Below are 115,343 nucleotides of genomic sequence, written 5' to 3'. Positions count from 1 at the left end.
TCCCTACCTGCGCCCGGACGGCAAGACCCAGGTCACCGTCGAGTACGACGGCGACAGGCCGGTCCGCCTCGACACCGTGGTCGTCTCCACGCAGCACGCGGCCGAGATCGATCTCAAGGAGATGCTGGCGCCGGACATCAAGGAGCACGTGGTCGACCCGGTGCTCGCCGGCCTGGACATCGACACCGAGGGTTACCGCCTGCTGGTCAACCCCACCGGCCGCTTCGAGATCGGCGGCCCCATGGGCGACGCCGGCCTGACCGGCCGAAAGATCATCGTGGACACCTACGGCGGCATGGCCCGTCACGGCGGCGGCGCCTTCTCCGGCAAGGACCCGTCCAAGGTGGACCGCTCGGCCGCCTACGCCATGCGCTGGGTCGCCAAGAACATCGTGGCCGCCGGTCTGGCCGACCGTGCCGAGGTCCAGGTCGCCTACGCCATCGGCAAGGCGCACCCGGTCGGTGTCTTCGTCGAGACCTTCGGCACCGAGAAGGCGCCGATCGAGAAGATCCAGGAGGCCGTGCTCCAGGTCTTCGACCTGCGTCCGGCCGCGATCATCCGTGACCTCGACCTGCTGCGCCCGATCTACTCGGCGACCTCCGCCTACGGCCACTTCGGCCGTCCGGAGTTCTCCTGGGAGGCGACCGACCGGGCCGAGGCCCTGCGTACCGCCGCCGGCCTGTAGATCGCAGACCGCACCCGGATCCGCCGACCGGATCCGCCCGGCAGCCCCCGTGAGCTCGCTCACGGGGGCTGTGCCGTTCGGGCGACCTTGATCGCGAGCCGGTCACCTGCAGGGGGTATTTTCTCCCTGAAGGATCTTGGGGGAGAACGTGGACGGGCGGTCGGGGGCGGGCGAACCGCCCGTGGAGATCACAGGTTTCGTGGGGCGCAAGAAGGAGGTCCGCCAGATCAGGCGCCTCCTCCAGGCGTCGAGGCTGGTCACCGTCACCGGTGTGGCGGGCGTCGGCAAGTCGCGGGTGGCGGTGGAGGCCGCCTCCGGGGTGCGCCGGGCCTTCGCCGACGGCGTCCACGTCGTGGAGCTGGCCGGGGTCGGCGACCCCGGCCACCTGGAGCTGGCGGTGGCCCGGGCGCTCGACCCCACCGGCACGCTCGCCGGTCCCGGGGACCCGGGGCTGGCCGGCCGGCTCGGCGACGGGCGGGCGCTGCTGGTCCTCGACTCCTGCGAGCACCTGGTGGACGCCTGCGCGGAGCTGGCGCAGACCCTGCTGGAGAACAGTCCCGAGTTGAGGATCCTGGCCACCAGCAGGCAGCCGCTCGGCGTGCCGGGTGAGCACATCGTGGCGCTGCCGCCGATGGCTCTGCCCGGTCCGCGGGCCGGGACCTCCCCGGCCGCGCTCGCCCGGTACGACGCGGTCGCGCTGTTCCTGGAGCGGGTCACCGCGGCGAACCCCGGCTACGCGCCCTCCGACGCCGACGCCGCCAGGATCGCCGAGATCTGCGTCAGGCTGGAGGGCATCCCGCTGGCCATCGAGCTGGCCGCCGCCCGGGCCCGCGAGATCCCGCTGGGGCTGATCCTGCGCTTCCTCGGCGACCGGCTCTGGCTGCTGGCGGGCCGTACGGCGGGCGGGCGGCACCCGACCGTCGGGGCCACCGTCGAGTGGAGCCACGAGCTGTGCACCGCCGACGAGCGGCTGCTGTGGGCGCGGCTGCCGGTCTTCGTCTCCTCCTTCGACGTGGCGGCGGCCGAGGTGGTGTGCTCCGACGGGGAGCTGCCTCCCGAACGGGTGCTCCCGGCACTGCTGGGGCTGGTGGACAAGTCGATCGCCGTGCCGGTCAGGCAGGACGAGGACACCGTCTACCGGCTGCCGGGCATCATCCGCGAGTACGGCGTCGCGGCCGGGGGCGTCGACCGGGAACGGCTGCGCCGCCGCCACCTGGACCACTACTCCGGTCTGGCGCGGCGGGGCAAGGACGCCGGCCGGCACGGCGACCAGCTGCGGATGTGGATCCGGGTCCGGCGGGACTGGCCCAACCTGCGGGCGGCCCTGGACCTGTGCGCCGAGGACGCCGCTCTGCGTGAGATCGGGCTGATGACGGCCGCGTCGCTGTGGTACCTCTGGGTGGCCTGCGGGATGCTCCGGGAGGGCCGCCACCACCTGGAGCGGCTGCTGGCCCTTCCCGGGCCGTGGGACGACGCCCGCGCCTGGGGGACGCTCACCCTCGTCTACATCGCCGAGGCCCGTGGAGATCTGGAGCTCGCCCGGTCGCTCCTGGAGGAGTGCGCCGGGCACTCCCCGCCCGGAGCCCCCCTGATCCCCCTGGTCCATCTCAAGATGAGCGGCACGGCCGCCTTCCTGGAGGGCGACATGCGCGGTGCGGAGCGCATGCTGGGTGAGGCCGCCGAGCGGCTCGTCCCCGCCGGGGAGGTGCCCGAGGTGTTCCTGCCCGCGCTGATCGAGCTGGGCACGAGCCTGGCCTGGGGTGGGGAGACGGCACGGGCGGGGGAGGTCTTCCTGGAGTGCCGCCGGATCTGCATGGAGCTGGGGGAGGAGTGGGCGAGCGCCTACGCCGACTACGGCCTTGGCCTGGTCGCGCTGGCCGAGGGCGACGCCGGCCGGGCCGCGGCGTACGCGCGGGACTCCCTGCGGGTCAAACGGCGGCTGGCGGACGCGGTGGGCATCGTCTTCTGCCTGGAGTTGCTGGGCTGCGCCGCGGCCTGCGAGGGCGACCTGCCCCGGGCGGGGCGACTGCTCGCCGCGGCGCGGGCCGGCCGGAGCGACAAGGGGTTGCCGGAGGGGGGCTACCCGGTGATGACGGCCGACAGCGCCCGCTGGGCCGAGACGGTGGGCAGGGGGCTTCCGTCCCGGGAGGCCGAACGGGCGGCCCGCGAGGGCGCGGGGATGGGCCTCGCGGAGGCGGTCGCCTACGCGCTGGGCGAGGAGCCGGGCCAGGGCGCCCGGGACGCCGGAGACGCCGGGAACACCGCGGGCGCGCCGGGCGGGGCCGTACGGGACGCCGGGGACTGGGCGCCGCTGACCCGCAGGGAGCGGGAGGTCGCCGAGTTGGTCGCCGACGGGCTGACGAACCGGCAGATCGCCCACCGGCTGATGGTGGTCCAGCGGACCGTCGACTCGCACGTCGAGCACATCCTGGCCAAGCTGGGTTTCTCGGCGCGCGCCCAGATCGCGGCGTGGGCGACCCGGCGCCGCCGGGGCTCGTGAGCGCCGGCTGCTAGGTTCTGTTCCCCGGAGAGCCGAAGATCCGCCGGAGAGCCGGGGAACGAGAGCCGGGGAACGAGAGCCGGAGGGGGAGAGGAGGCGGTGATGACGGCACGGCCGGGAAGACGGCGGCCGGGGAACCTCCCGGTGGACCTGTCCAGCTTCGTGGGACGGGCCGGGGAGCTGTCCGACGCCGCGCGCCTGCTGGCCGGTGCGCGGCTCCTGACCGTCACCGGTCCCGCCGGAGTGGGCAAGACCCGCACCGCGCTGCGCCTGGCCGGCGGTCTGCGCCGCCTGTTCCCCGACGGGGTGTGGCGGGTCGAGCTGTCGGGCACCGGCGACCCCGCGGCGGCCGTCGCCGCGACTCTGGGGCGGCACGCGCCCTTCCCCGCACGGGACGAGGCGCGGGAGGCGGCGTCGAGCGGGCCACGGGAGGCGAGGGGGAGCGGGGCCCGGGACGCCGCGCCGGGCACGGTGTGGGAGGCCGTCACGGTCGCCGCCGCCACCGACGCCATCGCCGTCACCGAGGACGCGGTTCCCGGAGGCCCGGCCCCCGCGGGCGTGGCTCCGGCGGCGCCGAGGCCGCGTGACAGGCGGATGCTCCTCGTCCTCGACACCTGCGAGCACCTCCTCGGCGAGGCGGCCCGGCTGGCCGGGTCACTGATGGCCGGCGCGTCCGGCGTCACCGTGGTGGCCACCAGTCGCAGGCCGCTCGGCCTGCCGGGGGAGCGGGTGCTGCGGCTGGCGCCGCTGCCGCAGGCGGACGCCGTGCGGCTGTTCGAGGACCGGGCGGTGGCCGCCGACCCCGGTTTCACCCTGACCGCCGCCGCCGCGCCGGTGGTCGCCGAGATCTGCGACAGGCTGGACGGGCTGCCGCTGGCCGTCGAACTGGCCGCGGCCCGGATGCGCTCGATGTCGGCCGGGGATCTGCTGGAGGAGCTGCGCCACCGGTTCACCCTGCTGGGAGGCGTGAGCCGGAGCGTGCTGCCGCGCCACCGGGACCTGCGGGCGGCCGTGCAGTGGAGTCACCGGTTGTGCGACGCCGAGCAGCGGAGGATGTGGTCGATGCTCGGAACCCTGCCCGGCCCCTTCGACCTGGCCGCCGCCGAGCGGGCCTGCGCGGCGGCGCTCGGTGCGGACCGGGTGGCGCCGGTCCTGGCCGAGCTGGTCGAGTCGTCGGTGGTGCTGCGCGAGCCGGGGGACCGGTACCGGATGCCGAAGCTCTACCGGCGGTTCGGCCCCGAGCCCCCGGAGCTCACGGAGCGCCCCGAGCATCCCGCGCATCCCGAGCGCCCTGAGCACCCGGCGGGGCACCGGGCGCGGCCGTCCGCGCCACGGCAGCCACGCGGCGTCTGGCGGCCCGTGTGCGGGGCCCGCCAGCCGGCGCGGACGGGACAGGCGGTCGCCGGGACGCTCAGCGCCCGGGAGCTCCAGGTGGCCGAGCTGATCACCGAGGGGCTGTCGAACCCGCAGATCGCCGTGCGGCTGGGCATCGCCAAGCGCACCGTGGACGCCCATGTCCGCAACATCCTCGCCAAGGGAGGACTGGCCTCCCGCACCCAGGTGGCCGCCTGGGTGGCCGAGAGCGACCGGCAGCCGCCCGCGCGTGCGTCCGGGGACGACACCGTACGGTGACCGGCTCCGGTACGGCGACCGGCCCCGTGCCCGGAGACGGCCGGGAGCGCCGGGGAACGCCCGAGGACGGGCGGGAACGTGGGAGAACGCCCAAGGACGGATGGAACGCCGGGGAACGCCCAAGGACGGATGGGAACGGACAGGGACGAGCCCGATATAGGCACATCAACCGATGCGGAACGCCCAGCCGGGCCGTCATCATGGACGCGGCCAGTGGGGCACCACGCGTGTGCCGGCTTTCCGCAGCGTTCGGGTGGGACATGGGAGGGGTCCCCTTCCACCTGATTGTCGCCGGGACGCGCCCCGTGTCGGGCGTGACCCACTGGCCCTGGACGCGTCTCCCACCCGGTGGCGCGGCGCGACGCGGCCCGGGCGTCCGCCGCCGGGTGGGGTGTTCCACCCATGCCCGGCGGGTGGCCGGCCCACGGCGCCGCCGGCGATGGCGGCGGCCGGATCCTCCCATGCCCGGCAGGGTGGCCGGGTCTGGTAGACCAGGTGGGTGACCGAGACCCGACCCGCACCCGGCGCCCGCCCGTCCTGCGACGAAGGTGCGCTGCTGCCGCTCGACGCCGTGCGCCGGGAGCGGGCCGGGGAGGCGGCGCCGGGCGCGTCGCGGCGGGCCGGGGCGCCCGCCAGGGGGGTGCCGGAGCCGGCCGCTGTGCTGCCGGTCGCCAGGGTCGCCGTGGACACCCCGCTGCCCCACCTCGACCGGCCGTTCGACTATCTCGTCCCGGCCGCCATGGACGCCGAGGCGGTGCCGGGCGTGCGGGTCCGTGTCCGCTTCGCGGGCAAGCTCGTGGACGGGTTCCTGCTGGAGCGGGCCGAGGCCAGCGAGCACCAGGGCCGGCTGGCACGCCTGGAGCGGGTGGTCTCCCCGGAACCGGTGCTCACCCCCGGGATCGCCGCGCTGGCCCGCGCCGTGGCCGACCGCTACGCCGGGACCATGGCCGACGTGCTGCGCCTGGCCGTGCCCCCGCGCCACGCCCGGGCGGAGGCGGAGGAGCGCGCGGAGACGCCCGGCGATCCCGGGCGCGGCACCGCTCCCGGGGACGGTCCCGGCGATCCCGGCGGTCCCGGCGGTCCCGGTGATCCCGGCGATCTCAACGGTCCCGCCTCCCCTCCGGTCTCCGGCGGCCCGGGGCCCTGGGCCGACTACCCCGACGGGGAGGCGTTCCTCTCGGCCCTCGCCGAAGGACGCGCGCCGCGCGCCGTGTGGACCGCGCTGCCCGGCGTCACCGGCGACGGTCCCGAGTGGCCCCGCGCCGTCGCGGTCGCCGTACGGGAGACCCTCCGCGGCGGCAGGGGGGCGCTCGTGGTGGTGCCCGACGGAAAGGACGTGGCGCTGGCCGACGCGGCGCTGACGGCCGTCCTGGGCCCGGGAGCGCACGTCGCCCTCACCGCCGACCTGGGGCCCGCCGAGCGCTACCGCCGGTGGCTGCGGGTCGCCCGGGGACGGGTGCGCGCCGTCGTCGGCACCAGGGGCGCGGCGTTCGCCCCGGTCACCGGTCTCGGGCTGGCGGTCATCTGGGACGACGGCGACGACCTGCACGCCGAGCGGCTCGCGCCGTACCCGCACGCCCGCGAGGTGCTCGCGCTGCGCGCCCACCAGAGCCGCGCCGGCCTGCTCGTCGGCGGACACGCCCGGACCGCCGAGGCCACCCGGCTGCTGGCCACCGGCTGGGCCGGCACCCTCGTCGCCGCCCGCCAGACGGTCCGGACCAGGGCCCCCTGGGTACGGCCGGCCGGCGAGGACGCGGAGCTGGCCAGGGACGAGGCGGCGCGGGCCGCCCGGCTGCCCAGCCTCGCCTGGCGGGCCCTGCGGGCCGGTCTGGAGCGCGGCCCGGTGCTGGTGCAGGTCCCGAGGCGCGGCTACCTCCCCGCGCTGGCCTGCCAGAACTGCCGGGCGCGGGCCCGTTGCGGGCACTGTTCCGGGCCGCTCGCCCTGCGGTCGGGCCACGCCGTGCCGTACTGCCGCTGGTGCGGGCGGATCGCGGGCGACTGGCGCTGCCGGGCCTGCGGCGCGTCCCGGGTGCGCGCGCAGATCGTCGGGGTCCGCCGGACGGCGGAGGAGCTGGGGCGCGCCTTCCCCTCGATCCAGGTGAGGACCTCCGGCCGGGACGGCGTGCTGACCACGGTCGGTCCCGGCCGGGCGCTGGTGGTCGCCACGCCCGGGGCGGAGCCCGTGGCCGAGGAGGGCTACGCCGCCGCCGTGCTGCTGGACGGCTGGGCCCTGCTCGGCCGGCCCGACCTGCGGGCGGGCGAGGAGACGCTGCGCCGCTGGATGAACGCCGCGGCGTTGTTGCGGCCCCGCGCCGAGCTGGTCGTCATGGCCGACTCCGGGGCGCCGGCCGTGCAGGCGCTGCTGCGCTGGGATCCCATCACCCACGCCGAACGGGAACTGGCCGACAGGACAGAACTGGGTTTCCCCCCCGCGGTGCGGATGGCGACCCTCACCGGCTCGCCGGCGGCGGTGAGGGAGATGCTCGGCGAGGTGACGCTGCCGGACGGGGCGCAGGTTCTGGGACCCGTGCCGGTCGAGACGCACAGGGGCGACCAGGTGCGGGAACGCGCCATGATACGGGTCTCACAGGGGTCGGGGACGGCGCTCGCCACCGCGCTGAAAGGGGCCGTCGGAGTGCGCTCGGCACGCAAGAGCCCGGAGCCGGTCCGGGTGTGCATTGACCCTCTCGATGTGATTTGACGTGTTTCCCCGATTCGCGGTGCCGTCGGTAAGCCGTTAATTTTCCCCTGTGTCGATCGAATGGGTGAATCGGGCCGTCGCCGACCTGCGCGAGTGGGGGCGCACGCGGGACGTCGACGTCGACGTCGACGAGGTCCGGCTGCTCTGCGACTACGCGAGCGACTATCTGAACGTGCACGAACTGGGGGATTTCACCCCGGTCACCTTCGAGGAACTGCTGCTCGACATCTACCCGCGGAAGGTCATCGCCCCGCCGGAGAGCGCCGCCGAGACCGTCGCCGCCGCCCGGACGCTCGTCGACTTCCTGCTCGCCACCGAGGAGATCGGCGGCAAGATGGCCGCGCGGATGCGCTCCACCCTCGACCGGATCGAGCCGGAGATGCCGGTGGCGCTCGCCGACACCTCCCTGTTCGGCATGGCCAAGAGCCTGTTCAGCGCCATGGGCGCCGACTCGCTGGAGCAGGATGACGCGCCGGAGCCGTCGGAGGCCGGGGCCGGGGGACACGACGGGGAGCACGGCGACGAGCCGTGCGACTGCCCCGCCTGCTCCCCGCCGCTCCCGCCGGTACGGCTCGCGCCCCGCGAGGAGCTGGCCGCCGACGTCGTGCGGGTGCCCCTGGTGCGCGACGCCCGGCGGCTGGCCCAGTGGATGCTGGCCGGGGGCCGCACGCCGACCGTCAGGGGGCGGCTGCGGGTCCGCGACGCCGCGGAGGCCCGCGCCCAGCTCGGGGTGGCCGACCCGGTCCTGCTGTGGGACCTGGCGGTGCACGCGGGTCTGGTGCGGGTCGAGCGCAACGCCGTCTTCGACGGCGAGGACCCCGCTCCGCTCGACGTCTGGACGGCGGCCGTGGGCTTCCTGCTGACCTCCGGCCCGGGTGGCGCCGTCACCGGCCACCCGGCCCTCGACGAGGAGCTCTACACCCTGCTCGACATGGCCTACCGCCTCCAGGAGCCCGTGCCGCTGCCCACGGTCGCCGAACACCTGGAGGGGATCGGGCTGCTGGACGACGGGCCGGTGGACCTCTCCGCGTTCGTGCGGCGGCTGGCCTACTGCGGGCTGGCCGAGACCGGCGTGGACGGCCCCGCCGACGACGAGGGCGACGGCGGTCCCGGCGGCGGTCCCGGCGACGGTCCCGGCGACGGCGAGGACGACGACCCGGCCCCGGAGGCCCTGGAGCTGACCCCGCTGGCCGTGTGGGGGATGCGGGAGCTGTACGGCGCCTTCGGCATCGAGGCGCCGGAGGTGGCCGACATGGTCGCCGTCGGCGCCCCCGAGCTCATCGAGGAGCTGCTGTCGGGCATCCCGGAGGAGATGGCCGAGGCCGACATCGAGGGCTGGCTGCGCGGCAGGCCGCCGCTGGAGGCCGCCGTCGAGCTGCTCGACGCGGCCTCCGGCGCGGCGGCGGTCGTCAGGGGCGTCGCGGTGTCGATCGTCGACCGGCTCGGACCCGAGGCCGAGGAGGCGGTCCGCCGCCGCCTGGACGAGGCCGAGCTGCGCCCGCACGCCATCCACTGGCTCTCCGCCCGGGGGCTGCCCGCGCCGGGGCTCACCCCCGACGAGGCGCTGTGGATGAGCGTCGACATGCTCGCCCTGGCCATCTCCGCCGCCGAGGACGACCCCGAGGCGTTCGCCGAGAACATCTCGGCCTCCGGCCCGCCGGCCCACGTGATCGAGGAGATGTGGCGGGTGGACCACCCCGAGGTCGTCGAGGTCCTGGAGCTGCTCGGCCGCTCCATGCGCGACCAGGCCACCGCCAAGGCCGCCCGCAAGGCCGCTTTCAAGGCACGTTCCCGCGCCATCGGCTAGCCGTACACCCGTGGGGCTCGAGTGCAGTAAGTTGCTCGGGTGGCAAAGAGCGGGAACTCCGGCAACGTCTTCGATCTCGGCGAGCTGCGCAGGCTCGTGGAGGAGCTGGGATCGGGGTCGCGCGAGGCGCGCGCCGCGGTCCTCGACGAGGTCGCCGCGGACGGCGACTGCGACTGCCCCGGCTGCGGTCCCGACGCGCTGAGCTTCCCGCCGGTCCGGCTCGCCCCCGACGAGGAGCTGGCCGCCGCCGTTCTCGACGTCCCGCTGGTGCGCGACGCCCGGCGGCTGGCCGCGTGGACGGGCACCCGCCAGGTGACGCCCGAGGGACTGCTGCCCGACCCGTTCCTGCCCTGCGCCGAGCTCGGCCTGCCGGGTCCGGCCCGGCTGCACCTGCTGTGGGTCGTCGCGGTCAACACCCGCATGATCCGCATCATGCGGGGCGTGGCGTCGCCCGGCCCCCTGGCGCCGCCGGCCTCGCCGCCCCCCGCCGTGCTGCTGGAGTTCTGGGACGGCGTGGTGATGGACGTCCTGGACCGCGCCGACGAGTCGCTGACCGGCTCCGCCGTGGTCGACGACCACCTGGCCGAGATGCTCGCCACGATGTACGCCGTGAACGAGGGCCTGTCCCGCGCCACGCTCGTCAAGGGCATCCTGCAGTCCCACGAGGTGGCCTGCCAGGCCCGCCCGGCGGAGATGCGGGCCCTGGCCGCCGCGCTGCCCGCCGAGCTGGAGGCGGCGCTGGAGCTGCTGGGCTACTGCGGGATCATCGAGACCTCCCCCGCGGGCCTGCCCCGGCTGACCCCGCTCGGCATGTGGGCCGTCCGCCAGGACCTGCTGCGCGAGGGCCACGACGCGCCCACCGCGGCCGAGGTCGCGGTCTTCGCCGGCATCGACGCCACCGAGCTGGTCGACGCGGTCACCAACCGCTCGGCCGCCCCCAGCGCCGTCACCGTGTGGCTCGCCTCCCGCACCCCCGAGGCCGCGGCCCGGGAACTGGTCAAGATCGCCGCGTCCGGCACGGCCGCCCAGCGCGCCACCGTCGGCTCCATCCTGGAGGAGCTCGGCCCCGAGGCCGAGGTCCCGCTGCGGGAGGCCCTCGCCGAGCCCGCGATGTGGCGTTACGCCGCCTCCTGGCTGCACATCCGCGACCTGCCCGCGCCCGCCCTCACGCTCGCCGACCGCACCTGGCTCACCGTCGACACCCTCGCCGCGATGACCTGCCCCGGCCGGGCCTCCGACGTGGCGCGCGAGTTCGACCTGCTCGAACCCGGCGAGGACCCGGTCCGGGTGATCGAGGAGATGTCCCGGGCCGGCCACCCCGACACGATCGCCGTACTCGACCTGCTGGCCGCCCGGCACGGCGAACCGGCCGTCGCCAAGGCCGCCCGCAAGGCCGCGATGAAGGCCCGCTCGCGCTGACCCGCGAGGGGCGCCGGTGTCTGGACTGAGGGGCGCCGCGAGGGGCGCCGGTGTCTGGACTGAGGAACGCAGGAGCGAAGCGACGGAGTGACGAGGGAAGGCACCGGATCAAGAGCCCCGAGCCGCGACACGCAGTGTCGCCATCAACAGGGAGCGAAGCGGCGGAGTGACGAGGGAAGGCACCGGATCAAGAGCCCCGAGCCGCGACACGCAGTGTCGCCATCAACAGGGAGCGAAGCGACGGAGTGACGAGGGAAGGCACCGGATCAAGAGCCCCGAGCCGCGACGCGCAGCGTCGCCATGAGCACAGCCGGTGGACCCGGTCCGGGCCCTTAGACTTGGGGGATCCCCTGAGAAGCGTGAGGAGAGCCTGTTGGCCATTCAGTCGATCCGTCTTTTCGGCGACCCGGTGCTGCGCACCCCCGCGGAGCCGGTGAAGGACTTCGACAAGGAGCTGCGCAAGCTCGTCAAGGACCTCACCGACACGATGATGGACGCCCCCGGCGCCGGCCTGGCCGCGCCCCAGATCGGCGTGGGCCTGCGCGTCTTCACCTACTACGTGGACGACCGGCTCGGGCACCTGATCAACCCCGACCTCGACCTGTCCGACGACCAAGACGAGGAGGGCGAGGAGGGCTGCCTGTCCTTCCCCGGCCTGTCGTTCCCCACGCCCCGGGCGATCCGGGCCGTGGCCAAGGGGTTCGACATGCACGGCGAGCCCGTCACCCTTGAGGGCACCGACCTGATGGCCCGCTGCTTCCAGCATGAGACCGACCACCTCGACGGCATCCTGTTCATCGACCGGATGGATCCGAAGCAGCGCAAGCTCGCCATGAAGGCGATCCGTGAGGCCGAGTGGAGCGGGATCGCCGCGCCCGCGATCAAGTTCTCCCCGCACACCACCCACGGGAAGGCTCTGTAGGACCTTGCGTCTGGTCTTCGCCGGTACCCCGGACATCGCCCTGCCCTCCCTGCGGGCCCTGCTCGACTCCTCGCGCCACGAGGTGGCCGCCGTCGTCACCCGGCCGGACGCCCAGTCCGGCCGCGGCCGGAAGGTCCACCCGAGCCCCGTCGCGGAGCTGGCGGAGGAGGCGGGCATCGAGATCCTCCGGCCGCAGAAGGCGGGCGATCCGGAGTTCCTGGAGCGGCTGCGCCTGATCGCCCCCGACTGCTGCCCGGTGGTCGCCTACGGCGCGTTGCTGCCGCAGGCCACCCTGGACGTCCCGCGCCACGGCTGGGTCAACCTGCACTTCTCGCTGCTGCCCGCCTGGCGGGGCGCCGCCCCGGTGCAGCACGCGATCCTGCACGGCGATGAGATCACCGGCGCGACCACCTTCCGGCTGGTCAAGGAGATGGACGCCGGCCCGGTCTACGGCGTCCTCACCGAGGAGATCCGGGCCTCCGACACCAGCGGCGCCCTGCTCGCCCGGCTCGCCGAGTCCGGTGCCGGGCTGCTCGCCGCCACCCTCGACGGGATCGAGGACGGCACGCTGGAGGCCGTCCCGCAGCCCCCCGAGGGGGTGAGCTTCACCAAGAAGATCACCGTGGACGACGCCAGGGTCGACTGGTCGGCGCCCGCCATGCGGATCGACCGGCTGGTCCGCGCCTGCACGCCCGCTCCCGGCGCGTGGACGGAGTTCCGCGGCCTGCGGCTCAAGCTCGGCCCGGTACGGCCCGTCCCCGAGGCCGCCGGCCCGGACGCCCCGGCCCCCGGCCGGATCCTGGCCTCCAGGAGGTCGGTGCTGGTCGGCACGGCCACCTTCCCGGTGGAGCTGGGCGAGGTGCAGCCGCAGGGCAAGCGCGTGATGAGCGCCCTGGAGTGGGCCCGCGGCGTGCGGCCGGGCGACGACGACCTCATGGGCGGCGCGTCATGAGCGGCCAGGGGAGCGGCGGCGCGTCCCGCGGCGGGCACGGCCCCGGCCGGAACGGCGGCTCGGGCGGCCGGGGCGGCCGGGGCTCGGGCGGCGGCCGTCCGAGGCGGCCGGCGCGCGACGAGCCGCGCAACGCCGCCTACGACCTGCTGCGCGCCGTCGACGAGCGCGACGCCTACGCCAACCTGCTGATGCCCGCACTGCTGCGCGAACGCCGCCTGACCGGCCGTGACGCGGGCCTGGCCACCGAGCTGGCCTACGGCACGCTGCGCGGCCTCGGCACCTACGACGAGGTCATCGCCGTCTGCAGCGACCGCGCCCCCGAGGAGGTGGACCCGCCGCTGCTCGACGCCCTGCGCCTCGGCGTCCACCAGCTCCTCGCCACCCGGGTGCCGCCGCACGCCGCCGTGGGCACCACCGTCGACCTGGTACGGCTGCGCGTCGGCACCGGCGCGTCGAAGTACGCCAACGCGGTGCTGCGCAAGGTGGCGACCCGGTCGCGTGAGCAGTGGCTGGGGATCGTGGCCCCCGGCCCGGAGGCCGACCCGGTCGGTCATCTGGCCGTGGTCCACAGCCACCCCCGGTGGATCGTCACCGCGCTGCGCGACGCCGTGGGCGGCGGCTTCGACGAGACCGCCGCGCTGCTGGCCGCCGACAACGAACGCCCCCGCGTCACGCTGGTCGCCCGTCCCGGCCGCGCGTCGGTCGAGGAGCTGCTCCGGGAAGGGGCCCTGCCCGCCGCGTACTCCCCCTATGCGGCCTACCTCCCCGAGGGTGACCCCGGCGCCGTCCCGGCGGTGGCCGAGACGCGCGCCGCCGTCCAGGACGAGGCGAGTCAGCTCGTCGCGCTGGCCCTGGCCCGCGTCCCGGTGCGCGGCCGCGACACCCGCTGGCTCGACCTGTGCGCGGGGCCCGGCGGTAAGGCGGGCCTGCTCGACGCCATCGCCACGCACGGCGACCCGGCCGCCCGCGACGCCGGAGCCGGTACGGTCACCGGAGCCGAAGAGTCCGCGGCCACCGGGACCGGGGCCGAGGCGACCGGGGCCGGGGCGACCGGGGAGCCGGGACCGGCGGGTTTCGGGGGCGGGGCCCGGCTGGTCGCGGCCGAGCTGCAGTACCACCGCGCCCGGCTGGTCCGGCAGTCCACCCGCGAGGCGGCGGTGATCACCGCGGACGGCACGGCCCCCGCCTGGCGGCCCGGGGCGTTCGACCGGGTCATGGTCGACGCCCCCTGCACCGGCCTGGGCGCGCTGCGCCGCAGGCCGGAGGCCCGCTGGCGGCGCGACCCGCGCAGCCTTCCCGAGCTTGGACGGCTGCAGCGCGCGCTGCTGGACTCGGCCCTGGAGGCCGTGCGCCCCGGCGGGGTCGTCGCCTACGTCACCTGCTCGCCGCACCTGGCCGAGACCTCCGCCGTGGTCGGTGACCTGCTGCGCCGTCGCGACGACGTCGAGGCCCTCGACGCCCGCGCGTACCTCCCCGGGATCGAGGGGCTGGGTGAGGGCCCGTACGCCCAGTTCTGGCCGCACCGGCACGGCACCGACGCGATGTTCCTGGCCCTGCTGCGCCGCGGCTGAGGCCGGCTGGGGCCGCTGTCCGTTCCCGCACGCCACCGGGCCGCCGGGTCATCCGCCGGGTGGGGACGGCCGTCCCGGAGCGGGTGACCGTACGCTGGAAGGCGGGACGGGGGAGGCCGGACCGGGTCCGGTGCGCCGCCGACTCGTTGGCGCGCCCCTGTGGACCTGACGGCTTCACCGGGTTCCAATGGTCTTTTGCGCGTTCGCGGGCGCTCGCCGGCCGCCGTGCCGCTGCAACCGGCGTGGCGGCGGGTACGGCGGGCCGTCCCGGACGCGCGACGACCGGCGACGGGACGGGGTGCGGAAAATGTGCGGAATATCCGGCTGGGTGGACTTCGACCGCGACCTCGGGCAGGCGGGACGCACCGCGCTGGCCATGACCGCCACCATGGCCTGCCGGGGGCCCGACGACGAGGGGCTGTGGCTGGCCCCGCACGTGGCGCTGGGACACCGGCGGCTGGCCGTGATCGACGTCGAGGGCGGCCGGCAGCCGATGGTCGCCGAGGAGGACGGCCGGCCGCTGGCCGTCCTCACCTACAGCGGCGAGGTCTACAACTTCCGTGAGCTGCGCGACGAGCTCGCCGCCCGCGGCCACCGCTTCCGCACCCGCAGCGACACCGAGGTCGTGCTGCGCGCCTACCTCCAGTGGGGCGGCGACTTCGTCACCCGGCTGAACGGCATGTTCGCCTTCGCGATCTGGGACATCCTCCGCGAGGAACTGCTGCTGGTCCGCGACCGGATGGGCGTCAAGCCGCTGTACTACCGGCCGACCCCGGCGGGCGTGCTGTTCGGCTCCGAACCCAAGGCGATCCTGGCCAATCCGCTCGCCCGCCCGGCGGCGGTCGACGCCGACGGCCTGCGCGAGGCGCTCGCGCTCGTCAAGACACCGGGGCACGCGATCTACCGGGACATGCACGAGGTCCGTCCCGGCGAGATCGTCACGGTGAGCCGCCGGGGCCTGGCCCGGCGCCGTTACTGGCGGCTGGAGGCGCGCGAGCACACCGACGACCTCGACACCACCGTCCGGACCGTGCGCGACCTGCTGGACGACATCGTCGAGCGCCAGCTCGTCTCCGACGTCCCGCTGTGCACCCTGCTGTCCGGCGGCCTCGACTCCAGCGCCGTCACCGCGCTGGCCGCGAAGGCGTCGAAGGAGCACGGCGCGGGCGGAATCCGGTCGTTCGCCGTCGACTTCGCCGGCTACAGCGACAACTTCCGGCCCGACGAGATGCGGGACACCCCCGACGCCCCCTACGTCCACGACGTCGTACGGCACGTCGCCCCCGACCACAGCGACATCACGCTCGACTCCGCCGACCTCATGGACCCCTCCGTACGGGCGGCGGTCCTGCGGGCCCGCGACCTGCCCACCGGCATCGGGGACATGGACGCCTCCCTGCTGCTGCTGTTCACGGCGGTCCGCCGGCACTCCACCGTGGCGCTGTCCGGGGAGTCCGCCGACGAGGTGTTCGGCGGCTACCGCTGGTTCCACGATCCGGAGACGGTCGCCGCCGACACCTTCCCGTGGCTGGTGACGCCGGGGGCCGGGCGGTTCGGCGGGCTGGCCGCGCTCCTCGACGACGCCTTGCTGCGCAAGCTCGACCTGCCCGCCTACCGCGCCGAGAGCTACCACCAGGCGCTCGCCGAGTCGCCGCGCCTGCCGGGTGAGAGCGGCCTGGAACGGCGCATGCGGGAGATCTCCCACCTGCACCTCACCCGGTTCGTGCAGATCCTCCTCGACCGCAAGGACCGCATGAGCATGGCCGTGGGGCTGGAGGTCAGGGTGCCGTTCTGCGACCACCGCCTGGTGGAGTACGTCTTCAACGCGCCCTGGTCGATGAAGACCTTCGACGGGCGGGAGAAGAGCCTGCTGCGAGCCGCCACCACGGACGTGCTGCCCCGCTCGGTCCTGGAACGCCGCAAGAGCCCCTACCCCTCCACGCAGGACCCCGGCTACGACGCGGCGCTGCGCGAGCGCGCGGCCCGGCTGCTCGACCGCCGCGACATCCCCGTCGCACCGCTGATCGACGTCGGCAGGGCGCGGGCCGCGCTCGCCAGGCCCGCCGGTCCCGGCGGCGCCCCGGACGGGGCCCGGGCGCAGCTGGAGGGGCTTCTCCAGCTCAACGCCTGGATGGCCGAGTACGACGTCCGGCTCGACCTCTGACCGGGCTCGGATCCCCGGCGGGGTCCGGCGGGGTCCAGTGAGGTCCAGCGGGGTCCGGCGGGTCCGTCCGGGGAGACGCTCAGCCCGGCGGACCCGTCCGGCCCGCCGCCCGTCCCGCGCGTCCCGCTCCGGTGGGAGGTGCGGTGTCCGGCGGCAGCGGCCGGGCGCCCAGCCGTCCGGCCAGGGCCAGCGCCACGACGCAGGCGATGACGACGTCGGAGGCCAGCGGGGCAACCCAGGGACGGTAGACCTCGGCGGCCCAGCGGACGACCGGGGTGGGCGGGAGCGTGAGCAGTCCCGCGGCCCCGGGCAGGTAGACCAGGCTCGTCACGACGCCGCGGACCAGCATCAGCCCGTCCAGGCGGCAGGCGGGCATGAGCGCGAGGAGCGGGAACAGCAGGGCGTCGTACCAGGGGTGCTGCATCGGCGAGGTGAGCAGCCAGCCCAGGCAGCACGCCAGCGCCGTCCGTACGGCCGGCGTCCCCGCCCCCGGCCCGGCCTGCGCCCCGGAATGCGGTCCGGAGTGCGGTCCGTACGGCGCCGCGGGCAGCCGCAGGCACAGCAGCGCGCCGACCAGGACGGCCGCGCCGAGGGCGAGCCGCCCCTCCAGCGCGACCGCCTCCGGCCCCTCGCCGAGCCACGCCGCCACCGCCACCCGCCACGGGTCGGCCAGCGCGCGGGAGGCGACCTTGCCCGCGACGTTCGCCAGCGCCTCCGGGCCCCGGGTGGCGTAGGCAGCCGTCAGGGCCACGACCGCCCCGGCGGCCGTGGCCGCCAGCGTGGCGGGCGACCGGCGGGCCGCCCAGAACAGCCCGGCCCCGGCCAGCGCGAACGGCGCCTTGACGGCGGCCGCCGCGCCGAGCAGCACACCCGCAGCCAGGCCGCTGCGCCGCGCGGCGAGGAAGGACCCGAGCAGTAGGAGCGTCCCCAGCCCGTCGACGTGGCCGCCGGCCACCACGTGCCACAGCATCAGCGGGTTGAGGCTCCACAGCAGGTGGGCGCGGACCCGCCGCTCGCGGGCGGGCCCGGCCAGCCGGTCCAGGAGGAACGCCGACAGCAGGAAGGCCAGCCCGGCCATCGCCTTCCAGGCGAAGACCGTGCGGGCCATCGACGCGCCGCCCAGCCACGAGGCGGCCTGCTGCGCCCAGGTGGCCACCGGCCCGTACACCGACGGGGCGTTCCGCCAGGCCGGGGGGGAGAACGCGCCGACCGGGTCGCCCACGGCGTGCAGCCACGCCGGGGTCACCACGTACGGGTCGTGCCCCAGCGCGGCGATGCGCCCGTAGATCGCGTAGTTGAGGGCGTCGGTCGAACCGGCGGGCGGCACGAGGACGAAGACGAGGACGGCCACCGCCGAGGCCGCGAGCATCGCGCCCGGCGCGAGGTGCCGGCCCCGGCGCAGCGCGTACAGCCCGGCACCGGTTCCCAGCGCGCCGGCGACGATCGCCGCGGCGCTCAGCAGGATCACCGGAGTGGCGGCGGAGGCGGACGCGAAGGACCAGGGCGGTCCGTCTCCGAGGGCGGGCACCGCGGCCGAGGGGCCCGCCAGGCAGAGGAGCAGCATCGCCGCGATGGAGGCGCCGGTCAGGGCGAGCCAGGCGCGCCCGGCGAACCGCGCGGCCCGGCGGGGAGCGGGGACGAGCACCGGCTCCGGCATCGGCATCGGCATCGGCTTCCAGCTTAGAACACCCACGAACGTAGATCATCTACGACATTCCGGGGTCCCGCGTCCGGACGGTCCGGGTGGGGACGGCGTTCGCCGGGTGATCGGGGCGGGTGAGGTGATGGAGATCGGCTGAGTGCGGCGAGGAGGATCACGGGTGACGTGGCCGGTGCCGAAAGGCCGGCGGACCGACGGGGTGATCGAGGCGGCCGGGGGAGGGCCGGTGGGGGCCGCACAATAGACTCGGCCGCATCATGGCCGTACAGATCTCACCCAGCATCCTGTCCGCCGACTTCGCCCGTCTCGCCGAGGCGGCCGCGGCGGTCTCCAACGCCGACTGGCTGCACGTGGACGTCATGGACAACCACTTCGTGCCCAACCTGACCCTCGGCCTGCCGGTCGTGGAGTCACTGGTCAAGGCCGGCCCGCTGCCGCTCGACTGCCACCTCATGATCGACGACCCGGACCGCTGGGCCCCGGCCTACGCCGAGGCGGGGGCGGGCAGCGTGACGATCCACGCCGAGGCCGCCAAGGCCCCGGTCCGCACCCTGCGTGAGATCCGCGCCGCCGGGGCGCGCGCCGGTCTCGCGCTGAACCCGGCCACCCCCGTCGAGCCGTACGAGGACCTGCTCGGCGAGATCGACATGCTGCTGCTCATGACGGTCGAGCCCGGCTTCGGCGGCCAGAAGTTCCTCGACATGGTGCTGCCCAAGATCCGCCGGTCCCGCGAGCTGATCGAGGCGCACGGCGGCCGGGTCTGGCTGCAGGTGGACGGCGGCGTGTCGGAGCGCACCATCGAGCGCTGCGCCGAGGCGGGCGCGGACGTCTTCGTGGCGGGCAACGCCGTCTACGGCGCCGAGGACCCGGCCCACGCGGTGGACGTCCTGCGGTCCATCGCCGCCAAGACGGACCCGGCCGGCGAGAACGCCTGACCGGCGGGGATCCCGACCGGCGGGGAACCCTGACCATGGGAGTAGCCGACCGGCGGGAGCGTTTTCCCGGTGACCGGTGGGAAGGCCCGACCGGTAGGGAACCCTGACCGGCGGGGAACCCCGGCCACGGGAGCGGAACCCCGGCGGGCGCAGCCGGCCGCCGGGAAAGCCCGGCCGCCGGGAAAGCCCGGCCGGCCCGTCCGGTCCCGCCGGTGTTCTGCGATGCTTGTGTCATGGACCCGAGACGTGTCGCCCCCGGCCACCGGGGGCGCCCACGCGCATCCGACGGGAGGTGGCGCATGGACCACGGGCTGTTCGGACCGGGCTCGGTGACCTGGCGCGTGATGGGCGAGCCGATCCTGCTGGTCGGCGGGTTCAGGGCGCTGCTGATGCAGGGCCTCCACCCCAGGGCGATGCGCGGGGTCGCGCAGAACTCCGCGCTGATGGACCCGGGCGAGGCGTGGTCGCGCTTCCTGCGCACCTCCGAGTTCGTCCGGGTGCGGACCTACGGCACGACCGCCGAGGTCGCCGCCGCCGGGGCCAGGGTCAGGAGGATCCACGAGAGTCTCCGGGCCTTCGACCCCGACACCGGTGAGCGCTACCGTCTCGACGACCCCGACGCGCTGGCCTGGGTCCACGTCGGCGAGGTCGACTCCTACCTGTCGGTCGCCCGGCGGGCCGGGGTGCGGCTGAGCGACGCCGACGCCGACCTGTTCGTGGCCGAGCAGCGGCGCGCGGCCGAGGTCGTCGGCCTCAGCCCGGACGCCGTGCCCGGCTCGGTCCGTGAGATGCGCGACTACATCGAGGCCCGACGGCCCGGCCTCTACTTCGCCCCCGAGGTGCCGCACCCGCTGCGCCAGTCGATCACCCAGTCGATCAGCGCGCCGCTCCCGCCGTACCTCGTGCCGTTCAAGCCGGTCCTGCCCGCGCTGACCGTGCTGGCCTTCGCCACCATGCCGCGCTGGGCCCGCAGGCTGTACGGCCTGCCCGGCACGCCGTTCGGCGACCTGTGGGCCACCGCCACCCTGCGGGCGCTGCAGACCGGCATCGGCCTGGTCCCCACTCCGGTGCGCTACAGCCCCGACGCCCGCCGGGCGCGGCGCCTGACGGCCGAGCGGGCCGCCTGAGCGTTCCGGACCGCCCTTGAGGGGGTTGCGGCATCCGGTAGGGGTGTTCCATGCGGTTTGCCACGCGTGGCACACTGATGTACGGACGCCGGCCTTCGGCGAGGCGTCCGTACGAAAGCAAGAAGGCAGGAAAAGCAAGAGCAGCGTGCTCCGGGGTCGGTGAAACTCCGAACCGGCGGTTACAGTCCGCGACCCGGTCGAATCCATCGACCGGTTGACCCGGTGGAATTCCGGGACCGACGGTCAAAGTCCGGATGGGAGGAAGCGCGCGGGCGGAAGAGGTGTCTTCGGGCACTCCTTTCGCCGATGACGGTGCGGGCCGCCGCCGTGAGCGGCGCGCGTGCCGTCGTGATCTCCCCCGGGGCCGCCGTGGCAGGCAAAGCTACTGGCGACGAGGAGACCCGGGTGACCGATCTGGCGCACATGCGCCGGGCCATCGAGCTCGCCGCACGCGGACGCGGCACCACCAGCCCCAACCCCGTGGTCGGCTGTGTCGTCCTCGACGCCTCGGGCCGGGTGGCGGGGGAGGGGTTCCACGCCCGCGCCGGCGGCCCCCACGCCGAGGTGGCCGCGCTGCGCGCCGCCGGTGAGCGTGCCCGGGGCGGCACCGCCTACGTCACCCTCGAACCCTGCGACCACACCGGGCGCACCGGGCCCTGCTCGGCCGCGCTGCTGGCGGCGGGCGTCGCCCGCGTCGTCGTCGCGGTGCGCGACCCCAACCCGGAGGCGGCGGGCGGCGCCGAGCGGCTGCGGCGGCACGGGGTGACGGTGGAGACCGGCGTCCTCGCCGCCGAGGCCGGGCGTGGCAACGCCGAATGGCTGACCTCCGTACGGCTCGGCCGCCCGCACGTCACCTGGAAGTACGCCGCGACGCTGGACGGCCGCTCGGCCGCCGCCGACGGCACCAGCCAGTGGATCACCTCCCCCGAGGCCCGCGCCGACGTGCACCGCCTGCGCGCCGAGGCCGACGCGGTCGTGGCGGGCATCGGCACGGTCCTCGCCGACGACCCCCTCCTGACCGCCCGCCCCGCGAGCGGGCCGCCCGCCCGGCAGCCGCTGCGCGTGGTCGTCGACTCCGCCGCCCGCGTCCCCGCCGGCGCCCGCGTCCTGGACGGCCGGACCCCCGCCCTGGTGGCGGTCGCCGCCGACGCCGACCCCGCCGCGGTCGAGGCCCTCGCCGGCCGGGCCGACGTGGTACGGCTCACCCGGCGCGAGCCGTACGGCCTCGACCTGGCGGAGCTGCTCGCCGAGCTGCGCCGCCGCCAGGTCGTCGGCGTGCTGCTGGAGGGCGGTCCCACGCTCGCCGGCTCGTTCCTGCGCGAGGGCCTGGTGGACCGGGTCGTCGGCTACCTCGCGCCCGCGCTGCTGGGCGCGGGGGCCGCCGCGCTCGGCCCGGCCGGCGTCGCCACGATCGCCGGCACCCACCGCCTGGAGTTCGAGGATGTCACCCCCACCGGCCCGGACCTGCGGCTCACCGCCCGGCCGATACCCCTTCGAGGAGATGCGGATGTTCACCGGAATCGTTGAGGAGCTCGGCGAGATCGCCGCGGTCGAGCCGTTGCCGGACGCGGCGCGGCTGTCGGTCCGCGGACCGGTCGTGACCGCCGACGCCCGGCACGGCGACTCGATCGCCGTCAACGGCGTCTGCCTGACCGTGGTGGAGGTGGACGGGGACGTCTTCACCGCCGACGTGATGAAGGAGACCCTGGACCGCAGCTCCCTCGGGGCGCTGCGGCCCGGCTCCCCGGTCAACCTGGAGCGGGCCGTCCGCGCCGACGCGCGCCTGGGCGGCCACATCGTCCAGGGCCACGTCGACGGCACCGGCACGCTGCTGTCGCGCGAGCCGGGCGAGCACTGGGAGGTCGTCAGGATCTCGCTGCCGGCCGAGCTGAACCGCTACGTGGTCGAGAAGGGCTCGATCGCGGTGGACGGCGTCAGCCTGACCGTGGCGGGCGTGGACGGCGAGAGCCTCACCGTCAGCCTGATCCCCACCACGCTGCGGCTCACCACCCTCGGCGCCAAGCGGCCGGGCGACCCGGTGAACCTGGAGGCCGACGTCATCGCCAAGCACGTGGAGAAGCTGACCGCCGCCTACGCCCCCGGGGGCCGGGCGTGAACTGGACGCAGGCGGGATTCGAGGTCCTCGGCACGAAGGTGCTCTGGACCGACCTGGTCGGCAACGTCGCCTCCCTGGCGACGGTGCTGCTGGCGATCCGCAAGTCGCTGTGGACCTGGCCGGTGCAGCTCACCGGCGCGGTGCTGCTGCTCATCGCCTCGCTCACCGCGCACGTCACCGGCAACGCCCTCAAGCAGGTCATGTTCGGCGGCCTGGCGGTCTACGGCTGGTGGCGGTGGTCGCGCGGGGTCCGCGACGGCGGGAGCCTGCCCGTGCGGCCCGCGCGGTTCTTCGAGCGCGCCGGGATGATCGCGACCCTGCTGGTCGGCACGATCGCGGTGGGCGTCGTCTTCTGGGTCGCCAAGCTGTCCTGGGGCGCGGCCGTCCCGCCGCCCGAGGGCTACTACCTGGTCGCCGCCGACGCCTACATCTTCGTCGGCAGCGCCGTCGCCACCTGGGCGCAGGGGCGGGCGCTGGTCGACTTCTGGATCGTCTGGGTGGCCGTCGACCTGGTCGGCGTGCCGCTGGCCTTCAAGTCCGGACTCGTCGTGTCCGGGGCGGTGTACGGGGTGTTCTTCGTGCTCGTCCTGGCCGGGTTCCTCAACTGGCTCAAGGAGTACCGCTCTTCCCGGGCGGCACTCGTCCCCGAGGAGGCGTTGTGACCGTGCTCGACCCGATCGAACGTGCCGTCAACGACATCCGCGACGGCCTGCCCGTCGTGGTCGTCGACGACGAGAACCGCGAGAACGAGGGTGACATCATCTTCGCCGCGGCCCGCGCCACCCCGCAGCTGGTGGCCTTCACCATCCGGCACAGCAGCGGCGTGATCTGCGTGTCGATGCCCGGCGAGGCCCTCGACCGGCTCGGCCTGCCGCTGATGGTGAACGACAACCGCGAGCGGCTGCGCACCGCCTACACGATCAGCGTGGACGCCCGCGACGGCGTGAGCACCGGCATCTCCGCCGCCGACCGGGCCAAGACGATCCGGACCCTGTGCGACTCGGCGACCGAGCCCTACGAGCTGGTACGGCCCGGCCACGTCTTCCCGCTGCGCTACCGCGAGGGCGGCGTGCTGGCGCGGCGCGGTCACACCGAGGCGGCCGTGGACCTCGCCAGGCTGGCCGGGCTGACCCCGGCGGGCGCGCTCGCCGAGGTCGTCAACGACGACGGCACCATGAAGCGGCTGCCCGAGCTGCGCGAGTTCTGCGACGAGCACGACCTGGCGCTGGTCTCCATCGAGCAGCTCGCGGAGTACCGCCGCCGTACCGAGCGGATGGTGACCCGGGTCGCCGAGACCCGGATGCCGAACCGCCACGGGATGTGGCGCGCCTTCGGCTACTCCAGCGCCCTGGACGGCGGCGAGCACCTCGCCCTCGTCTACGGCGACCTGGAGGACGGCGAGAACGTCCTGGTCCGGGCCCACTCCGAGTGCCTGACCGGCGACGTGCTCGGCTCGCTGCGCTGCGACTGCGGGGTGCAGCTCGACAACGCCATGTCGATGATCGCCGAGGAGGGCCGCGGGGTGGTCGTGTACCTGCGCGGGCACGAGGGGCGCGGCATCGGGCTGCTGGCCAAGCTCCGGGCCTACAGCCTTCAGGACGCCGGCAGCGACACCGTGGACGCCAACCTGGAGCTCGGGCTGCCGGTGGACGCCCGCGAGTTCTCCAACGCCGGGCAGATCCTCGCCGACCTGGGCGTGAAGTCGGTACGGCTGCTCACCAACAACCCGGCCAAGCTGCGCGGGATGGACGGCTACGGCGTCAAGGTGCTCGGCCGCGAGCCGATGCCGGTGGCGGTGAACCCGTACAACGAGAGGTACCTCACGGCCAAGCGCGACCGCCTCGGCCACGACATCGGGCAGGAGCCGCCGGGAGGGACGGCGGCCGGGGACATCGGTGTGCCGGTCGCGCCGGGCGTCCGCGGCGGGCGGGAGGACGCGTGAGCGGCACCGGAAGGCCCCCGGCCGACGCCGCCGACGCCGCCGGGCTGACCGTCGGCATCGTGGCCGCCCGGTGGCACGCGGAGATCACCGACCGGCTCGTGGAGCGGGCCGTCCAGGCCGCCAGGGACAGCGGCGCCACCGAGACCGTCGTCCGGGTGGCCGGGTCGCTGGAGATCCCCGTCGTGGCCCAGGCGCTGGCCGCCCGCTGCGACGCGGTCGTCGCCCTCGGGGCGGTGATCCGCGGGGACACCGCCCACTTCGACTACGTCTGCGACTCGGTGACCTCCGGCCTGACCCGGATCTCCCTCGACGAACGGACGCCGGTCGGCAACGGCGTGCTGACCTGCGACACCCTCCAGCAGGCGCTCGACCGCTCCGGGCTGCCGGGAAGCAAGGAGGACAAGGGCTACGAGGCCACCGTCGCCGCCCTGGAGACCGCGCTGCTGCTGCGCGGCCTCGCCTCCGGCGGGCGGCCCCGCTAGCGTCCGGCGCCGGAGACCCCGTGCCGGGCACGGACCCGTATGTCCCGCGGCCGGACGGCCGCGGGACACACGGGCCGGCGGGCGGCGCCACCCGCACCGCCGGCCCGGGCTCACCCCCGCGGCATCTCGTACGGCTCGCCGCAGAAGTACTGGTTGAGGGAGTTGACGGCCGCGAGGATGAGCAGCCCGGCCCGGGGGTCGTTCCGCTGGACGTTGACCGAGATCGTCATACGCCTCCTCCCGGTGTCGTCGGCGAAGCCGAAGGTGACGTATCCGGGGATGGAACCGGTCGCGCCCCACTTCTCCCCGCAGGTCAGCGCCACCGCCTCCAGGCCGAGGCCGTACCGGGGGAACACCGGCGCCTGCGGGGTCCCCACCCCGGTCCGCATCTCCGCCAGCAGCCGCGGGCCGATGAGACGCCCGCCGAAGAGCGCCCGGTAGAAGCGGTTGACGTCGCGGCCGTCGCTCACCAGGCCGAAGGCGGCCCAGGCCCAGGAGGGATCGATGCGGGTGAGCGGCCGCAGCCCGTCCGTGTCCGCGCCTTCGGGCAGGTAGTAGCCGGTGGCGTGCGGGCCGTGGATGCGGGGGTCGGTGACCGGCAGGTAGGAGCGGGTCATGCGGGCGGGCCCGAGGATCCGCCGGTCCACCTCGGCGCTCAGGGTGTGGCCCGTCACCTTCTCCACCAGCATCCCCAGCACGATGTACCCGGCGTTGGAGTAGTGGAAGGCGCCGGGCTCCGGCCTCTCGACCTGCTCGGCGTACGCGACGAGCCGCTCGGGCCGGTAGGCGCGCCGCGCGTAGTGCCCGGGATCGGCGAACTCGGCGTGTTCCATGTAGTCGGCCAGCCCCCCGGTGTGATTGAGCAGCCGCCGGACGGTGACGCGGTCGCCGTCCCTGATCAGGCCGGGCAGCAGGGCGGCGATCGGGTCGTCGAGCCGTACCTTCCCCTCCTGGACCAGTTGCAGGACGACGGTGGCCACGACGCTCTTGGTCAGGCTGGCCACCCGGAACCGGGCCTGCGGCGGCATCGGGGCACGGGTGGTCAGGTCGGCGACGCCGCCGGTGCCGATCCAGGCGCCCTCGTCGTCGTCGACGCGGGCGAGCACCCCCGGAGCCCCGGCGGCCACGATCCCGTCCAGCGTCCTCCGCACCTCGGCCAGGTCGTCCCGCGGGCGCGTCGTCGCGTGGGCGGGTGCCGCGGCCCCGAGGAACGCGGTGACGGCCAGGGCGATCGCGACGGTACGTGACATCAGGGGGTCCTCATCGGTTCGGGGGAGCGGGCCGCCCGGCGGACTCCCGGCGGCGGCCGCCGGCGGAGGAGCCGCTTCGGCGGCCGCTGGCGGGAAGCGCTTCGGTGTCTTCCGGTGGGGGAGCGCTTCGGCGTCCTCCGGCGGCGTGGGAACGAGATCAATCCTCGGCGCGCGGGCGGGCGTCCGCCTCGTCGCCGAGATCGAGTTCCGGATGATCCCGTGGTCGCACACGGGTACGACCGCGGTGGGACGCGACGCCGGACGCCGGCCGGACCGGAGAGCAGGGGCCGGCCGGGTGTGCGATAGATTTCGTCAGGTGCCGTGATTGCCGCCACGACCGCTCTGAGCGGCGGTTTCTCGAAGGATCGTGATCGTTCAGTGAGCCCCGAATGAGCCCCGAGAGCGTCCCCGCGCCCCCGCTGCCCGTCGTGTGGCGGCCGAAGAAGGGACGGGCCGTGGCCTACGGCTTCGCCGGGCTGGTCATGCTGGGCGCCCTGGTGATGGCGTTCGTGCTGCCCGCGCCGTTCCACCTGCCCGACCGGATCGCGATGGTCGGGCTCGGCGGGGTGATCGCCTGGCTGCTGCACCTGCTCGGGCGGTGCCGGGTGGAGGCCGACGAGCGGGGCGTCACCGTGGTCAACCCGCTGCGGGTGCACCGCTACGAGTGGCCCGAGGTCCTGGGGGTGACGCTGATCGACAGCGAACCCTGGGCCAAGATCGACTTCGCCGACGGCGCGACCGTCGGCGCCATGGGCCTGCAGGGCTCGGAGAAGGAGCGGACCGTACGGCAGGTCCGCGAGCTGCTGGCGCTCATCCGGGAGCGCGGGGAGACCGACGAGCGCCACTGAGCGGCCCCGAACCCGCCGGAACCGGACACCGCCGGAACCCCTGGAAACGGGTGGGCGGGCGTAGCCTGATGTGGTGCGGTTGACCGACGTGCCGGGCCTCGGCTCGCCCGGCGAGCTGGCCGGGCTGCTCGACCGGCAGGCGTACCTCGCCGACGAGGGGCTGACCACCGCCGCCTTCCTGGCGCTGCGGATGGGCCGCCCGCTGCTGCTGGAGGGCGCCGCGGGGGTCGGCAAGACCGAGCTGGCCAGGGCCCTGGCGGCCGTGCTGGACGCGCCGCTGATCAGGCTCCAGTGCTACGAGGGCCTCGACGGCCCCCAGGCCCTCTACGACTGGGACTTCGCCCGCCAGCTCCTGCACCTCAAGGCCGCCGAGGCGGGCGGGACCGCCGACCCGGCCCGGCTGGAGACGGAGGTCTACGACCGGCGCTTCCTGATCGCCCGGCCGCTGCTGCGGGCGATCGAGACCTGGCCCAGCGTCCTGCTGATCGACGAGGTGGACCGGGCCGACGTGGAGTTCGAGGCGATCCTGCTGGAGGTGCTCTCCGACTTCGCGATCTCCGTCCCGGAACTCGGCACGATCCGCGCCGAGCACCCCCCGGTCGTCGTGCTGACCTCCAACCGCACCCGGGAGGTTCACGACGCCCTGAAACGGCGCTGCCTCTACCACTGGCTGGAGCATCCCTCCTTCGACCGGGAGGTCGCCATCCTGCTGCGGCGCCTGCCCACCTGCTCCGAGACGCTCGCCCGGCAGGTCGCCGGCGCGGCCGGGCGGCTGCGCGGGGCCGGGCTGGTGAAGCCGCCGGGGATCGCCGAGACCCTCGACTGGACCGAGGCCCTGCTGACCCTCGGCGCCCGCGAACTCGATCCCGCCCTGGCCGCCGCCACGCTCGGCGCCCTGCTCAAGCACCGTGAGGACCACGAGGCCGCGCTCGGGGACGGGCTGTTCGATGACCTCCGCCGCTGACGGCCGCGACCTGGTCGCCGTCATGACCGGGTTCGCCAGGACGCTCCGGGCCGCCGGGGTCCCCGCCGACCACGCCAGGACCCAGGGGCTGCTGCGCGCGCTGTCCTGCCTGGACGCCGCCCGGCCCGGGGACGTCTACTGGGCGGGCCGGCTCACCCTGTGCGCCTCCGCCGAGGACCTCCCCCGCTACGACCGGGTGTTCGCGGCCTACTTCGGGGGCCTGCGGGCGGGCCCCGCCCGATCCGCGACGGTGACCGTCACCCGGCACGTCGCCACCCTCGGCGGCGAGTCCGGCGACGGCGGCGAGCGGGAGTCCACGGCGCGTCCGGCCGGGGCGAGCGAGCTGGAGGTGCTGCGCAACCGGGACGTGGCCGGGCTGACCGCCGCCGAGCTGGCCGAGGTGCACCGGCTGCTGGCCCTGCTCCGGGCCGGGCGTGAACGGCGCAGGTCGCGGCGGTCCCGGCCGTCGCGGCGGGGACGGCTCGACCCCGCCGCGACGATCCGCGAGACCCTGCGCCGCGGCGGGGAGACCGCCCGGCTGCGCCGCCGCGTCCGCCGCACCAGGCCCCGCCGGGTCGTCCTGGTGGTCGACGTCAGCGGCTCCATGACGCCCTACGCCGACACGCTGCTGCGACTCGGCCACGCCCTCCTCGCCGCCGAGCCCCGGGCCACCGAGGTGTTCAGTGCCGGCACCCGCCTCACCCGCGTCACCGCCGAGCTGCGCCGCCGCGACCCGGCCGCGGCGATGGACGCCGCCTCCCGCGCCATCCCCGACTGGAGCGGCGGCACCCGCCTCGGTGAGGAGCTGCGCCGGCTCCTCGCGCTGAACGACGCCCGCGGCGCGACCGTGGTCATCGCCTCCGACGGGTGGGAACGCGGCGACGTCTCGCTGCTGGGCGCGCAGATGGCCCGCCTGTCGCGGGTGGCGCACCGAGTGATCTGGGTCAACCCGCACCGGGGGCGGGAGGGCTACCGGCCGCTCACCGCAGGGATGCGCGCGGCCCTGCCGTACATCGACGACTTCGTCGCCGGGCACAGCCTGGCGGCGTTCGAGGAACTGGCCGCGCTCCTGGGAGGGGCTCATGCGTGACGTGTTGTCGCAGATCGTGCGGTGGTGGTCGGCCGGGGCGACGTTCGGCCTGGCCACCGTGGTGAGCACCTTCCGCAGCGCGCCCCGCCCGCCGGGCGCCGCCATGGCCGTGTTCGGCGAGGAGGCCGAGGGCAGCGTCTCGGGCGGCTGCGTCGAGGGCGCCGTCTACGAGCTGGCCCGCGAGGTGGCCGCCTCGGGCGCCCCGGTCCTGCAGCGGTACGGCGTGAGCGACGACGACGCCTTCTCGGCTGGTCTGACCTGCGGGGGAATCCTCGACGTGTTCGTCGAGCCGGTCTCGCGGGAGGCGTTCCCCGAGCTGGGGGAGGTGGCCGCCTCCGTCTCCGCCCGCGAGCCGGTGGCGGTGGCGACCGTGCTGTCCGGGCCCGGCCGGACCGGCGCCCGCCGGGTCGTCTGGCCGGACCGCGCCTCCGGCTCCCTCGGCGGGGACCGCCTGGACGACGCCGTCGACGACGACGTCCGCGGCATGCTCGCCCAGGGGATCACCGGGATCCGCCGGTACGGCCCGCAGGGCGAGCGGCGGCTCGACGACCTGGCGGTCTTCGTGCACTCCTTCGCCCCGCCGCCCCGGATGCTGGTCTTCGGCGCGATCGACTTCGCCGCCGCGGTGGCCAGGATCGGCAAGTTCCTCGGGTACCACGTGGTCGTCTGCGACGCCCGGCCGGTCTTCGCCACCGCCAAGCGCTTCCCCGACGCCGACGAGGTCGTCGTCAGATGGCCGCACGACTACCTGACCTCGATCTCCGTGGACGAGCGCACCGCGATCTGCGTGCTCACCCACGATCCCCGCTTCGACGTGCCGCTGCTGGAGGTCGCGCTGCGCACCCCGGCCGGCTACGTCGGCGCGATGGGCTCGCGCCGTACCCACGAGGACCGGCTGGAGCGGCTGCGGGAGGCCGGGCTGGGGGAGGCCGAGCTGGCGCGGCTGCGCTCGCCGATCGGGCTCGACCTGGGCGCGCGGACCCCCGAGGAGACCGCGGTGTCCATCGCCGCCGAACTGGTCCAGCTGCGCTGGGGCGGCTCGGGGCGGCCGCTCACCGGCGGTTCCGGGCGCATCCACGGGGATGGGGCCCGGCCGTGACCCCGGGGACCCCGGACCCGCGAAACCCGGACCCGGATCTCGGGGGCCCGGGGATCCGAGATCCACGGATCCGGGATCCGGGGCTCCGGGAGCCGGGCGGGTCCGCCGAGCCGGTCACCGCCGGGCTGCTGCTGGCGGCCGGGGCGGGCTCGCGGCTCGGCACGCCCAAGGCCCTGGTCGAGTTCCGGGGGGAGCGGCTGGTCGACCGCGGGGTGCGGACGCTGCGCGAGGGCGGCTGCCACCCGGTGGTCGTCGTGCTCGGGGCCGCGGCCGCGCAGGTGCGCGGGGCGGTGACGGTGCGCAACCCCGGGTGGCGCACCGGCATGGGCTCCTCGCTGCGCGCCGGCCTGGCCGCGTTGCCGGACGACGCCGAGCGAGTGGTGATCGCCCTGGTGGACCAGCCGTTCGTCGGGCCGGAGGCGGTGCGGCGGCTGATCCGGGCGGCGCGGCAGGGGGCGTCGGTGGCCGTCGCCGTCTACGGCGGGGCGCGGCGGAACCCGGTGCTGATCGCGAGGGAGCACTTCGGCCGGGTCGCCGCGATGGCGACCGGCGACGTCGGCGCCCGGCCGTTCCTGCGGGCCCACCCCGAACTGGTCGTCCCGGTGGCCTGTGACGACGTCGGCGATCCGGCCGACATCGACACCTCGGCCGACCTGTCGGCGCTGCGGGAGCGGTGACCCGCGCCGGACGGCGCGGGCCGTGCCGTACGCCGTGGGCCGTGCCGCGTGCCGCGCCGTCACGGCCGTGATCCGGGCGGAAGCTCCCGGACCTCCGGGACCTCCGGGACCTCCGGTGGGCTCCCGGAACCGCCTGGGACCTTTCGGGACCTCCCGGACCTCCCGTGGACAGAGCCTAGAAGCGCAGGGTGGCCACGGCCGCGCGGTGGTCGCTGCCCGCGGCCTCCTCGACGGCCGCGCCGGTGGCGGTCAGGCCGCGGTAGAGGATGTGGTCGGGCCGGGTGACGGGGAAGGACGCCGGCCAGGTGAAGCCGAGCCCCGACCCCGCCTCCTGCTGGGCGTCCAGCAGCGGGGGCACCAGGCCGGAGCGGTTGCGGTCGGTGGTGGCGGTGTTGAGGTCGCCGAGCAGGAGCAGTCGCCGGCTGTCGTCGGCGTCGACGATCCGCCGGACGTAGGAGAGGTTCTTGTCGCGCAGGTCCGTCTCGCCGGGACGGGCCGAGGCCAGGTGCATGACGTAGACGGTCACCCTGCCCTTGGGGGTGTTCACCACGGCCCGCAGCGCCCGCGCCCAGTCCAGGCCGATGTCCGCCTTGCGGGCCTCGACGATCGGGAACCGGCTCCACAGGCCCACCGTCGTGACCTGGTAGTGGTACGGGAAGGTCTCGCCGAGGGCCTTCGCCGCCGGGCCGCCCGGGGTGAGCTCCTGCAGCGCGACGAGGTCCCTGCCCTCGGCCAGGCGCTGTACGGCCCGCCCGGAGGCCGCGTTGGTCACTCCCACGTTGAGCGTGGCGACCGACAGGTCGCTCGGCCCGCCGGGCGGCCTGCGCAGCAGGGCGGGGCCGAACATGACCCCCCACACGGTCGCCGGGACCAGCGCGGCGGCGACGGCCTTCCACGAGCGGGCCGGCAGCGCGCCCAGCAGCAGGAACGGCACGGCGACGCCGAGCCAGGGCAGCCCGCTCTCCAGCACCGGCGTGAACCCGCCGAGATCCGGCAGGAGTCCGTGGCCGCCGAGGACCAGGGCGAGCGCTCCCGCCAACACGATGATCACCCGCTCGAGCACAGCACCGCTCCCCGCCCGTCTGATGATGATCCTCTACTGCCCCGAAACGCGTACGCTACCCGCTTCGCGGCGGGAAGGGGGGCGCTTGGTGGCAGGCCGGTGAGTCGATAGCCTGTCCCGCGAAGACAACGGAACATCATTCGGTTCTCCCGGGCCGTCCGGGAGGCCGGGCGATCCGGAAAAAAGGCCCGCGGGCGGGCCCGGACGCGGGCGGAAGGACGATCTCACGATGCGCATCGGCATGGCCCTGAACTACTCGGGGGGTTTCAAGGAGACGGTGGCCGAACTGGCCGACTACGAGAAGGCGGGACTCGACATCGTCTTCGTGGCCGAGGCGTACAGCTTCGACGCGGTGAGCCAGATGGGCTACATCGCGGCCAGGACGGAGCGGCTGCAGATCGCCTCCGGCATCCTGCCGATCTACTCCCGCACCCCGACCCTGCTGGCGATGACCGCCGCCGGCATGGACTACGTCTCCGACGGCCGCTTCACCCTGGGCCTGGGCGCCTCGGGGCCGCAGGTGATCGAGGGCTTCCACGGCGTGCCGTACACCGCGCCGCTGGGCCGTACCCGCGAGGTCGTGGAGATCTGCCGCCGGGTCTGGAAGCGCGAGCGCCTGACCTACGAGGGCAGGTACTACAACGTCCCGCTCCCCGCCGGCCAGGGCACCGGCCTGGGCAAGCCGTTGAAGATCATCAATCGCCCGGTCAGGGACCGCATCCCCATCGTGATCGCCGCCATCGGGCCCAAGAACGTCGAGCTGGCCGCGGAGCTGGCGGAGGGCTGGGAACCGATCTTCTACATGCCGGAGAAGGCCGCCGACGTCTGGGGGGCGTCGCTGGCCGCGGGAAAGGCCAGGCGTGACCCGGCCCTGGGTGAGCTCGACGTCATCGCCCAGGCGCCGCTGGCCATCGGCGAGGACGTGTCGGAGTGGCTGGAGCTGGGCCGGCCGATGGCCGCCCTCTACATCGGCGGCATGGGCGCCAAGGGCAAGAACTTCTACAACGACCTCGCCCGCCGCTACGGCTACGAGAGGGAGGCCGAGCAGATCCAGAACCTCTACCTCGACGGTAAGAAGGACGAGGCCGCCGCGCTCGTCCCGCACGAGCTGCTGGAGCAGATGTCGCTGATCGGCCCGGAGAGCCACGTCCGCGAGCGCCTGGCGGTGATGCGGGACTCGGGCGTCACCACGATCAACGTGGCCCCGCTGGGCCGCACGCACGCCGAGCGGGTCCGGCTCATCGAGAAGGTCAGGGACCTCACCGCCTGACGTTCCGCGCGCCGGAGGCCGGCCGGCCCGTTGCCATACTCTGTTGAACAGAGTATGGTCTCGGTCGTGCCCAGAAGATCATCAGAGGTGAGCGAGCCGATGTACTTCGTGCTCGCCGCGCTGCTCGACGGCCCGCTGCACGGCCACGCGATCCTCAAGCGGATCGGCGAGCTGTCGGCGGGCCGGGTCCGGCCGACGGTCGGCACCCTCTACGCCATCCTCGAACGCCTCGCCGCCCGGGGAGTGCTCGTCGTCGACCGTGAGGAGACGGTCAACGGCCGGGCCCGCCGCTACTTCCGGATCACCGACGAGGGGGCGGCGATCGCCAGGAGCGAGGCCAGGCGCATGAACGAGGCGGCCGCCCTGGTCCTCGACCGCACGGCCCTCGCGTGACGCGGCTGGAGCGGGGCTACCGCAGGCTGCTCCTGGCCTATCCCGCGGGCTACCGCAGGGCGCACGGCGACGAGCTCGTCGACGTCCTGCTCGACACGGCGGAACCGGGGCGGCGCAGGCCCGAGCCCAGGGAGGCCCTGGGTCTGCTGATGGGCGGGCTGCGCACCCGCGTCGAGCACGCGGCGACGGGGCCCGCCCGGCGCGACGGCCTGCACCTGGGGGTCACCGCGCTGGCCGTCGCGAACCTGGCCGCGCTGCTCCCCTTCGCCGCCGCGATCCCGCTGTGGACCGCCCTGTCCGCCCTCGCCGTACTGGCCGTCCTGCGGGGGCGGGTACGGCCGGCCCTGCCCCTCCTGCTCCTCACCGGCGCGAAGGCCACGGCGATCGCGGCGGGGGTTCCCCTGTTCGACCACGCCCTGATGCCGATCGAGTCCGGCCTCCGGCCCCACGAGGGGTTGTTCGCCACCACCGGCCCCCAGGTCGTCGCCCTCTCCTACGCGCTCACCCTCGCCGGGTCGCTCGTGCTGGCGGCGGGCGCCCGTCCGCTGAGGACGCGCTCCTGGTGGTGGCTCGCGGTCGCGCCCGCCCTCTGCGCGGGTCCCGTCCTGATGGGCGAGTCGGTCTTCCCCGTCGGCGTGGTCCGGGCGGTCGTCGAGCCGGGGCTGCTGGTCCTGGCCGTCTGGGCGGCCCGCCTGGCGAGAGACCCGCGCTGGGGGGTGGCGGCCCTGGTCCACCTGCTCGCCGTCACCGTGGCGCTCGCCGAGCACGGGCCGTACCTGACCGTGCGGCACCTGGCCTACTGGGCCCTGCTCGCCCTCCCCGCCGTCACCGCCGTCATGGTGGCGCGCGGGCACCGTAGAACCGCCCTGCGCTGATCCTCCGGCGCGACATTCCTTCTCCCCGCCGTCACCGCGGTCCTGGTGGCGCGCGGGCACCGCAGAACCGTCCCGCGCCGATCCTCCGGCGCGACATTCCCTTGGAGATCTCATGAGAGTGCTCGTCACGACCGCCCTGACGCTCGCCGTACTGACCGGACACGCCGCCGCGGCGCCGGGCCCCGCCGCTCCGGCCACCGCCGACGCGGCGCAGGAGACGAAGTGGAAGCTGGAGCGGTTCAAGGCCGGCTGCATGAAGCAGAAGGGCTTCAAGTACACCCCGTTCGTCGAGTCCGGGCCCAAGGAGACGGAGACGCAGAGGAAGGCCGAGGCCGGCGACTACGCCGCGGCCAAGGAGGTCAGGACGAAGTACGGCTACCGGATCTTCGCCCAGTTCGTCTATCCCGACGACTCCGCCTCGGGCGCGCTGGTCGTCGAGGAGCGCGGGGAGGACCCCAACCCGGGGGCCCGCATGAACGAGACGCAGTTCGACGCCTACAAGGCGGCGGAGGATGCCTGCCTGGCCAAGGCGTTCAAGGCGGTCCTGAACAAGGACGTGAAGAACCGGATGGACGTGCTCATGAAGCACATCGAGCTCAAGAAGCGGCTCACCGTCCAGCGGCTCGACGGCGACGCCCGGCTGGTGAGTCTGGCCAAGCCGTTCGGCGCCTGCCTCAGGGGCAAGGGCTACACGATCACCTCGCTCACGCCGAGCCACCTGGCCGACAGGGGGAGAAAGGCCGCGCTGGCGCAGGTCGGCAGGTTCGGGAAGGAACAGGGAAAGTCCTGGCCTGAGCTCACGCCCGCGCAGGCCAGGCCGTACCTCACCGAGGAGATCGAGGACGCGCTCGACGACCTCGAGTGCGGCAGGGAGTTCTACGCCCGCTACTCGCCCATGAGCGCGGCCGTCGACCGGGAGGTGGAGGCGCAGTTCCCGTTGTGAGCCCGCTCCCGCGTCCGCCGCTCCGGTGATCTCCTGAGGCTCCGCGCCCGGGTGAGGACGCGGGGGAGGGCCTTCGGCGTGGGCGATCTCCGAGGGGCCCGGTTCCGGCCGGGCCCCTCGTCGTTCCTTGGGGACCCGGAGTCGTTCCCTGAGGAACCCGGAGTATTGACAAACCCCCTTATCTTCCATGAAATGTGAGGTGGATCACAGGGAAAGGGGGAATTGTGTGGCGAATGTGCCGGTTCTACCCCCTCGTGAGGTTCTTCCCGGTGATCGTGTGGCTCGTCGAGCGGCTGCACGTCGATCTGTGCCGTACCAGCAGCCGTCTCTGTCGCTGAACCCGGTCCACCCCCGATCACCCCCTTCTCCTCACCGGCACGACCGTGTCCGCCCCGGCGTGCCTTCTTCCGGAAAGTCTCACCATGAAGAAGTTCTCCTTCTCCCTGCAACTGCTGCTGGGCCTGGCCGTCGGCCTCGTCCTCGGCTTCGTCGCCCGCGCCGGCGACGTCGCCTGGCTCACCGCCACCCTGACCGAGGTCGGCAAGATCTTCGTCCAGCTCCTCAAGCTGGCCGTCCCGCCGCTGGTCTTCACCGCCGTCATCGTCAGCATCGCCAACCTGCGCAACGTCAACGGGGCCGCCCGGCTGGCCGGAAAGACGCTGCTGTGGTTCCTGGGCAGCTCACTGATCGCCGTCGCGTTCGGCATCGGCCTCGGGCTGCTGCTCAACCCCGGCCAGGGCGTCACCATCTCCACCGCGGGCGCCAAGGCCCCCGACCTGGAGGGCGCCGGAACCTGGGTCGACTTCCTGACCGGCATCATCCCGACCAACATCGTGACCTCCTTCACCGAGGTCAACGTCCTGCAGATCGTCTTCCTGGGGGCCGCCCTCGGCGCCGCCGCCATCGCGGTGGGGGAGAAGGCCAAGCCGTTCCTCGACATCAGCCAGTCGGTCCTCGAACTGGTCCAGAAGGCCCTGTGGTGGATCATCCGGCTGGCCCCGATCGGCACCGCCGGCCTCATCGGCAAGTCCGTGGCCACCTACGGCTGGGACCTGCTGGCCCCCCTCGCCAAGTTCAGCGCCGGCGTCTACATCGGCTGCGCCCTGGTCCTCCTCGTCAGCTACCCGCTGCTGCTGGCCCTCGCCGGCAGGGTCAGCCCGCTGACCTTCTACCGCAACGCCTGGCCCGCCATCGAGCTGGCCTTCGTCTCCCGCTCCTCGGTCGGCACCATGCCGCTCACCCAGCGCGTCACCACCGAGCGCCTCGGCGTGGACCGCGACTACGCCTCCTTCGCCGTGCCGTTCGGGGCGACCACCAAGATGGACGGCTGCGCCGCGATCTACCCCGCCCTCGCCGCGATCTTCGTGGCGCAGGTGTTCGGCGTCCCGCTCGGGGTGGGCGACTACCTGCTGATCGCGTTCGTCTCCGTGGTCGGCTCCGCCGCCACCGCCGGCCTGACCGGCGCGATCGTCATGCTCACCCTCACCCTCAGCACGCTCGGCCTGCCGCTTGAGGGCGTCGGCCTGCTGCTGGCCATCGACCCGATCCTCGACATGATCCGCACCGCCACCAACGTGGCCGGCCAGATGGTCGTCCCGGTCATCGTGGCCCGCTCCGAGGGCAGGCTCGACGAGGCGGTCCTCAACGCCCCGCCGCAGTCCCTGGACGAGGCCCCCGCCCCCGCCCCCGCTCCCACCCCCGGCCGGGCCGAGCCCCTGCCGGCCTGACGCACCCCGCCGGAGGGCGGGTCCCGGTCCGCCGGGGCCCGCCCTCCGCGCGTCCCGCGGCCGGTGCCCGGCGCGCGTACCGGCCGTCCCGCGCGCCCCGGTGTCCCGGACGATCCGGGCCCGCACGCGGGTGACCTCCGTACGGCGCCGCACCCCGCCCCGGCCGGGCGGCGCGGAGAGAGCCGCGGAACGGGCAATACCATGCCGTGATGACCGTCACTCATACCCGGCGCCGCGAGCGGCTGGCGGCCCTGCTCCCCGCCCGCGAGGCGGACGCGATCCTGGTCACCGGCGGCGTCAACGTCCGCTACCTGACCGGCCTGGACAGCTCCAACGCGGCCCTGCTGGTCCGGGCCGACGCCCGCGCCGCGCTCGCCACCGACTCCCGCTACGCCGAGACCGCCCGGCGGCTCTGCCCCGACGTCGAGGTGATCGAGGACCGCGACGTCGCCGGGGTCCTCGCCGCGGCCGCCCTGGCGGACTCGCCGCCCGGCCGCCTCGCGGTCGAGGCCCACCGGATGACGGCGGACGCCTACTTCGCGCTGGGCGGGGAGCTGCTGCGGCTGTCCGGCCTGGTGGAGTCGGTGCGCCGGGTCAAGGACGAGGAGGAGATCGGCCTGCTGCGCACCGCGTGCGAGCTGACCGACGGAGCGTTCGCCGAGCTGCTGCCTGCGCTGCGGCCCGGCCTGACCGAGCGGGAGGTCGCGCGGGCGCTGGAGCGCCACATGGCGGACCTGGGCGCCGACGCGCCCGCCTTCGCCACGATCGTGGCGAGCGGGCCCAACGGCTCCATCCCGCACCACTCGCCCTCGGACCGGCCCCTCGCCCGCGGCGACCTCGTCACGATGGACTTCGGGGCGCGCCACGGCGGCTACCACGCCGACATGACCCGGACGGTGGCGATCGGCGAGCCCGCCGGCTGGCAGCGCGAGCTGTACGACCTGGTCCGCGCCGCCCAGCGCGCGGGCCGCGAGGCCGTACGGCCGGGCGTCTCCGTCCACGAGGTGGACGCCGCCGCCCGCGACCTCATCGCGGCGGCCGGCCACGGCGGGCACTTCGGTCACGGCCTCGGTCACGGCGTCGGGCTGGAGATCCACGAGGTGCCGTTCCTGTCCCCGGCCCCGGCCGCAGCGAAGGCCGAGCCAGGGCGCGAGCACGCTAGACTAGAGGATCGAGTGCCGGTCACCGTTGAGCCCGGGGTCTACATACCGGGCAGGGGCGGCGTCCGCATCGAGGACACGCTCGTGACGCGTGATGACGGACCGGAACTTCTCACACGGACGACCAAAGAGCTGCTTGTCCTTTAAGAGCGGCCGTACGCAGGAGAAACTAGTGGCGACGACGAACGACCTCAAGAACGGCCTGGTGCTCAAGCTCGACGGTGGCGAGCTCTGGACCGTCGTGGAGTTCCAGCACGTCAAGCCCGGCAAGGGTGGTGCGTTCGTCCGCACCAAGCTGAAGAACATCCTGTCGGGCAAGGTCGTGGACAAGACCTTCAACGCGGGCGTCAAGGTCGAGGTGGCCAACGTCGACAAGCGGGAGATGCAGTTCTCCTACATGGACGGCGAAGAGTTCGTGTTCATGGACACCGAGACCTACGACATGCTCCACGTCTCCCGGGTCGCGGTCGGCGACGCCGCGAACTACCTGCTGGAGAACATGCTCGCCACCGTGGCGATCAACGAGGGCAACGTCCTGTACGTCGAGCTCCCGGCCGCCGTCGAGCTGACCATCTCCGAGACCGAGCCGGGCCTGCAGGGCGACCGCTCCACCGGCGGCACCAAGCCCGCCACGCTGGAGACCGGCGCCGAGATCAAGGTGCCGCTGTTCATCACGACCGGCGAGAAGGTCAAGGTCGACACCCGCACCGGCGATTACCTCGGCCGCGCCTGATGTCGGCACGCGGTAAGGCGCGCAGGCGCGCGCTGGACATCCTGTTCGAGGCGGAGGCGCGCGGCGAGGACCCCCTCAAGATCCTCGCCGAGCGCCTGGAGCGGGCCGACCCGCCGGTCAACGAGTACACCGCGGCGATCGTCGAGGGCGTGTGCCGCCACCGGGACCGCATCGACGAGCTGATCACGACGTACTCCGAGGGCTGGACCCTCGACCGCATGCCCGCGGTCGACCGCAACCTGCTGCGCGGCGGCACCTACGAGCTGCTGTGGATGCCCGACGTCCCCGAGGGCGTCGTCATCAGCGAATGGGTCGGTCTCGCCTCGGAGCTGTCCACCGACGAGTCGCCGCAGTTCGTCAACGGCCTGATGGCACGGTTCAAGCAGCTCAAGCCCTCCCTGGCGCTGTAGGGCGCGAGCCCGCCGGCCCCCTCGCGGACCCCCGCGGCCCCCGGTTCCCCGGAGGCCGCCGGGGCCGCACCCGGGTCCGGGCCGTAGGCTGGGCTCGTCACAGGCCATAGGGAGGCGATCAGAAGTTGCGCGCCGTAGGCACTTCACGGCAGTCAGGCACCCCGGCGGTCCGCACCGCCGTGGTCTGGGACGTCCTGCGGACGGTGCTCGCCGAACGGTCGTCCGCGACCGGCCGGGACCGGCTCGACATCGTCGACGCCGGGGGCGGCACGGGGGGCTTCGCCGTACCGCTGGCCGAACTGGGGCACGCCGTCACGGTCGTCGACCCCAGCCCCGACTCGCTGGCGGCCCTGGAACGGCGCGCCGCGGAGGCGGGCGTGGGCGTGCGCGCCCTGCAGGGCGACGCCGCCGACCTCGGCGACCTGCTCCCGGCAGGCTCCGCCGACCTGGTGCTGTGCCACAGCGTGCTGGAGTACGTCGAGGACCCGGCGGGGGCGCTCGCCGCCATGGGCGGCCTGCTGCGCGCGGGCGGCGTGATCAGCGTGCTGGCCGCCAACCCGGTCGCCGCCGCGCTGCACCGCTCGGTCGCCGGCCGGTTCGACGAGGCCCGCGAGGTCCTGGACGACCCCGAGGGCCGCTGGGGTGACCGCGACCCCACGCCCCGGCGCTTCACCCGCGAGGCCCTGTCACGGCTCCTCGCCGGGGCCGGCTTCGCCCCCGGCGACGCCCACGGCGTGCGGATCTTCGCCGACCTGGTCCCCAGCCGGCTGCTCGACGGCGAGCCGGGCGCGGCCCGCGCGCTGGTCGCGCTGGAGCAGGCGGCCGCCGCGCACCCGGTGCTCCGGGACATCGCGACCCAGTTGCACGTCCTCGGTCACCGATGAGGGTTGTGCCGAACGCCTGTTCCCATAGGATGGCGGGGTGTCGAGGAAACAGCAGGTGCCACGTCCCGGGCCGGCGCTGGGCACCGACGACACCGGCTGCCCGATCCTGCACGTCGACATGGACGCCTTCTACGCGAGCGTCGAGCTGCGCGAGCGCCCCGAGCTGCGCGGCGTCCCCGTCATCATCGGCGACCCCGGCGCGCGGGGCGTGGTGCTCAGCGCGACGTACGAGGCCAGGCGGTTCGGGGTGCACTCGGCGATGCCCATGACCCGGGCCCGCCGGCTCTGCCCCCGGGCGGTGGTCATCCCGCCCAGCCGGCACAAGTACACCGAGGTCTCCTGCGGCGTCATGGAGATCTTCCGCTCGATCACCCCCGACGTGGAGCCCATCGCCTCCGACGAGGCGTTCCTCGACGTCGGCGGGGCCCGCAAGCGCCTCGGCCGCCCCGCCGTGATCGCCGCGGCGATCCGCGAGCAGGTCGTCCGGGAGCACGGGATCACCTGCTCCGTCGGGGTGGCCGGCAGCAAGTTCGTGGCGAAGCTCGCCTCCCAGCACTGCAAGCCCGACGGCCTGCTGGTGGTCCCCGCCGGTGAGGTCGTCGACTTCCTCCACCCCCTGCCCGTCGCGGCCCTGTGGGGCGTCGGCGAGCGCACCGAGCGCTCCCTGGTACGGCTCGGCGTGAAGACGGTCGGCGACCTCGCCCACACCCCGGTCGACACCCTGCGGCGCGAGCTGGGCCAGGCGGCCGGGACGCACCTGGCCGAGCTGGCCTGGGGGCGTGACCCGCGCCCGGTGCGGGCCGACGTGCCCGACAAGAGCATCGGCGCCGAGGAGACGTTCGCCACAGACGTCGGCGACCCGGTGGAGATCCGCCGCGAGCTGCTGCGCCTGTCGGAGCGGGTCGCGGCCCGGCTGCGCGAGGGCGGTCACGTGGGCCGCACGGTCGGCGTCAAGCTCCGCCGGGCCGACTTCAGCACCATCACCCGGTCGCGGACCCTGCGGGAGCCCACCGACGTCGCCCGCGACCTCTACACCGTCGCCTGCGAGCTGTACGCCGCCTCCGGCCTGGTCCGGACGCCGCTGCGGCTGGTCGGGGTGCGGGTGGAGAACCTCCGCCCCGCGGCCGACACCCCCCGGCAGCTCGGGCTGGACGAGCGGGAGAAGGGCTGGCGGGAGGCGGAGCGGGCCATGGACCGGGCGGCCCGCAGGTTCGGACGGGATGTGGTGCTCCCGGCTTCTCTTGTCCGCCCTCCGTTTGATGAAATAGATCTATGACGTCACCTCCGGTTTGGACTACGTTGGACGTTTTCTTTCGTCTACGTCTACAGCCTCGTATTCTGGGGATAACCGACCGCGAGGTTCGGACACCCCGTGTCGTCCGTCACCGTCTTCCCCGTCCTGGGGCCGTCCTTGGGAGGCGCCGTGCCGCTCTCTGAGCACGAGCAGCGCTTGCTCGAACAGATCGAGCAGGCCCTCTACGCCGAGGACCCGAAGTGGGCCAACACCGTCAGGATCAGTGACCCGCGCAGCCATTACCGGCGCCGCCTGGTGAAAGCCTCCATCGGCTTCGTCCTCGGCATCGCCCTTCTGATGGTCGGCGTCGTGATCAATGAGATCCCCATCGGTGTCGGCGGTTTCGTGGTCATGCTCGCCGCGTGTCTTTGGGGTCTGTCGAGTTGGAAGCGGATGAACGGCTTCGGTGACGCCCCAGGGGCCAAGCCGGGCCGGCAGAAGGGCGGGGCGGTCCGTCATCCGGGGCCCCGGCAGACCTTCATGGAGCGGATGGAGGAACGCTGGCGCCGCCGGCACGACGATCGCTAGGTTCGATCGCCGGGTTCTGATCGTCAGGTTCCGTCCCGTGGGCCTCCGGCGTGACCGGAGTCCGCGGCACGGAACCCGCGTCTGGGCGGCCCCCCGCCCACCGGCGCGCCACGGGCCGCCTCCTTCGACGGAGGCGGCCCGTTCCGGTCCCGTGGTCAGGCGCGGCCGGTCAGCCGGCCGCCGGTCAGGCCGTCCAGCCTGGCCGTCAGCCGCAGCCGCGCGCTCTCCAGCCGCTCGGCGGCCTCCAGCAGGCGCCCGCCCGCCCGGCGTATCCGCAGGAGCGTGGACGGCGGCATCAGCACCGCGCGGATCCGCCGGCCCCGCGTCGCCCGGGCCGCCAGCGCCCGCCGTACCAGCCGCAGGTCCTCCCGCAGGGGGCCGGTCTCACCGGGGGTGCGGGCGAACATCATCCGCTCGACCAGGGTGGTGATCCTGCTCAGCGCGGCCGCCTCGTCGGCGTCGAACCCGTGCTGCCCGGCCAGCCGCCCGGCCAGGGCGCGGGGGCTCTCGCTCGGCAGCCGGCGCATGCCGTAGTCGCACAGGACGTCGTCCAGCTCGGCCCAGGCGGCCGGCACCGCCCCCTCCGCGGCGCCGCGGCCGGTCCGGGCCTCCGCCGCCTCGGCGGGCGCCGTCGCGGACGGGCCGCCGGGCTCCCCGGGCCGCCGGCCCGGGCCCCGGGAGAAGGACCTGCGGCGCCGGGCGCGCAGCTCCCAGCGGAGCGCCGCCGGCACCAGCGCCACCAGCAGCACGGCCAGCAGGCCGAGGCCGGCCCAGGCGGCGACCGGCGTGCCCTCGTCCACCGCGACCGGCACCCCGGTGAGGTCGCGCTGCAGCGTCCGGTCGTCGCGGGAGCGGGCCGAGGGGTCGCGCGGCGTGTCCGCGCCGCCCGAATCCGTCTCCGGGGCGGAGTCCGGCCGGTCGGAGCCGTCCGTGGTGACCTGAGGGCGGGTGTAGACGGGCACCGACGCGGTGCCCTGGCCCGCCGACCCGGCCGGGGTGGGCTCGAACCGCAGCCAGCCGGTCCCCTCGAAGTACAGTTCGGGCCAGGCGTGCGAGTCGTGGGCGCGCACCTGCCAGACGCCGGAGACGTTGGTGCCCCCGGTGTAGCCGACGGCGACCCGGGCGGGGATGCCCAGGATCCGGGCCAGCACCGCCATCGAGGCGGCGAACTGCTCGCAGTAGCCGGTCCGGCTGCGCAGCAGGAAGTCCGCCAGCGCGGAGCCGGTGTGCCCCCGGGTGGCGAGGCTGTAGGTGAACCCGCCCTTCTTGGTGAAGAACTCCTGGAGCTGGATCGCCTTCTCGTACGGGCTCGCGTCGTCCTCCGTCACCCGCCTGGCCAGCGCCCGGACCTCCCGCGGCAGGTCCGGGGGCAGCCGCAGGTAGCGCTCGCCGACGGAGTCCGGCGGGGTCCCGGCGGCCTTGAGCGCCTCGGCGGTGGGTATGGGCTCGGCGCTGGTGACCCGGTAGGTCAGCCCCGCGGCGGTGTCGCTGGTGGAGAACACCATGAGCGTGTCCCGGTCGGGCCGCCAGTCGCCCTCGGCGTCGACCCGGCCCGCGGGGTACGGCAGCGGCAGGAAGCTCATGCCACTGACGTCCTCGCTCACCGTGATCGAGGTGGTGGCACGGGTGACCGGCGTGGCCGGGGCCAGCCCCGGCGGCGCGGGCAGCGGCCCCTCCGAGGTGCGGTCCTCGGGGCGGCCGTGCGGTTCCGACATCGTCCACTGCTCGCCGTCGAAGACGTCCAGGGCGTAGGTCCGCAGGTAGCGGGACAGGCCGTCGCTGCTGGTGTAGCTCAGCACGGTGGAGTTCTCCGGCAGCGACAGCAGCCCCCGCATGCTGACCATCGGGTTGGAGACGCTGATCGAGTTGCCGCCCCGCCCCCTGCCGTTGCCCACGCCGAAACCGAACAGCGGGTCGGGCTCCAGGGTGGGCAGCAGCGCGGGCACCAGGACGGCCAGCGCGACCGCGGCGAAGCCGATGCGCTTGCCCGACATGCGCAGCGTTCCCGTCTCGGCGTCGGACGGTCTCGGCGCGACGAAGGAGGGGGCCCGGCGGACCAGCACCGCCCTGCCCCAGTGGCTGATCCGCTCCCGCCCGTCGGCGGCCAGCAGCCCGAGGTAGCCGGTGGCCGCGATGATGAACGCCAGCCAGTTGATCGGGTCGGCGATCACCGCCGCCGGGACGGTGAACAGCGTCAGCAGCGGCAGCCCGGCCAGCGCGGCCCGGCGCATCCGGACCGCCAGCAGGTCGACGACGATCGCGATCAGGCCGACGCCGCCGCAGGTCAGCAGGACGATGCCGGGGCTCGCCGGCACCGGGGCGGCGTAGCGCTGGATGTCGGTGAAGCCGGTGGCCAGCAGCCGGCCCAGCACGCGCACGGACGACACGGTGGGCACCAGGACGGCCCACGCCTCGTCCCGGGCGAAGACCGCGGTCAGGAAGATCAGGACGGCCAGCAGCTGGAGCGGGGCCACCAGCCAGTCCGGCAGGGCGTGGCGGCCGGCCAGCAGGCCGGTCCCGGTCACCACCAGGATCACCCCGAGGCTCGACCAGAACCAGGCGCCGCCGGAGAACAGGGGGTAGAGAGCGACCGCGACCGCTCCGGTGGCCGCGCCCGCCGCGACGGTGAGCCTCATGCCGCGCCTCCACCCCGTGCGGACCACCTCATGCGGGGCGTCCACCGGTCGCGGACCGCCCCGGCGGCCCCGGCGGCGGCCCCGCCGGGTGCGAACCGTCCCTGAAGCCTCATACGGCACCTCCACTGGTGGCGAACCGCCCGCGCTGCCCGGCCTCCGGCCACACGTCGGCGATCGAGACGCCGGACGGCAGGCGCACGACGCGCCAGCCCGCCCCGGCGAGGACGGCCTGCGCCGCCCGGTACTCCTCGTTCGAGCCCAGCTCCGGACGCTCCCACCCGGCCACGTCCAGCAGCACGGCCACCCCGGTCATGTTCCCGTGCCTGAGCCGGGCCAGTGCCTCGGCCTGCTCCACATCGATCCCGCCGAGCACGGCCACCACCAGGCCGTCGCCGCCGCCCTGCCGCAGGGCGCCCACGCCGTACTCCAGCGAGCGGGAGGAACCGGTGCGCACCACGGCCAGGGCGTCCAGCAGCGACCAGCTCGTCCCGACGTCGTCCAGATGCTGGGCCCCCTGGTCGGTGACCAGCCGCAGCCCCAGCCCCTCGCGGGCCAGGTGGACCCCGATGGACGCCGCGGCCGAGACCGCTACCTCGAACGACGAGCGGGGGCCCTCGCCGCGGTGCGCGTACCTGCGGGTGTCCAGCAGGAGCGCGCCGCGGCTCTGCCACTGCTGCTCCTCGCGCCGCACCATCAGCTCGCCGTACCGGGCGGTCGAGCGCCAGTGCACACGCCGCAGGTCGTCGCCCTGCCGGTACTCGCGGGGCGCGACGTCGTCGTCGCCGGCCGCGGCGACGCTCCTGGTACGGCTCTCGCCCCCGCCGCTCCACTCCCCGGAGAGGCGGACGTGCGGCAACGCCACCACCCGCGGGGTCACCACGAGGGTGTCGCTGACGGTGAACGACCTGCTCAGCTCCACCAGGCCGAACGGGTCACTGATCCGGACCGTCAGCGGGCCGATGGGGAAGCGGCCGCGAAGGTCGGAGCGCACCCGGTAGTCGATCTCCCGGACGCCGCGGGACTCCACCCGGTCCAGGATGAACCGGGGGCGCGCCCCGAGCGCGTAGGGGACGGTGTCCTCGATCAGCAGCAGGCCGGTCGGCAGCCGGGTGATGTTCTCCAGGCGGAGCGTCACGGTGGCGTCGCTGCCGGTCTCGGCCCTGGGCGGATCCAGCCGCCGCGCGCAGCTCAGCCGGTAGCGGGTGCGGGCCACCACCACGGCCGCCAGCAGCGGCAGGGCGGCGATCAGCACGCCGATCCTGAGCAGGTCCTGTTCCCCGAGGACGACGGCGCACAGCATCGCCGCGAGGCCGGAGGCGATGAACGACCGGCCGCGCGACGTCAGAGCCCTGAGTCCCGAGGTCACTTGGCCGGGGCCTCGGGGACGGGCACCCGCCGGACCAGCTCGGCCACCACCTGCTCGGGCATCCGGCGCTGGCCCTGGGCCTCGACGCTGGGCAGCAGCCGGTGGGCGAGCACGGGACCGCTCAGCTCCTGCAGGTCGTCGGGGATGACGTAGTCGCGGCCGGAGAGCGCGGCGTGCGCCCGAGCGGCCCGGACCAGCTGCAGGGTCGACCGGGGAGAGGCGCCCAGCCGCAGGTCGGGGGAGGTGCGGGTGGCGGTCACAAGATCGACGGCGTACTTCTTGATCGGCTGGGAGACGTAGACGGCGCGCACCGCGTCGATCAGCGCCCGCACCTCGGCGGTGGTCGCCACCGGCTCCAGCTTGTCCAGCGGGGAGGCGGCGCCGTGCACGTCGAGCATCTCCAGCTCGGCGCCCGCCCCGGGGTAGCCCATCGCGATCCGGGCGGTGAAGCGGTCGCGCTGCGCCTCGGGGAGGGGATAGGTGCCCTCCATCTCGATGGGGTTCTGGGTGGCGATCACCATGAAGGGGCCGTCCAGCACGTAGGTCGAGCCGTCCACGGTGACCTGGCGCTCCTCCATGCACTCCAGCAGCGCCGACTGGGTCTTCGGAGAGGCCCGGTTGATCTCGTCGCCCACCACGATGTTGGCGAACACCGGTCCGGGCTTGAACTCGAACTCCCTGGTCTGCTGGTTGTATGCGCTGACCCCGGTGATGTCGCTGGGCAGCAGGTCGGGGGTGAACTGGATCCGGCGCACCGGGCAGTCGATGGACCGCGCCAGCGCCTTGGCGAGCATGGTCTTGCCGACTCCGGGAACGTCCTCGATGAGCAGATGGCCCTCGGCGAGGAGAACGGTGAGGGTGAGGCGGACGACGTCGGCCTTGCCCTCGATCACCGACTCGATCGCCTGGTGGATCCGCTGGGCCGTGACCACCAGCTCGTCGAGCCGGGGAGGGACGTCATGGGTTACTGCCACCAGGCCTCCATGAGGGTGCGGCGGTTTTGCGCCGGGGGTCATATTTCGGGGCTTTAGCGCCCCTTTTCATTGTGGGTACCGACATTACGGTGCCGGAAGTTCCCGGGCGACCCGATGTGGGCATGAGACCTCATTTCGGGCTGCCCGCCGCGCCGCGCCCGCGTCACATCGCCGCCGGTCCGCCGATTTCATGATCGTTCGGCCATGGGCCGTCTTCCCGACACGCCCGTGACGTACCGGGGCCTCCCACCCCCTCCACTTCGCTCCACCCCCTCTGACCTGGGATTTCTTCACCGAAGTCGATCGCCGGGAGCCGCGGAATCAGTTGACGGTGGAGAGAAGTGGAGTATGGTGGTGCGCAGTGGAGAGCAGGGACGAAAGTGGCTCGCCCTCCGCAAGGCACGGGAGGTGGGGCCGGTGTTCCTCGGCACTCACCATCCGCGTCTCGATGACAAGGGACGGCTGTTCCTGCCGGCGAAGTACCGCGAGGAGCTGGCGGAGGGTCTGGTGATCACCAAAGGCCAGGAGCGCTGCCTCTACGTCTTTCCCGTAGAGGAGTTCAGGCGCATCACCGAGGCTCTGCGCACCGCGCCGGTGACCGCCAAGGCGGTCCGTGACTACAGCCGTGTCTTCTTCGCCAGCGCGTCCGACGAGGTCGCCGACAAGCAGGGCCGGATCACCGTCCCGCAGCCCCTGCGCGAGTACGCCGGCCTGAGCCGTGACTGCGCGGTCATCGGCGCCAACACCCGCCTGGAGATCTGGGAGTCGGGTGCCTGGGACGCCTATCTGGCCAAGCAGGAACAGGCCTTTTCCGACCTGTCGGAGGAGGTGCTGCCAGGGATCTTGTGACTCCACGGTCGACTCATCGGTGAGCATGTCGTTCGGCGAGGTCTCCACCCGCAACCAAGCCCCCGTCAGCTGATGCACCTTCCCCGGTGTCAGGTGACGGGCCGGCACGCGGGTGCGGATGGGGACCTGGCCGGGCGGCCCGTGGTGGGGGCCATCAGGAACACCGGTGAGCGTCGCCGCACATCCGCGAGCGAGGCGGCAAGAGGGGGTTTGCGCTTCATGCGCGCTGAAAACGACATGTCTGATCTTCCGGGCTCCGGCGCGTCTCCGGGCGGCCACGTGCCCGTGATGCTCGACCGCGTGCTCGAACTGCTGGCCCCCGCCCTGACGGGTCCCGCCCCGGTGGCCGTCGACGCCAACCTCGGCCTCGGCGGCCACGCCGAGGCGCTGCTGGCCGCCCACCCCTCGCTGCACCTGATCGGCATCGACCGCGACCCCGCCGCCATCGAGCGCTCCACCGCCCGGCTGGCGCCGTACGCCGACCGGATCACCCTGGTCCGCGCGGTCTCCGACGAACTGCCCGAGGTGCTGGCCCGGCTGGGCCGGCCCCGGGTCGACGCCGTCCTGTTCGACCTGGGCGTCTCCTCGCCCCAGCTCGACGAGGCCGGGCGGGGCTTCGCCTACTCCTATGACGCGCCCCTGGACATGCGGATGGATCCCGACCAAGAGCTGACGGCCGAGGTGGTCGTGAACACGTACCCGGCCGCCGAGCTCATCCGGATCCTGCGGGATTACGGCGAGGAGCGATTCGCCCCGCGTGTCGCGCGCCTAATCATCAAAGAAAGGGGCAACGAGGCCATAACGTCTACCAAGCGGCTCGCGGAGATCGTCCGTACGGCGATCCCCGCCGCCACGCGACGGACCGGGGGCAACCCCGCCAAGAGGACCTTCCAGGCACTGAGGATCGAGGTGAACGCGGAGTTGACGGCGCTGGAACGTGCGCTCCCCGCGGCGCTCGACGCTCTGACGCTCGGCGGGCGCGTGGTGGTGCTCGCCTACCACTCCCTCGAGGACCGGCTGACCAAGCAGGTCCTGGCGGCCCGGACCAGGGACACCAGCCCCCCCGGGCTGCCGGTCCCGCTGCCGGCCCACCAGCCGCGGTTCGCGCTGCTGACGAGGGGTGCCGAACTCCCGAGCGAAGAGGAGGTGGCCCGCAACCCGCGGGCGGCCTCCGCCCGGTGCCGGGCTGCAGAGAGGATCCGTGAGGCAGTTGACGAGGAGTGACACAGACGTCCGCACCGCGCGGCCGGGGCGCGTCTCCCGCGCCGTGCCGCGGGGACGCGGGGCCACCGCGCCCGCCAAGCCCGCCGCGCCCGCCCCGAGCCGGACCGTCGAACCCGCCAAGCCCGCCAGGACCGTGCCGGGCCGGACCTCCGCGCCCGCCAAGCCCGCGCCCGCCAAGGCCGCTCCGGGCCGGCCCGCCCGGCCCTCCGCCGCCCGTACGGCGCGGCCGTCCCGGCAGGCCCGCCCGCCGCGCGCTCCCTTCGTGCTGCTCGTCGTGGGTCTCCTCTGCGGCGGGCTGGTCAGCCTGCTGCTGCTGAACGTCGTCCTCGCCCAGGACTCCTACCGGCTCAACGAGCTGCGCCAGGGCATCAGCAAGCTCAAGCAGCAGGGGGAGGAGCGCAGGAACGAGAACGCCCGGCTCGACACGCCCGAGGAACTCGCCAAGCGGGCCGAGCTGCAGGGCCAGGCCCCCGACTGGGACGACATGAACACGATCGACAGCCGGGTCGCCGGCCAGGGCCAGGAGCCCTTCGCGCCCGAGCGGGTGGAGGGCACGGGCAGGTGAGGGAGACCGGCGGGCGGGGCTCCGGCCCGGGCCGCGGCGGCTCCGGCGGCCCCGCCGGAGGATCCGGCCGCCGGGTCCCGAAGGGGCCGGGCCGTCCCGGCGGCTCCGGCGGTCCGGACGCCCCCCGGGGGACGTCCGGCCGGGGCCGCCCCGAGCAGGACGGCTCCGGCGGCCGGGGCGGATCCTCCGCGTCCGGCGGTGGCGGGACCGGCGGGTCCTCCCGCGACCAGTCGCCCGGAAGGCCCGCGCGCCCCGAGGGCGCATCCGGCCGTCCCCCCCGCTCCGAGGGGGCTTCCGGCCGTCCCTCACGCCCGCAGGCCGCTCCGGGCCGTTCCGCGCGTCCGGACTCCGGGTCCGGCCGGCCGGACCGCCGGGAGGATTCAGGGGGCCGTGGCGCCCGTTCCGGTGGCGCGGGCGGATCCGCCTCCGCCGGCCGGACCGGCGGCTCCGCCGTACCGCCGGGCAGGCCCCGCGCCGGGTCGCCGGCCCGGAACGCCCGCGACGCCGGGGACGGCCCCGCCCGCGGCGGACGGCCCGGCTCAGGCTCCGGCTCCGGCTCCGGCTCCGCGAAGTCTCCGGCGGCCAAGCCCGGTCCCGCCTCCTCCGGCCCCTCCGCCTCCTCCAGGCCTTCCGCCTCCGCGAACAAGCCTTCCGCCTCCGCGAAGTCCTCCGCCAGGCACCCGGCGTCCGGCCGTCCCGCGACCGGCAGGCCCGCCCCCGCGGGTGCGACGGGCCGGCCCGGCCGCCCGCCGGGCCCCGACGCGCCCCGCAGGCCGGGCCGCTCCCCGCGCCCCGAGGAGCCGGCGGGCCCGGCGGGCCGGCCGCGCGTCCGTCCGCCCGGCGACCAGGCGCGCCCGCCCCGGACCGCCCCCCCGGCCGGCGGGAACGGAGGCGGCGGAAAGGGCGGCGGCGAGAAGGGAGGCGGCGGCAGGCCCCCCAGGCCGCCCGCCCGGCCGCCCGCGGTGCTGCGCCTGGGCAACCCCGGCCGGCGGATCAGCGTCGGCCTGATCGCGATGACCTTCGTGCTGTCCATCTTCGCCGGGCGGCTCATCCAGCTCCAGGGCCTCGACTCCAAGGTCTACGCCGCCGAGGCGGCCAAGCAGCGGGTCCAGGGCGAGAAGCTGACCGCCCGCCGCGGCTCCATCACCGACTCGGCCGGGCACGAGCTCGCGCTGACCCGGGAGGCCCGTGAGGTCTACGTCGACCCCTCACAGGTCAAGCCGGCCCTGCGCGACCAGATGGCCGCCTTCCTCGCCGCGGAGCTGAACCAGCCCAAGCAGGACATCGCGGCCAAGCTCGCCGTACCCGGCAGCCGCTACCAGAAGCTGGCCGCCGCCGTGGAGCCGTCCGTGGCCGAGCGGATCATGCAGCGGGCCCCGAAGCTCAAGCTGGAGGGACTCGGCACCAGGAGCCGGTACGTCCGCGACTACCCCGGCGGCGACCTCGCCGGGACCCTCATCGGCTTCGTCGGCGACGACGGGAACGGCCTGAGCGGGCTGGAGAGCACCTACGACACCCTGCTCGCCGGCCGCGACGGCGAGCAGATCATCGAGACCGGCCGCGCCGGGCAGCGCATCCCGATGACCCGCAGCACGGTCAAGGCGCCCGTCGAGGGCAGGGACGTCCGGCTCACCATCGACCGCGACATCCAGTGGGCCGCCCAGAAGGCGATCGCCGACGAGGTGAAGGCCACCGGCGCGCGCACCGGCACCGTCATCGTGATGGACGTCCGCGACGGCCGCGTGTACGCCATGGCCAACGCCCCCGAACTCGACCTGAACGACTGGCGGCGGACCTCCCCCGAGGACTGGGTCAACCGCGCCGTGACCGACGTGTTCGAGCCGGGCAGCACCAACAAGGTCATCACCGCGGCGGCCGCCCTGGAGTCGGGCGCGCTGCGGCCGGAGACCGCCATGCGGGTCCCGGACAACATCCGCTGCGCCGACCAGGTGCTGCGCGACTCCCACCCGCACCCCGTGGAGCGGCTGACCTTCTCCGGCGTGGTCGCGACCTCCAGCAACGTCGGGACGATCATGGCCGCGCAGAAGATCGGCGACCAGCGGCTGTACGAGATGATGCGGCGCTTCGGGTTCGGCGCCAAGCCGGGCAGCGGCCTGTACCGCGAGGAGGCCGGCCTGCTGCCCGACTGGCGGAACTGGTCGGGCAGCCAGCGCTGCACGATCGCCTACGGCCAGGGCGTCTCGGTCACCGCGCTGCAGACGGCCAGCGTCTACCAGACCATCGCCAACGGCGGCGTGCGCGTCGCCCCGAGGATCGTGGCCGGCACCACCGACGAGCGGGGCGTCCTCACCCCGGCCGCGCCCGGCGCGCGGACGCGGGTGATCGGCGAGCGCACCGCCGCGGACGTCGCCGGGATGCTGGAGGCCGCCGTCGGCGCCGAGGGCACCGGCAACCTGGCCGCCATCGACGGCTACCGGGTGGCGGGCAAGACCGGCACCGCGATGCGCTACGACGCCGAGTGCCGGGGATACTGCGGGTACACCTCGACGTTCGTCGGCTTCGCCCCGGCGGACGCGCCCCGCCTGGTGGTCCTGGCGGTCGTCCAAGATCCTCAGAAAGCCCACTACGGTGGAGAGGTCGCAGCCCCGGTATTCAAGAAAGTGATGACGTTCGCGTTGAAGAGCCAGAAGATCCCGCCCACCGCGACCAGGCCGCCGGCCTCGGTGCCGATCCGCACCGGCCGCTGACGAGGGAAGGTACGCTCTCGCCGTGCGTCCCCCGTCGTCCATGCGACCCTCAAACAGTTCGCCCCGGCCGTTGTCGGGGCTGGCGAGCCTGCTCGGCGCGCCCTCCGGCACGTCGCGGGCTCCGCTCGCCGCGGTGTCCGGGGTCACCATCGACTCCCGCCGGGTGCGGCGCGGAGACCTCTACGTCGCGCTGCCGGGCGCCACGGTCCACGGCGCGGACTTCTGCGCCCAGGCGCTCGCCGCCGGCGCCGCCGCGATCCTGACCGACCAGGCGGGCCGGGAGGCGGCGGTCGCGACCGGCCTGCCGGTCCTCGTCGTGCCGGACCCGCGGGCCGTGCTCGGCCAGGTCTCCTCCTGGGTGTACGGCGCGCCCGCCGCCGCCGTCACGCTCATCGGCGTCACCGGCACCAGCGGCAAGTCCACCAGCACCTTCCTGCTGGAGGCCGGGCTGCGGGCCGCCGGGCACACCACCGGCCTGGTCGGCGGCGTGGAGATCCGCGTGGGCGACCTGCGCCTGGAGTCCACGCTGACCACCCCGGAGGCCAGCGACCTGCACGGCCTGTTCGCCCTCATGCGCGAGCGGGGCGTCACCGCCGCCGCGATGGAGGTCTCCAGCCACGCGCTGGCCCTCGGCCGCGTCGACGGGCTCTTCTACGACGTCGCGCTGTTCACCAACCTGTCGCAGGACCACCTCGACTTCCACCGCGACCTCGACGACTACTTCGCCGCGAAGGCCAGGCTGTTCACCCCCGAGATGAGCCGCGCCGGGGTCGTCAACATCGACGACGCCCACGGCCGCGAGCTCCTCGGCACGGCGAAGATCCCGATGACCGCCTTCTCCGCCCAGGGGGCCCCGGAGGCCGACTGGCGCGCCGCCGACGTGCGCCTCGGCGGCGACGGCAGCTCCTTCCGCGTGGTGGGCCCCGGAGGCGTCGAGGAGGACGCCACGGTGGCGCTGCCCGGCCCGTTCAACGTCGCCAACGCCCTCGGCGCGATCGTCGCCCTGGTGGAGGCGGGGGTGCCGCTGCGCGCCGCGGTGGCCGGGATCGGCACGCTGGCCGGGGTGCCCGGCAGGATGGAGCGGGTGCCGGGCGCCGACGGCTTCGAGGCCATCGTGGACTACTCCCACAAGCCCGGGGCGGTGGAGTCGGTGCTGCGCTCGCTGCGCGAGGTCACCGGGGGCCGGCTGACCGTCGTGCTGGGCTGCGGCGGCGACCGCGACCGCGGCAAGCGCCCCCTGATGGGCGCCGCCGCCGCCCGGCTGGCCGACGTCGCCATCCTCACCAGCGACAACCCCCGCTCGGAGGACCCCCTGCGGATCCTGGCCGAGATGATGGACGGGGTCCTCGGCGTGCCCGAGGAGGAGCGGGCTCATGTGATCATTGAGCCGGACCGGGCCGCGGCCGTCGATCTGGCGATCGGCCGCGCGGGCCCCGGCGACGTGGTCGTCGTGGCCGGCAAGGGGCACGAGCAGGGCCAGTACGTCGGCGACCGGGTCCTCCCGTTCGATGACAGGCAAGTGGTGGCCGACGCGATCGGCAGGCGGCGGAGCCGTACCGGGCGTCAGGCGTGTATGGAGAGTAAGGAAGCCTCATCATGATCCCGTTGCCGCTGGGCAGGATCGCCGAGATCACCTCGGGCGCCCTCGCGGGCATGGCCGACCCCCGCGCGGTCGTGCGCGGCCCGGTCGTCGTGGACTCCCGGGCCGTCGAGCCGGGGTCGCTGTTCGTCGCCGTCAAGGGCGAGCGGTCCGACGGGCACGACTTCGCCGCGGCCGCCGTGGAGGCGGGCGCCGTCGCCGTGCTGGCCTCCCGGCCCGTCGAGGCCCCCGCGGTCGTCGTCGGCGACGTCGTCGGGGCCCTGGCCGACCTGGCCACGGCGGTCTGCGCCGCGCTGCCGGCCGCCACGGTCATCGGCGTGACGGGGTCGGCGGGCAAGACCACCACCAAGGACCTGCTGGCCCGCCTCACCGCGCGGATCGGCCCCACGGTCGCGCCGGTCGGCTCGTACAACAACGAGATCGGCCACCCCCTGACCGTGCTGCGGGCCGACGAGGGCACCCGCTACCTGGTGCTGGAGCTCAGCGCCCGCGGGGTCGGGCACATCGCCCACCTCGCGAAGATCGCCCCGCCGAAGATCGGCGTGGTCCTCAACGTCGGCAGCGCGCACATCGGGGTCTTCGGCGGCCGGGACGCCATCGCCAGGGCCAAGGGCGAGCTGGTCGAGGCGCTGCCCGCCGACGGCGTCGCCGTACTGAACGCCGACGACCCGCTGGTGGCCGCGATGGCCGACCGGACCCGCGCCCGCGTCACCTGGTACGGCCGCGGCGAGAGCGCCACGGTGCGGGCCGAGGGCGTCGTCCTCGACGGGCGCGGTCGCGCCTCCTTCACGCTTCGCACCCCCTCCGGGGCCGCGCCGGTCTCCCTGCGCCTGTACGGCGAGCACGCCGTGGACAACGCGCTCGCCGCGGCGGCCGCCGCCTACGAGCTGGGGCTGCCGGTCGCCACCATCGCCGAGGAGCTGTCGGAGGCCGAGCCCCGCAGCCGCTGGCGGATGGAGGTCACCGACCGGGCCGACGGCGTCACCGTGATCAACGACGCCTACAACGCCAACCCCGAGTCCATGCGCGCCGCGTTCGGCGCCCTCGGCTCCATCGCCGGGGGCCGGCGCCGCCTCGCGGTCATCGCCTCCCCGAGCGAGCTGGGCGAGCACGGCGCCGAGCTGAACGAGGGTGTGGGCCGTACGGCCGTCGCCGCGGGCCTCCAAGCGCTGTTCGTCGTCGGCGCCGACGCCGAGCCGGTCCTGGCCGGGGCCGGGGCCGCCGCGGAGGAGGCCCGTGCCGCGGGCGGCCACGTCCCCCGGATAACGCACGTCCCCGACGTCGAGACGGCCGTCGCCGAGGTCTCCGCGATCCTCGCGCCCGGCGACGTGGTGCTGGTCAAGGGCTCGCGGGTGGCCGGCCTGGAACGGGTGGCCGAGGCCCTGCTCGGGGGTGAACGCCGATGAGGGAGATCCTCATCGCGGCGGCGGTCAGCCTGCTGCTGTCCATGTTCGGCACGCCGCTGGCGATCCGTCTGTTCTCCCGGCGCGGCTACGGCCAGAGCATCCGGGAGGAGGGCCCCTCCGGTCACCACGACAAGCGCGGCACCCCCACCATGGGCGGCACCGTGATCGTGATCGCGGCGCTGATCGGGTTCGCCTGCGCCCACCTGGTCGCCTGGACCCAGCCCACCGTCTCGGCGCTGCTGGTGCTGTTCCTGATGACCGGCCTGGGCATGGTCGGCTTCCTCGACGACTTCATCAAGATCTACAAGCAGCGCAGCCTGGGCCTGCGCAGCGGCGCCAAGGCGCTGGGCCAGCTCGTCGTCGGCGCGGTCTTCGCGGTCCTGGTGACCCGCTTCCCCAACGCCTACCTCATCACCCCCGCCGAGACCCGGCTGTCGTTCCTGCGGGACTTCGGCCCCTCCATCGGCATCATCGGGTTCACGATCTGGGTGCTCATCATGATCGTGGGCTTCTCCAACGCGGTGAACCTCACCGACGGCCTCGACGGCCTGGCCAGCGGCGCGACCGGCGTGGTGCTCGCCTCCTACGTGCTGATCGGCAACTGGCAGCTGCGCAACAGCTGCACGGTCCAGCTCAGCCCCAACTGCTACTGGGTCCGCGACCCGCTCGACCTGGCCGTGGTCGCCGCCGCCGTGCTCGGCGCGCTGGTCGGCTTCCTGTGGTGGAACGCCCCGCCCGCCAAGATCTTCATGGGCGACACCGGCTCGCTGGCCCTGGGCGGCGTGATCGCGGGCCTGGCCATCACCACCCGCACCCAGGGCCTGCTGATCATCCTGGCCGGCATGTGCGTGGTCATCACGATGTCGGTGATCATCCAGGTCGGGTTCTTCAAGATGACCGGCAAACGGGTCTTCCGGATGGCGCCGCTCCAGCACCACTTCGAGCTGTCGGGCTGGGCCGAGACGACCATCGTGGTCCGCTTCTGGCTGATCGCCGCCCTGTGCGCCGCCGCCGGCCTCGGGTTGTTCTACGTCGAATGGATGCCCAAGCCGTGACGACCTCGGACCTCACGGGCGCCGGGGGCGCCGGGGGCACGGTCGTGGTCGCCGGGCTCGGCGTCTCCGGCACCGCCGCCGCCCGCGTGCTGGCCGGGCGGGGCGCGAAGGTCGTCGTCCTTGAGGGCCGCGACACCGAGGGAGCCCGGGCCGCCGCCGCGGAACTGGCCGTACTGGGGGTCGAGGTCCGGTTCGGCGAGTCCGCCGGGTTGCCCGCCGGCGCCTCCCTGGTCGTCACCACCGGCTGGCCGCCGCGTCACCCCGTGATGGCCGCCGCCGCGGAGGCCGGGATCGAGGTGATCAGCGAGGTCGAGCTCGGCTGGCGGCTGCGCCCGGCCGGCGCGGCGCCGTGGCTCGCGCTGACCGGCACCAACGGCAAGACCACCGTGGTGCGGATGCTCGCCGCCATGCTGTCCGCCGCCGGGCACCGCGCGCTCGCCGCCGGGAACGTCGGCACCCCCGTCGTGGAGGCCGTCGGCGGGCCCTGGGACGTGCTGGCCGTGGAGCTGTCCAGCTTCCAGCTGCACCGCTCGCCCGGCCTGGCCCCGCACACCGCCGCCGTGCTCAACGTGGCGCCCGACCACCTCGACTGGCACGGCTCCCTGGAGGCGTACGCCCGGGACAAGGGGCGGATCTTCGAGCGGGCCGGCACGGTGGTCTTCAACGCCGGCGACGAGCAGGCGGCCCGCCTGGCCGGGCCGTACGCGGGCGGGGCCGCCCGCGTCGTCGGCTTCACGCTCGACGTGCCGCGTCCCGGACAGGTCGGCGTGGTCGAGGACCTGCTGGTGGACCGGGCGTTCACCGACGACCCGGTGCGCGAGGCCGCCGAGCTGGCGGGCTTCGCCGACATCCGGCCGTTCGCGCCGCACAACGTCGCCAACGCGCTCGCCGCCGCGACCATGGCCCGCTCCTACGGGGTGCCCCCGGAGGCCGTACGGCGCGGCCTGGCCGACTTCGTCCCCGACCCGCACCGCATCGCGCACGTCGCGTGCGTGGGCGGCGTCGACTACGTCGACGACTCCAAGGCCACCAACCCGCACGCCGCGGCCGCCTCGCTCGCCGCCTACCCCTCGATCGTCTGGGTCGCCGGCGGGCAGCTCAAGGGAGCCGACGTCGACGACCTGGTACGGCGGGCCGCGCCGAGGCTGCGCGGCGCGGTGCTGCTGGGCGCCGACCGCGAGCGGATCCGTCAGGCTCTGGCGCGACACGCCGAGAATGTCCCGGTGGTGGAGGTGGCGGGGCAAGACACTGGGGTCATGGATCGCGTCGTCACCGAAGCCGCCCGGCTCGCCTCCCCCGGGGACACCGTGCTGCTCGCCCCCGCAGGAGCCTCCCTCGACATGTTCGCCGGCTACCCAGCGCGAGGGGAGGCGTTCGCGCGGGCCGTACACCGGCTCGCGGAGACGGGCGAAGGGGAGCGGGCGTGAGCGCGCGCGACGGGCGGCCCGCCGGGGCCGCCGGACGTGCCGCGACCGCGACGGCGGGTTCCGCGGGCGGGCGCGCCGCGGCGGTCCCCGCGGCTCCGGCGGTCCCGTCGGGGGCCGTGGGGGAGCGGGACGGCGGGGGCCGCGCGACGGAGGCCGGGGGCCCGGCGGACGCCCGGCGCGGGAACGAGGCGCGCGAGCGGCTGACCGCCTTCCGCGAACTGCTCAACCGGCCGCTGACCTCCTACTACCTGATCCTCGGGTGCTGCGCGCTGCTGCTGGCCCTCGGCCTGATGATGGTGCTGTCGGCCTCCAGCATCGAGGCGCTGCAGAAGGACATGAGCCCGTTCTACTGGTTCCTCAAGCAGTCGATCTCGGTCGCGCTCGGCCTGCCGCTGATGTGGCTGTGCTCCCGCCTGCCCGCGCGGTTCTTCCGGCTGGCCGGATACCCGATGATGGTCCTGTCCATCCTCGGCCTGGTGCTGGTGCTGTTCATCGGCCGGGCGGAGCTCGGGGCGCAGCGCTGGATCTACATCGGCCCGCTGACCATCCAGCCCTCCGAGCCGGCCAAGCTGGGGCTGATGCTGTGGGGGGCCGACCTGCTGGCGCGCCGGGCGCGCGCCGGGACGATCGAGTGGCGGCACCTGTTCATCCCGCTCATGCCCGGCGCGGTCATCCTCTCCCTGCTGGTCATGCTGGGCAGCGACCTCGGCACCACGATCGTGCTGATGCTGATCTTCCTGTCCCTGCTGTGGGTGGTCGGGGCGCCGCTGCGGCTGTTCGGCGGCATCATGGCCGTCGCGGTGCTGGCGGCCGTCGTCATGATCAGTACCGAGGGGTACCGCCTGGACCGGGTCCAGGCGTGGCTGGACCCGTGGAAGTACGCCCAGAACGAGGGCTACCAGGCCGTCCAGGGGCAGATCGCGATGGGCAGCGGCGGCTGGTTCGGGCTGGGGCTGGGCTCCAGCCGGCAGAAGTGGAGCTGGATCCCGCACGCCGAGAGCGACTTCATCTTCTCGATCATCGGCGAGGAGCTCGGCCTGATGGGCACCCTGGTGGTGGTGGCCCTCTTCGGGCTGCTCGGCTACGCCGGGCTGCGGGTCGCCGTCCGGGTGAGGGACACCTTCGTCCGGCTCGCCGCGGCCGCCACCGTCGCCTGGATCGCCGGGCAGGCGATCGTCAACATCGGCGCGGTGATCGGCGTGGTGCCCATCACCGGCATCCCGCTGCCGCTGGTCTCCTACGGCGGGTCGGCGCTGTTGCCCACGCTGGCCGCGCTCGGGATGCTGCTGAGCTTCGCCAAACAGGAACCCGGCGCGCGGCAGGCCCTGGCCGCGCGTGGCCCGGGACCGGTGGCGCGGGGCCTAAGCTGGCTTGGCCTGGGTGGCCCGGCCCGCGGACGGCGGCCGGCAGACGGAAGACGACAGGGGAAAGGACCGACATGAGGGTGGTCCTCGCCGGCGGCGGGACGGCCGGTCACATCGAACCGGCGCTGGCCCTGGCCGACGCGCTGCGCCAACTCGATCCCGGCATCGGGATCACCTGCCTCGGCACCGAACGCGGCCTGGAGACACGGCTGGTCCCGGCCCGGGGGTACGAGCTGGAGCTCGTGCCCGCCGTACCGCTGCCCCGGTCGCTCACCCCGCAGCTGCTGACCGTTCCCGGCCGTCTGGCGGGGGCGATCAGCGCCGCGGCGGGCATCATGGAGCGGGTCCGGGCCGATGTCCTCGTCGGGTTCGGCGGCTACGTCGCGACCCCCGCCTACCTCGGGGCGCGCCGCCGCGGCGTGCCGATCGTGGTGCACGAGGCCAACCCGCGGCCCGGCCTGGCCAACCGGCTGGGCGCGCGGCTGACCGACCACGTGTTCATCGGCCAGCAGGACACGCCGCTGTCCGGCGCCGAGCACATCGGGATCCCGCTCCGCCGCGAGATCACCTCGCTGGACCGGCTGTCCATGGGCGACAAGGCGCGCTCCTGGTTCGGCCTGGAGGCCGACCTGCCGACGCTGCTGGTCACCGGCGGCTCCCAGGGGGCGCGCTCGATCAACCAGGCGGCCCTGGCCGCGGCCCCGGCGCTGCGCCGGGCCGGGATCCAGGTGCTGCACATCATCGGCCCGAAGAACACGCTGGAGGAGGAGCCGCCGCCCGGCGACCCCCAGTACGTCGTGCTGCAGTACGTCGACCGGATGGACCTCGCCTACGCCGCCGCCGACTTCGCACTGTGCCGCGGCGGCGCCATCACCTGCGCCGAGCTGACCGCGGTGGGCCTGCCCGCGGCGTACGTCCCGCTCCCGCACGGCAACGGGGAGCAGCGGCTCAACGCCGAGCCGATCGCGAGGGCCGGGGGCGGCATGCTGGTCGACGACGCCGAGCTGAGCGCGGAGTGGATCGTCCGCAACGTGCTGCCCGTGCTGTCCGACCCGGAGCGGGTGGTCGCCATGTCGGAGGCCGCCTCCCGGATGGGCCGCAAGGACGCCGACGCGGCGCTGGCCCACCGGGTGCTGCGGATCGCGCGGGGCGTGGCGTGAAAGGGGAGCGAACCCGACGAGGGAGCGGAGTGGTCCGTGAGGGACGAGCGGCCCGCGGAGCGAGCGAGGAGTGGTGAGCGACCTTGAGCGGGGAGCGAGCGGGAGCGGTGAGCGACCGATGAACGGGAAACGGGGAATGGTGAACGGCCGATGAGCCTGGTCAAGTTGGTGGATCCGGTCGCGGCCGAAGACCTGGGGCGGGTCCACTTCATCGGGATCGGCGGTTCCGGCATGTCCGGCATCGCCCGCATCCTGCTCAAGCGCGGCGTGCGGGTCTCCGGCAGCGACTCCCGCGGTTCCGAGCTGGTCAACGAGCTGCGGGGGCTGGGGGCGAGGATCCACATCGGTCACGCCGCCTCGCACGTCCAGAACGTCGACACGGTCGTGGTCTCCACCGCGATCCGCGACTCCAACCCGGAGCTGGGCGAGGCGCTGCGCCAGGGGCTGCGGGTGATCCCGCGGGCCGCCGCGCTGGCCTCGGTCATGGCGGGCCGGACGGGCGTCGCCCTGGCGGGCACCCATGGCAAGACCACCACCACGTCGATGCTGACGGTGGCGCTGCAGAAGTGCGGCGCCGACCCGTCCTACTGCGTCGGCGGGCAGCTGGTGACCACCGGGCTGGGCGCCGACGAGGGCGCCGGGGACGTCTTCGTCGCCGAGGCCGACGAGAGCGACGGCTCCTTCCTGATGCTGGCCCCGGAGATCGCCGTGGTGACCAACGTGGAGCCCGACCACCTGGACAACTACGGCGACCCCCGCGCGGTCTACGACAGCTTCGCCCGCTTCGTCGAGCGGGTCGGCCGGACCATGGTGCTCTGCGCCGACGACCCCGGCTCCGCGGCCCTCGTGGCGCCGGCCCGCGCCCGCGGCCTGAAGGTCGTCACGTACGGCGAGGCCGGCGACGCCGACCTGAGGGTGAGCGACATCACCCCGGACGGCCTGGGCGTCACCTTCACGGTCGGCGGCCTGGGCCTGGTCAGGCTGGCCGTACCCGGCCGGCACAACGCCCTCAACGCCGCCGCGGTCATCGCCGTCGCGGCCGAGCTGGGCGTCTCCTTCGGCGACATCCGCGACGGCCTGGCCGCCTTCACCGGCGCCAAGCGCCGGTTCGAGGCCAAGGGCGAGGCCGGCGGGGTCGCGGTCTTCGACAGCTACGCCCATCATCCGACCGAGCTGGCGGCCGACCTGCGCGCGGCCCGGGACGTGGTGGCGTCCTTCTCCGGCTCCGGCAGGGTCATCGCGGTCTTCCAGCCGCACCTGTACTCCCGGACGCGGTTCTTCGCCGACGACTTCGGAGCGGCCCTCGCCCTGGCCGACGAGGTGGTCGTCCTGGACGTCTACGGCGCGCGCGAGGACCCCGAGCCGGGCGTCTCCGGGGCGCTGGTCGCGGGCAAGGTGCCGCTCCCGGGGGAGCGGGTGAGCTACGCGCCGCAGCGGGAGAGCGTCCCGGCCCTGGTGGCGGAGCGGGCCAGGGCCGGCGACATCGTGCTCACCATGGGGGCGGGCGACGTGACCGAGCTGGGCCCGCGGATCGTGGCGGAGCTGTCCGCACGGTGAACGGCCTTCGAGGGGGAGCGGGGGAGGAGCGGTGAGCGACCTTTGAGCAGGGAGCGAGCCCGACGCGGGAGCGGAGTGGTTCGTGAGGGACGAGCGGCCCGCGGAGCGAGGAAGGAAGCGGTGAGCGACTCTTGAACGGAGTCTGGCGCACGGCCTTCCTCGGCCTGCTGACCGCGGGCGTGGTGGGCAGCGTCGTGTGGCTGGTGTTCTTCTCGCCGGTCCTCGGCGTGCGGGAGATCCGGGTGACGGGCAACGCGGTCCTGCCCGCGGAGGAGATCCGGCGGGCCACCGGGGTGGCCGCCGGCCGGCCGCTCGCCACCGTGGACGTGGCCGCGGTCAGGGCCGGGGTGGGCGCGATCCGCCGGGTCGAGTCGGTCTCCGTCAGCCGCGACTGGCCGGGCACGCTGGCGGTCAGGGTCGTGGAGCGCCGCCCGGCGGCCGTGGTGCCGGAGGGGGACCGGGCCGCGCTGGTGGACCGCCACGGCGTGGTGATCGAGGTCAGGGACGTCGCGCCTCCGGGTCTTCCCGTGCTGCGGGTGGACCGTCCGCGGGCGGGCGACCCGGCGACCGCCGCGGCGCTGGCCGTGGTCGGGGCGCTGCCGGAGAGCCTGGCCCGGCGGGTGGCCGAGGTGGCCGCGCCCTCGCCCGAGACCGTCTCGCTGCGGCTGAAGGACGGCCGCGCGGTGGTCTGGGGCGGGCGGGACCGTTCGGAGGACAAGGCGCGGATCCTCGCCACGCTCCTGAGGAGCCGGGCGGCCACCTACGACGTGAGCTCCCCCGAGGTCGTGACGGTGAAGTGACGCCCCCGCCGCGGGCGCCGGGAAAAGGACAGCGCGCGACACGCCGGGCGCGCTTGCGGCCCGGTTAGTTGACCCGCCCGGAGCGTAACTCCTACTGTCCGTATCACTCCTCAGGTTGACATAAATCTAAATCTCAACTTGAGGGTGAGGGTTTTGAAAGCGACGGCACGGGACCCCGTGCCGCGGGAAATTGCAAGTCAACGAGCGGAAAGGCCCCTCGTCGTGGCAGCACCGCAGAACTACCTCGCGGTCATCAAGGTTGTAGGAATCGGCGGAGGCGGAGTCAACGCCGTCAACCGGATGATCGAGGAGGGACTCAAGGGCGTCGAGTTCATCGCCATCAATACCGACGCTCAGGCGCTGCTGATGAGTGACGCCGACGTCAAGCTCGACGTGGGGCGTGAACTCACCCGCGGCCTCGGCGCGGGCGCCAACCCCGAGGTCGGGCGCAAGGCGGCCGAGGACCACCGTGAGGAGATCGAAGAGGTCCTCAAGGGCGCCGACATGGTCTTCGTCACCGCGGGCGAGGGCGGCGGTACCGGCACCGGCGGAGCCCCGGTGGTGGCCAACATCGCGCGGTCCCTGGGCGCCCTGACCATCGGTGTGGTCACCCGGCCGTTCAGCTTCGAGGGCCGGCGCCGGGCGATGCAGGCCGAGGCGGGCATCGAGACCCTCCGCGAGGAGGTCGACACGCTCATCGTGATCCCGAACGACCGGCTGCTGTCGATCTCCGACCGGCAGGTGAGCGTGCTGGACGCCTTCAAGGCGGCCGACCAGGTGCTGCTCTCCGGTGTCCAGGGCATCACCGACCTGATCACCACGCCCGGCCTGATCAACCTGGACTTCGCCGACGTGAAGTCCGTGATGTCCGGCGCGGGCTCGGCGCTCATGGGCATCGGCCACGCGCGCGGCGACGACCGGTCGGTCGCGGCGGCCGAGATGGCCGTCTCCAGCCCGCTGCTGGAGGCCAGCATCGACGGCGCGCACGGCGTGCTGCTGTCGATCGCGGGCGGCTCCGACCTCGGCCTGTTCGAGATCAACGAGGCCGCCCAGCTCGTCTCCAACGCGGCCGCGCCGGACGCCAACATCATCTTCGGCACGGTCATCGACGACGCCCTCGGCGACGAGGTCCGCGTCACAGTGATCGCGGCCGGCTTCGACGAGGCCGACGCGGAGGCGAACAAGGCCGTTCCGCAGGCGGCCCGGCCGCAGCAGCAGCCCGCCCGCCCGGCCGCGACCCCGCCGTCCCGGCCGTCGGTCCCGGCGGCGCCCACGGTGAAGGCCGAGCCCCGTCCCGAGCCGCGGCCGGAGTTCCGGGCCGAGCCCAGGGCCGAGTACCCGCCAGCGCCGGCCCGCCCGGCGACCCCGCCGCAGCCGGAGTTCCGGGCCGAGCCCCAGCCCGCGCAGCCCCCGGCGGCCCAGCAGGCCCACCCGGTCCAGCCCGCCGCGCCCGCCCACGCGCCGGGTGAGCAGCCCGAGCCGCCGCGCGCCGAGGAGCCGCCGGCCTCGCCGGTGTCGATCCCGCGTCCGGCGCCCGAGCCGCCCGCTCCCACGCCCATCTCCGCGCGGGTCCCCGACACCGCCCGGCGGCGTCCGGTGGTCTTCGAGGAGCAGGAGGAGGAGCTCGACGTCCCCGACTTCCTGAAGTGACTTTGCTCACGGCCGGGGGCCCGGGGAATGCCCGGCCGTGACAGGGAAGAATGGGTTCCGCCGGTTTGTCGGTGTTCGAGCGGCGGAGAAGTGACGGATACAACACGACGTGAAGAGATCGCGGCCGGTCTGGCCAGGGTCGAGGCGGACATCGCCGAGGCATGCCGGGCCGCCGGCCGCGACCGCGGGGAGCTGACGCTCGTCGCGGTGAGCAAGACCTACCCTGCCTCCGACGTGCGGCTGCTGGCCGGGCTGGGGGTGACCGACGTGGGGGAGAACCGCGACCAGGAGGCTTCGGCCAAGGCGCACGAGTGCGCCGACCTGAAGCTGACCTGGCACTTCATCGGCCAGCTGCAGACCAACAAGGCCCGCTCGGTGGTCTCCTACGCCGACGTCGTCCACTCGGTGGACCGGCTCCGGCTGGTCTCCGCGCTGGGCCGGGAGGCGGTCCGGGCGGGCCGGGAGGTCACCTGCCTGGTGCAGGTCGCGCTGGACGGCGATCCCGCACGCGGCGGCGCCCGGCCGGAAGAGGTGCCGGCGCTCGCCGACGCGGTCGCCGGGGCCGGCGGGCTGAGGCTGGGCGGGGTGATGGCGGTCGCGCCGCTGGGCGGGGACCCGTCCGGGGCCTTCGCCCGGCTGAGGGAGATCTCGGAGGCCGTACGGGAGGCCCATCCGGGCGCGGACGTCATATCGGCGGGGATGAGCGGCGACATGGCGGAGGCCATCGCCAACGGTGCGACACACCTGCGTGTCGGTACGGCGTTGCTCGGTCGCCGGAAGCCCTTGGTCAGGTAATGTCCCTTCAAGTGGACCTTGGCGTCCGCGTACCCGGATAGAGGTCGATCGGTGGTGAGCTCCAAGGGGGTGCGGCTACCGCCCCAGGCGAAGCGAAGTAAGACGGAGGAAGAAGCAGCGATGTCCGGCGCGATGCGCAAGATGGCGGTCTACCTCGGTCTTGTGGAGGACGACCGCTACGACAGATACGACAGCTATTCCGACGAGGACTACGAGGAGTTCGACGACTCGCGGCGGACGGCGGAGGAGCGTCCCGGAGCGGTCCACGACCGCGAGGACGACGCCGATTCCGGGGTGCCCGCCCCGAGGCCCGCGACGGCTGTCATCGAGCGCCGTACGACCGATCTGGCGCGCATCACCACGCTTCATCCGCGCACCTACAACGAGGCCCGGACAATCGGGGAGCATTTCCGCGACGGCACCCCGGTCATCATGAATCTGACCGAGATGGTTGACAGCGACGCCAAGAGGCTTGTGGATTTCGCGGCAGGTCTGGTCTTTGGCCTACATGGCAGCATTGAACGTGTTACCAACAAGGTGTTCCTGTTGTCCCCTGCCAATGTCGAGGTGACCGCCGAGGACAAGGCCCGAATCGCGGAACGCGGGTTCTTCAACCAGAGCTAGAGTTCCACCATGAACAGTGACCGGCCGGACAGGTCCACACAAGACCGGAGGCGGCGGAACGGATCAGAGACGAGGGTGGACCTTGGGGATCGTTAGCGAGATCTTGGTCATCGTCCTCTCTCTCTATCTGGTTCTGCTGATCGGCAGAATGATCTTTGAGACGGTGCAGGCGTTCGCGCACCAGTGGCGGCCCACCGGGGCCGTACTCGTCCTGGCGGAGGCCGTATACACGGTCACCGACCCGCCTCTCAAGTTCCTCCGCCGTTTCATTCCACCACTCCGGTTGGGTACGGTGGCCTTTGACCTAAGCTTCACAGTGCTGTTCATTGTGGTCTTGGTCTTGATCCGACTCGTGTCCGCGCTTCGTTGATCGGGTACCGTCCCTCCGGACAGACTCCAAGCGCGCCAAGGAGACCGAAATGCCGCTGACGCCCGCTGATGTGCGGAACAAGCAGTTCAGTACGACCCGGCTGAGGCCGGGGTACGACGAGGAAGAGGTTGACGCCTTCCTCGACGAGGTCGAGTCCGAGCTGGACCGCCTCATCCAGGAGAACGAGGAGCTTCGCGCGAAGCTGGCGGAGTGCCTGCGGGGCAAGGTGCCCGGCAACGTCAACATGGCCATGGCACCGGCTCCCGTCGCCGAGCCCAAGCCCGAGATGATGATGCAGCAGCCGGAGCCGATGCGCGCTCCGGAGCCCGTCCAGCACCAGCAGCCCGTCCCCGTCTCCATGGGCATGCCGCAGGCCGAGGACAACATGGACACCGCGGCGCGGGTGCTCGCGCTGGCCCAGCAGACGGCCGACCAGGCCATCGCCGACGCCCGCCGGGAGGCGGACGAGACGGTGACCCGGGCCCGCCGCGAGGCCGACGACATCCTCGGCAAGGCCCGCCGCCAGGCCGAGCAGGTCATCGGCGACGCCCGCGCACGCGCCGAGACGCTGGAGCGCGACGCGCAGGAGCGGCACCGGCAGGCCATGGGCTCGCTGGTGCAGAACCGCGACGAGCTGGAGCGCAAGGTCGAGGAGCTGCGCAGCTTCGAACGGGAGTATCGCAGCCGACTGAAGCTCTACCTGGAGAACCAGCTCGCCGAGCTGAACGTCGCGGGCGAGGGCAGTGGCGCGTTCCCGATCGTGGGCGGTCCCCCGGCGATGTCCCACGCCGTGGCTCAGGGAGGCCCGCAGCCGATGCAGGGCGCCCCCGGTCCGTTCGGCGGCGAGCAGGCGCAGCACTCGGGTGCCTTCCAGGGCGTTGACGGTCCTCACAACGACCGGCGCTAGGGTGTCGGGTCATTCGTCCTGACCCGTATCCGGGAGTTCCCCTGTGATCCTCATCAGCGCCGGTCTGGTCCTCACGGCCATCGTCCTGCTCATCGTGGGATTCGTGCTGGCCAAACCTTTCCTGGTCATGTGGTCGATCGCGATCAGTGTGCTGTCCGCGGTCTTCCTGGTGATCGGGGCGTTGTTACGCCGCCACGAACTGTTCCCCGGCGGCGGGCGCGCCGGAGCGGCCCCGCCGCTCCAGCCGAGGGAGCCGGCGCCCACCGGCCCCGCGCCCGTGCCGCACATGCCACCGGGCCGACCGGCCACGCCGGTCTCCCACCCGATGGCGCGGCAGACGGCGACCGCCCCGGCTCGGCCTCGGCCGGGCCGGGTCGCCGCCACCGCCCCCGCCGCTCCCTCCGCGAGGCGGGGCCTGCCGGGCGCCGGGGCGATCGTCCTGGTGATCCCGGGACGCAGGCGCTACCACGTCGTGGGATGCCGGCAGCTCGCAGGCCGGGACCACGAGGAGCTCACCCAGGAGGAGGCGCGGGAGGAGGGCTTCACGCCCTGCACCACGTGCCTTCCCGACCAGCCGACGGCCCCGGCGTCTCCGGTGGCCTCGAAGCCCCCGGCGGCCTCCGCCGCCGTGGCCTCACCCGCCGAGCCGGCGTCCCCGGCTCCGGCGAAACGGCCCGCCGCCCAGGCGTCCGCCGCACCGGACGCGCAGGCCGGTCCGCCTTCCGGCGCCTCGGGGACGGCCGTGCCGCCGTCCCCCGCCCGGCCCTCGCGGCCCGCGCCGGAGACCCCCTCCGACGATCCCAACGCCACGAGCTGGTTCAGCCGCACCACGGCCGGCCCGGTGACCGGGCGGCCGGCCTCCGAGCCCGCTCCGGCCGGCTCCGCGCCCTCCGAGCCCGCTCCGGCCGGCTCCGCGCCCGCCGAGCCCGCGAAGCCGAAGCCCGCCGAGCTCGCGGAGCTCGAGCTCGTGAAGCCCGAACCCGCCGAGCCCGCGGAGCTCGACCCCGCTGAGCCCGAGGCCGTGAAGCCGGAGGCCGGCGAGCCCGTGTCCGCGACGCCGGAGGCCGGCGGGCCTGATTCCGCTGAGCCTGAGGGCGCCGAGCCCGAACCGGCCGAGTCCGCGGACACCGGATCCGGGGACGTCGAGTCCGAACCCGCCGAGTCCGAGGCCGTCGAGCCCGGATCCGGCGACTCCGAGCCGGTGGAGCCGGCCGAGGCCGTTCCCGGGCGCGCCGGGTCGCGGCCGACGGCCGACTCCACCTCGGCGGAATCCTCCGGCGCCGATGAGATCGTCGCCTCCGGGGCTCCCGAGGCCCCCGGCTCGGGCGAGAGCGTCACCCCCGAGACCTCCGGGGCCCCCGGGGCCCTCCATGACTCCGAGACCTCCGGGTCTCCCGGCTCCGGCGGGAGCGACTCCCCGGAGCGACCGGCCACCGCCGGGAACCCCCCGGCCGCCTCCGGCCCCGCGGACGGTGACGACCCCGCGGACGGTGACGACCCCGCGAACGGTGACGACCTCGCGGACGGTGGCGACCCCGCCGGAAGCGCCGCCACCGCCGAGGACGCCGTCTCCCGTGACGCCGCTTCCCGTGACGCCGCCGAAGCCTCCGACGACGCCGGTGCCGCGGCCGGCGGCGGGCCCGCCGCGGGAAGCGCCGCCGAAGCCGGGAGCGAGCCCGCCGCGGGAAGTACCGCCGGAAGCGCCTCCGCCGGCGGGAACGCCGATGCCGCCGACGACGGGGACACCTCCGACGACGACACCTCCGACGACGACACCGCCCCCCGGGGGTTCCCCGCCATCCGGGACGAGCCGCCCGCCGGGACCGTCAAGGTGATCGTCGGCACCCGCCGCTTCCACGACCCGTCCTGCCCCCTGGTCCGGGGCGGAGACGACGACGGCGTCGAGACGATGACCGTGGCCGAGGCCGAGGAGGCCGGGCTGAGCGGCTGCACGGTCTGCCGCGCAGGCCGCGGCTGAGCCCGAACGACACGGAAAGGGCCGCCGGGAGACCTCCCGGCGGCCCTTTCCGCCTTCTCTCCGCGCCCCGGCGGTCCTCCCCTCCAGGAGAGGACCGCGGGGAGGGCTCAGGCCGTACGGCGGAGCTGGAACGCCAGCCCGAGGTCGTCGTCGCGGTGCACGTCGAGCCCGTCGGCGACCCCCTCGGTGAAGGAGACGGCCAGCACCTCGTCGGCCACGACCGAGCCCTGCGCCCGCAGGGCCCCGGCCAGGTCGGCGTCGGCGGCCGACCACCACACGTCGATCCGGTCGGAGATGGACAGGCCCGTCGACTTGCGGGCGTCCTGGAGCAGGCGGACGACCTCGCGGACCAGACCGGCGCGGCGCAGCTCGTCGGTGATCGCCAGGTCGAGGGCGACCGTCTCGCCGGTCCCGGTGCCGATGGCGCCCGTCTCGACCGCCCAGCCGGCCTTCGGCTGCTCGGTGACGATGACCTCCTCGGCGGTCAGCTCCACCGGGCCCAGCCCGGCGGCCTCGACCGTGACGGTGGAACCAGCGCGGAGCGCATGGGCGAGCCCGGTCGCGTCGGCGGAGGCGACGGCCGCGGCCACCAGCTTGGTCTGCGAGCCGAACCGCTTGCCCAGCGCCCGGAAGTTGGGCTTGACGGTGAAGGAGACCAGGTCGGCCTCCACATCCGACAGGTCCTCCAGCGCCTGCACGTTGAGCTCGTCGGCGATCAGCTCGCGCAGCTCCGGCGGGAGGGCGGCCCAGCCGCGGGCGCTCACCAGCGCCCGGCCGAGCGGCTGACGGGTCCTGACCCCGCTGGAGGCGCGGGCCGAGCGGCCCAGCTCCACCAGGCGGCGCACCAGCGCCATCCGCTCCGACAGCTCCGCGTCCAGCAGCGCCGGGTCCGCGGCGGGCCAGGAGGCCAGGTGGACCGAGACGGGGGCGTCGTCGTCACGCAGGACGTCCCAGACGTGGTCGGTGATGAACGGCGCCACCGGCGCCATCAGCCGGGTCACGGTCTCCAGGCACTCGTAGAGCGTGGCGAACGCCGAGACGTCGCCGGACCAGAACCGGCGGCGGGAGCGCCGCACGTACCAGTTGGACAGGTCGTCGAGGAACTCCGCCAGCCGCCGTCCGGCCCTGGCGGTGTCGAAGCCGTCCAGCGACGCCGTCACCTCGGCGACCGTGCGGTGCAGCTCGGCCAGCGCCCAGCGGTCGATCAGCGGCCGGTCGGCGGGGGAGGGGGCCTCGGCGAGCGCCGACGGCGTCCAGGACTCGGCGTCGGCGTACAGGGTGAAGAACGCCGCGGTGTTCCAGTAGGTCAGCAGGACCTTGCGGACGATCTCCTCCAGGGCCGCGTGGCCGATCCGGCGGGCGGCCCACGGGGAGCCGCCGCAGGCCATGTACCAGCGCAGGGCGTCGGCGCCGTGCCGGTCCATCAACGGGATCGGCTGCAACACGTTGCCCAGGTGCTTGCTCATCTTGCGGCCGTCCTCGGCGAGGATCAGGCCGAGGCAGAGCACGTTCTCGTAGGAGGACCGGCCGAAGACCAGCGTGCCGACCGCCATCAGGGAGTAGAACCAGCCGCGGGTCTGGTCGGTGGCCTCGCAGATGAACTGCGCCGGGTACGCCGAATCCAGCATCTCGGCGTTGCGCAGCGGGGCGCCCCACTGGGCGAACGGCATCGATCCGGAGTCGTACCAGGCGTCGATCACGTCCGGCACCCTGCGCGCCTCGGCCCCGCAGTCGGGGCAGGGCAGGGTGACGTCGTCGACGTAGGGGCGGTGCGGATCGAGCGCGGACACGTCCCGGCCCGCCAGCCGGCCCAGCTCCTCCAGGGAGCCCACGCACGTGACGTGCGAGTCGTCGGCGGAGCAGACCCACAGCGGCAGCGGCGTGCCCCAGTAGCGCGACCGCGACAGCGACCAGTCGACGTTGTTGCGCAGCCACTCGCCGAAGCGGCCCCACTTGATCGTCTCCGGGTACCAGTTGGTCTTCTCGTTCTCGGCGAGGAGCTGGTCCTTGATCGCGGTGGTCCGGATGTACCAGGCGGGCAGCGCGTAGTACAGCAGCGCGGTGTGGCAGCGCCAGCAGTGCGGATAGCTGTGTTCGAAGTGGCCGCCGCGGTACAGCAGGCCCCGCGCGTCCAGGTCGGCGGTCAGCTCGTCATCGGCGTCCTTGAAGAACCGGCCGCCGACCAGGGGCACGGTGTCGAGGAAACGGCCGTCCGGGCCGATCGGGTTGACCACCGGCAGGCCGTACCGCTTGCAGATCGTCATGTCGTCGGCGCCGAACGCCGGGGCCTGGTGCACCAGGCCGGTGCCGTCCTCGGTCGTGACGTAGTCGCCGAGCACCACGTAGTGGGCGCCGGGGATGTCGACCAGCTCGAACGGGCGGGAGTAGGAGGTGTGCTCCAGGTCGGCGCCCCGGAAGGAGGCCAGCACCTCGGCCCCCTCGCCCAGGGCGGCGGCCAGCAGCGGCTCGGCCACCACCAGCACCTCGTCGGACCCGGCGGGGCGCGCCGCGACGTAGGTGACGTCGGGGTGCACGGCCACCGCGGTGTTGGACACCAGGGTCCACGGCGTGGTGGTCCAGATCAGCAGCGAGGCGCCGAGCTCGGCCAGCGGGCCGGAGGTGGCGGGCATGCGGACGTAGACCGACGGGCTGGAGACGGTCTCGTAGCCGCCCGGCTGGCCCAGCTCGTGGTCGGACAGGCCGGTGCCGCAGCGCGGGCAGTAGGGGGTGATGCGGAAGTCGCGGAACAGCAGGCCCTTGTCGAAGACGACCTTCAGCGACCACCAGACCGACTCGACGTAGTCGGGGTCCATCGTGCGGTACGCCTGGGCCAGGTCGATCCAGTAGCCCATCCGCTCGGTCATCTCTTCGAAGGCGTCCACGTGCCGCAGCACCGACTCGCGGCACCGGGCGTTGAACTCGGCCACGCCGTACGACTCGATGTCCTTCTTGCCGGAGAGGCCGAGCTCCTTCTCCACGGCCACCTCGACGGGCAGGCCGTGGCAGTCCCAGCCGGCCTTGCGCGGCACGCTGTAGCCCTGCATCGACTTGTAGCGGGGGAAGACGTCCTTGAAGACGCGGGCCTCGACGTGGTGGACGCCGGGCATGCCGTTCGCGGTGGGCGGACCCTCGTAGAAGACCCACGTGGGGCCGCCGGCGTTCTGCTCGACGGAGCGCTCGAAGATCTTGCCGTCGCGCCAGCGGCCGAGCATCTCGTGTTCGAGCGCGGGCAGGTCGACCTGCGCGGGAAGAGGGCGGAAGCGGGCTGACATGACGGGCGGGACCTCCACGCTGGTGCTGGCAGTGGCGTGGAGGGACGAGACCTCGCGGCCCCGCGGTACCACCCTCCTTGACCCCCTGCCGCCGGGAACGGCGGTGGGAGGCCCTCTTCCTTCGGTTCGCTGCCGGTTCTACTGAGCCCGTCGCGGGCCGTTCCTCCGGCGGCTCGGGGGTGATTTCCGCCCGGGTCCTCGCCCCGGGCTCACACCGTCCCCGGGTCGCTCGCGCGAGGGGCCCCGGACGTACTCGTCCCCGTCAACGCCTTTGCGAACTCCCACGATAACGCACCCGCCCGCCGGAATCTTCCCGGTTATCGTCCGCGCACGGAACGGGGGAAGGGGCGCGGCGGCGCCGTCCACGCGCGGGACGGCGGGAGGGGCGCGGCGGCGCCGTCCACGCGCGGGACGGCGGGAGGGGAGGCGCGGGGCCGGATCGTACGGGATCGGTAAACATATGGGCGGGTCGTTTGCCGTTCTGTTATCGCGGACCTATGCTGCCCGCACCGTTTACCGCATCGGTACGGTCCGACAGAACGAGGAGGCCGGCATGGCCGCGACTGTGCGCGCAGACGAGAGCGCCACGGGGCCGTCGCAGGACGGTCCCGCCACCTGGTCGGCCGAGGAACTGGCTGAGGTCCGCGAGCGACTGGCCGGGGAGATCGAAGAGCTCACCAAGGAGATCGTCAAGGCGGAGAGCGAGATCGCCGCCCGTGACGTGACCGACGGGGCGGGGGACGACCAGGCGGACGCCGGGGCACGGACGTATGAACGAGAACGTGAGATCGCCCTTACCCTGAATTCACGCGACCTGGTCGCGCAGAATGAGCGAGCGATCGCCCGGATCGACGCGGGTACCTACGGAGTGTGCGAATCGTGCCACAAGCAGATCGGAAAGGAACGCCTGCTGGCGTTCCCGAGGGCGACGCTGTGCGTGGCCTGCAAGCAGCGGGAGGAGCGCCGCTGACGGGCGGCCCGGCGGAGGGGGCGGCGACGGCCGCCCCGCCGGGCAGGCGGAGGATCGCCGTCCTCGCCACGATCGTCCCGATCGTCTACGGTCTCGACCTGCTCACCAAGACGCTCGTGCTGAAGACCCTGGAGGGCCGAGACCCCTTCGTCATCATCCCCGATCTCCTCCAGTTCCGGGTGATCTTCAACTCGGGGGCCGCGTTCAGCATCGGCACCGGCATGACGATCGTCTTCACGTTCGTCGCCGCCGCCGTGGTGGTCGCCATCCTGCGCACCGCGCGGCACCTGCGCAGCCTGCCGTGGGCCGTCACGCTCGCGCTGATGCTCGGCGGGGCGCTCGGCAACCTGACCGACCGCCTCCTGCGCTGGCCCTCGGGCTTCGGCCGGCCCTCGCCGTTCCAGGGGCACGTGGTCGACTTCGTCGAGACCTTCCCCGGCCACTTCCCGGTCTTCAACGTCGCCGACTCGGCGATCGTCTGCGGCGGGATCCTGGCCGTCTTCCTCGCCTGGAGGGGCTACCAGATCGACGGCACCCGCGACACCGGAAGAGCAGAGAAGTGATGACCGACCAGCGGAGTCTCCCCGTTCCCGACGGCCTGGAGGGCGAGCGCCTCGACGCGGCGCTGTCCCGGCTGTTCGGGCTGTCCCGCACCCGCGCGGCCGAGCTGGTCGCCTCCGGCGACGTGCTGGTGGACGGCTCGCCCGCGGCCAAGTCCGACCGGGTCCACGCGGGCGCGTGGCTGGACGTCACGCTGCCGCCCCCGCCCACCGCGCCGATGCCGGTCGCCGAGCCGGTCCCCGGCATGACGATCGTCTACGAGGACGACGACGTCATCGTCGTCAACAAGCCGGTCGGCGTGGCCGCCCACCCCACCGTCGGCTGGACCGGGCCCACCGTGATCGGCGGCCTGCTCGGCACCGGGCACCGGGTGGCGACCAGCGGTGCCGCCGAGCGGCAGGGCATCGTGCACCGTCTCGACGCCAACACCACCGGCGCCATGGTCGTGGCCAAGAGCGAGACCGCCTACTCCCGCCTGAAGCGGGCCTTCAAGGAACGCACCGTCGACAAGCGCTACCACGCGCTGGTCCAGGGCCATCCCGACCCGCTGCGCGGCACGGTGGACGCGCCCATCGACCGCCACCCGGTCGGCGACGGCCGTTTCGCGGTGGTGGCGGGCGGCAAGGACTCGGTCACCCACTACGACACGATCGAGGCGTTCCGCGCCGCGTCGCTGCTGGACATCAAGCTGGAGACGGGCCGGACCCACCAGATCCGGGTCCACATGTCGGCGCTGCGTCACCCGTGCGTCGGCGACATGCTGTACGGCGCCGACCCCAAGCTGGCCGCGCGGCTGGGCGTGACCCGGCAGTGGCTGCACGCGGTCTCGCTGGCCTTCGAGCACCCGGTGACGGGGGAGTGGATGACGTTCACCACCGACTACCCCGAGGACCTGGCGCGCGCGCTGGAACTCGTCGGCGCGGACTTCTGACGGCTCCGGGCCCGCCCGCGGGCCCACCGGCCGGAGGGCGCCGCCCGCCGGGTCCGTGACCTCTCCCGGGCGGGGTCCTCCCGGGCGGGGTCAGACGCTACCGCCCGCCAGGACCGTGACCTTTCCCGTGTCCTTTGCCGTTCGCGGCGCCTTTCCCCCCGACGCGTTCGGCTCGCTGTACGGATCGACCGAGTCCCCGCCCTGGTTCTCTCCCTGATCCCGCGTGTCCTCCGCCGTTCCCCCGTCGGACTCCGGGCTCTTTTCCTCGCCGGAGTCCGCCGGTGCTTTTCCCTGGTCCTTCGGCTTCTCGCCGGAGTTCTTCTCCGGCTTCTTCCCCGCCTTGTCCGCCCCCTTCCCGGGATCCTTCGACGGCTTGCCGTCCGGCTCGGGGGCGGGGGTGTCCTCGGCGCGGTCCTTGCCGTCCTTGCCGTCCTCGCCGTCCCGCCGGGCGTCGCCGCCCTGCCGGGGCCATGCCGAAGGCGGCGTGGCGGAGCGCCCGGTCCCGCCGTCGTCGCGGACGCCGCCGTCGGTCCTGGCGGGCTCCTTCGCGGCGGGGCTCTCGGACGGCTTCGCCTTCTCCGGGGCCTTCTTCTTGACGGGGACGCTCGCCGGGATGGTCTGCCGTACGGTGTCCGACCCGGGGTCGGCGACGTTCACCCAGGCGAAGGCGCCGGAGACCAGGGTCGCGGCGAGCGCCGCGGCCACCAGGGCGCCGCTCGACAGCCTCCGCTGCGGCGGGCCGCTCGTGGCGTATTCCGGGGGTTCTCCGGGGGACTCCGGCGACGGAGTGGCCTCCGCTCCCGGGGCGGCCGCGGCCGCCCCGACGGGCAGGACGCCGGACTCGCTCCGGGGCCGCGGGACCGTGCCCGCGGGGAGCGCGACGGGCGCGGTGGACTGCGGCTCGGCCCCGCTCAGGACCGCCTGCAGGTGGATCTGGAGCTCCTCGGCGGTCATGCGCTGCGCCGGGTCCTTGTGGAGCAGGGCGAAGACGGCCGGCGCGAGCGGTCCGGCGAACCGCATCGGCGGCGGGTCCTGGTGCATGACGGCGCTGAGCGTCGCCAGCGGATGCGCGCGCTCGAAGGGGGAGCGGCCCTCGACGGCCATGTACATCGTCACACCGAGCGACCACATGTCGGAGGCGAACTCCGCCGGCCCCCCGCTCGCCCGCTCGGGCGCGATGAACGCCGGGGTGCCGATGAGCGCCCCGGTCCGGGTGACCGACGAGTCGCCCTCCAGCATCGCGATGCCGAAGTCCGTCAGCACGGCCCGCCCGTTCCTGGCGATCAGGACGTTGTCGGGTTTGACGTCGCGGTGCAGCACGCCCACCCGGTGGGCGGCGACCAGCGCCCCGAGCACGTCGAGCGCGATCTCCGCCACCCGCCTGGGCGGGAGCGGGCCGTCCTCGCGGAGCACGGCCCCCAGTGTCCTGGAGTCCACGAGCTGCATGACGATCCAGGGACGGCCGTTCTCCTCGATGACGTCGTAGACCGTCGCGACGCCCGGATGACCGATTCTCCCGGCGGCGCGGGCCTCTCTCAGCGTCCGCAGGGTGAAGATCTCACGCTCCAGACTGGAGAGGTCGGGGGAGGGGATGACCTCCTTGACCGCGACGTCCCGGCCGAGCACCTCGTCCCGCGCCCGCCAGACCGTGCCCATGCCTCCCCGGCCGATCTGCTCCAACAGCCGGTATCGGGAGCTGATGATCACCTGAGAATCGGTCATGGGGTGCCGAATACCCAGGATTTACCATCACATTCGCGGAATTCCAGAGCCGTATCCGTCGGACGGCGCCGGGCAGGGCCGGACGGTGGCCTGCCGATGGTCTGCCGGTGGTCTGCCGGCGCCCCGGCCGGGGCGCCGGTCAGGGCCGGAAGCTCCTGGCGACGTTGTCGAACAGGGTCCGGTCCCAGTCGGACTCGGGACTCTCCATGTAGATCGCGTACGGGCGGCCGGCGGCCGTGCGGAACCCCCGGTCGAGGACGTGCGTGCGGACCCCGTCCCTGAGGTAGGTGAACTCCCAGTCGGCGGCGCTCCGGGTGAGGTACGTCCGCGCGCTGATGCCGACGCGGCGGTAGCCGGGCCACAGGTTCCTGGCCCGTCCGCTCCGCTCCACCTTCAGCCAGTGCCGGACCGGGTCCTTCTCCGGGTCCTCGGTCGACTCGATCCACAGGAACGTCTTCGACCCCGGGGCCCGGAACTCCACGCGGTCCCGGTCGGGGAACCGCCGGGCGGTCCAGCCGCGCGGCACGTCGACCCTGAAACCCAGCCGGTCGAGGTGGGTCCGCCAGCCCCTGGGCGGCGTCCGGTCCGTGCCCGTCGACGGGGCGGCGGTCGGGCGGGGCGTCCCGGAGGGCCGGGGGGAGGCGGTCGCCTCGCCGGACGGGGAGGCCGTCTCCCTGACCGTCCCGGTCGCGGGCTTCCAGTCCTGGAACACCAGCCAGCCGCCGATGCCGAGCAGCACGGCGAGCGCGGCGGCCCCCGCCGCCAGCGCGGTCTGCGCCACCGGGAACCGCCGTTCCCCGGGCGCGTCGTCCCCGGCGGCCCGCCTGCGGCCCGGCCGTTCGCCCGGGTACGGCGAGGCGTCCGGGTACGGCGAGGCGTCCGGACGCGCCCGGTGCCCGGCCTGCGTGGGCGCATCCGGGTAGGCCCGGTGTTCCGCCCGCGGGGGAGCGTCCTGGTGCGCCCGATGGCCCATCTGCGGCGGAGCGTCCGGGTGTCCCCCGTGCCCCGCCCGGGTCGGAGCGCTCCGGTAGGCGGGGAGCTCCGGGTCGCCGCTGTGCGACGGGCGCCCGCCGGGCACCGGACCGCCCTGGTACGGCGGGACCTCCCGATGCGCCTGCACCTCCCGGTACGGCGTCCCGGACCGCGGCGGCCCGTTCGGGTCCCGGCCGTCGCCGTACGGCGGAAGGCCCCCGTACGGCGACCGGTCCCGGTACGGCGGCTCGTCGGGGCGTCCGGGCCGCCCCCCGTGCCCGGGGCCCTCGTGGAGGGCCCGCCGCGGGTCGTCCGAGAACGTGTGGCCGGAAGCGGCGGGGCCGCCGGGGAACGCGTGCCCGGGGGTGGCCGGGCTCTCGGGGAAGGCTTGCCGCTCCGGCTGTTCCGGGAGGCCGTGCCATGTCCCCTCGTCCGGCCCGTACCGCGCGTGGGACCCCTGCGGCGACCCCGGCGGCGCGGTCTCGGCGGGCCGGGAGCGTTCCCCGGAGCGGGCCGTCCGGGAGCCGCGGCCGGAGTGCCGCGTCGGCGGCCCGGTGAGCCCGGCGGGGTCCCCGGCGTCCGCCGCGGGGAGCGTGCCCGGCGGCGGGAGGACGCCCGCCGTGCCCGCCGTGCCTGCGATGCCCGTTGTGCCCGTTGCGCCCGTCTCGTTCGCGCCGGACGGCGCGGAGGACGCCCGGGTGAGCAGCGCCATGGCGTGCTCGGCCGGCATCCGCTCCGCGGGCTCCCTGGCCATCAGCCCCAGGATCACGGTGGCGAGCGGCCCGGTGTGCGCCATGGGCGCGGGCTCGCCGTGCAGGACGGCCATCATCGTCGCCGCGGCCGTGGCGCGCTCGAACGGCGGACGGCCCTCCACGGCCGCGTACAGCGTCGCCCCGAGGGACCACAGGTCCGACGCGGGGGTGGCGGGCAGCCCGTGGAGCCGCTCGGGCGGCAGGAACGCCGGGGTGCCGACGACCCCGCCGGTCCGGGTGATCCCCGTCTCCTGAGCCATCGAGGCGATGCCGAAGTCGGTGAGGACCACGCGGCCGTCGTCGGCCAGCAGCACGTTCTCGGGCTTGACGTCGCGGTGCAGCACCCCGGCGGCGTGCGCCGCCAGCAGCGCGCCCAGCACCTGCGTCCCCACGGACGCCACCCGTCCGGGCGGGAGCGGCCCCCCGGCGCGGACGGCCTGGCCCAGCGACCGCGACCGGACCAGCTGCATGATGATCCAGGGGCGGCCGTCCTCCTCCACCACGTCGTGAATGATGATCACAGACGGGTGGTCGAGCCGCCCGGCGCTCCTGGCCTCGCGGATGGTCCGCCGGTTCAGGTCCGCCCGCGCGGCATCGTCGACGTCGCGGTAACGGACCTCCTTGATCGCCACGATCCGGTCGAGGAGCTCGTCGTGGGCGCGCCACACGACGCCCATGCCGCCCTCGCCGATGGGTTCGATCAGGTGGTACCGGCCCGCCACCTTCCGTTCGGTCATTGTCGCCGCCCCTCCCAAACCCAGGCATCGTAGCCGTTCGGGGCGGACCTCACTTTTTCGAGGAGAAGGTCTCGGTGAACCCCTTGAAGTAGTGCAGGTTCTCGTCCCACTTCGAGGCGAGGGTGTGCCAGTAGATCGCGTACCCCCGGCCGCCCTTGGTGACGAACCCCCGGTTGATCACGCGGGCCTTGCCCGAGCTCGTGTTCCAGGTGAACTCCCAGTCGGCGGCCTTCTCCATGTAGTCGACGTTCTCGATGCGGATCCGCTTGTAGCCGGGGAACCTGCCGCGACTGTAGGGCTCCTGGTTCTCCCAGTCCTTCTTGGGGTCGGGCCCGGCCTTGTCGACGTACTCGACGAACACGAAGCTCGCCCGGTCGGGGCTGCGGAACCACACCTGCTTGCCGACCCGCTTGTCCTCGTCCCACCCCTTGGGCAGCCCGATGGAGAAGCCGTTGCGGTCCTTGTGCATGCGCCACCCGGCGGGCAGCGCGGGCTCGTCCTTCTTCTCGTCCTTCTCGTCTTCGCCGCTCTCCGACGCCGAGGGGGACGGGGAGGGGGCGGTGCTCGGGCTCTCGCCGGTGCCGGGGGACCCGGAGGACGTGGGGCCGGAGGTGGGCTGCTGGGACGTCCCGGAGGTCTTCGAGTCGCCGGTGGGCTCGGCCGACCGGCCGGCCCGCGAGGCCGAGGAGCCGTCGTCCTTGCGGGCGCTCTGCGCTCCGAGCCACGCCGCGAGCGCCCCCACCAGCAGGATCGCCGGCACGATCAGCAGGGCCCACCGCAGCACGGACCTGGACCCCCCGCCGCCGTTCCCGGGCGAGGTGGGCAGCACGTCGCCCGCCGCGGACGGCGGCACGGTGGGCGGCGCGGACGCCGCGGACGGGGCCGCCGCGGACGGGGCGGACGACGAGGCGGTGGACGGGACGGGCGGCGCGGACGGCCGGGACCGTACGGCGGGCTCCCGGCTCGCCGGGGGGACGACGGGCTCCGGCCGGGGCGCCGGAACGGCCTCGCGCGGCTCCGGCTCCCGCTCCGGCCGGGCGGCGGGCGCGGGGTCCGCCCCGGCGCGTCCTACCGGGGGGACGGGCTCGCGCCCGGCCTTGGCCGACTTGGCTGACTTGGCCGGCCTGGCCGACGGTGCGCGCCCGGCCGGGGCCGGGGACGCGGGCGGAGCCGGCGCGGGGACGGACGGGACGTCCTCCTCCGCCGCCGGCGCGGTCGTGCCGAGCCTGGCCCCGGTGGACGGCGGGCCGCCGGCCTCCAGGCTGATCTGCGGGTCGGTCGCCGCGGCCGCCGCGTCGTCGGGGGACTCCGGCGCCTCCCGCGCCTCGCGGGGCTTCGGGGCGTCCGGCGCCTCGGCGACCGGCATGACGGCCGTCCTCGCGGGCTCCCGCGGCTCGGCGGCGGGCGCGCTCCGCCGGCCGCCCTCGGCGACCTCGCGCAGCATCCGCTCCGCCTCGTCGTACGACAGGCGACGCGCCGGGTCCTTGCGGAGCAGCCCCTCCAGCACCGGGGCCAGCCGCCCCGCGCGCGCCGGGGGGTCGGGCTCGTCGTTCAGCACGGCGTGCATGGTCGGCAGCGCCCCGCCGCGGTCGTGCGGGGCCCGGCCCTCCACGGCCGCGTACAGCGTCGCCCCGAGGGACCACAGGTCGGACTCGCGCTGGGCGGTGCCGCCCTTGATCCGCTCCGGCGCGATGAACGCGGGTGTGCCCGCGATGCCGGTCATGGTCAGCGCGGTCTCCGACTCCAGCGTCGCGATGCCGAAGTCGGTGAGGACGACGCGGCCGTCGTCGGCCATCAGCACGTTCTCGGGCTTGACGTCGCGGTGCAGCACGCCCTGGGCGTGCGCGGCGCGCAGCGCGTCGAGAACCTGGAGCCCTATCTCCGCGACCCGCTCGGGCGGCAGGGGCCCGTCCTGCCGCAGCACCTTGCCGAGGGCGCGGGACTCCACCAGCTGCATGACGATCCAGGGACGGCCGTCCTCCTCGACGACGTCGTGGACGACCACCACGTTGGGGTGCGTCAGCCGCCCGGCGGCGCGGGCCTCGCGCTTGGTCCGCCGGTTGAAGTTCTCCTGGTTGTCCTCGCCGAGCGTGTCGGCGTAGCGGACCTCCTTGACCGCGACCTCGCGGTCGAGCAGCTCGTCGTGGGCCCGCCAGACGATGCCCATGCCACCCCGGCCGATGGGTTCGAGCAGGTGGTAGCGGGAGGCAACGCGGCGTCCCTCAGGTTGTGCTTCGGCCATCAACCGCACCTACCCCTTTCTAAGCCACCGAATACTCTCACAGGCCAGGTGGGGTGATCGACTCTCTCGCGCGCGGTGTGTTCGGCATATGAGACGAATCTGCTCACCACCTGGCGTGTCGCCGGAAGATGGCCTATCGTCGATGCCGTGACATGCAACTTCGCGTTTATCGGGCCGGCTCCGGGGAGCCGGTCGTGACGACGTGACGTAGCGACCTTCCGGAGCCGGCCACAGGCAGAGACCTTGAGATCTCTGCCTTTTTTGTTTCTCCGATCCGCCGGCTCGCGGGGCGTGCCGGCCCAGTCAGGGAGCCGTGATGTTGACCGCAGACTTGGAACGCCGGGCCGTGCGCCTGGGGACGCTCACCGTGGGCGATGGGCCCGCCGTGGTGATCGGCGGGCCTGGCGCCGAGGCGCGGCTGCTCGACCTGCGGGTCCGCCGGGAACCGGCGGCCGAGGCGCTGACCCGGGTCCGCGCCTCCTGGGAGGGGCCGCTCCTCGTCGAGCCGTCCGCCGCGGACGACCTGCCGGCGATAGCCGCCGGCGCCGACGCGGTGGTGGTCGGCGCGGCCTGGACGCGCGACCTGCCGCTGGTCCGCGCGGCCGCCCGGCTCGGACTGCCCGTGGTGGTCCATCGCGGTCCCGCCGCGACGCTGGAGGAGTGGCTGGCCGTGGCCGGGCAGTGCGCGGCCGAGGGCAACGACCGGATCGTGCTGTGCGAGAGCGGGGGCCGGGCGCGCGTCGCGGAGCCGGCCCCCGACCTGGCGTTGCTGCGCGCCGCCCGGGAGAGGTCCGGCCGGCCCGTCGTCGCGGGCCTCGGCGAGGGCGCCGGCCTGGCCGCGGCGGCGGTCGCCGCCGGCGCCGACGGCCTGCTGCTGTCGCCCGGTGCCCCGGAGGAGGCCGTCCGCGGCGCGCTGGAGGCCGCCCGGGTCGTCGGGGCGCTGACCCGCCCGGAGACGCCCGGCTCGATCCTCGCCGCCCGCGGCGCCATCGACCGCGTCGACGCCGCCCTCGCCGTCCTGCTGGAGCGCCGGATCGGGCTCGCCGGAGTCATCCAGCGGCTCAAGCCGGTCGGCGGCTTCGCGGGCCGCGACCCCGACCGCGAGCGCCGCCTGGTGGCCGAGATGGCCCGCCGCGCCCCCACGCTGGGCGAGGAGCGGCTCGCACCCATCATGAAGGCCGTCATCGAGGCGGGGCTGCACGTGGCCGAGGAGCGCCGCGCCCGGGACGGGGCCTGACCGTCGCGCCGCGCCGCGCCGCCTGCCGGGGGCGCGGCGGGCCCGCCGTACGCGGGGTTCAGCCGGGCATGCGGTCGGCCAGCGGGGCCCCGGCGCGGCGGCGGGAGCCGACGACGCGCCAGCCCAGGGCGATCCCCGCGGCCAGCACCGGGACGCAGAAGAAGGCGATGCGCTGGTCGGGGTCGGCGAACGCCATGAGCACCACCACCAGCGCGAGGAGGGCCAGCGTGAACCAGTTGGTGTACGGCGAGCCGGGCATCCGGAAGGACGGCCGTTCGACGAGGCCCCGCAGGGCGGCGCGGCGCAGCCGCAGCTGGCAGTAGAGCAGGGTGGCCCAGGTGGTGATCACGCCGAGGGACGCGACGGCGGTGGCGATGTTGAAGGCGCGCTCGGGGACGAAGTAGTACAGCACCACCCCGGCCAGCAGCACCCCCGCGGTGATGAGGATGCCGCCGAAGGGCACGTGACGCGAGCTGAGGCGTCCCGCGACGGCGGGCGCCTCGCCCTTGACCGCCATGGCCCGCAGGATCCGGCCGGTGGAGTACAGGCCCGAGTTGCACGACGACATCGCCGCGGTGATCACGACCAGGTTCATCGCGTCGGCGGCCCAGGGCACGCCGAGGGCGGCGAAGACCGTCACGAACGGCGACCGGCCGGGGCCGTAGGACGTCCACGGCAGCGCCATGCACAGCAGCAGCACCGAGCCGACGTAGAAGACCCCGATGCGCCAGATCACGCTGTTGATGGCCTTGGGCATGACCTTGCCGGGGTCCCTCGTCTCGCCGGCGGCGATGCCGACCAGCTCGATCGCCGAGTAGGCGAAGACGACCGACTGCAGGCTCATCAGCACCGGCGGGAACCCCATGGAGAAGAAACCGCCGTGGGAGGTGAGGTTGCCGGCCCCCGCGGGCGTCCCGCCCACCTCCGTCCCCAGCAGCACGACCGCCAGCCCGACCACCAGGAACGCGCAGATGGCCAGCACCTTCAGCAGCGCGAACCAGAACTCCAGCTCGCCGAAGAGCCGCACCGACAGCAGGTTGACGGTCAGCACGAACCCCAGCGCGACGAGCGCGGTGAGCCATCGGGGGAAGTCCGGCGCCCACATGTGCACGTAGACGGAGATCGCGGTCAGCTCGGCGACGCCGGTGAAGGCCCAGTTGACCCAGTACATCCAGCCGCTGGCGAAGGCCGCCCACGGGCCGACGAACTCGGCGGCGTAGTCCACGAAGGAGCCGGAGGTGGGCCGGTGGAGCACCAGCTCGCCCAGCGCGCGCATCACGAAGAAGGCCGCCAGCCCGGCGACCGCGTACGACAGCACCAGCGCCGGCCCGCTCGCCTGAAGGCGCCCCCCGGAGCCCAGGAACAGCCCGACGCCGATGGCGCCGCCGATCGCGATCATCTGCACCTGGCGGTTGCCGAGCGCGTGGCTGTAGCCCTCTTCGGTCCTCACGTGACCCCCCTGTTCACTCTTCTCACATGAATCATCGCTCAAAGTAGCCGAGTCCCGCCGCCGTCACGGGGTGGTGCGGCACCCGGTGAGGGCCCGAACGCGTAGGCTTCCCACGCCGACAGGAGACCAGGGGAGGGCGAGGCCGCATGCCAGACTCGTTTGTTCATCTTCACGTTCACACGGAGTACTCCATGCTCGATGGAGCGGCCCGTCTGAAGCAGATGTTCAAGCAGGTCGGTGACCTGGGCATGCCCGCCATCGCGATCACCGACCACGGCAACATGCACGGCGCCTACGACTTCTACAAGCAGGCCACCGGGGCGGGGATCAAGCCGATCATCGGCATCGAGGCGTACGTCGCCCCGGCCTCCCGGCACCAGAAGAAGCCGGTGCTGTGGGGCGAGCCGCACCAGAAGAGGGACGACGTCTCGGCGGGCGGCTACTACACCCACATGACGATCTGGGCGCGCAACGACCGCGGCCTGAAGAACCTCATGAAGCTCTCCTCCCGGGCCTACACCGAGGGCTTCGTCCGCAAGTGGGCCCGGATGGACGCCGAGATCCTCGCCGAGCACTCCGAGGGCCTGATGGCCACCACCGGCTGCCCGTCAGGCGAGGTGCAGACCCGCCTGCGCCTGGGCCAGTACGACGAGGCCCTCGCCGCCGCGGCGAGATACCAGGAGCTGTTCGGCAAGGACAACTACTACCTGGAGATCATGGACCACGGGCTCGACATCGAGCGCCGGGTCCGCGACGGCCTGACCCGCATCTCCAGGGAACTGGGCATCCCGCCGCTGGTCACCAACGACTCCCACTACACCTACGAGTCCGACGCCTCCTCCCACGACGCCCTGCTGTGCATCCAGACGGGCAAGCAGCTGTCGGACCCCGACCGGTTCCGCTTCGACGGCAGCGGCTACTACATCAAGACCGCCGACGAGATGCGCGCCGTCGACTCCTCCGACCTGTGGGCCGAGGGCTGCCGCAACACCCTGCTGGTCGCCGAGAAGGTCGACCCGTCCGGCATGTTCGGTTTCAAGAACCTGATGCCGACCTTCCCGGTGCCCGACGGCATGACCGAGGAGGAGTTCTTCCGGCAGCAGGTCTGGGAGGGCATGGAGCGCCGCTTCCCCGAGGGGGTCGACGAGGAGCACCGCGCCTGGGCCGAGAAGGAGCTCGGCGTCATCGTCCAGATGGGCTTCCCGTCCTACTTCCTCGTGGTCGCCGACTTCATCATGTGGGCCAAGAACAACGGCATCCGGGTCGGCCCCGGCCGTGGCTCGGCGGCGGGCTCGCTGGTGGCCTACGCCCTCGGCATCACCGACCTCGACCCGATCCCGCACGGCCTGATCTTCGAGCGGTTCCTCAACCCCGAGCGCGTCTCCATGCCCGACGTCGACATCGACTTCGACGAGCGCCGGCGCGGTGACGTGATCCGCTACGTGACCGAGAAGTGGGGCTCCGACAAGGTCGCGATGATCGCCACCTTCGGCACCATCAAGGCGAAGGCCGCCATCAAGGACGCGGCCCGCGTCCTGGGATACCCGTACGCGCTGGGCGACCGGGTCTCCAAGGCGTTCCCGCCCGCGGTGATGGGCAAGGACATCCCGCTGTCGGGCATCTTCGACTCCGATCATCCCCGGTACAACGAGGCCGGCGAGCTGCGCAAGCTGTACGAGGAGGACGTCGACGTCAAGGCGGCGGTCGACCTCGGCCGCGGCCTGGAGGGCCTGATCCGGCAGACCGGCGTGCACGCCGCGGGCGTCATCATGTCGTCCGAGGTGCTGACCGACCACATCCCGATCATGCGCCGCGACTCCGACGGCGCGATCATCACGCAGTTCGACTACCCGACCTGCGAGACGCTCGGCCTGCTGAAGATGGACTTCCTGGGCCTGCGCAACCTCACGATCATCGACGACTGCCTCAAGGCCATCGAGGCCAACACCGGCACCATGATCGACCTGCTCAAGCTGCCGCTGGACGACCGCAGGACCTACGAGCTGCTGGCCCGCGGCGACACCCTCGGCGTGTTCCAGCTCGACGGCGGCGGCATGCGTTCGCTGCTGCGCCTGATGCGGCCCGACAACTTCGAGGACATCTCCGCCGCCCTCGCGCTCTACCGGCCCGGCCCGATGGGCGCCAACTCGCACACCAACTACGCGCTGCGCAAGAACGGCCAGCAGGAGATCATCCCGATCCACCCGGAGCTGGAGGAGCCGCTCAGGGAGATCCTCGACACGACCCACGGCCTGATCGTCTATCAGGAGCAGGTCATGGCCATCGCGCAGAAGGTCGCCGGCTACTCCCTCGGAGGCGCCGACCTGCTCCGCCGCGCGATGGGCAAGAAGAAGAAGTCGGAGCTGGACAAGCAGTACGAGTTCTTCGAGCGCGGCATGAAGGACAACGGCTTCTCCGCCGCGGCCATCAAGTCCCTGTGGGACATCCTGCTGCCCTTCTCCGACTACGCCTTCAACAAGGCCCACACCGCCGGCTACGGCCTCGTCGCGTACTGGACCGGCTACCTCAAGGCGAACTACCCCGCCGAGTACATGGCGGCCCTGCTGACCTCCGTCAAGGACGACAAGGACAAGTCGGCCCTCTACCTCAACGAGTGCCGCCGGATGGGCATCAAGGTGCTCCCACCGGACGTCAACGACTCCGACTTCGACTTCACCCCGCGTGGCTCCGACGTCCGCTTCGGCCTGTCGGCCATCCGCAACGTCGGCGGCAACGTCGTCGACGGGATCCTGGCCGCGCGCAAGGAGAAGGGCCGCTACACCGACTTCAAGGACTTCCTGCGCAAGGTCCCGGCGATCGTCTGCAACAAGCGCGTCATCGAGTCGCTGATCAAGGCCGGCGCGTTCGACTCCTTCGGGCACGTCCGCAAGGGCCTGGTCCTGGTCCACGAGCAGGCCGTCGACGCGATCATCGACATCAAGAAGAACGAGGCGATCGGCCAGGACTCCCTGTTCGGCGCGGTCGAGGGCGCCGAGGACCAGACCTTCGACGTGCAGATCCCGCCGGGGGAGTGGGACAAGACCACCCTGCTGGCGTTCGAGCGGGAGATGCTCGGCCTGTACGTCTCCGACCACCCGCTGTTCGGAGTGGAGCACATCCTCGCCTCCGGCGCGGACTGCTCGGTCGCCGCACTCCAGGACGAGAACCGCCCGGACGGGCAGATCGTCACGGTCGGCGGCATCCTGAGCGGCGTGCAGCGCAAGGTCACCAAGAAGGGCGACACCTGGGTCCTGACCATGCTGGAGGACCTGGCGGGCGCCATCGAGGTGATGGTCTTCCCCTCGACGTACCAGCTCTGCTCGACCATCCTCGCCGAGGACGCGATCGTCTTCGTCAAGGGCCGCCTGGACAAGCGCGAGGACGTCGGCAAGATCATCGCGATGGAGGTGACCGCCCCCGACCTGTCCGTCGAGGGCGGCGGCCCCCTGGTCGTCAGCATGCCGCTCACCCGCTGCACCCCGCCCGTGGTGGGGCGGCTGAAGGAGGTCCTGGTCACCCATCCGGGCACCACCGAGGTCCACCTGCAGGTCCACAACGGTCCCCGGACGACCGTCATGCGGCTCGACGACCGCCTGCGGGTCACCCTGTCCCCGGCCCTGATGGGCGACCTGAAGCAGCTCCTCGGCCCGGCCTGCCTGGGGGCCTGAGCGGCCTCGGCCGGGGGCGGACGGTCTCCGGCCTCTCCGGGCCGGGCCCACGCGGGGCCCGGCCACCGGATCAGCCCTCGCGGGCCGTGATCGGCCCCCGCCGGACCACGGCCCGGAGAGGACCTCGTGGGCCGTGATCGGCCCCACCGGATCACGGCCCGCCCGGCCGAGGAGGCGGGATCAGGGGAGGGCGGGGACCGAGGGCCGGTCGTCCGTCCACCCGGCCTCGAGGATCACCGAGGTCCGGTCCTTGATGGCGGGCTTGCCGCTCTCCCCGCTCTCGTGGTGCTCGCTGAGCAGCGTCATGGCGCCGGTGTCGACGACCGCCCTGACCGCCGACGCGGAGCCCCTGTAATCGCTCCGGATGAGGAAACCCCTGCCGGCCCTGCCCTGCGGATCCTTCACCCCGCCCAGGGAGCGGACGCCGGGCACCGTCGGCAGCGCCCGGTAGGCCGCCGTCCGGACCGCCTTCGACACCGGGACGCTGTACAGCAGCGAGACCAGCACCTCGGCCGTGTAGCCGTCGAGGATCTCCTCGGGGATCCTCGCATCCGGCTCGTCGTCCGGGTTCGGCGCGTTCCGCGCGGCCTTCTCGATCCACGCCTTGAGCGCCTCCGGCTCCGTGGGAAGCCCCTGGATCTCCCGGTACGGCCGCCACCGCTCCACCAGGTAGAAACCGGTGACGTTCCTGGTCTTGTTGAGGGCGCCCGCGTCCGGCCGGGTGGACAGCCGCAGGCCCCCGTCCTTCCACGTGGTGGGGGAGCCGTCCCGGCGCCACGCCCGCTCGTCCGCCGCGGTCGCGGGCCGCACTCCCAGTTTGCGGACGCCGGACCAGGATTCGCCGTCGCGCGCGGTCCACTCCTCCAGGAGTTCCCGCTCCACCACCCGGTAGCGGTTCGCGCCGCGCCCGAGCGGGCGGGGGCGGGTGTACGTCGTCAGCGTCCTCGTGTGCCAGTAGGCGCCCTCCGCGGAGGCCGTCCCCGCGCGGGCGGCGGTCACGGGCCGGGGCCCGGCGGCCTCCGCCGTGCCCGCCGTCGCGGTCGTGCCCGGCAGGATGACGGCTCCCGCGACGGCCATGGCGATTGCGGCCGAGGCCGCCCGGCGGGCGGGCGGGCCGGAGCGCCCGGACGGCCCTCGGAGAATGATCGATTTCATGACACCTGATACAACCGGGCGGCGTCCCGGGTTGCCCGGATGATCGGATTCTCCCGTTCCGCAACAGCCGGGCACGTTCCGGCGCGGTCAGGCAGGTCGCGGGTACCGGGCAACCTTCCGCCCGGCCCGGTTGTCTGAGGGGACATGAGATCGGACGAACAGGGATGAGCGGTCCCGACGACGACGGGTTCGTCGCGTTCGTCGCCGCGCGGGGCACCAGCCTGCTGCGCGTCGCCCACCTCGCGTGCGGTGACGAGCGGGAGGCCGAGGACCTCCTGCAGACGGCGCTGGAACGGACGTACCGCAGGTGGGATCGGGTGCGGCACGACAATCCGGAACCGTATGTCCGCCGCGTCATCGTCAACGCCGCCATCAACCGCGCCCGGCGCCGGGCGATCCTGCGGATCCTGCCCACCCACACCCCGCCCGAGAGGCCGGCCCGGGAGGTCGACCTCGACCTGCGCGGGATGCTCATGGACGCCCTGCGCGCGCTGCCGCCCCGGCAGCGCGCCGTGGTCGTCCTGCGGTACTGGGAGGACCTCAGTGAGGCGCAGACCGCCGAGATCCTCGGCTGCTCGGCGGGCACGGTGAAGAGCCAGGCGTCGAAGGCTCTCGCGAAGCTCAGGACGGCCGTCGGCCACGAGTCACTGGAAGGGGTGCTCGGAAGTGCCTGCTCTTGAGGAGATCCTGCGCCGGGTCATGGCGGAGGAGACACGGGAGCTGCGCGCCGCGCCGGATCTGGCCCAGCGCGTCATGCGTTCCGCCCGCGGTGGGAACACCCGGCGGGCCGGGCGCGCCGCGCTGGCCGTCGCGGTGGCCGTGGTCGCGGCGGTGGTCCCGGTCCACCTGTTCCTCACCCGGGGCCCCGCGCCGGTGACGGCGAGCGACGGGCCCTCCGCCGTCGCCACGGGCCCGGCCGGGTCTTCCCGGGTCTTCAACGAACGGGTCCTCGGCCACGTCAAGGTCACCTACCTGCCCCCGAGGCTGCGCTGGACCCACTGGTGGCTTGACCGGGCGGAGAAGTACACCACGGCCTGGAACTACGACGGCGACGAGAACGGCCCCTACTGCGTCCAGATCTTCGTCCACGAGGGGTCGGCGGCCGGGGAGTTCGACGAGCGGCTGCGGGACCACCGCGACCGGGGCGAGGGCGAGGAGGTGACCGTCGGCGGCCGTACCGCGTACCTGGTGAACCAATGGGTCGACGAGGACGGGGGGCCGGGCACCCCGTCCCTCCTCCTCGACCTGGGGGGCACGCGGCGGGCCGAGGTGATGCTCAGCCCGTCCTACGCCGGGGACCTCGGCGGCCCGGAGGCGGTCGGGCGCGAGCTGCGGAGGATCGGCGAGGGGCTCGGGTCCATGGACCGGCCCGACCCGCCGGATGGGAGCGCCGCGTCCGAGGGGCCGGCTCCGACGGCCGAACCCGTGACGCCGGGCGACTCCCCGGACGGATCCGCCCCGTCCGTCCCCACCGGGTGAGCCCGCCCGGCCTCCGGGCGGGGGCGGGACCGTCCGGGCGGGGAGCAGCGGGGCGGGTCAGCGGTGGCCGCGCCGCCAGCGGCGCCACTCCTCCCGCCACACCCGGTAGGCGCGCTCGGCGGAGAGGCGGTCCCGGTGACCGCGCCGCCACCCGCCCTCCCGGCGGCCGATGGGCTCCCGGTCCCCGTCGCGCCACTCGCCGTCCCGGCCGGCCGCCTCCCGCCGTCTCTTCTCGTCCTCCTCCTTCTCCAGGCCCGGCGTGTGCCCCCCGCCGAAGCGCCGCATGTCGGGGGTGTGGAAGTGCCGCTCCGGGACGTCGCGCAGCGCCGCCTCCATGGAGGCCACCCAGATGGGGCCCGGCAGGGAGGCGCCCTGGACCGCGCCGTAGTACTCACCGCCGATCGTCACGTCGCGCAGCGGGTAGCGGTAGGAGCCGCGGATGTCGCCCAGGCTGACCGCCGCGGCCAGGTCCGGGGTGTAGCCGGCGAACCACGCCGAGGTGTAGCCGTTGTTGGTGCCGGTCTTGCCCGCCGCGTCCCGGCCGATGCCCTGCCCCGTCATGGTGCCCTTGGTGAACACCCCCGACAGCACGTGGCTGACCGCGTCGGCCACGTCGCGTTCGATCGCCCGGCCACAGCTCGGCGGCACCTGGATGCGCCGGCCCCCCTGCTCGGAGATCTCGGTGATCGCCATCGGGTGGCAGTAGCGGCCCCGGGCGGCGAACGCGGCGAACGCCGCCGCGACCGTCACCGGGTCCATCTCGTTCACCCCGAGGGTGAAGGTCGGCACCTCCCGCAGCGGCTTGCCGTCCGCGCGGGCGACGCCGAGCGACCTGGCCGTCGTGACGACGTTGCACAGCCCGACCCGCTGCTCCAGCATCATGTAGAAGATGTTCACCGACTTCCACGTGCCGGTGGAGATGCTGTACGGCCCGCCGGTCCCCTCCCCGCTGGCGTTGAGGATCTCGGCGCCGGGGTCGTTCACCTTGCGCCCCCGGCAGTCGGTGAAGCCGTGGTCGGGGGTGAAGCTGCCCGGGGTGTCGAAGCCGTCGTCGAACCGCCAGCCCTGCTTCAGCGCGGTGGCCAGGGTGAACGCCTTGAACGTCGATCCGGCCTGGAAGCCCAGGCCGCCGCCGTGCGCCACGTCGGCCGGCAGGTTGTAGGTGGTGCGGGGGCCGTCGTTGGCGTTGCCGGAGTTGCGGCCGTATTTCTTGCTGGCCGCCATCGCCCGGATCCGTCCCGTCCCCGGCTCCACCATGGCCTCGGCCGCGACCTCGGTGTCCCTGGCCCCGACCCGCGCGGAGATCGCCCGCTGCGCGGCCCGCTGGGCGGCCGGGTCGAGCGTGGTGCGCAGCACGATGCCGCCCCTGGCCAGGCGGCGCTCCCGCTCGGCGCGCCCGGCGCCGAAGACGGGGTTGTTCAGCAGCTCCCGATGCACGTACAGGCAGAAGTACGGGTAGTCGCTGCCCGCGCACCCGCCCGGCTCGGACTTCAGCCGGATCTTCAGCGGGGACCGCTCGGCCTCCTCGGCCTGCGCCCGGGGGACCATGCCGAGCTGGGCCATCCGGTCCAGCACGATGTTCCGGCGCTCCCGCAGCCGTATCCGCCGCTGCCTGCCCAGCGACGGGTCGGTGGCGTACGGCGTGCGCACCGCCCCGGCCAGCGTCGCGGCCTGCCGCAGGCTCAGCTCCGAGGCCGGGACCGAGAAGAACCGCTGGGCCGCCGCCTCCACCCCGAACGCCCCCGCGCCGAAGTAGGCGATGTTGAGGTAGCGCTCCAGGATCTCGGCCTTGCTGTACTTCTTCTCCATCGCCAGCGCGTACCGCAGCTCGATGATCTTCCGCCTGAGGTTCGGCGCCCTGGCCTCCTCGCGCTCGGCGTCGGTCTCGGCGTTCTCCACCAGGATGTTCTTGACGAGCTGCTGGGTGAGCGAGGAGCCGCCCTGCCGTACCCCGCCGGCCTGGGTGTTGGCGATCAGCGCGCGCAGCGTCCCCTTGACGTCCAGGCCCGCGTGCTCGTAGAAGCGCGAGTCCTCGATCGCCACGATCGCCTGCCGCATGACCGGCGCGACCCGCTCCAGCGGCACGACCGTGCGGTTCTCCGTGTAGAACTGCGCGAACTTGCGGCCGTTGCGGTCCAGGAGGACCGTCCGCTGGGGGAGCGGCTCCTCATGCGGGCTGGGCGGCAGGTCGACGAAGGTGGCGGCCACCTCCTTGCCGGCCAGCCCGGCGCCGCCCGCCAGCGGCATCGCCGCGGCGGCGGCCAGCAACCCGCCGAGCACACCGCAGACGAGCAGGCCCCGCAGGCAGGCGATGAGGCTTCGTCTCACCTCCGGTGGTGGCGATGTCACGCATAGTAACGTGCGTCCGGTTGATCAAAGCCAAACACCGGGCCGGAAGATTTTACTTTTCGGGGGCGTTCTCTCTGCTGATCTTCAGCCCGAGGGAGGCGAACTGCTCGAACGGGCGGTGGTATCCCCGCTCGATGTGGTGCACCCCGCGCAGCGTGGAGGTGCCCTCCGCCGCCGCGGCGGCCAGCACCGCCGAGAAGCCCGCCCGGATGTCGGGCAGCGTCACGTCGGCGCCGCGCAGCTTCGACACGCCGCGCACGACCGCCGAGTGCTTGGCGTTGGTGTCGTGGTAGCGGCACGCCGGGCCGCCCAGGCACACGTCGAAGACCTCGATCTCGCAGCCCATCCTCTGCAGCGCCGGCACGTAGACCAGGCGGTTCTCGAACACCGTCTCGTGCAGCACGGACATGCCCTGGGCCTGGGTGAACAGCACCATCAGCGGAGTCTGCCAGTCGGTCATGAACCCCGGGTGGGTGTCGGTCTGCACCGCCGCCGCCCGCAGGCCGTCCGGGGCCGAGGCCGACACGTAGTCGTCGGTGATGTCCAGTTCGGCGCCCATCCGCGCCAGGGTGGTGATCGCGGTGACCAGGCGGTCCTGGGGGCAGCCGTGCACCCGTACCTCGCCGCCGGTGATGAGCCCGGCCGCGAGATAGGAGAACGCCTCGATCCGGTCGCCGTTCAGCCAGGTGGACGCGCCGTGCAGCCGCTCCACGCCCTCGATCACGATGCGCCGGTCCGGGCTGAGCTCGATGCGCGCGCCCATGCGCTGCAGGAACAGGGCGAGCTCGACGACCTCGGGCTCCATGGCCGCGCCCTTGAGGACGGTCTTGCCCTCGGCCAGCACCGCCGACATCAGGACCGTCTCCGTCGCGCCCACGCTCGGGTACGGGAGCTCCAGCCGGGTGCCGCGCAGCCGCTTGGCCTTGGCGTACACCCCCGTGTCGCTCACCTCGACCTCGGCGCCCATCGCGCGCAGCGCCTCGACGTGGTAGTCGACGGGCCGCCGCCCGATCGGGTCGCCGCCGACCAGCGGCACGAACGCCTCACCGGCCAGGTGCAGCAGGGGGCCCAGCATCAGGATGGGGATCCGGTTGAGACCGGTGAACGCCGCCGGGACGTGCGGGTTTATCTGCTCCCCCTGGGCGATGGTGATCGCCCGGGAGGTGATCTCCACATTGATGCCGAGAGCCCGCAGCATCCGCGCGGTGATCTCCACCTCGCCCACCTCGGGGGCGTTGTGGATCGTGCTCTCCCCGATGCCCAGCATCGCGGCGACCATGTGCTTGGACACGCCGTTCTTCGACCCGCGGACCTCGACATCGCCCCGTAGCGGCCCGGACGGTTCGATCAGCCATACCTCTTCGCTCACCCGGACAGCCTAACGGGATTCACCCCCGCTCACCGGGAGCACCGGGCGGGTCATGGGTAACATCGGGCGCATCAGTACAGAGCGTGAGGGGAACCACATTGCGACACGTGCGTGACTTCGCCGTCACGGTGCTGGCGCTCGCGGTGCTGGGCGTGGCTGCCGGCGCCGTGTGGTCGCTGCTGGCCCCCCGCCCGCCGTACGCGGTGACCGGGCAGGGCAGGGTCCTGGCCGACTCCACCACCCAGACCCTCATCGCGGCCGACGGCTGGTTCGCCGTCGTCACCGGCGTCCTGGGCCTGGCCTGCGGCGTCGCCGGATACGCGCTGTCACGCCGCCGCCGCCCGGTCGCGACGGTGCTCGGCCTGGCGGTGGGCGGCCTGCTCGGCTCCCACCTGGCGCTGGCGGTCGGCCGGGCGGTGAACCTCGGCGCGGCGGACGTGGCCGGGTCCGCGCCGGCGGGGGTGCAGCTGGTGCCGGGGCCGCTGAACCTCACCGCCCACGGCGTGCTCTACGTCTGGCCGACGCTCGCCGCCGGTCTGTTCTTCGCGCTGGAGGCCGTCGCGGGCTACCGCGACTCGCCGCTGCGCCGCCCCTTCGGCGGCGAGGAACCGTACGGCCCGCTCCCCGGCTACGGCGGCCCGCTGGACCGCTGACCGTCACCCGCCGCCCCGGGAACCGGGGTGCGGGGGTCCGGGGCGGGGCGGTCAGCGGAAGGACGGGCGGCGCAGGTGGTGGCCGGTGGCCCGTTCGAAGGCGCGGGCCAGCCGCAGCACCCGCAGGTCGGCGAAGGGCCGCCCGACGAGCTGCACGCCCACCGGCAGCCCGCCGGAGGTGAAGCCGCACGGCACCGACGCGGCCGGGGCGTGCAGCACGCTGATCCAGTAGGCCGAGCGCATCCACGCCAGGTAGTCGGGCATCGCCTGCCCGGCGACCTCCGTGACGTACGGCTCCTCCACCGGGAACGGCGGCACCTGGCTGACCGGCGCGAGCAGGAGGTCGTAGGTCTCGAAGAAGGCGCTCATCCGCCGGTACAGGCCGCTGCGCAGCCGTTCGGCCCTGGCCAGGTCGGCGCCGGTCACCTCGCGGCCCCGCTCGACGTTCCAGCGGACGTTCTCCCCGAGGCCGCCGGGCGGCAGGTCGCCGTAGGACAGCGCGTAGTACCAGGCCCGGTAGGTCCGGAAGGCGTCCTCGGCGTCGGAGAGGTCCAGGTCCACCCGGTCCACCCGGGCGCCCAGCCCCTCGAACACCCGCGGCGCCTCCGCGGTGACCCTCGCCGTCTCCGGGTCGACAGGCAGGCCGCCCAGGTCGGGACTCCAGGCGATCCGCACCCCGGACAGGTCCTCCTCCTCCCAGGGGCCGGCGAAGACCGCGCCGCTCTCGGCGATCGACAGCGGGGAGGCGGGGTCGAACCCGGCCACCGCGCTCATCAGCAGCGCGAGGTCGTCCACGGTGCGGGCCATCGGCCCCGGCACGCCCAGGGTGAACCACGCCGCGGTGTCGGAGGTGGACGGCACCCGCCCCGGCGTGGGCCGCAGTCCCACCACGTTGCAGAACGACGCCGGGTTTCGCAGCGAGCCGCCCATGTCGGAGCCGTCGGCCAGGGCGACCATCCCGCTCGCCAGGGCCGCCGCCGCGCCGCCGCTGCTGCCGCCCGCCGACCTCGACAGGTCGTAGGGGTTGCGGGTGGCGCCGAACAGCGCGTTCACGGTGTGCGAGCCGGTGCCGAACTCCGGGGTGTTGGTCTTGCCGACCGTGATCGCCCCGGCCGCGCGCATCCGCCGCACGACGGGCGCGTCGGCGTCGGGGACGTGGCCGGCGAACAGCGGCGAGCCGTACGTGGTGCGGATCCCGGCGGTGTCGGCGAGGTCCTTGTGCGCGACGGGCAGGCCGTGCAGCGGTCCGCGCCAGTGGCCGCGCGCCAGGTCGCGGTCGGCCTCCTCCGCCTCCCGCAGGGCGCGCTCGGCCACCAGCGTGACGATCGCGTTGACGCGCGGGCCGACCTCCTCGATGCGGCGCAGGTGCGCCTGGAGCAGCTCCACCGCGCTGATCTCACGGGCGCGCAGCAGCCGGGCCATCTCGACGGCGGTCAGGTAGAACGTCTCGTCCCCGGTCATGTGTCGCTCCGTCTCCCGTGTCGCGTGTGCGTCCCGTGCCCGAGTCTGCTCCGGGGCGTCGCCGCGCGCCTCGTCAACCCTCCACAACACGCGGACCGGGAAGGACCGTCCGCGCCGCCGGCGGACCCCCAGGGGGCGACCGGATCTGGGAATCCCCTGGGAACCCGGGCCGGAGACGGGGCATCCGGGGCCGGTTCGCCGCCCCGGACCCTCTCGGCGCCCTCCGGTTCACAGGGATCTCACAGAACCTCTCCGGAGCCGTGCGGCCGGCGGGGCCATCCTCGTCCGGCGAGGAAAGACCCGTACGCGGAGAGGAGCGCGATGATCGAGGTGAGAGGGCTGTGCAAGCGCCACGGTCCGGTGGACGCGGTGAGGGACCTGACCTTCGACGTCGGCCCGGGGAAGGTCACCGGCTTTCTCGGCCCGAACGGGGCCGGCAAGACGACCACCATGCGCATGATCCTCGGCCTCGACCGGCCGGACGGCGGCGAGGCGAGGGTCCTCGGGGTCCGGTACGCCGACCTGCCCGCGCCGATGCGCGCGGTCGGCGTGCTGCTCGACGCCGAGGCGGTCCACCCGCGACGAACCGCCCGTGACCACCTGCGGTGTCTCGCGGCGAGCAACGCCATACCCCGCGCGAGGGCCGGGGAGGTGCTCGACCAGGTCGGCCTCGCCCCGGCGGCCGGGCGCCTCGCCGGGTCCTTCTCCCTGGGCATGAAACAGCGGCTGGGCATCGCCGCCGCGCTGCTCGGCGATCCCGGGGTCCTGATCCTCGACGAGCCGGTGAACGGGCTCGACCCGGAGGGCATCGTGTGGATCCGCACCCTGATGCGGGAGCTGGCCGCCCAGGGCCGCACGGTGCTGGTGTCGAGCCACCTCATGAGCGAGATGGCGCTCACCGCCGACCACCTGGTCGTGATCGGGCGCGGCCGGTTGATCGCCGACGCCCCCTTCGAGACCTTCGTCCGGTCGGACGAGGTGCTGGTGCGGACGCCGGCCGCGGGGGAGTTCGCCCGTGAGCTCACCGGCGCCGGAGCCGTCGTCCGGCCCGCCGTACCCGGTCCGGAGGACCCGGCGGGTGACGGGCTGGTCGTGACCGGCATGACCGCCGGGGAGGTCGGCCGCCTGGCGGCTGCGCGGGGCGTGGTCCTGCACGAGCTGACGTCGCGCGGGGCCTCCCTGGAGCAGGTGTTCATGGAACTGACGCGCGACGACGCCGAGTACGGCGCGCGGGACGGGAGGCGAGGATGAGGGTGAGGGATCCGCGGGCCGTGAGGAGCCGTGCACCGGGCGCTGCGGGCATCGCCGGGAGCGGGGCCGGCCGGTCCGGCGCGGGCGCGTCCGCCGGGGCGACGACCGGACACGCCGGCGGCGCGCTCACCGGCACCCCCTGGCTGCCGGGGTTCCCCGACCTGCTGCGGTCGGAGTGGGCCAAGCTGCGGACCCTGCGGTCCACCTGGGTCACGGCGCTCGCCGTCGTGCTGACCGGCGCGCTGTTCGCGACGCTCTTCGCCGGTGCGGGGATCAGGGAGTACACGCAGAGCACGGCGGCCGAGCGGGCGGGCTTCGACCCTTTCGACGCCGTCTTCCGCTCCATGATGTTCGTCCAGCTCGTCGTCGGCTACCTCGGGCTCCGGGCGGTCACCGTCGAGTACGCCGCGGGCACGATGCCGGGCAGCCTCACGGCCGTGCCCCGGAGGGGACGCCTCCTGGCGGCCAAGGCCGTGGCCTGCGCGGCCCTGGCGTTGCCGGTGGGCTGGGCGACGACCCTGACCGTCTTCGTCGTGGGGCGGGCGGTGCTGCTCTCCGGGGGTGTCCCCGCATACTCCCTCGCGGATCCCGGCGTGGGCCGCGCCCTCGCCGGAGGCGGGCTCCTGGCGGCGGCGACGGCCCTGCTGGGGCTGGCGGCCGGATTCCTGGTACGCGCCACGGCGGGGGCATTGACGATCATGATCATGGTGGGCATCCTGGTCCCGGCCATGGCGCCGCTCCTCCCGCCGTGGGCGGCGGAGCTCGTGGTGAAGTACTGGCCGGCGAACGCGGGCGGGCGGCTGCTGAGCGTGCGCCCTGATCCGGACCTCCTGGCTCCGTGGACGGGATACGCCCTGCTCTGCGGTTACGTGGCCGTGGCGCTGCTCGGCGCGTTCGCCGTCCTGCGCGGGCGCGACGCCTGAGGCGTCCCTGCCGCGTTCCCCACGTTCCCCGCGTCCCGGTGGCGGTCACCGTACCGTCGGGGGAGGGCGAGGGCGCCGCGGGCGCGGGGGCTTCCCGGCGGGGGTGGCCGGCCGCCGTCGCGGACGGCCGTGCGGGGCGCCGACGACGAGGAGGGACGGATGAACTCAGACGATCGCGCGTCCGGCCCGGGGCGTCCGCGTCCCGGGGAGCGGCTGCTGGTGGTCGACGATGAGCCCACGATGCGGGAACTGCTGTCGGCGACCCTGCGTTTCGCCGGTTTCACCGTCGCGTCGGCCGCGACCGGAGCCGAAGCCGTCGACGCGGTCCGGGACTCCCCGCCCGACCTGGTGCTGCTCGACGTGATGCTGCCCGACCTGGACGGGTTCGAGGTGGTGCGGCGGCTGCGTGAGCTCACCTGGCCCCCGGTGCCCGTCCTGTTCCTCACGGCCCGGGACTCGCCGCAGGACAAGATCGCCGGGTTGACGGCCGGAGGCGACGACTACGTCACCAAGCCGTTCGACCTGGAGGAGCTGATCGCCAGGATCAGGGCGATCCTGCGCCGCGCCGGTCTCCCCGGCGCGCACACCCTGGTCGTCGGCGATCTCGAACTCGACCCGGAGGGCCATCAGGTCCTGTGGGCCGGCGACCCGGTACGGCTGTCGCCCACCGAGTTCCGCCTCCTGCACCACCTGATGCTGAACGCCGGCCGGGTGGTGCCGAAGGCGCGGATCCTCGAACACGTCTGGCGGTACGACTTCGCGGGCGACTGCGGCATCGTCGACACCTACGTGAGCTACCTGCGCCGTAAGCTCGGAGCCGCGGGCCCCCGGCTCATCCACACCGTGCACGGGGTGGGCTACGTGCTGCGCGTGCCGTGATGACGCGCTCGCCCTCCCGTCTCGCCGGCGCCGGCCGCGCCCGTGTCCTCCGGTGGCCCCGGTTCCGGCCCGCGCGGCCGTCGCTGCGCGCCCGGCTCCTGTTGATCACCAGCGCGCTGCTGGCGTCGGGACTCGCCCTCGGCGGGTCCTTCGCGGTCGAATGGTTCCGCTCCACCCTGGTGGAACGTGTCGACGGCCGGCTCCTGACGCTCGGCGGGCTGGCCGCCGCCCTTCCGCCCGGCATGTGGACGGAGCGTTCACCGGGGGCGCTCGCCGTACAGGGGCGCGTGGCCGGCCTCGACATGATCACAGAGGTCTATCTGGCCCGCCTGGCGCCCGACGGCACGGTGCGGGAGGAGACGCGCCTGCCGTCGCGGCCGGGGACCGCGGGGGCCGCCGTGGACGGTCCCGAGCTGCCGGTCCTCGACGCCGGGGCGGTCGCGGCCCGCGCCCGGCGCCCCTTCGACGCCGCGGGCGGGCGCGGCCCGGAGAGCTGGCGGGTCGTCGTCCTGCCCGTTCCGGCCGGGCGGGCCCCGGCGCCGCCCCCCGCCGGGGCGGCCCGGTCCGCGCCGGACGGCGGCGTGGTGGTCGCGGCCTCCCTCGGCGCGGTGCGGTCCACCGTGGGGAGGCTGCGAGCGGTCCTCCTGGGCGCGGGGGTGATCCTGCTGGCGTTGCTCACCCTGACGGGATGGTTCGCGATCAGGGCCGGGTTGCGCCCGCTCCGCCGGATCGAGGACATCGCCGCGGCCATCGCGTCGGGAGACCTGACCCGGCGGATCCCCCGGGACGCGGGTCCGGGCACCGAGGTGGGACGCCTCGCGGACTCGCTCAACGGCATGCTGGGCCAGCTCGAACGGGCGTTCGCCGCGCGGGCGGAGTCGGAGGCGCGGCTGCGGCGCCTCGTCGCCGACGTGGGCCACGAGCTGCGCACCCCGCTCTTCGGGATCAAGGGATTCTCCGAGCTCTACCGGATGGGCGGCCTGGCCGACGTGGCGCCGGCGATGGCCCGCATCGAGAGCGAGGCGGGGCGCCTGACCCGGCTCGTCGAGGACCTGCTCCTGCTGGCCAGGCTGGACGAGGGCGGGGACGCCTTCCCGCTGGAGCTCGCCCCCATGGACCTGCGCACGCTCGCCGCCGACGCCCTCCTCGACCTGCGGGCGCTGGCGCCGGACCGGCCGGTCGAGCTGACGGGCCCACGGGGCGGCGCGCCCGGACCCGGGCCGGTGCTCGGGGACGAGGCGCGGCTGCGCCAGGTGGTGAGCAACCTCATCGGCAACGTGGTCGCGCACACCGCGGACGGCACGCCCGTCCGCGTGGGGGTGGGAAGGTCAGGCGCGGAGTCGGTCCTGGTGGTCGAGGACCGCGGTCCCGGTCTCACCCCGGAGCAGGCGGAACGGGTGTTCGACCGGTTCTACCGCGCCGACGGCTCCCGTGCCCGGACCGGAGACGGGGGAGCGGGGCTCGGCCTGGCCATCGCGTGGTCGCTGGTGGCGGCGCACGGCGGCCGGATCGAGCTGCGGACCTCCCCGGGCGGAGGCGCGGCCTTCTCGGTGGTCCTGCCCGCCGCCCCCTGAGCCGTGCCCGCACGGGCACGGCTCGGAGCGCTGCCTGGACCGCGGCGGCGGGACGGGGCACGGGACCGGCGGTGGCCGGGCCGCCCCGCCGATGGGCACGGGACCGGCGGTCAGCCGGTCCTGCCGATGGGCGCGGTGACCGCCCCGGTCAGGCGGACCAGCTCCGCGGGGGCCGTCTCGATCTGCAGCCCGCGCCGCCCGGCCGAGAAGTAGATCGTCTCGAAGTCCAGCGCCGAGGCGTCGACCACCGTCGGCAGGGGCTTTCGCTGGCCCAGCGGGCTGATCCCGCCCACGACGTAGCCGGTGACGCGCTCGACCTTGGCGGCGTCGGCCATCGCGGCCCGCTTGCTCCCCAGCGCCGCGGCGAACGCCTTGAGGTCGAGTCTGCCCGCCACCGGCACCACGGCGACCGCCAGGCCGCCCTCGACCTCCGCCACGAGCGTCTTGAAGATCCGCTCGTACGGCACGCCGAGCGCGTCGGCCGCCTCCTCGCCGTAGGCCTGGGCGTCGGCGTCGTGCTCGTAGGGGTGGAGGGTGAAACCGGTTCCCGCCTTGGTCAGCGCGACCGTCGCCGGGGTGCCCTGACCGCCCTTGTTCCTGCTCTTGCTCACGGGCGGAGTCTAGTGTCTGATAGAAATCTACGTCGTAAAGGCGATGTCCGGATGCCGGACGGAACCTCGGCGGGTGCCGGGCATCCGTAGACTGGACGGGTGATTTCCCGTACCGACCTGCGCGGAGTCCTGCCCGAGGACCTGCGAGACGTGCTGCCCCGTGCCGAGCTCGACGTCGAAGCCGCCCTGGAGAAGGTGCGGCCGATCTGTGAGGACGTGCATCATCGCGGCGTCGAGGCGGTGCGGGAGCTGACCGCGAGGTTCGACGGCGTCGAGCTGGAATCCACTCGCGTCCCGGCCGAGGCGATCACCGCCGCGCTGGAGGCGCTGGACCCGCGGGTCCGTGAGGCGCTGGAGGAGTCGATCCGCCGCGCCCGGCTGGTCCACCGCGACCAGCGGCGCTCCGACGTCACCACGAAGGTGGTGCCCGGCGGCACGGTGACCGAGCGCTGGGTGCCGGTCGACCGGGTGGGCCTCTACGTCCCGGGCGGCCGGGCGGTCTACCCCTCCAGCGTGGTGATGAACGTGGTGCCCGCGCAGGAGGCCGGGGTAAAGTCGCTCGCGGTCACCTCGCCACCCCAGAAGGATGGTGTTCCTCACTCGCGTGAGGGTGAGCCCGAGTTCGGCGGGCTGCCGCACCCCACGATCCTGGCGGCGTGCGCGCTGCTCGGGGTGGACGAGGTGTACGCGGTGGGCGGCGCGCAGGCGGTGGCGATGTTCGCCTACGGCACCGAGGAGTGCCGGCCGGCGACCATGGTGACCGGGCCGGGCAACATCTGGGTGGCGGCGGCCAAGCGGCTGCTCAAGGGCCGCATCGGCATCGACTCCGAGGCCGGGCCCACCGAGATCGCGATCCTCGCCGACCGCACGGCCGACCCGGTGCACGTCGCGGCCGACCTGATCAGCCAGGCCGAGCACGACACGATCGCCGCGGCGGTGCTGGTCACCGACTCGGCGGAGCTGGCCGACGCGGTGGAGCGCGAGCTGCCCCGGCAGGTCGCCGCGACCAAGCACTCCGAGCGGATCACCGAGGCGCTGGCGGGCCGGCAGTCGGGGATCCTCCTGGTGGACGACATGGAGGCGGGCCTCGCGGTGGTGGACGCCTACGCCGCCGAGCACCTGGAGATCCAGGCGGCCGACGCCGCGGCGCTGGCCGCGCGGGTCCGCAACGCCGGTGCGGTCTTCATCGGCCCCTACGCCCCGGTCTCGCTCGGCGACTACCTCGCCGGGTCCAACCACGTGCTGCCCACCGGCGGCTGCGCCTGTCACTCGTCGGGCCTGTCGGTGCAGACGTTCCTGCGCGGCATCCACGTCGTGGACTACAGCCGTGAGGCCCTGGCGGAGTCCGCCGCGCACGTGTGCGTGCTGGCCGACGCCGAGGACCTCCCCGCGCACGGCGCGGCGGTCCGTGCCCGGTTCGACTGGGAGATCCCCTCATGAGACTCGAAGACCTGCCGATCCGCGACGACCTGCGGGGGCTTTCGCCGTACGGCGCGCCGCAGATCGACGTCCCGGTCCGGCTCAACACCAACGAGAACCCCTACGGCCCGTCGGAGACGCTGGTCGCCGACCTGGCCGAGGCGGTGCGGCGCGGCGCGGGCGAGCTGAACCGCTACCCCGACCGCGACGCGACGGCGCTGCGCGCGGACCTGGCGGCCTATCTCGGGCACGGACTGACCGGCGAGCGGGTGTGGGCGGCCAACGGCTCCAACGAGGTGATCCAGCAGATCCTGCTGGCCTTCGGCGGGCCGGGCCGCACCGCGATGGGCTTCGAGCCCTCCTACTCGGTGCACCGGCTCCTGGCTCTGGGCGCCTCGACCGAGTGGGTCCCGGCGGCGCGCGAGGACGACTTCGGGATCGACCCTGGCAAGGCCGTGGCGGCGATCGAGGAGCACCGGCCCGCCATCGTGTTCCTGACCTCGCCCAACAACCCGACCGGCACCGCGCTGGACCCGGAGGTGATCGCGGGGGTCGTGCGGGCGGCGCCGGGCATGGTGGTGGTGGACGAGGCGTACTTCGAGTTCGCCAGGACCGGCACCCCGTCGGCGCTGACCCTGCTGCCGGAGCACCCCCGGCTCATCGTCACGCGGACGATGTCGAAGGCGTTCGCGATGGCGGGGACCCGGCTGGGTTATCTCGCGGCCGATCCGGCGGTGGTCGAGGCGCTGCTGCTGGTGCGCCTTCCTTACCACCTGTCGACGCTCACCCAGACGGCGGCGCGGGTGGCGCTGTCCCACGGCCGCGAGCTGCTGGGCACGGTCGACGCGCTGCGGGCCGAGCGTGACGCCACGGTGACGTGGCTGCGCGGCAGGGGTCTCGCGGTCGCGGACTCGGACGCCAACTTCGTGTTGTTCGGCCGGTTCGAGGACCGGCACGCGGTCTGGCGGGCCCTCCTGGACCGGGGGGTGCTGATCCGGGAGGTGGGCCCGCCCGGGTGGCTGCGGGTTTCGATCGGTACGAGCGAGGAGATGGCGGCGTTCCGCGCCGCCCTGGAGGAGATCCTGTGAGCAGTCCCGCCGGAGACGTTCCGGAGCGCCGCGGCCGGGTGGAGCGCGGCACCAAGGAGACCTCGGTGCTGGTGGAGGTCAACCTGGACGGCACCGGGCAGGTCGAGGTGTCCACGGGTGTGGGGTTCTACGACCACATGCTGAACCAGCTCGGCAAGCACGGCCTGTTCGACCTGACCGTGAAGACCGAGGGCGACCTGCACATCGACTCCCACCACACGATCGAGGACACCTCGATCGCGCTGGGTGCGGCGTTCCGCGAGGCCCTGGGCGACAAGTCGGGCATCCGGCGGTTCGGCAGCGCGTCGTGCCCGCTGGACGAGGCGCTGGCGCAGGTAACGGTCGACCTGTCGGGCCGCCCGTACCTCGTGCACACCGAGCCCGAGGGCATGGCCCCGATGATCGGCCCCGACTACGACACGACGATGACCCGGCACATCCTGGAGTCGTTCGTCGCGCAGGCCGCGATCTGCCTGCACGTCCACGTCCCCTACGGCCGCAACGCCCACCACATCGTGGAGGCGCAGTTCAAGGCGCTGGCACGGGCGCTGCGTGAGGCGTCGGAGTTCGACCCGCGGGCCAGTGGGGTGCCGAGCACCAAGGGGGTCCTGTGACCCTCGCGGGTTCCGCGGGGGCGGGGGAGGGCCCGTGAGCGACAACTGGACGGCCGTCGCCATGGCCTTCGTGGCGCTGTTCCTGGTCGGCGGGATCCTCTCGTTCTACAAGCAGGGGCTGAAGAAGGGCGCGCTGCTGCTGGCCGTCCTGGCGGCGATGGCGACGACGGCGGCGGTGCTGTGGTGGTGAAGCTGGTGAAGCTGTGGTGAAGAAGGTCACGGTCCTGGACTACGGTTCGGGCAACCTGCGCTCGGCCGAGCGGGCGCTGGCCCGCGTCGGCGCCGAGGTGACGGTGACGTCCGACCGGACCGTGGCGATGGAGGCCGACGGCCTCGTCGTCCCGGGTGTCGGCGCGTTCGCCGCCTGCATGGCGGGGCTGCGCGCGGTGCAGGGCGACCGGATCATCGACCGGCGGCTGGCCGCGGGGCGGCCGGTGCTGGGCATCTGCGTGGGCATGCAGATCCTGTTCGGCACGGGCGCCGAGCACGGCGTGGTCACCGAGGGCTGCGGCCAGTGGCCGGGCACGGTCGAGCGTCTCTCGGCACCGGTCCTGCCGCACATGGGGTGGAACACGGTCGCGGCTCCGGAGGGCAGCGTGCTGTTCGGCGGGCTCGACCCGGAGACCCGGTTCTACTTCGTCCACTCCTACGGCGTGCGGTCCTGGGACATGCCGGTGGGCGACGGTTTCGTCCCGCCCCTGGTCACCTGGGCCGAGCACGGCACGCCGTTCGTCGCGGCGGTGGAGAACGGCCCGCTGTCGGCGACCCAGTTCCACCCGGAGAAGTCCGGTGACGCCGGAGCTCAGCTGCTGGCCAACTGGCTCGGCAGCCTCGGGTGAGCGGCCGGGCGGGCGGGGCGGATATCCGTCGCGGGCCGCGGTGAGCAGGGAACGCGCCCGGCGCCGGGCCGAACGGGAGGCCGAGCGGGCCCGCCAGGCGACGCTCCGTGCGGAGCGGGAGGCCCGGCTGGCCCGGCGGCGCCGGCGGATCGGCAGGGTCACCGCCCTGATGCCCCGCAGGCCCGTCCGGATCGCCGCGCAGGGCGGCATCCGGGCCCGCCGCCGCCGGGCGCAGAACGGCGTGGTCGCGGTCCTGTTCCTCATCGTGCAGGTGATCGCCTGGCTGCTGTGGTCCTCGTGGGCCGCGCGGCTGGGCGTGCTGGTGCTTTCGGCGCTGTTCGCGCCGCTTTTCGTCATCCTCGTCTTCGACCGGAGGTCCTGATCAGATGTCGCTAGAGTTGCTGCCCGCCGTGGACGTCGCCGACGGACAGGCGGTCCGCCTGGTCCAGGGGGAGGCGGGCACCGAGACCTCCTACGGCGACCCCCTGTCGGCGGCGCTCGCCTGGCAGGAGGCCGGCGCGGAGTGGGTCCATCTGGTCGACCTGGACGCCGCCTTCGGCCGGGGCTCCAACCGCGAGCTGGTCGCCACCGTCGTGGGCGCGCTCGACGTCAAGGTCGAGCTGTCCGGCGGCATCCGCGACGACGCCTCCCTGGAGGCCGCGCTGGCCACCGGCTGCCGCCGGGTGAACATCGGCACCGCCGCCCTGGAGAATCCCTCCTGGTGCGCCAAGGCCATCGCCCACTACGGCGACCGGATCGCGGTCGGCCTCGACGTCCGGGGCACCACCCTGGCCGGCCGGGGCTGGACCAAGGAGGGCGGCGACCTGTGGGAGGTGCTGGAGCGCCTGGAGTCCGACGGCTGCCCCCGCTACGTCGTGACCGACGTGACCAAGGACGGCACGCTGCGGGGCCCCAACCTGGACCTGCTGCGGGAGATCTGCGCCCGTACCGACAGGCCGGTGGTGGCCAGCGGCGGCGTGTCGTCGCTGGACGACCTGCGGGCCCTGGCCGCGCTGACGCCGATCGGCGTCGAGGGCGCCATCGTGGGCAAGGCCCTGTACGCGCAGGCGTTCTCCCTGGAGGACGCGCTGGCGGCGGTGAGATCCTGACGATGCGGCACATCGGGGGGCACACGACGAGCCGCCGCTCGGGCACGAGGGTGTTCAGCGGCGGAGTCTGGGAGGAACGGTACGGCTACGCCCGCGCGGTGGTGGCCGGGCCGTGGGTGATCGTGTCGGGCTGCACGGCCGCCGTGGAGGGGGAGGTGCGGCACGCCGGCGACGCCTACCGGCAGTCGCTGACCGCCTTCGGCGTCGCGCTCGACGCGATCGAGCGGGCGGGCCTGTCGCGCCGCGACGTGGTGCGGGTCCGCTACTTCGTGGTCGACGACGACCACTACGACGAGGTCGGCCGGGCGCATGCCGAGCTGTTCGGCGATGTGCGGCCCGTCTGCACCGGGGTGCGGGTGGCGGGCCTGATCGACCCGCGCATGCTGGTCGAGGTGGAGGTCGACGCCTACCGCGAGGCGCCCGTCGTGAGCGCCCGCGTGAACCAAGGAGACATGAGATGACCGTCGCGGTGCGAGTGATCCCCTGCCTGGACGTGGACGCCGGGCGGGTGGTCAAGGGCGTCAACTTCGAGAACCTGCGCGACGCCGGTGACCCGGTCGAGCTGGCCCGCCGCTACGACGCGGAGGGGGCCGACGAGCTGACGTTCCTCGACATCACGGCCTCCAGCTCCGACCGCTCCACGATGTACGACGTGGTGCGCCGTACGGCGGAGCAGGTGTTCATCCCGCTGACGGTCGGCGGCGGGGTGCGCTCGGTGGAGGACGTCGACCGGCTGCTGCGGGCGGGCGCGGACAAGGTGGGCCTGAACACCGCGGCCATCGCCCGGCCGGAGCTGCTGACGGAGGCGTCGCGGCGGTACGGCTCGCAGTGCGTGGTGCTGTCGGTGGACGCCCGCCGGGTGGTGGACGGGCCGCCGACGCCGTCCGGGTTCGAGGTGACCACCCACGGCGGCCGCCGCGGCACAGGGATCGACGCGGTGGAGTGGGCGCGGCGCGGTGAGGAACTGGGGGCGGGGGAGATCCTGCTCAACTCCATGGACGGCGACGGCACCCGTGACGGCTACGACCTGGAGATGATCCGGGCGGTGCGGGCGGCCGTGTCGATTCCGGTGATCGCCAGCGGCGGCGCGGGGAAGCTGGCGGACTTCCCGCCGGCGGTGGAGGCCGGGGCCGACGCGGTCCTGGCGGCGTCGGTGTTCCACTTCGGCCAGCTCAAGATCGGTGAGGTGAAGGACACCCTGCGCGCGGCGGGCCACCCCGTCCGCTGAGCCGCGGGCCCGGTCGCGGCCGGGCCCGCGGCGGGTCTCCGCCCGGGTCTCAGCTCGGGACGAGGTCGCGGTGGCGGGGGCACAGGGCCACGATGGCCGCGCCCGTTACGAACGCCGAGGTCTCCAGCCCGTACCGGTCGGCGTTGCCGGTCGCGACGTCGGTGAGGCTCCTGCCGTCGTCCAGGGCCTTGCACATCGAGCGTCCGAGCCGCAGGAGCGTGGCCGAGTCCGCCTTCTTCAGCGTGGGCCGCTGCCGCACGGTCATCAGGAAGACCTCCTCGTTCCCTCCCTGCTGCCCGCCGCCCGAGCTGGACTCCGGCTCCGGGGTCGGCCTGCCGGTCGGCTCCGCGCTGGACTCCGGCTCCCCGGTCGGCTGCGACCGCTCCGTCGGCTCCTCCTTCGGCATGGTGGTCACGGCCGGCGTGGCCGCCACGGGGTCGTCGTCGCCGGTGAGGACCACCACGCCGCCGATCGCGGCGGCCAGGACCAGCACGCCGCCGGCCGCGAGCAGCGCCACCTTCGGGCCGCCGCCCTTCTTGGGGGGTTGCGCTCCGGGCTGCCAGCTCGGCGGCGCCCACGCCGTCGGGCCCGGCTGCTGGTGCTGCCAGCCCTGCGGACCGTCCTGCCGGGGTGGGTGGATCTGCGGCTGCTGGGAGGGGTAGGGGTGCCGCCCCTGCGGGCCGTACGGCGGGGCCGGTGAGCCGTACGGCTGTTGCGGGTGCTGGGGTTGCTGCCCTGGCCACTGCCCACCGTGCTGTCCGCCGGGCTGGCCTGGCCACTGATCACCGTGCTGTCCGCCGCCCTGGCCCGGCCACTGGCTGCCGGGCTGCTGCTGCGCGGGGCCGGGCTGCCCGGGGGCGCCGGTCCCGTGAGGCCACTGCCCGGACGGGTGGTGCGGCTGTGGTCCACCCGGTCCGCCCTGTCCGCCGGGCCCGTGGGACCACTGCCCGTGCTGCTGCCCGGGTTGCTGCGGATACTGCCCTGGCCACTGACCGGGCTGTTCCGGCCGGTCGGGCTGCGGCGGCTGGCCGGGGTACTGCGGAGGATGCATTCGCGCACTTTACGCCTTTTTGATGACGATCCGCTGTGAATTACCGTCCGAAACTCCGGAAAACGCCACCCGAAACCATCGGGACGGTGTCGCCCGCCGACCCGGGAAAGGTCGTGATCAGACCAGGGTTCCGGGGTCGATCGTCAGGGGGACGGGACCGGGCAGGGTGGCGGCGGTGCCGGGGGTGAGGGAGGCCACCTGCCGGTAGATGTCACCGTCGATCCGGTAGACGTCGATGACCAGCGTGTGCTGGTCGATGATCCAGTACCACTCGCACTTGGTACGCGCGTAGCGGTTCATCTTGGTCAGGCGGTCGCGGTTGGAGTTGGTGGATGTGACCTCCGCGAGGATCTCGATCTCATGCGGTTCCACGTAGAGGTCGCTGTCCGTGTCCCGGCGGAAGACGGCGATGTCGGGAGCGAACACGGTGTCGGCGTTGAGGCGGTAGTTGACCGGCCCCTCCACGTCCAGGTCCAGGTCGCCGTCCCGCAGGCACGCCTCGATGGCGTTGATGAGCCTGCGGGCGATGCGCTGGTGGCGGATCGAGGGGGCGGGGGTCATGACGATGCAGCCGTCCTCAAGCTCGAAGCGGCGGCCGATGTCGCCGAAGTCGTGGTTCATGAACTCGTCCGCGGTCCAGTACCGCGGAGCCCAGGGAAGCGCTCCGGGGGGTCCGGACTCGTGTGCAACGCTCATGCCTGCCACGCTACCGAGATTCCCGGGCGTCTCACAGCGAGACGGCCCGAGCCGGGAGGCATGTTGACCATCAAGTTCACGACATATGCCGAGTCCGGGGCGGAAACCGTGATGTGCCGGTGGTGACGGGTTTCTCCGGCGTGCCCACGCCGCAGATCACCCGCCATCGGAGGGAGGAGCTTTCCGCGTCCGCCGCCGGTGTGCCCCGGGGCGGTCAGAAGACGCGGAAGTGGTGGAAGAGCTCGTAGTCGGCGTCCTGGAGGGCGAAGGCGCGGGCCTCGGAGCGTTTGACGGCCAGGTAGGCCGCGGCGCGCAGCGGGCCGAGGGCGTTCATGAGGAGCTCGTCGGCCTCCAGCGAGTCCAGGGCCTCCGGGAGGGTCGCGGGCAGCCGGGGCACGCTTCCCTCGGGGAGGGTGGCGGGGTCGACGTTCACTGGGTCGCCGGGGTCGAGGCCACGGCGGATGCCGTCCAGGCCGGCGTGGATGACGGCGCCCAGCGACAGGTAGGGGTTGGCCGAGGAGTCGGAGGGCTTGAACTCCAGGTTGGCCGACGCCTCGGCGTCGCCGCCCACGGGGGAGCAGATCCGCACCGCGGCCTCGCGGTTGTCCATGCCGTAGCAGGCGTGGGCGCTCGCCCACATCCGGGGCGCCAGCCGTCGGAAGCCGTTGACCGATCCGCAGGTCAGCGCGGTCAGGGCGGGCAGGTGGGCGAGGAGGCCGCCGATGAAGCGGTAGGCGAGGGGCGAGAGGCCGTAGCGGTCGCCCGCGTCACCGAAGGCGTTGACCCGCAGGTCGCGGTCCCACAGGGAGAGGTGCAGATGGGCGCCGTTGCCGGCCTGGTCGGCCAGCGGCTTGGGGGCCAGGGATGCCCACAGGCCCATGGCGGAGGCCACTCCGCGGACGGTCTCGCGGTAGACCACGTGGTTGTCGGCGGCGCGCAGCGCGGGGGCGTGGCGGACGGACAGCTCCTGCTGGCCGTGGCCCAGCTCGGGGTGGTAGTGCTCGACGCGCAGCCCCTGGCCCTGCAGGGCGCGCACCAGCCGCATCGTGTAGTCGTGGGCCTGGTTGAAGCCGGGGGTGGCGTAGCACAGGCTGTCGTCGATCGGGACCAGCCGGTCGAGGCCGCCCGTCGGGGACGGCACGCGTCGGCCGAGGGTGAACTCCGGCTCGTAGGCGGCGACCAGGGCGTGGCCCTCGGCGGCCAGGGCGTCGACGGCGTCCCGCAGGAAGGTGCGGGGACAGGCATCCCAGGGGGAGCCGTCGGTGCGGCGCAGGTCCGACACCATGGCCGCGGCGCCGGGGGCGTAGGGGAGGGCGACGAAGGTGGCCGGGTCGGGGACGATGCGGACCTCGCCGACCGGGCCGAGGCGCTCGACCTCCTGGAGCTGGTCGAGCATGTTCATCGCCATCATCGCCACGGTGTGACCGATGCCCGAGCCGAGCCGCTCGGCGAGCCGGGAGCGGGAGGCGGCCTTGCCGCGGATGACGCCTCCGTGGTCGGCGTACAGGAAGCGGACCAGTTCGATGCCCTCGGTCTCGGCGCGTTCGAGGACGCGCCGCTCCTCCGGGTCGGGCGGATGGGCTCCGGTCCCGCTGTGACGATCTGACATGTCTCGTGCGTAACACGTCCGGCGGTACGGCGGAAGCACATCCGGGCCGCGCCGGTGACGCCATGGGGTCACCCTGGGGTCACCACGGGGTCACCGAGGGCTCGCCGGGGTGCGCCCAGGGGCCCGCCGGAGGCTCACCCGGGGTCCCCGCCGCGTCTCCCCGCGGTCTCGGGGGCTTTTCGGGGGGACGCCTGAGGCGTCACGGTGGCGTCGTGGCGGACGCGGCTCCGGGATGCCGTGCGCTCCCGCGGGGTCGGCGGGAGCGCCGGGGTGAAGGTCGGGGCGGACCCGCCGGGATCAGGTCAGCACACGTGTGAAGAACACGGCGAGTTGGTCGGCCCCCCTGATGATCCCGTCGAAGACGCCGTTCACCGCGTCCGCGGCCTGGGCCGGTTTGGTGAAGAGATAAAAGGCCACGAAGGCTATCGCCACATAGGTGAGGATCTTCTTGACCTGCATTGGGGGCCTCCTGCAGTTCCCGTCCCAGCCGTATATACCCGGATTTTAAGATCTTTGGCATCTTCGGCCCGAGTGGCTCCCGGATTTTGATCATCATACCTGCCCCGCTTCGGCCGCCCATTGCGGTTTCGCGGGATCGGCATGACTCGCCTTCGCTATCGTGCGGTCGGGACGCCGCGATGTCCAACCCCTCAGGGCCAGATATACCGGTAGGGATAGGGGGGACAGCAGGATCGCGGAAATCAGGATCGGCCCCGTCACCAGCGGATGGATCCCCCTCTCCCGGCTGTCGAGATAGATCCACCGGCCCACCAGCAGGTCCCAGGAGATGATCTGTGCCCACATGGCGGACAGCGCCTGCGGGTCGCGGGTCAGCGCGACGAGACCCGGCAGGGTGGGACGGGTCACCACGGGCCAGAAGTCCGCCAGCAGGGGGACGAGCAGCGTCAGGCACACCGCGAGCGAGGGCAGCACGATCAGCGGCGAGCCGATGATCCGCCGGGTGCGCGACCACGCCGGCGCGACGATCATCAGGGCCCAGAAGGGCGCGGCGGCCAGGAAGCTGAGCTGGAAGAGGGTCTCGATCACGGCTTCACCTCGGCGGGGGCGGCGGCCCGCCGGGCGGCGGGCGCGGACGGGGGAACGAGGGCTGAGAGGGCGGGAAGGGCGGCGACCGCGGTGACGGTCAGGAGCAGCCCGGCGGCGGCCAGGGTCGGGCCGTCGGGCCGCAGCAGCGGCTGGCCGCGCAGCGCCTGCCAGGTCACCAGGGCGGTCAGTCCGGCGTAGCCGAGGCCGCCGGCGGCGACCAGGCGGAGCCGGGCCGCCCGGTCGGCGACGCGGCGGACGGCCAGGGCGAGCAGCGGCAGGGCCTGCAGGGCGTGCATGCCGACGAAGTGCGGGATGCGCAGGTCGCCGCCGGTGGTGCTCCACCCCAGGAGGGGCAGGCCCGGCCCGCCGTCGGCGACGCCGACGCCGTGCGCGCCGACGACGGTGACCACGGGGGCGGCGAGCTGGGCGGCGCTGGGCCGGATCATCAGGTAGCCCAGGGCCATGCCCGCGGCGGAGACGGCCAGCCCGATGCGGACCGCCCAGGTGTCCGCCGGCTCCGCCCGCCGCTCGCGTGCCACGAGGATCGCCGCCAGGACGTTGGCGACCATCAGCACGATGATGGTGGTGCCCATGGCCGAGTAGAGGGCCGAGTCCAGCGGGGTGGAGACGTTGAAGTGGCTGCGCCGTCCCCGGACCGCCTGGGTGACGATGACTGCCATCTCGCCCAGGGCGGCGGCGGCCAGGGCGGTGCCCAGCCACCGGCTCCAGCGGGCGGCCCACGTCGCCGGGGAGACGAGGGAGAGCAGCCAGGACCAGGTGACCCCGTAGATCCCGAGCGAGAGGGCGAACTTCAGCGGCTTGGCCCAGACGGGCGCTCCGTCCAGGGTGCGGTCGTCGAGGAGGAGGCCGCCGGTGGCGACGACCGCGAGGACGGCCATGACGGCGGACATGCACAGCAGGGGGCGGTGCGGGCGAGGCACGGGGCGTCCCTCCAAGCGGATAACGGATATATCTACTATCTATAGCTAAACTCTGGGGGGACCACAAGAGGAGGAACGCCGTGCGGATGGCGGAGCTGAGTCGGACGACGGGCGTCTCCGTGCCGATGATCAAGTTCTATCTGCGGGAGGGGCTGCTCCCCGGCGGGGAGCGGACCAGCCCCAACCAGGCCAGATACGATCAGCGGCACGTGCGCCGCATCATGCTGGTCCGGGCCCTGGCCGACTACGCCGGGCTGTCCATCGCCGACATCCGCGAGCTGCTCGCCCATCTCGGCGAGCCCGGCCGCAGCCTGCACGACCAGCTCGGCGTCGCGCAGAAGGCGGTCACCCCCCGCCGGGAGCCGGGCGAGGGCGAGGAGTGGGACAGAGCCGAGCGCCAGGCCAGGGAGCTGATCCGGCGCCACGGCTGGGAGGAGGAGCCCGACAGCCCCGCGATGCAGACCGTCACGGGCGTGCTGCTCACCGCGGCGGGGCTGGGCTACGACGGCATGCTGGACCGCCTCGACGAGTACGCCGAGGCGGCGGAGCTGATCGCGCGGGCCGACGTCGCGGCCGTGGCCGAGCGGACGGATCTGGAGGGCATGGTCGAGCTGGTCGTGGTCGGGACCTCGCTCGGCGACGCGCTGGTCGCCGCGCTGCGGCGGATCGCGCAGGCCGGCGCCTCGGCCCGCCTGTTCGGCGACGGCTCAGAAGGGCCCTGTGGTCCGGGGGACGGTGACGGCTGAGCGGCTCAGACCGCTCAGACCCCCAGGGAGGCGTCCCGCAGGCGCGCCACCGCCTCCTGGGAGCCGTTCAGCTCGACCCTGGCGTACGGCTGGCGGCCGAAGCAGAAGAGCACCAGCTCGCCGGGCCGGCCCGACACCTCCACCCGCGCGCCGCCCCGGGGTCCGCCGAGCAGCACGTCGCGGGGGCCCCCGCCGGCCGGGGCGCCGGTGCGGCGCAGCACCACGCCCACGGGCGACCTGCGCAGCAGCAGGCGGCCGAGGCCGCGCAGCCGCTTCCACAGGAGCTCCTCGAAGGCCGCGGGCAGCTCCCGCGGCTCCCAGCCCGGCCGTGCCCGCCGTACGTCCTCGTGGTGGATGAACAGCTCGACGGTGTTGACCGTGCTGTCCAGGCCGGGGACGAGGCCGTACAGTCCCGCCGGGCCGGAGCGGACCAGCCCCACCAGGCCGGCGTAGCCGTGCCGGGCCTTGAGGGACTCCTGCACCGCGGCGGTACGGCCGGCCAGCCGCCGGATCGCGATGCCTCCCGCGGCGTCCGGGCGGCGCTCGCGCAGCACGAGGTGGGCCGCCAGGTCGAAGGCCGTCCACCCCTCGCACAGGGTGGGGGCGTCCGGTCCGACCTGGAGGAACAGGTCGCTCAGCGCGGCGCGTTCGGCGCGGGCATGGGTCATTCGACGATCCTAACAACCCCTAGGTTTGGGGGATTTTGCCGGTAATGGGCGCCTTGGGCGAGGCGCGCGGGGAATAAGGACATGATCTGGCGTGATAGTGACTTACGTGGAAACGTACCCCCGGCTTCTTCTCATCGAAAGGACACCTCCCGAGTGGCGAGCAAGGTGACCTCGGCGGTCATGCGTAAAGGGCTCCGCGTCCTCGGGGTGGCCGTCCGCGCCGAGAAGGCGGTCTTCACGGCCGCCGTCCTGGCCAGCGCCCTGTACGGCGTGATGACGGTCGCGTCGGCGTGGGCACTGGGCTGGGCGACCGAGCACGTGGTGCTCGCCTCGTTCCGTCAGGGAGGGGTCACCGGCGGCGCGCTCGCCCTCGGGGCCACCCTGATCGTCGGCGTGTCGGTCTTCAAGGCGTTCGGCGTGGCCGGCCGGCGCTACTTCGCCGGCCTCATGCAGTACCGGATGCAGGCATCCTCCCGGCGCGGCGTCACCCGCCAGTACCTGAGGCTGCCCCTGTCGTGGCACCACCGCCACCCCACCGGGCAGCTGCTGTCCAACGCGAGCTCCGACGCCGAGGCGGCCTGGGCGCCGCTGGCGCCGCTGCCGATGGCGGTCGGCGTGGTCGTCATGCTGGTCACCGCGGCCGTCTCGCTGGTCCTCACCGACCCGGTCCTCGCCCTCGTCGGCTTCCTGATCTTCCCCGCGATCGCCGTGCTGAACCTGCTCTACCAGCGCCGCCTCAGCCCCCTGGCCACCCGCGCCCAGCAGCTCCGCGCCGAGGTCAGCGAGATCGCGCACGAGAGCTTCGACGGCGCCCTGGTCGTCAAGACCCTCGGCCGCGAGGACGAGGAGACCGCGCGGTTCCGCGCCCGCGCCGAACGGCTGCGCGACGCCAACGTCGCCGTCGGCCGGGTCCGCGGCCTGTTCGACCCGTTGCTGGAGGCGCTGCCCACCCTCGGCGTGCTCGCCGTGCTGCTGATCGGGTCGATGCGCCTGGAGAGCGGCGCGGTCACCCCGGGGACCCTCGTCGAGGTGGCCTACCTGTTCACCCTGCTGTCCTGGCCGATCCGGGCGCTGGGCTGGGTGCTGGCCGAGCTGCCCCGCGCGGTCGTCGGCTACGAGCGGGTCCAGGCCGTGCTGTCCGCGACGGGCTCCATGACCCACGGCGAGGCCGGGCTGCGCGGCGAGGCCCCCGCCAGGCTGGAGGTCCGCGGCCTCCACTACGCCTACGGCGA

At 74.0% G+C, this 115,343-nt stretch carries 99 protein-coding genes and 1 riboswitch (2 of these 100 running past the window's edge); of the genes, 76 read left to right on the top strand and 23 right to left on the bottom strand.

Going from position 1 to position 115,343, the window contains the following annotated elements; genetic code table 11:
• The 10 genes from metK to asnB all read left to right on the top strand — a co-directional run.
• Positions 1–685 carry the 3' portion of a methionine adenosyltransferase gene (gene metK / locus ACZ6W9_RS06285; protein WP_362934581.1) on the top strand. It extends 503 nt beyond the left edge of the window, so only the last 685 of its 1,188 coding nucleotides appear in the window; its start codon lies off the left edge, out of view; its stop codon occupies positions 683–685.
• Between the two features lie 181 nt (positions 686–866).
• Entirely contained in the window at positions 867–3,185 is a 2,319-nt protein-coding gene (locus ACZ6W9_RS06280) for an ATP-binding protein (protein WP_470116828.1), read from the top strand.
• 102 nt (positions 3,186–3,287) lie between these two features.
• The gene (locus ACZ6W9_RS06275) at positions 3,288–4,817 is read left to right on the top strand and encodes a LuxR C-terminal-related transcriptional regulator (RefSeq protein ID WP_389954797.1); all 1,530 of its coding nucleotides are present in this window, start codon (positions 3,288–3,290) and stop codon (positions 4,815–4,817) included.
• Between the two features lie 499 nt (positions 4,818–5,316).
• The gene (locus tag ACZ6W9_RS06270; protein WP_470116827.1) at positions 5,317–7,518 is read left to right on the top strand and encodes a primosomal protein N'; all 2,202 of its coding nucleotides are present in this window, start codon (positions 5,317–5,319) and stop codon (positions 7,516–7,518) included.
• Between the two features lie 49 nt (positions 7,519–7,567).
• Positions 7,568–9,325 carry a hypothetical protein gene (locus ACZ6W9_RS06265; protein ID WP_470116826.1) on the top strand — a complete coding sequence of 586 codons (1,758 nt, stop codon included), beginning with the start codon at positions 7,568–7,570 and terminating at the stop codon, positions 9,323–9,325.
• A gap of 39 nt (positions 9,326–9,364) precedes the next feature.
• Positions 9,365–10,744 carry a hypothetical protein gene (locus tag ACZ6W9_RS06260; RefSeq protein ID WP_389954789.1) on the top strand — a complete coding sequence of 460 codons (1,380 nt, stop codon included), beginning with the start codon at positions 9,365–9,367 and terminating at the stop codon, positions 10,742–10,744.
• A 373-nt stretch (positions 10,745–11,117) separates the two neighbouring features.
• Positions 11,118–11,666: a peptide deformylase gene (gene def / locus ACZ6W9_RS06255; RefSeq protein WP_362934599.1), complete on the top strand. Its 549-nt coding sequence runs from the start codon at positions 11,118–11,120 to the stop codon at positions 11,664–11,666.
• A 4-nt stretch (positions 11,667–11,670) separates the two neighbouring features.
• The gene (gene fmt, locus ACZ6W9_RS06250; RefSeq protein ID WP_362934602.1) at positions 11,671–12,618 is read left to right on the top strand and encodes a methionyl-tRNA formyltransferase; all 948 of its coding nucleotides are present in this window, start codon (positions 11,671–11,673) and stop codon (positions 12,616–12,618) included.
• A complete protein-coding gene (locus ACZ6W9_RS06245; RefSeq protein WP_470116825.1) occupies positions 12,615–14,189 on the top strand; it encodes an RsmB/NOP family class I SAM-dependent RNA methyltransferase in 1,575 nt (524 codons plus the stop codon). The genes fmt and ACZ6W9_RS06245 overlap by 4 nt, the downstream gene beginning before the upstream one ends.
• Before the next feature lie 307 nt (positions 14,190–14,496).
• The gene (gene asnB / locus ACZ6W9_RS06240) at positions 14,497–16,353 is read left to right on the top strand and encodes an asparagine synthase (glutamine-hydrolyzing) (RefSeq protein ID WP_470116824.1); all 1,857 of its coding nucleotides are present in this window, start codon (positions 14,497–14,499) and stop codon (positions 16,351–16,353) included.
• A 79-nt stretch (positions 16,354–16,432) separates the two neighbouring features.
• Here the strand turns inward: asnB and mptB are convergent, their stop codons facing one another.
• On the bottom strand, positions 16,433–18,022 hold the full coding sequence (gene mptB / locus ACZ6W9_RS06235; protein WP_470116823.1) for a polyprenol phosphomannose-dependent alpha 1,6 mannosyltransferase MptB: 1,590 nt from the start codon (positions 18,020–18,022) through the stop codon (positions 16,433–16,435).
• A 248-nt stretch (positions 18,023–18,270) separates the two neighbouring features.
• On the opposite strand from mptB, the gene rpe reads away from it, so the two are divergent.
• From rpe to ribH, 7 genes are all read left to right on the top strand, one after another.
• Complete coding sequence (rpe, locus tag ACZ6W9_RS06230) at positions 18,271–18,948, top strand: ribulose-phosphate 3-epimerase (protein ID WP_389954777.1); 678 nt, start codon at positions 18,271–18,273, stop codon at positions 18,946–18,948.
• Positions 18,949–19,247: 299 nt separating this feature from the next.
• The gene (locus tag ACZ6W9_RS06225; RefSeq protein WP_389954775.1) at positions 19,248–20,075 is read left to right on the top strand and encodes an oxygenase MpaB family protein; all 828 of its coding nucleotides are present in this window, start codon (positions 19,248–19,250) and stop codon (positions 20,073–20,075) included.
• Positions 20,076–20,216: 141 nt separating this feature from the next.
• Positions 20,217–20,347: riboswitch (FMN riboswitch) on the top strand.
• Positions 20,348–20,480: 133 nt separating this feature from the next.
• Complete coding sequence (gene ribD, locus ACZ6W9_RS06220; protein ID WP_470116822.1) at positions 20,481–21,602, top strand: bifunctional diaminohydroxyphosphoribosylaminopyrimidine deaminase/5-amino-6-(5-phosphoribosylamino)uracil reductase RibD; 1,122 nt, start codon at positions 20,481–20,483, stop codon at positions 21,600–21,602.
• Positions 21,583–22,191 carry a riboflavin synthase gene (locus ACZ6W9_RS06215; protein ID WP_389954770.1) on the top strand — a complete coding sequence of 203 codons (609 nt, stop codon included), beginning with the start codon at positions 21,583–21,585 and terminating at the stop codon, positions 22,189–22,191. The genes ribD and ACZ6W9_RS06215 overlap by 20 nt, the downstream gene beginning before the upstream one ends.
• On the top strand, positions 22,188–22,853 hold the full coding sequence (locus ACZ6W9_RS06210; protein ID WP_389954767.1) for a nicotinamide mononucleotide transporter family protein: 666 nt from the start codon (positions 22,188–22,190) through the stop codon (positions 22,851–22,853). The genes ACZ6W9_RS06215 and ACZ6W9_RS06210 overlap by 4 nt, the downstream gene beginning before the upstream one ends.
• The gene (locus ACZ6W9_RS06205) at positions 22,850–24,133 is read left to right on the top strand and encodes a bifunctional 3,4-dihydroxy-2-butanone-4-phosphate synthase/GTP cyclohydrolase II (RefSeq protein ID WP_389954764.1); all 1,284 of its coding nucleotides are present in this window, start codon (positions 22,850–22,852) and stop codon (positions 24,131–24,133) included. Before ACZ6W9_RS06210 ends, ACZ6W9_RS06205 begins: the two co-directional genes overlap by 4 nt.
• A complete protein-coding gene (gene ribH / locus ACZ6W9_RS06200; protein ID WP_362934632.1) occupies positions 24,130–24,615 on the top strand; it encodes a 6,7-dimethyl-8-ribityllumazine synthase in 486 nt (161 codons plus the stop codon). Before ACZ6W9_RS06205 ends, ribH begins: the two co-directional genes overlap by 4 nt.
• 110 nt (positions 24,616–24,725) lie before the next feature.
• On the opposite strand, the gene ACZ6W9_RS06195 is transcribed toward ribH, so the two are convergent.
• Positions 24,726–25,865 carry a serine hydrolase domain-containing protein gene (locus tag ACZ6W9_RS06195; RefSeq protein ID WP_389954758.1) on the bottom strand — a complete coding sequence of 380 codons (1,140 nt, stop codon included), beginning with the start codon at positions 25,863–25,865 and terminating at the stop codon, positions 24,726–24,728.
• Between the two features lie 389 nt (positions 25,866–26,254).
• On the opposite strand from ACZ6W9_RS06195, the gene ACZ6W9_RS06190 reads away from it, so the two are divergent.
• The 5 genes from ACZ6W9_RS06190 (at position 26,255) to ACZ6W9_RS06170 (ending at position 30,543) form a co-directional block, all read left to right on the top strand.
• Complete coding sequence (locus ACZ6W9_RS06190; RefSeq protein WP_389954756.1) at positions 26,255–26,713, top strand: PH domain-containing protein; 459 nt, start codon at positions 26,255–26,257, stop codon at positions 26,711–26,713.
• Positions 26,714–26,786: 73 nt separating this feature from the next.
• The gene (locus ACZ6W9_RS06185) at positions 26,787–27,677 is read left to right on the top strand and encodes an AAA family ATPase (protein ID WP_470116821.1); all 891 of its coding nucleotides are present in this window, start codon (positions 26,787–26,789) and stop codon (positions 27,675–27,677) included.
• Complete coding sequence (locus ACZ6W9_RS06180) at positions 27,661–28,767, top strand: vWA domain-containing protein (RefSeq protein ID WP_470116820.1); 1,107 nt, start codon at positions 27,661–27,663, stop codon at positions 28,765–28,767. Before ACZ6W9_RS06185 ends, ACZ6W9_RS06180 begins: the two co-directional genes overlap by 17 nt.
• A complete protein-coding gene (locus tag ACZ6W9_RS06175; protein ID WP_470116819.1) occupies positions 28,760–29,866 on the top strand; it encodes an XdhC family protein in 1,107 nt (368 codons plus the stop codon). The genes ACZ6W9_RS06180 and ACZ6W9_RS06175 overlap by 8 nt, the downstream gene beginning before the upstream one ends.
• A gap of 68 nt (positions 29,867–29,934) precedes the next feature.
• Complete coding sequence (locus tag ACZ6W9_RS06170) at positions 29,935–30,543, top strand: nucleotidyltransferase family protein (protein ID WP_470116892.1); 609 nt, start codon at positions 29,935–29,937, stop codon at positions 30,541–30,543.
• Between the two features lie 175 nt (positions 30,544–30,718).
• Here the strand turns inward: ACZ6W9_RS06170 and ACZ6W9_RS06165 are convergent, their stop codons facing one another.
• Positions 30,719–31,594 carry an endonuclease/exonuclease/phosphatase family protein gene (locus tag ACZ6W9_RS06165; protein WP_389954748.1) on the bottom strand — a complete coding sequence of 292 codons (876 nt, stop codon included), beginning with the start codon at positions 31,592–31,594 and terminating at the stop codon, positions 30,719–30,721.
• A gap of 241 nt (positions 31,595–31,835) precedes the next feature.
• Between ACZ6W9_RS06165 and ACZ6W9_RS06160 the strand changes: the two genes are divergently transcribed.
• The 12 genes from ACZ6W9_RS06160 (at position 31,836) to ACZ6W9_RS06105 (ending at position 41,823) form a co-directional block, all read left to right on the top strand.
• Positions 31,836–32,876, top strand: a complete 1,041-nt coding sequence (locus ACZ6W9_RS06160) for an LLM class F420-dependent oxidoreductase (protein WP_389954746.1) — start codon at positions 31,836–31,838, stop codon at positions 32,874–32,876.
• Positions 32,877–32,963: 87 nt separating this feature from the next.
• Positions 32,964–33,269: a PadR family transcriptional regulator gene (locus ACZ6W9_RS06155; RefSeq protein ID WP_470116818.1), complete on the top strand. Its 306-nt coding sequence runs from the start codon at positions 32,964–32,966 to the stop codon at positions 33,267–33,269.
• Complete coding sequence (locus ACZ6W9_RS06150) at positions 33,266–34,144, top strand: hypothetical protein (RefSeq protein WP_389954742.1); 879 nt, start codon at positions 33,266–33,268, stop codon at positions 34,142–34,144. Before ACZ6W9_RS06155 ends, ACZ6W9_RS06150 begins: the two co-directional genes overlap by 4 nt.
• A 112-nt stretch (positions 34,145–34,256) precedes the next feature.
• A complete protein-coding gene (locus tag ACZ6W9_RS06145) occupies positions 34,257–35,087 on the top strand; it encodes a hypothetical protein (protein WP_470116817.1) in 831 nt (276 codons plus the stop codon).
• A gap of 233 nt (positions 35,088–35,320) precedes the next feature.
• Positions 35,321–35,425, top strand: coding sequence for a putative leader peptide (locus ACZ6W9_RS06140; RefSeq protein WP_362934656.1), 105 nt, complete (start codon positions 35,321–35,323; stop codon positions 35,423–35,425).
• An 84-nt stretch (positions 35,426–35,509) separates the two neighbouring features.
• Positions 35,510–36,814 carry a dicarboxylate/amino acid:cation symporter gene (locus ACZ6W9_RS06135; RefSeq protein WP_470116816.1) on the top strand — a complete coding sequence of 435 codons (1,305 nt, stop codon included), beginning with the start codon at positions 35,510–35,512 and terminating at the stop codon, positions 36,812–36,814.
• 209 nt (positions 36,815–37,023) lie between these two features.
• A complete protein-coding gene (locus tag ACZ6W9_RS06130; protein ID WP_389954733.1) occupies positions 37,024–38,121 on the top strand; it encodes a M24 family metallopeptidase in 1,098 nt (365 codons plus the stop codon).
• Between the two features lie 25 nt (positions 38,122–38,146).
• Positions 38,147–38,707: an elongation factor P gene (efp, locus tag ACZ6W9_RS06125; protein WP_389954730.1), complete on the top strand. Its 561-nt coding sequence runs from the start codon at positions 38,147–38,149 to the stop codon at positions 38,705–38,707.
• Positions 38,707–39,117 carry a transcription antitermination factor NusB gene (gene nusB, locus ACZ6W9_RS06120; RefSeq protein ID WP_362934668.1) on the top strand — a complete coding sequence of 137 codons (411 nt, stop codon included), beginning with the start codon at positions 38,707–38,709 and terminating at the stop codon, positions 39,115–39,117. The genes efp and nusB overlap by 1 nt, the downstream gene beginning before the upstream one ends.
• A 125-nt stretch (positions 39,118–39,242) precedes the next feature.
• On the top strand, positions 39,243–40,001 hold the full coding sequence (locus ACZ6W9_RS06115; RefSeq protein WP_389954727.1) for a methyltransferase domain-containing protein: 759 nt from the start codon (positions 39,243–39,245) through the stop codon (positions 39,999–40,001).
• Positions 40,002–40,038: 37 nt separating this feature from the next.
• Positions 40,039–41,277 (top strand): DNA polymerase IV, encoded by a 1,239-nt coding sequence (gene dinB / locus ACZ6W9_RS06110; RefSeq protein WP_470116815.1) that lies wholly within the window; start codon positions 40,039–40,041, stop codon positions 41,275–41,277.
• 147 nt (positions 41,278–41,424) lie between these two features.
• Positions 41,425–41,823 carry a DUF3040 domain-containing protein gene (locus tag ACZ6W9_RS06105; RefSeq protein WP_362934677.1) on the top strand — a complete coding sequence of 133 codons (399 nt, stop codon included), beginning with the start codon at positions 41,425–41,427 and terminating at the stop codon, positions 41,821–41,823.
• 155 nt (positions 41,824–41,978) lie between these two features.
• On the opposite strand, the gene ACZ6W9_RS06100 is transcribed toward ACZ6W9_RS06105, so the two are convergent.
• The 3 genes from ACZ6W9_RS06100 to ACZ6W9_RS06090 form a co-directional block, all read right to left on the bottom strand.
• Positions 41,979–44,459 (bottom strand): transglutaminase TgpA family protein, encoded by a 2,481-nt coding sequence (locus tag ACZ6W9_RS06100; RefSeq protein WP_470116814.1) that lies wholly within the window; start codon positions 44,457–44,459, stop codon positions 41,979–41,981.
• Positions 44,460–44,568: 109 nt separating this feature from the next.
• A complete protein-coding gene (locus tag ACZ6W9_RS06095; RefSeq protein ID WP_389954717.1) occupies positions 44,569–45,825 on the bottom strand; it encodes a DUF58 domain-containing protein in 1,257 nt (418 codons plus the stop codon).
• A complete protein-coding gene (locus ACZ6W9_RS06090) occupies positions 45,822–46,841 on the bottom strand; it encodes an AAA family ATPase (protein WP_389954714.1) in 1,020 nt (339 codons plus the stop codon). The genes ACZ6W9_RS06095 and ACZ6W9_RS06090 overlap by 4 nt, the downstream gene beginning before the upstream one ends.
• Before the next feature lie 375 nt (positions 46,842–47,216).
• On the opposite strand from ACZ6W9_RS06090, the gene mraZ reads away from it, so the two are divergent.
• The 18 genes from mraZ to ACZ6W9_RS06000 all read left to right on the top strand — a co-directional run bounded on the left by mraZ (position 47,217) and on the right by ACZ6W9_RS06000 (position 68,838).
• Positions 47,217–47,648, top strand: a complete 432-nt coding sequence (gene mraZ / locus ACZ6W9_RS06085; RefSeq protein ID WP_362934791.1) for a division/cell wall cluster transcriptional repressor MraZ — start codon at positions 47,217–47,219, stop codon at positions 47,646–47,648.
• A gap of 219 nt (positions 47,649–47,867) precedes the next feature.
• Complete coding sequence (gene rsmH, locus ACZ6W9_RS06080; RefSeq protein ID WP_362934689.1) at positions 47,868–48,872, top strand: 16S rRNA (cytosine(1402)-N(4))-methyltransferase RsmH; 1,005 nt, start codon at positions 47,868–47,870, stop codon at positions 48,870–48,872.
• The gene (gene ftsL, locus ACZ6W9_RS06075) at positions 48,859–49,437 is read left to right on the top strand and encodes a cell division protein FtsL (RefSeq protein WP_470116813.1); all 579 of its coding nucleotides are present in this window, start codon (positions 48,859–48,861) and stop codon (positions 49,435–49,437) included. The genes rsmH and ftsL overlap by 14 nt, the downstream gene beginning before the upstream one ends.
• 962 nt (positions 49,438–50,399) lie before the next feature.
• On the top strand, positions 50,400–52,145 hold the full coding sequence (locus ACZ6W9_RS06070; RefSeq protein ID WP_389954707.1) for a peptidoglycan D,D-transpeptidase FtsI family protein: 1,746 nt from the start codon (positions 50,400–50,402) through the stop codon (positions 52,143–52,145).
• Positions 52,146–52,185: 40 nt separating this feature from the next.
• On the top strand, positions 52,186–53,745 hold the full coding sequence (locus tag ACZ6W9_RS06065) for a UDP-N-acetylmuramoyl-L-alanyl-D-glutamate--2,6-diaminopimelate ligase (protein ID WP_389954704.1): 1,560 nt from the start codon (positions 52,186–52,188) through the stop codon (positions 53,743–53,745).
• Positions 53,742–55,151 (top strand): UDP-N-acetylmuramoyl-tripeptide--D-alanyl-D-alanine ligase, encoded by a 1,410-nt coding sequence (locus tag ACZ6W9_RS06060; protein WP_470116812.1) that lies wholly within the window; start codon positions 53,742–53,744, stop codon positions 55,149–55,151. The genes ACZ6W9_RS06065 and ACZ6W9_RS06060 overlap by 4 nt, the downstream gene beginning before the upstream one ends.
• Positions 55,148–56,206 (top strand): phospho-N-acetylmuramoyl-pentapeptide-transferase, encoded by a 1,059-nt coding sequence (gene mraY / locus ACZ6W9_RS06055; protein ID WP_362934704.1) that lies wholly within the window; start codon positions 55,148–55,150, stop codon positions 56,204–56,206. The genes ACZ6W9_RS06060 and mraY overlap by 4 nt, the downstream gene beginning before the upstream one ends.
• On the top strand, positions 56,203–57,633 hold the full coding sequence (gene murD / locus ACZ6W9_RS06050) for a UDP-N-acetylmuramoyl-L-alanine--D-glutamate ligase (RefSeq protein WP_470116811.1): 1,431 nt from the start codon (positions 56,203–56,205) through the stop codon (positions 57,631–57,633). The genes mraY and murD overlap by 4 nt, the downstream gene beginning before the upstream one ends.
• Positions 57,630–59,075 carry a putative lipid II flippase FtsW gene (gene ftsW / locus ACZ6W9_RS06045; protein ID WP_470116810.1) on the top strand — a complete coding sequence of 482 codons (1,446 nt, stop codon included), beginning with the start codon at positions 57,630–57,632 and terminating at the stop codon, positions 59,073–59,075. Before murD ends, ftsW begins: the two co-directional genes overlap by 4 nt.
• Positions 59,072–60,157 (top strand): undecaprenyldiphospho-muramoylpentapeptide beta-N-acetylglucosaminyltransferase, encoded by a 1,086-nt coding sequence (murG, locus tag ACZ6W9_RS06040; protein WP_362934710.1) that lies wholly within the window; start codon positions 59,072–59,074, stop codon positions 60,155–60,157. Before ftsW ends, murG begins: the two co-directional genes overlap by 4 nt.
• Before the next feature lie 150 nt (positions 60,158–60,307).
• Positions 60,308–61,714 carry a UDP-N-acetylmuramate--L-alanine ligase gene (murC, locus tag ACZ6W9_RS06035; RefSeq protein WP_389954693.1) on the top strand — a complete coding sequence of 469 codons (1,407 nt, stop codon included), beginning with the start codon at positions 60,308–60,310 and terminating at the stop codon, positions 61,712–61,714.
• A gap of 131 nt (positions 61,715–61,845) precedes the next feature.
• A complete protein-coding gene (locus ACZ6W9_RS06030; RefSeq protein WP_389954690.1) occupies positions 61,846–62,514 on the top strand; it encodes a cell division protein FtsQ/DivIB in 669 nt (222 codons plus the stop codon).
• 222 nt (positions 62,515–62,736) lie between these two features.
• Positions 62,737–64,164: a cell division protein FtsZ gene (gene ftsZ / locus ACZ6W9_RS06025; protein WP_362934719.1), complete on the top strand. Its 1,428-nt coding sequence runs from the start codon at positions 62,737–62,739 to the stop codon at positions 64,162–64,164.
• 90 nt (positions 64,165–64,254) lie between these two features.
• Positions 64,255–64,959, top strand: a complete 705-nt coding sequence (locus ACZ6W9_RS06020) for a YggS family pyridoxal phosphate-dependent enzyme (RefSeq protein WP_362934722.1) — start codon at positions 64,255–64,257, stop codon at positions 64,957–64,959.
• 120 nt (positions 64,960–65,079) lie between these two features.
• On the top strand, positions 65,080–65,583 hold the full coding sequence (locus ACZ6W9_RS06015) for a cell division protein SepF (RefSeq protein WP_362934725.1): 504 nt from the start codon (positions 65,080–65,082) through the stop codon (positions 65,581–65,583).
• Between the two features lie 82 nt (positions 65,584–65,665).
• A complete protein-coding gene (locus ACZ6W9_RS06010) occupies positions 65,666–65,953 on the top strand; it encodes a YggT family protein (protein WP_355646174.1) in 288 nt (95 codons plus the stop codon).
• Positions 65,954–66,002: 49 nt separating this feature from the next.
• Complete coding sequence (locus ACZ6W9_RS06005) at positions 66,003–66,860, top strand: DivIVA domain-containing protein (RefSeq protein ID WP_362934728.1); 858 nt, start codon at positions 66,003–66,005, stop codon at positions 66,858–66,860.
• Positions 66,861–66,903: 43 nt separating this feature from the next.
• On the top strand, positions 66,904–68,838 hold the full coding sequence (locus tag ACZ6W9_RS06000) for a DNA polymerase III subunit gamma/tau domain-containing protein (protein ID WP_470116809.1): 1,935 nt from the start codon (positions 66,904–66,906) through the stop codon (positions 68,836–68,838).
• Positions 68,839–68,945: 107 nt separating this feature from the next.
• On the opposite strand, the gene ileS is transcribed toward ACZ6W9_RS06000, so the two are convergent.
• Positions 68,946–72,110, bottom strand: a complete 3,165-nt coding sequence (gene ileS / locus ACZ6W9_RS05995; protein WP_470116808.1) for an isoleucine--tRNA ligase — start codon at positions 72,108–72,110, stop codon at positions 68,946–68,948.
• A gap of 565 nt (positions 72,111–72,675) precedes the next feature.
• Between ileS and ACZ6W9_RS05990 the strand changes: the two genes are divergently transcribed.
• Genes ACZ6W9_RS05990 through ACZ6W9_RS05980 form a run of 3 tightly spaced genes read left to right on the top strand, consistent with a single transcriptional unit; the run spans position 72,676 to position 74,572 of the window.
• Entirely contained in the window at positions 72,676–73,080 is a 405-nt protein-coding gene (locus tag ACZ6W9_RS05990; protein WP_389956269.1) for a TraR/DksA family transcriptional regulator, read from the top strand.
• A complete protein-coding gene (gene lspA / locus ACZ6W9_RS05985; RefSeq protein WP_389954677.1) occupies positions 73,044–73,643 on the top strand; it encodes a signal peptidase II in 600 nt (199 codons plus the stop codon). The genes ACZ6W9_RS05990 and lspA overlap by 37 nt, the downstream gene beginning before the upstream one ends.
• Positions 73,643–74,572 carry an RluA family pseudouridine synthase gene (locus ACZ6W9_RS05980; protein WP_389954674.1) on the top strand — a complete coding sequence of 310 codons (930 nt, stop codon included), beginning with the start codon at positions 73,643–73,645 and terminating at the stop codon, positions 74,570–74,572. Before lspA ends, ACZ6W9_RS05980 begins: the two co-directional genes overlap by 1 nt.
• 90 nt (positions 74,573–74,662) lie before the next feature.
• On the opposite strand, the gene ACZ6W9_RS05975 is transcribed toward ACZ6W9_RS05980, so the two are convergent.
• The 3 genes from ACZ6W9_RS05975 to ACZ6W9_RS05965 form a co-directional block, all read right to left on the bottom strand.
• Positions 74,663–76,294 carry a protein kinase domain-containing protein gene (locus ACZ6W9_RS05975; protein ID WP_389954670.1) on the bottom strand — a complete coding sequence of 544 codons (1,632 nt, stop codon included), beginning with the start codon at positions 76,292–76,294 and terminating at the stop codon, positions 74,663–74,665.
• A 139-nt stretch (positions 76,295–76,433) separates the two neighbouring features.
• Positions 76,434–78,755 carry a serine/threonine-protein kinase gene (locus ACZ6W9_RS05970; protein WP_470116807.1) on the bottom strand — a complete coding sequence of 774 codons (2,322 nt, stop codon included), beginning with the start codon at positions 78,753–78,755 and terminating at the stop codon, positions 76,434–76,436.
• Positions 78,756–78,804: 49 nt separating this feature from the next.
• Positions 78,805–80,997, bottom strand: coding sequence for a serine/threonine-protein kinase (locus ACZ6W9_RS05965; protein WP_389954665.1), 2,193 nt, complete (start codon positions 80,995–80,997; stop codon positions 78,805–78,807).
• Between the two features lie 316 nt (positions 80,998–81,313).
• On the opposite strand from ACZ6W9_RS05965, the gene ACZ6W9_RS05960 reads away from it, so the two are divergent.
• Positions 81,314–82,234: a chorismate mutase gene (locus ACZ6W9_RS05960; protein WP_389954662.1), complete on the top strand. Its 921-nt coding sequence runs from the start codon at positions 81,314–81,316 to the stop codon at positions 82,232–82,234.
• 58 nt (positions 82,235–82,292) lie between these two features.
• On the opposite strand, the gene ACZ6W9_RS05955 is transcribed toward ACZ6W9_RS05960, so the two are convergent.
• A complete protein-coding gene (locus ACZ6W9_RS05955; protein WP_389954659.1) occupies positions 82,293–83,684 on the bottom strand; it encodes an amino acid permease in 1,392 nt (463 codons plus the stop codon).
• A gap of 146 nt (positions 83,685–83,830) precedes the next feature.
• On the opposite strand from ACZ6W9_RS05955, the gene dnaE reads away from it, so the two are divergent.
• Positions 83,831–87,352 carry a DNA polymerase III subunit alpha gene (gene dnaE, locus ACZ6W9_RS05950; protein ID WP_470116806.1) on the top strand — a complete coding sequence of 1,174 codons (3,522 nt, stop codon included), beginning with the start codon at positions 83,831–83,833 and terminating at the stop codon, positions 87,350–87,352.
• 180 nt (positions 87,353–87,532) lie between these two features.
• On the opposite strand, the gene ACZ6W9_RS05945 is transcribed toward dnaE, so the two are convergent.
• Positions 87,533–88,507 carry a hypothetical protein gene (locus ACZ6W9_RS05945; protein WP_470116805.1) on the bottom strand — a complete coding sequence of 325 codons (975 nt, stop codon included), beginning with the start codon at positions 88,505–88,507 and terminating at the stop codon, positions 87,533–87,535.
• Between the two features lie 164 nt (positions 88,508–88,671).
• Here ACZ6W9_RS05945 and ACZ6W9_RS05940 point away from each other — a divergent pair, with 164 nt between their 5' ends.
• Positions 88,672–89,187, top strand: coding sequence for a SigE family RNA polymerase sigma factor (locus ACZ6W9_RS05940; protein WP_389954651.1), 516 nt, complete (start codon positions 88,672–88,674; stop codon positions 89,185–89,187).
• A complete protein-coding gene (locus ACZ6W9_RS05935) occupies positions 89,174–89,986 on the top strand; it encodes a hypothetical protein (RefSeq protein WP_389954648.1) in 813 nt (270 codons plus the stop codon). Before ACZ6W9_RS05940 ends, ACZ6W9_RS05935 begins: the two co-directional genes overlap by 14 nt.
• A gap of 57 nt (positions 89,987–90,043) precedes the next feature.
• On the opposite strand, the gene ACZ6W9_RS05930 is transcribed toward ACZ6W9_RS05935, so the two are convergent.
• Together ACZ6W9_RS05930 and murA are read right to left on the bottom strand one after the other, a co-directional pair.
• Positions 90,044–92,314, bottom strand: a complete 2,271-nt coding sequence (locus ACZ6W9_RS05930) for a transglycosylase domain-containing protein (RefSeq protein WP_470116804.1) — start codon at positions 92,312–92,314, stop codon at positions 90,044–90,046.
• Positions 92,315–92,387: 73 nt separating this feature from the next.
• Positions 92,388–93,704 carry a UDP-N-acetylglucosamine 1-carboxyvinyltransferase gene (murA, locus tag ACZ6W9_RS05925; RefSeq protein WP_389954643.1) on the bottom strand — a complete coding sequence of 439 codons (1,317 nt, stop codon included), beginning with the start codon at positions 93,702–93,704 and terminating at the stop codon, positions 92,388–92,390.
• A gap of 107 nt (positions 93,705–93,811) precedes the next feature.
• Between murA and ACZ6W9_RS05920 the strand changes: the two genes are divergently transcribed.
• Complete coding sequence (locus ACZ6W9_RS05920; protein WP_389954640.1) at positions 93,812–94,357, top strand: hypothetical protein; 546 nt, start codon at positions 93,812–93,814, stop codon at positions 94,355–94,357.
• A 51-nt stretch (positions 94,358–94,408) separates the two neighbouring features.
• Here the strand turns inward: ACZ6W9_RS05920 and ACZ6W9_RS05915 are convergent, their stop codons facing one another.
• Positions 94,409–95,818, bottom strand: a complete 1,410-nt coding sequence (locus ACZ6W9_RS05915) for an amidase (RefSeq protein ID WP_389954637.1) — start codon at positions 95,816–95,818, stop codon at positions 94,409–94,411.
• Between the two features lie 321 nt (positions 95,819–96,139).
• On the opposite strand from ACZ6W9_RS05915, the gene ACZ6W9_RS05910 reads away from it, so the two are divergent.
• From ACZ6W9_RS05910 to ACZ6W9_RS05895, 4 genes are all read left to right on the top strand, one after another.
• Positions 96,140–97,069: an ABC transporter ATP-binding protein gene (locus ACZ6W9_RS05910; RefSeq protein ID WP_389954633.1), complete on the top strand. Its 930-nt coding sequence runs from the start codon at positions 96,140–96,142 to the stop codon at positions 97,067–97,069.
• Positions 97,070–97,089: 20 nt separating this feature from the next.
• Positions 97,090–97,992 carry a hypothetical protein gene (locus ACZ6W9_RS05905; RefSeq protein ID WP_470116803.1) on the top strand — a complete coding sequence of 301 codons (903 nt, stop codon included), beginning with the start codon at positions 97,090–97,092 and terminating at the stop codon, positions 97,990–97,992.
• Positions 97,993–98,151: 159 nt separating this feature from the next.
• Positions 98,152–98,871, top strand: coding sequence for a response regulator transcription factor (locus tag ACZ6W9_RS05900; protein ID WP_470116802.1), 720 nt, complete (start codon positions 98,152–98,154; stop codon positions 98,869–98,871).
• The gene (locus ACZ6W9_RS05895) at positions 98,871–100,445 is read left to right on the top strand and encodes a sensor histidine kinase (protein WP_389954626.1); all 1,575 of its coding nucleotides are present in this window, start codon (positions 98,871–98,873) and stop codon (positions 100,443–100,445) included. Before ACZ6W9_RS05900 ends, ACZ6W9_RS05895 begins: the two co-directional genes overlap by 1 nt.
• Before the next feature lie 110 nt (positions 100,446–100,555).
• Here ACZ6W9_RS05895 and ybaK read toward each other — a convergent pair whose 3' ends face one another.
• Positions 100,556–101,056, bottom strand: a complete 501-nt coding sequence (gene ybaK, locus ACZ6W9_RS05890; RefSeq protein WP_389954623.1) for a Cys-tRNA(Pro) deacylase — start codon at positions 101,054–101,056, stop codon at positions 100,556–100,558.
• A 99-nt stretch (positions 101,057–101,155) separates the two neighbouring features.
• On the opposite strand from ybaK, the gene hisD reads away from it, so the two are divergent.
• From hisD to hisF, 9 genes are read left to right on the top strand one after another with little or no spacing between them, the layout of a single operon-like run.
• Positions 101,156–102,496 (top strand): histidinol dehydrogenase, encoded by a 1,341-nt coding sequence (gene hisD / locus ACZ6W9_RS05885; RefSeq protein WP_389954620.1) that lies wholly within the window; start codon positions 101,156–101,158, stop codon positions 102,494–102,496.
• Positions 102,493–103,563 (top strand): histidinol-phosphate transaminase, encoded by a 1,071-nt coding sequence (locus tag ACZ6W9_RS05880; protein ID WP_389954618.1) that lies wholly within the window; start codon positions 102,493–102,495, stop codon positions 103,561–103,563. The genes hisD and ACZ6W9_RS05880 overlap by 4 nt, the downstream gene beginning before the upstream one ends.
• The gene (hisB, locus tag ACZ6W9_RS05875; RefSeq protein ID WP_362945561.1) at positions 103,560–104,177 is read left to right on the top strand and encodes an imidazoleglycerol-phosphate dehydratase HisB; all 618 of its coding nucleotides are present in this window, start codon (positions 103,560–103,562) and stop codon (positions 104,175–104,177) included. Before ACZ6W9_RS05880 ends, hisB begins: the two co-directional genes overlap by 4 nt.
• Positions 104,178–104,211: 34 nt before the next feature.
• Positions 104,212–104,367 (top strand): hypothetical protein, encoded by a 156-nt coding sequence (locus ACZ6W9_RS05870; protein ID WP_362945559.1) that lies wholly within the window; start codon positions 104,212–104,214, stop codon positions 104,365–104,367.
• A 13-nt stretch (positions 104,368–104,380) separates the two neighbouring features.
• Complete coding sequence (gene hisH, locus ACZ6W9_RS05865; protein WP_389954613.1) at positions 104,381–105,016, top strand: imidazole glycerol phosphate synthase subunit HisH; 636 nt, start codon at positions 104,381–104,383, stop codon at positions 105,014–105,016.
• 40 nt (positions 105,017–105,056) lie between these two features.
• The gene (locus ACZ6W9_RS05860) at positions 105,057–105,398 is read left to right on the top strand and encodes a hypothetical protein (RefSeq protein ID WP_389954611.1); all 342 of its coding nucleotides are present in this window, start codon (positions 105,057–105,059) and stop codon (positions 105,396–105,398) included.
• A gap of 4 nt (positions 105,399–105,402) precedes the next feature.
• Complete coding sequence (priA, locus tag ACZ6W9_RS05855) at positions 105,403–106,125, top strand: bifunctional 1-(5-phosphoribosyl)-5-((5-phosphoribosylamino)methylideneamino)imidazole-4-carboxamide isomerase/phosphoribosylanthranilate isomerase PriA (protein WP_389954608.1); 723 nt, start codon at positions 105,403–105,405, stop codon at positions 106,123–106,125.
• Between the two features lie 2 nt (positions 106,126–106,127).
• Positions 106,128–106,586 (top strand): RidA family protein, encoded by a 459-nt coding sequence (locus tag ACZ6W9_RS05850; RefSeq protein ID WP_362945551.1) that lies wholly within the window; start codon positions 106,128–106,130, stop codon positions 106,584–106,586.
• Positions 106,583–107,353 (top strand): imidazole glycerol phosphate synthase subunit HisF, encoded by a 771-nt coding sequence (gene hisF / locus ACZ6W9_RS05845; RefSeq protein WP_470116801.1) that lies wholly within the window; start codon positions 106,583–106,585, stop codon positions 107,351–107,353. The genes ACZ6W9_RS05850 and hisF overlap by 4 nt, the downstream gene beginning before the upstream one ends.
• Positions 107,354–107,402: 49 nt before the next feature.
• Here the strand turns inward: hisF and ACZ6W9_RS05840 are convergent, their stop codons facing one another.
• On the bottom strand, positions 107,403–107,870 hold the full coding sequence (locus ACZ6W9_RS05840) for a DUF732 domain-containing protein (protein ID WP_470116800.1): 468 nt from the start codon (positions 107,868–107,870) through the stop codon (positions 107,403–107,405).
• A gap of 201 nt (positions 107,871–108,071) precedes the next feature.
• Here ACZ6W9_RS05840 and ACZ6W9_RS05835 point away from each other — a divergent pair, with 201 nt between their 5' ends.
• Positions 108,072–108,443 carry a hypothetical protein gene (locus ACZ6W9_RS05835; RefSeq protein ID WP_470116799.1) on the top strand — a complete coding sequence of 124 codons (372 nt, stop codon included), beginning with the start codon at positions 108,072–108,074 and terminating at the stop codon, positions 108,441–108,443.
• 78 nt (positions 108,444–108,521) lie between these two features.
• Here ACZ6W9_RS05835 and ACZ6W9_RS05830 read toward each other — a convergent pair whose 3' ends face one another.
• The 5 genes from ACZ6W9_RS05830 to ACZ6W9_RS05810 all read right to left on the bottom strand — a co-directional run bounded on the left by ACZ6W9_RS05830 (position 108,522) and on the right by ACZ6W9_RS05810 (position 112,697).
• A complete protein-coding gene (locus ACZ6W9_RS05830; RefSeq protein WP_470116798.1) occupies positions 108,522–109,100 on the bottom strand; it encodes a Uma2 family endonuclease in 579 nt (192 codons plus the stop codon).
• Between the two features lie 214 nt (positions 109,101–109,314).
• A complete protein-coding gene (locus ACZ6W9_RS05825) occupies positions 109,315–110,709 on the bottom strand; it encodes a glutamine synthetase family protein (protein WP_389954602.1) in 1,395 nt (464 codons plus the stop codon).
• 297 nt (positions 110,710–111,006) lie between these two features.
• Positions 111,007–111,168 (bottom strand): cytochrome c family protein, encoded by a 162-nt coding sequence (locus ACZ6W9_RS05820; protein WP_362945543.1) that lies wholly within the window; start codon positions 111,166–111,168, stop codon positions 111,007–111,009.
• 93 nt (positions 111,169–111,261) lie between these two features.
• Positions 111,262–111,756 carry an ABA4-like family protein gene (locus ACZ6W9_RS05815; protein ID WP_389954598.1) on the bottom strand — a complete coding sequence of 165 codons (495 nt, stop codon included), beginning with the start codon at positions 111,754–111,756 and terminating at the stop codon, positions 111,262–111,264.
• Entirely contained in the window at positions 111,753–112,697 is a 945-nt protein-coding gene (locus ACZ6W9_RS05810; protein WP_470116797.1) for a hypothetical protein, read from the bottom strand. The genes ACZ6W9_RS05815 and ACZ6W9_RS05810 overlap by 4 nt, the downstream gene beginning before the upstream one ends.
• 86 nt (positions 112,698–112,783) lie before the next feature.
• Here ACZ6W9_RS05810 and ACZ6W9_RS05805 point away from each other — a divergent pair, with 86 nt between their 5' ends.
• The gene (locus tag ACZ6W9_RS05805) at positions 112,784–113,443 is read left to right on the top strand and encodes a MerR family transcriptional regulator (protein ID WP_470116796.1); all 660 of its coding nucleotides are present in this window, start codon (positions 112,784–112,786) and stop codon (positions 113,441–113,443) included.
• 14 nt (positions 113,444–113,457) lie between these two features.
• On the opposite strand, the gene ACZ6W9_RS05800 is transcribed toward ACZ6W9_RS05805, so the two are convergent.
• A complete protein-coding gene (locus ACZ6W9_RS05800; RefSeq protein WP_389954591.1) occupies positions 113,458–114,111 on the bottom strand; it encodes a TIGR03085 family metal-binding protein in 654 nt (217 codons plus the stop codon).
• A gap of 180 nt (positions 114,112–114,291) precedes the next feature.
• Here ACZ6W9_RS05800 and ACZ6W9_RS05795 point away from each other — a divergent pair, with 180 nt between their 5' ends.
• Positions 114,292–115,343 carry the 5' portion of an ABC transporter ATP-binding protein gene (locus tag ACZ6W9_RS05795; protein WP_470116891.1) on the top strand. Its footprint extends 829 nt past the window's final position, so only the first 1,052 of its 1,881 coding nucleotides appear in the window; its start codon is at positions 114,292–114,294; the stop codon falls past the right edge of the window.

The sequence above is a fragment of the Streptosporangium sp. NPDC053982 genome, from assembly GCF_055585205.1.
Note: the sequence above shows the minus strand (reverse complement) of the source record. Positions and strands in the feature narration are given on the sequence as shown.

Bases quoted from the DNA above. Each gene is read 5' to 3' on its own strand.
- ACZ6W9_RS06275 (WP_389954797.1), top strand. From the start codon at position 3,288: ATGACGGCACGGCCGGGAAGACGGCGGCCGGGGAACCTCCCGGTGGAC.
- ACZ6W9_RS06245 (WP_470116825.1), top strand. From the start codon at position 12,615: ATGAGCGGCCAGGGGAGCGGCGGCGCGTCCCGCGGCGGGCACGGCCCC.
- asnB (WP_470116824.1), top strand. From the start codon at position 14,497: ATGTGCGGAATATCCGGCTGGGTGGACTTCGACCGCGACCTCGGGCAG.
- mptB (WP_470116823.1), bottom strand. From the start codon at position 18,022: ATGCCGATGCCGATGCCGGAGCCGGTGCTCGTCCCCGCTCCCCGCCGG.
- rpe (WP_389954777.1), top strand. From the start codon at position 18,271: ATGGCCGTACAGATCTCACCCAGCATCCTGTCCGCCGACTTCGCCCGT.
- ACZ6W9_RS06225 (WP_389954775.1), top strand. From the start codon at position 19,248: ATGGACCACGGGCTGTTCGGACCGGGCTCGGTGACCTGGCGCGTGATG.
- ACZ6W9_RS06215 (WP_389954770.1), top strand. From the start codon at position 21,583: ATGTTCACCGGAATCGTTGAGGAGCTCGGCGAGATCGCCGCGGTCGAG.
- ACZ6W9_RS06195 (WP_389954758.1), bottom strand. From the start codon at position 25,865: ATGTCACGTACCGTCGCGATCGCCCTGGCCGTCACCGCGTTCCTCGGG.
- ACZ6W9_RS06190 (WP_389954756.1), top strand. From the start codon at position 26,255: ATGAGCCCCGAGAGCGTCCCCGCGCCCCCGCTGCCCGTCGTGTGGCGG.
- ACZ6W9_RS06180 (WP_470116820.1), top strand. From the start codon at position 27,661: ATGACCTCCGCCGCTGACGGCCGCGACCTGGTCGCCGTCATGACCGGG.
- ACZ6W9_RS06175 (WP_470116819.1), top strand. From the start codon at position 28,760: ATGCGTGACGTGTTGTCGCAGATCGTGCGGTGGTGGTCGGCCGGGGCG.
- ACZ6W9_RS06160 (WP_389954746.1), top strand. From the start codon at position 31,836: ATGCGCATCGGCATGGCCCTGAACTACTCGGGGGGTTTCAAGGAGACG.
- ACZ6W9_RS06145 (WP_470116817.1), top strand. From the start codon at position 34,257: ATGAGAGTGCTCGTCACGACCGCCCTGACGCTCGCCGTACTGACCGGA.
- ACZ6W9_RS06140 (WP_362934656.1), top strand. From the start codon at position 35,321: ATGTGCCGGTTCTACCCCCTCGTGAGGTTCTTCCCGGTGATCGTGTGG.
- ACZ6W9_RS06135 (WP_470116816.1), top strand. From the start codon at position 35,510: ATGAAGAAGTTCTCCTTCTCCCTGCAACTGCTGCTGGGCCTGGCCGTC.
- ACZ6W9_RS06130 (WP_389954733.1), top strand. From the start codon at position 37,024: ATGACCGTCACTCATACCCGGCGCCGCGAGCGGCTGGCGGCCCTGCTC.
- nusB (WP_362934668.1), top strand. From the start codon at position 38,707: ATGTCGGCACGCGGTAAGGCGCGCAGGCGCGCGCTGGACATCCTGTTC.
- ACZ6W9_RS06100 (WP_470116814.1), bottom strand. From the start codon at position 44,459: ATGAGGCTCACCGTCGCGGCGGGCGCGGCCACCGGAGCGGTCGCGGTC.
- ACZ6W9_RS06090 (WP_389954714.1), bottom strand. From the start codon at position 46,841: ATGACCCCCGGCGCAAAACCGCCGCACCCTCATGGAGGCCTGGTGGCA.
- rsmH (WP_362934689.1), top strand. From the start codon at position 47,868: ATGCGCGCTGAAAACGACATGTCTGATCTTCCGGGCTCCGGCGCGTCT.
- ACZ6W9_RS06065 (WP_389954704.1), top strand. From the start codon at position 52,186: ATGCGACCCTCAAACAGTTCGCCCCGGCCGTTGTCGGGGCTGGCGAGC.
- ACZ6W9_RS06060 (WP_470116812.1), top strand. From the start codon at position 53,742: ATGATCCCGTTGCCGCTGGGCAGGATCGCCGAGATCACCTCGGGCGCC.
- mraY (WP_362934704.1), top strand. From the start codon at position 55,148: ATGAGGGAGATCCTCATCGCGGCGGCGGTCAGCCTGCTGCTGTCCATG.
- murG (WP_362934710.1), top strand. From the start codon at position 59,072: ATGAGGGTGGTCCTCGCCGGCGGCGGGACGGCCGGTCACATCGAACCG.
- murC (WP_389954693.1), top strand. From the start codon at position 60,308: ATGAGCCTGGTCAAGTTGGTGGATCCGGTCGCGGCCGAAGACCTGGGG.
- ACZ6W9_RS06015 (WP_362934725.1), top strand. From the start codon at position 65,080: ATGTCCGGCGCGATGCGCAAGATGGCGGTCTACCTCGGTCTTGTGGAG.
- ACZ6W9_RS06005 (WP_362934728.1), top strand. From the start codon at position 66,003: ATGCCGCTGACGCCCGCTGATGTGCGGAACAAGCAGTTCAGTACGACC.
- ileS (WP_470116808.1), bottom strand. From the start codon at position 72,110: ATGTCAGCCCGCTTCCGCCCTCTTCCCGCGCAGGTCGACCTGCCCGCG.
- ACZ6W9_RS05980 (WP_389954674.1), top strand. From the start codon at position 73,643: ATGACCGACCAGCGGAGTCTCCCCGTTCCCGACGGCCTGGAGGGCGAG.
- ACZ6W9_RS05975 (WP_389954670.1), bottom strand. From the start codon at position 76,294: ATGACCGATTCTCAGGTGATCATCAGCTCCCGATACCGGCTGTTGGAG.
- ACZ6W9_RS05970 (WP_470116807.1), bottom strand. From the start codon at position 78,755: ATGACCGAACGGAAGGTGGCGGGCCGGTACCACCTGATCGAACCCATC.
- ACZ6W9_RS05965 (WP_389954665.1), bottom strand. From the start codon at position 80,997: ATGGCCGAAGCACAACCTGAGGGACGCCGCGTTGCCTCCCGCTACCAC.
- ACZ6W9_RS05960 (WP_389954662.1), top strand. From the start codon at position 81,314: ATGTTGACCGCAGACTTGGAACGCCGGGCCGTGCGCCTGGGGACGCTC.
- dnaE (WP_470116806.1), top strand. From the start codon at position 83,831: ATGCCAGACTCGTTTGTTCATCTTCACGTTCACACGGAGTACTCCATG.
- ACZ6W9_RS05945 (WP_470116805.1), bottom strand. From the start codon at position 88,507: ATGAAATCGATCATTCTCCGAGGGCCGTCCGGGCGCTCCGGCCCGCCC.
- ACZ6W9_RS05940 (WP_389954651.1), top strand. From the start codon at position 88,672: ATGAGCGGTCCCGACGACGACGGGTTCGTCGCGTTCGTCGCCGCGCGG.
- ACZ6W9_RS05915 (WP_389954637.1), bottom strand. From the start codon at position 95,818: ATGACCGGGGACGAGACGTTCTACCTGACCGCCGTCGAGATGGCCCGG.
- ACZ6W9_RS05910 (WP_389954633.1), top strand. From the start codon at position 96,140: ATGATCGAGGTGAGAGGGCTGTGCAAGCGCCACGGTCCGGTGGACGCG.
- ACZ6W9_RS05900 (WP_470116802.1), top strand. From the start codon at position 98,152: ATGAACTCAGACGATCGCGCGTCCGGCCCGGGGCGTCCGCGTCCCGGG.
- ACZ6W9_RS05895 (WP_389954626.1), top strand. From the start codon at position 98,871: ATGACGCGCTCGCCCTCCCGTCTCGCCGGCGCCGGCCGCGCCCGTGTC.
- ACZ6W9_RS05880 (WP_389954618.1), top strand. From the start codon at position 102,493: ATGAGACTCGAAGACCTGCCGATCCGCGACGACCTGCGGGGGCTTTCG.
- priA (WP_389954608.1), top strand. From the start codon at position 105,403: ATGTCGCTAGAGTTGCTGCCCGCCGTGGACGTCGCCGACGGACAGGCG.
- ACZ6W9_RS05850 (WP_362945551.1), top strand. From the start codon at position 106,128: ATGCGGCACATCGGGGGGCACACGACGAGCCGCCGCTCGGGCACGAGG.
- hisF (WP_470116801.1), top strand. From the start codon at position 106,583: ATGACCGTCGCGGTGCGAGTGATCCCCTGCCTGGACGTGGACGCCGGG.
- ACZ6W9_RS05830 (WP_470116798.1), bottom strand. From the start codon at position 109,100: ATGAGCGTTGCACACGAGTCCGGACCCCCCGGAGCGCTTCCCTGGGCT.
- ACZ6W9_RS05825 (WP_389954602.1), bottom strand. From the start codon at position 110,709: ATGTCAGATCGTCACAGCGGGACCGGAGCCCATCCGCCCGACCCGGAG.
- ACZ6W9_RS05820 (WP_362945543.1), bottom strand. From the start codon at position 111,168: ATGCAGGTCAAGAAGATCCTCACCTATGTGGCGATAGCCTTCGTGGCC.
- ACZ6W9_RS05805 (WP_470116796.1), top strand. From the start codon at position 112,784: ATGGCGGAGCTGAGTCGGACGACGGGCGTCTCCGTGCCGATGATCAAG.
- ACZ6W9_RS05800 (WP_389954591.1), bottom strand. From the start codon at position 114,111: ATGACCCATGCCCGCGCCGAACGCGCCGCGCTGAGCGACCTGTTCCTC.